105 protein-coding genes, 4 tRNA genes, 1 pseudogene and 1 other annotated feature (2 of these 111 only partly in view) are annotated in these 115,343 nt (G+C 54.8%); of the genes and pseudogenes, 38 read left to right on the forward strand and 72 right to left on the reverse strand.

All coding sequences use genetic code 11. The annotated features are described in order from the left end of the window. The 9 genes from carB to ribF all read right to left on the reverse strand — a co-directional run. A protein-coding gene (gene carB / locus ACREYP_RS18865) for a carbamoyl phosphate synthase large subunit (protein WP_498881024.1) crosses the window boundary here: on the reverse strand, window positions 1–2,999 show its 5' portion. It extends 226 nt beyond the left edge of the window; only the first 2,999 of its 3,225 coding nucleotides appear in the window; the start codon lies at window positions 2,997–2,999; the stop codon falls past the left edge of the window. A gap of 18 nt (window positions 3,000–3,017) precedes the next feature. Then, window positions 3,018–4,166, reverse strand: coding sequence for a carbamoyl-phosphate synthase small subunit (gene carA / locus ACREYP_RS18870; protein WP_498881025.1), 1,149 nt, complete (start codon window positions 4,164–4,166; stop codon window positions 3,018–3,020). 458 nt (window positions 4,167–4,624) lie between these two features. Next, window positions 4,625–5,446, reverse strand: a complete 822-nt coding sequence (gene dapB, locus ACREYP_RS18875; RefSeq protein ID WP_008461703.1) for a 4-hydroxy-tetrahydrodipicolinate reductase — start codon at window positions 5,444–5,446, stop codon at window positions 4,625–4,627. 159 nt (window positions 5,447–5,605) lie between these two features. Further along, window positions 5,606–6,523: a ribonucleoside hydrolase RihC gene (gene rihC, locus ACREYP_RS18880; RefSeq protein ID WP_336818401.1), complete on the reverse strand. Its 918-nt coding sequence runs from the start codon at window positions 6,521–6,523 to the stop codon at window positions 5,606–5,608. A gap of 71 nt (window positions 6,524–6,594) precedes the next feature. After that, window positions 6,595–7,545 (reverse strand): 4-hydroxy-3-methylbut-2-enyl diphosphate reductase, encoded by a 951-nt coding sequence (gene ispH / locus ACREYP_RS18885; protein ID WP_008461701.1) that lies wholly within the window; start codon window positions 7,543–7,545, stop codon window positions 6,595–6,597. After that, window positions 7,526–7,996 carry an FKBP-type peptidyl-prolyl cis-trans isomerase gene (gene fkpB, locus ACREYP_RS18890; RefSeq protein WP_039300323.1) on the reverse strand — a complete coding sequence of 157 codons (471 nt, stop codon included), beginning with the start codon at window positions 7,994–7,996 and terminating at the stop codon, window positions 7,526–7,528. The genes ispH and fkpB overlap by 20 nt, the downstream gene beginning before the upstream one ends. A gap of 3 nt (window positions 7,997–7,999) precedes the next feature. Further along, on the reverse strand, window positions 8,000–8,506 hold the full coding sequence (gene lspA / locus ACREYP_RS18895; RefSeq protein WP_039290186.1) for a signal peptidase II: 507 nt from the start codon (window positions 8,504–8,506) through the stop codon (window positions 8,000–8,002). Beyond that, window positions 8,503–11,319 (reverse strand): isoleucine--tRNA ligase, encoded by a 2,817-nt coding sequence (gene ileS, locus ACREYP_RS18900; protein WP_336818400.1) that lies wholly within the window; start codon window positions 11,317–11,319, stop codon window positions 8,503–8,505. Before ileS ends, lspA begins: the two co-directional genes overlap by 4 nt. A gap of 32 nt (window positions 11,320–11,351) precedes the next feature. Beyond that, window positions 11,352–12,284 carry a bifunctional riboflavin kinase/FAD synthetase gene (ribF, locus tag ACREYP_RS18905; protein WP_336818399.1) on the reverse strand — a complete coding sequence of 311 codons (933 nt, stop codon included), beginning with the start codon at window positions 12,282–12,284 and terminating at the stop codon, window positions 11,352–11,354. Between the two features lie 326 nt (window positions 12,285–12,610). Between ribF and rpsT the strand changes: the two genes are divergently transcribed. Then, a complete protein-coding gene (gene rpsT / locus ACREYP_RS18910) occupies window positions 12,611–12,874 on the forward strand; it encodes a 30S ribosomal protein S20 (RefSeq protein ID WP_008461694.1) in 264 nt (87 codons plus the stop codon). Window positions 12,875–12,938: 64 nt separating this feature from the next. On the opposite strand, the gene nhaR is transcribed toward rpsT, so the two are convergent. The 4 genes from nhaR to dnaK form a co-directional block, all read right to left on the reverse strand. After that, entirely contained in the window at window positions 12,939–13,832 is an 894-nt protein-coding gene (gene nhaR / locus ACREYP_RS18915) for a transcriptional activator NhaR (RefSeq protein WP_008461693.1), read from the reverse strand. 66 nt (window positions 13,833–13,898) lie between these two features. Next, window positions 13,899–15,071, reverse strand: a complete 1,173-nt coding sequence (gene nhaA / locus ACREYP_RS18920) for a Na+/H+ antiporter NhaA (protein ID WP_336818398.1) — start codon at window positions 15,069–15,071, stop codon at window positions 13,899–13,901. 197 nt (window positions 15,072–15,268) lie between these two features. Then, complete coding sequence (gene dnaJ, locus ACREYP_RS18925; protein WP_008461691.1) at window positions 15,269–16,402, reverse strand: molecular chaperone DnaJ; 1,134 nt, start codon at window positions 16,400–16,402, stop codon at window positions 15,269–15,271. Between the two features lie 84 nt (window positions 16,403–16,486). Beyond that, a complete protein-coding gene (gene dnaK, locus ACREYP_RS18930) occupies window positions 16,487–18,409 on the reverse strand; it encodes a molecular chaperone DnaK (RefSeq protein ID WP_008461689.1) in 1,923 nt (640 codons plus the stop codon). Window positions 18,410–18,706: 297 nt separating this feature from the next. On the opposite strand from dnaK, the gene satP reads away from it, so the two are divergent. Then, a complete protein-coding gene (satP, locus tag ACREYP_RS18935) occupies window positions 18,707–19,273 on the forward strand; it encodes an acetate uptake transporter (protein WP_008461687.1) in 567 nt (188 codons plus the stop codon). 51 nt (window positions 19,274–19,324) lie between these two features. On the opposite strand, the gene ACREYP_RS18940 is transcribed toward satP, so the two are convergent. The 3 genes from ACREYP_RS18940 to tal form a co-directional block, all read right to left on the reverse strand. Further along, window positions 19,325–20,635 carry an MFS transporter gene (locus ACREYP_RS18940; protein ID WP_166993493.1) on the reverse strand — a complete coding sequence of 437 codons (1,311 nt, stop codon included), beginning with the start codon at window positions 20,633–20,635 and terminating at the stop codon, window positions 19,325–19,327. A 125-nt stretch (window positions 20,636–20,760) separates the two neighbouring features. Further along, window positions 20,761–21,348, reverse strand: a complete 588-nt coding sequence (gene mog, locus ACREYP_RS18945) for a molybdopterin adenylyltransferase (protein ID WP_336818396.1) — start codon at window positions 21,346–21,348, stop codon at window positions 20,761–20,763. 109 nt (window positions 21,349–21,457) lie between these two features. Next, window positions 21,458–22,411, reverse strand: a complete 954-nt coding sequence (tal, locus tag ACREYP_RS18950; protein WP_008461680.1) for a transaldolase — start codon at window positions 22,409–22,411, stop codon at window positions 21,458–21,460. A gap of 217 nt (window positions 22,412–22,628) precedes the next feature. Here tal and ACREYP_RS18955 point away from each other — a divergent pair, with 217 nt between their 5' ends. Both ACREYP_RS18955 and yaaA read left to right on the forward strand, forming a co-directional pair. Then, a complete protein-coding gene (locus ACREYP_RS18955; RefSeq protein WP_336818395.1) occupies window positions 22,629–24,068 on the forward strand; it encodes an alanine/glycine:cation symporter family protein in 1,440 nt (479 codons plus the stop codon). Window positions 24,069–24,140: 72 nt separating this feature from the next. After that, window positions 24,141–24,914 carry a peroxide stress protein YaaA gene (yaaA, locus tag ACREYP_RS18960; RefSeq protein ID WP_336818394.1) on the forward strand — a complete coding sequence of 258 codons (774 nt, stop codon included), beginning with the start codon at window positions 24,141–24,143 and terminating at the stop codon, window positions 24,912–24,914. A 46-nt stretch (window positions 24,915–24,960) separates the two neighbouring features. Here yaaA and ACREYP_RS18965 read toward each other — a convergent pair whose 3' ends face one another. The 7 genes from ACREYP_RS18965 to yjjY form a co-directional block, all read right to left on the reverse strand. Continuing rightward, window positions 24,961–25,221: a DUF2502 domain-containing protein gene (locus ACREYP_RS18965; RefSeq protein ID WP_008461673.1), complete on the reverse strand. Its 261-nt coding sequence runs from the start codon at window positions 25,219–25,221 to the stop codon at window positions 24,961–24,963. 212 nt (window positions 25,222–25,433) lie between these two features. Continuing rightward, the gene (gene thrC, locus ACREYP_RS18970; RefSeq protein ID WP_498881026.1) at window positions 25,434–26,720 is read right to left on the reverse strand and encodes a threonine synthase; all 1,287 of its coding nucleotides are present in this window, start codon (window positions 26,718–26,720) and stop codon (window positions 25,434–25,436) included. A 3-nt stretch (window positions 26,721–26,723) separates the two neighbouring features. Next, window positions 26,724–27,653, reverse strand: a complete 930-nt coding sequence (gene thrB, locus ACREYP_RS18975; protein WP_008461668.1) for a homoserine kinase — start codon at window positions 27,651–27,653, stop codon at window positions 26,724–26,726. A 1-nt stretch (window position 27,654) separates the two neighbouring features. After that, window positions 27,655–30,117: a bifunctional aspartate kinase/homoserine dehydrogenase I gene (thrA, locus tag ACREYP_RS18980; RefSeq protein WP_008461666.1), complete on the reverse strand. Its 2,463-nt coding sequence runs from the start codon at window positions 30,115–30,117 to the stop codon at window positions 27,655–27,657. A gap of 25 nt (window positions 30,118–30,142) precedes the next feature. After that, window positions 30,143–30,260 (reverse strand) — a sequence feature (Thr leader region). Then, a complete protein-coding gene (thrL, locus tag ACREYP_RS18985; RefSeq protein ID WP_071530522.1) occupies window positions 30,199–30,267 on the reverse strand; it encodes a thr operon leader peptide in 69 nt (22 codons plus the stop codon). (Overlaps the previous feature by 62 nt.) Before the next feature lie 196 nt (window positions 30,268–30,463). Further along, window positions 30,464–31,150 carry an RNA methyltransferase gene (locus ACREYP_RS18990; RefSeq protein WP_498881027.1) on the reverse strand — a complete coding sequence of 229 codons (687 nt, stop codon included), beginning with the start codon at window positions 31,148–31,150 and terminating at the stop codon, window positions 30,464–30,466. 402 nt (window positions 31,151–31,552) lie between these two features. Further along, window positions 31,553–31,693, reverse strand: coding sequence for a YjjY family protein (yjjY, locus tag ACREYP_RS18995; RefSeq protein ID WP_085938930.1), 141 nt, complete (start codon window positions 31,691–31,693; stop codon window positions 31,553–31,555). Between the two features lie 96 nt (window positions 31,694–31,789). Between yjjY and arcA the strand changes: the two genes are divergently transcribed. Then, window positions 31,790–32,506 carry a two-component system response regulator ArcA gene (arcA, locus tag ACREYP_RS19000; protein ID WP_008461663.1) on the forward strand — a complete coding sequence of 239 codons (717 nt, stop codon included), beginning with the start codon at window positions 31,790–31,792 and terminating at the stop codon, window positions 32,504–32,506. Between the two features lie 57 nt (window positions 32,507–32,563). On the opposite strand, the gene ACREYP_RS19005 is transcribed toward arcA, so the two are convergent. Genes ACREYP_RS19005 through ACREYP_RS19025 form a run of 5 tightly spaced genes read right to left on the reverse strand, consistent with a single transcriptional unit; the run spans window position 32,564 to window position 39,571 of the window. After that, window positions 32,564–34,585, reverse strand: coding sequence for a CocE/NonD family hydrolase (locus ACREYP_RS19005; RefSeq protein WP_498881028.1), 2,022 nt, complete (start codon window positions 34,583–34,585; stop codon window positions 32,564–32,566). Beyond that, window positions 34,582–36,204: an ABC transporter ATP-binding protein gene (locus ACREYP_RS19010; protein ID WP_336818391.1), complete on the reverse strand. Its 1,623-nt coding sequence runs from the start codon at window positions 36,202–36,204 to the stop codon at window positions 34,582–34,584. The genes ACREYP_RS19005 and ACREYP_RS19010 overlap by 4 nt, the downstream gene beginning before the upstream one ends. Further along, the gene (locus ACREYP_RS19015) at window positions 36,201–37,031 is read right to left on the reverse strand and encodes an ABC transporter permease (protein ID WP_008460123.1); all 831 of its coding nucleotides are present in this window, start codon (window positions 37,029–37,031) and stop codon (window positions 36,201–36,203) included. Before ACREYP_RS19015 ends, ACREYP_RS19010 begins: the two co-directional genes overlap by 4 nt. Window positions 37,032–37,034: 3 nt before the next feature. Beyond that, window positions 37,035–37,982 carry an ABC transporter permease gene (locus ACREYP_RS19020; RefSeq protein ID WP_008460122.1) on the reverse strand — a complete coding sequence of 316 codons (948 nt, stop codon included), beginning with the start codon at window positions 37,980–37,982 and terminating at the stop codon, window positions 37,035–37,037. Continuing rightward, window positions 37,982–39,571 carry an ABC transporter substrate-binding protein gene (locus ACREYP_RS19025; protein ID WP_008460120.1) on the reverse strand — a complete coding sequence of 530 codons (1,590 nt, stop codon included), beginning with the start codon at window positions 39,569–39,571 and terminating at the stop codon, window positions 37,982–37,984. Before ACREYP_RS19025 ends, ACREYP_RS19020 begins: the two co-directional genes overlap by 1 nt. A gap of 192 nt (window positions 39,572–39,763) precedes the next feature. On the opposite strand from ACREYP_RS19025, the gene ACREYP_RS19030 reads away from it, so the two are divergent. Next, the gene (locus ACREYP_RS19030; protein ID WP_336818390.1) at window positions 39,764–40,063 is read left to right on the forward strand and encodes a CBU_0592 family membrane protein; all 300 of its coding nucleotides are present in this window, start codon (window positions 39,764–39,766) and stop codon (window positions 40,061–40,063) included. 129 nt (window positions 40,064–40,192) lie between these two features. Here ACREYP_RS19030 and ACREYP_RS19035 read toward each other — a convergent pair whose 3' ends face one another. Together ACREYP_RS19035 and creA are read right to left on the reverse strand one after the other, a co-directional pair. Continuing rightward, complete coding sequence (locus tag ACREYP_RS19035; RefSeq protein WP_336818389.1) at window positions 40,193–41,095, reverse strand: LysR substrate-binding domain-containing protein; 903 nt, start codon at window positions 41,093–41,095, stop codon at window positions 40,193–40,195. Between the two features lie 141 nt (window positions 41,096–41,236). Further along, complete coding sequence (gene creA / locus ACREYP_RS19040; RefSeq protein WP_008460116.1) at window positions 41,237–41,710, reverse strand: protein CreA; 474 nt, start codon at window positions 41,708–41,710, stop codon at window positions 41,237–41,239. Between the two features lie 211 nt (window positions 41,711–41,921). Between creA and robA the strand changes: the two genes are divergently transcribed. After that, entirely contained in the window at window positions 41,922–42,791 is an 870-nt protein-coding gene (robA, locus tag ACREYP_RS19045) for an MDR efflux pump AcrAB transcriptional activator RobA (protein WP_008460114.1), read from the forward strand. Here the strand turns inward: robA and gpmB are convergent. Next, complete coding sequence (gpmB, locus tag ACREYP_RS19050) at window positions 42,788–43,435, reverse strand: 2,3-diphosphoglycerate-dependent phosphoglycerate mutase GpmB (RefSeq protein WP_008460113.1); 648 nt, start codon at window positions 43,433–43,435, stop codon at window positions 42,788–42,790. The genes robA and gpmB overlap by 4 nt on opposite strands. A 52-nt stretch (window positions 43,436–43,487) precedes the next feature. Between gpmB and yjjX the strand changes: the two genes are divergently transcribed. Further along, window positions 43,488–44,015 (forward strand): inosine/xanthosine triphosphatase, encoded by a 528-nt coding sequence (yjjX, locus tag ACREYP_RS19055; RefSeq protein WP_008460112.1) that lies wholly within the window; start codon window positions 43,488–43,490, stop codon window positions 44,013–44,015. On the opposite strand, the gene trpR is transcribed toward yjjX, so the two are convergent. Together trpR and sltY are read right to left on the reverse strand one after the other, a co-directional pair. Then, window positions 44,012–44,350 (reverse strand): trp operon repressor, encoded by a 339-nt coding sequence (trpR, locus tag ACREYP_RS19060; RefSeq protein ID WP_008460111.1) that lies wholly within the window; start codon window positions 44,348–44,350, stop codon window positions 44,012–44,014. The two genes, yjjX and trpR, sit on opposite strands and share 4 nt — an antisense overlap. 55 nt (window positions 44,351–44,405) lie before the next feature. After that, on the reverse strand, window positions 44,406–46,340 hold the full coding sequence (gene sltY, locus ACREYP_RS19065; RefSeq protein ID WP_336707729.1) for a murein transglycosylase: 1,935 nt from the start codon (window positions 46,338–46,340) through the stop codon (window positions 44,406–44,408). A 242-nt stretch (window positions 46,341–46,582) separates the two neighbouring features. Between sltY and ettA the strand changes: the two genes are divergently transcribed. Continuing rightward, window positions 46,583–48,250 (forward strand): energy-dependent translational throttle protein EttA, encoded by a 1,668-nt coding sequence (ettA, locus tag ACREYP_RS19070; RefSeq protein ID WP_008460109.1) that lies wholly within the window; start codon window positions 46,583–46,585, stop codon window positions 48,248–48,250. 164 nt (window positions 48,251–48,414) lie between these two features. Here the strand turns inward: ettA and nadR are convergent, their stop codons facing one another. From nadR to serB, 3 genes are read right to left on the reverse strand one after another with little or no spacing between them, the layout of a single operon-like run. Next, window positions 48,415–49,647, reverse strand: a complete 1,233-nt coding sequence (gene nadR / locus ACREYP_RS19075) for a multifunctional transcriptional regulator/nicotinamide-nucleotide adenylyltransferase/ribosylnicotinamide kinase NadR (protein WP_008460108.1) — start codon at window positions 49,645–49,647, stop codon at window positions 48,415–48,417. 46 nt (window positions 49,648–49,693) lie between these two features. Beyond that, entirely contained in the window at window positions 49,694–51,076 is a 1,383-nt protein-coding gene (gene radA, locus ACREYP_RS19080; protein WP_008460107.1) for a DNA repair protein RadA, read from the reverse strand. 14 nt (window positions 51,077–51,090) lie between these two features. Next, on the reverse strand, window positions 51,091–52,068 hold the full coding sequence (serB, locus tag ACREYP_RS19085) for a phosphoserine phosphatase (protein WP_166876931.1): 978 nt from the start codon (window positions 52,066–52,068) through the stop codon (window positions 51,091–51,093). Between the two features lie 204 nt (window positions 52,069–52,272). Here serB and ACREYP_RS19090 point away from each other — a divergent pair, with 204 nt between their 5' ends. Together ACREYP_RS19090 and lplA are read left to right on the forward strand one after the other, a co-directional pair. After that, window positions 52,273–52,908 (forward strand): YtjB family periplasmic protein, encoded by a 636-nt coding sequence (locus tag ACREYP_RS19090; RefSeq protein ID WP_008460105.1) that lies wholly within the window; start codon window positions 52,273–52,275, stop codon window positions 52,906–52,908. Window positions 52,909–52,982: 74 nt separating this feature from the next. After that, the gene (lplA, locus tag ACREYP_RS19095; RefSeq protein WP_166993469.1) at window positions 52,983–53,999 is read left to right on the forward strand and encodes a lipoate--protein ligase; all 1,017 of its coding nucleotides are present in this window, start codon (window positions 52,983–52,985) and stop codon (window positions 53,997–53,999) included. Here lplA and yjjJ read toward each other — a convergent pair. From yjjJ to ACREYP_RS19165, 14 genes are all read right to left on the reverse strand, one after another. After that, on the reverse strand, window positions 53,996–55,324 hold the full coding sequence (yjjJ, locus tag ACREYP_RS19100; RefSeq protein ID WP_336818388.1) for a type II toxin-antitoxin system HipA family toxin YjjJ: 1,329 nt from the start codon (window positions 55,322–55,324) through the stop codon (window positions 53,996–53,998). The genes lplA and yjjJ overlap by 4 nt on opposite strands. A gap of 150 nt (window positions 55,325–55,474) precedes the next feature. After that, window positions 55,475–56,194, reverse strand: coding sequence for a purine-nucleoside phosphorylase (deoD, locus tag ACREYP_RS19105; RefSeq protein WP_008460099.1), 720 nt, complete (start codon window positions 56,192–56,194; stop codon window positions 55,475–55,477). A gap of 59 nt (window positions 56,195–56,253) precedes the next feature. Next, complete coding sequence (gene deoB, locus ACREYP_RS19110; protein WP_008460097.1) at window positions 56,254–57,477, reverse strand: phosphopentomutase; 1,224 nt, start codon at window positions 57,475–57,477, stop codon at window positions 56,254–56,256. 52 nt (window positions 57,478–57,529) lie between these two features. Beyond that, window positions 57,530–58,852 (reverse strand): thymidine phosphorylase, encoded by a 1,323-nt coding sequence (deoA, locus tag ACREYP_RS19115; RefSeq protein ID WP_336818387.1) that lies wholly within the window; start codon window positions 58,850–58,852, stop codon window positions 57,530–57,532. A gap of 182 nt (window positions 58,853–59,034) precedes the next feature. Further along, window positions 59,035–59,814, reverse strand: coding sequence for a deoxyribose-phosphate aldolase (gene deoC / locus ACREYP_RS19120; RefSeq protein ID WP_008460093.1), 780 nt, complete (start codon window positions 59,812–59,814; stop codon window positions 59,035–59,037). Window positions 59,815–60,159: 345 nt separating this feature from the next. After that, entirely contained in the window at window positions 60,160–61,437 is a 1,278-nt protein-coding gene (locus ACREYP_RS19125; protein WP_008460091.1) for a NupC/NupG family nucleoside CNT transporter, read from the reverse strand. Between the two features lie 171 nt (window positions 61,438–61,608). Continuing rightward, a complete protein-coding gene (locus ACREYP_RS19130) occupies window positions 61,609–62,385 on the reverse strand; it encodes a TatD family hydrolase (protein ID WP_336818386.1) in 777 nt (258 codons plus the stop codon). Further along, entirely contained in the window at window positions 62,382–63,455 is a 1,074-nt protein-coding gene (locus ACREYP_RS19135; protein WP_166993459.1) for a patatin-like phospholipase family protein, read from the reverse strand. The genes ACREYP_RS19130 and ACREYP_RS19135 overlap by 4 nt, the downstream gene beginning before the upstream one ends. 292 nt (window positions 63,456–63,747) lie before the next feature. After that, window positions 63,748–63,909 (reverse strand): DUF1328 domain-containing protein, encoded by a 162-nt coding sequence (locus ACREYP_RS19140; RefSeq protein ID WP_007373037.1) that lies wholly within the window; start codon window positions 63,907–63,909, stop codon window positions 63,748–63,750. A 133-nt stretch (window positions 63,910–64,042) separates the two neighbouring features. After that, the gene (osmY, locus tag ACREYP_RS19145) at window positions 64,043–64,654 is read right to left on the reverse strand and encodes a molecular chaperone OsmY (RefSeq protein WP_008460085.1); all 612 of its coding nucleotides are present in this window, start codon (window positions 64,652–64,654) and stop codon (window positions 64,043–64,045) included. 315 nt (window positions 64,655–64,969) lie between these two features. Beyond that, window positions 64,970–66,559, reverse strand: a complete 1,590-nt coding sequence (prfC, locus tag ACREYP_RS19150; protein ID WP_008460083.1) for a peptide chain release factor 3 — start codon at window positions 66,557–66,559, stop codon at window positions 64,970–64,972. Between the two features lie 100 nt (window positions 66,560–66,659). Next, entirely contained in the window at window positions 66,660–67,337 is a 678-nt protein-coding gene (gene yjjG, locus ACREYP_RS19155; RefSeq protein WP_008460080.1) for a pyrimidine 5'-nucleotidase, read from the reverse strand. A gap of 18 nt (window positions 67,338–67,355) precedes the next feature. Further along, a complete protein-coding gene (gene rimI / locus ACREYP_RS19160) occupies window positions 67,356–67,799 on the reverse strand; it encodes a ribosomal protein S18-alanine N-acetyltransferase (protein ID WP_336818384.1) in 444 nt (147 codons plus the stop codon). Further along, the gene (locus ACREYP_RS19165) at window positions 67,768–68,187 is read right to left on the reverse strand and encodes a DNA polymerase III subunit psi (RefSeq protein WP_008460076.1); all 420 of its coding nucleotides are present in this window, start codon (window positions 68,185–68,187) and stop codon (window positions 67,768–67,770) included. The genes rimI and ACREYP_RS19165 overlap by 32 nt, the downstream gene beginning before the upstream one ends. Before the next feature lie 107 nt (window positions 68,188–68,294). Between ACREYP_RS19165 and rsmC the strand changes: the two genes are divergently transcribed. From rsmC to ACREYP_RS19185, 4 genes are all read left to right on the forward strand, one after another. Next, window positions 68,295–69,326 carry a 16S rRNA (guanine(1207)-N(2))-methyltransferase RsmC gene (gene rsmC, locus ACREYP_RS19170; RefSeq protein WP_008460075.1) on the forward strand — a complete coding sequence of 344 codons (1,032 nt, stop codon included), beginning with the start codon at window positions 68,295–68,297 and terminating at the stop codon, window positions 69,324–69,326. Between the two features lie 121 nt (window positions 69,327–69,447). Next, a tRNA-Leu gene (locus ACREYP_RS19175) sits at window positions 69,448–69,534 on the forward strand. 31 nt (window positions 69,535–69,565) lie between these two features. Continuing rightward, window positions 69,566–69,652, forward strand: a tRNA-Leu gene (locus ACREYP_RS19180). A gap of 47 nt (window positions 69,653–69,699) precedes the next feature. Further along, a tRNA-Leu gene (locus tag ACREYP_RS19185) sits at window positions 69,700–69,786 on the forward strand. Window positions 69,787–69,825: 39 nt separating this feature from the next. Here the strand turns inward: ACREYP_RS19185 and ACREYP_RS19190 are convergent. Next, window positions 69,826–70,065: a DUF1435 domain-containing protein gene (locus ACREYP_RS19190; RefSeq protein WP_008460074.1), complete on the reverse strand. Its 240-nt coding sequence runs from the start codon at window positions 70,063–70,065 to the stop codon at window positions 69,826–69,828. A 265-nt stretch (window positions 70,066–70,330) separates the two neighbouring features. Here ACREYP_RS19190 and ACREYP_RS19195 point away from each other — a divergent pair, with 265 nt between their 5' ends. After that, window positions 70,331–71,395 carry a GGDEF domain-containing protein gene (locus tag ACREYP_RS19195; RefSeq protein ID WP_008460073.1) on the forward strand — a complete coding sequence of 355 codons (1,065 nt, stop codon included), beginning with the start codon at window positions 70,331–70,333 and terminating at the stop codon, window positions 71,393–71,395. A gap of 129 nt (window positions 71,396–71,524) precedes the next feature. Then, a complete protein-coding gene (gene fhuF / locus ACREYP_RS19200; protein ID WP_336818383.1) occupies window positions 71,525–72,316 on the forward strand; it encodes a siderophore-iron reductase FhuF in 792 nt (263 codons plus the stop codon). A 60-nt stretch (window positions 72,317–72,376) separates the two neighbouring features. Here the strand turns inward: fhuF and ACREYP_RS19205 are convergent, their stop codons facing one another. After that, a complete protein-coding gene (locus ACREYP_RS19205) occupies window positions 72,377–73,723 on the reverse strand; it encodes a PTS cellobiose transporter subunit IIC (protein ID WP_008460071.1) in 1,347 nt (448 codons plus the stop codon). A gap of 13 nt (window positions 73,724–73,736) precedes the next feature. After that, window positions 73,737–74,042: a PTS sugar transporter subunit IIB gene (locus ACREYP_RS19210; protein ID WP_008460070.1), complete on the reverse strand. Its 306-nt coding sequence runs from the start codon at window positions 74,040–74,042 to the stop codon at window positions 73,737–73,739. A 211-nt stretch (window positions 74,043–74,253) separates the two neighbouring features. Between ACREYP_RS19210 and ACREYP_RS19215 the strand changes: the two genes are divergently transcribed. The 6 genes from ACREYP_RS19215 to ACREYP_RS19240 all read left to right on the forward strand — a co-directional run bounded on the left by ACREYP_RS19215 (window position 74,254) and on the right by ACREYP_RS19240 (window position 77,753). Beyond that, window positions 74,254–74,712 carry a YbaK/EbsC family protein gene (locus tag ACREYP_RS19215; protein WP_008460069.1) on the forward strand — a complete coding sequence of 153 codons (459 nt, stop codon included), beginning with the start codon at window positions 74,254–74,256 and terminating at the stop codon, window positions 74,710–74,712. A 110-nt stretch (window positions 74,713–74,822) separates the two neighbouring features. After that, window positions 74,823–75,599, forward strand: a complete 777-nt coding sequence (locus ACREYP_RS19220) for a threonine/serine exporter family protein (RefSeq protein ID WP_008460066.1) — start codon at window positions 74,823–74,825, stop codon at window positions 75,597–75,599. Next, the gene (locus tag ACREYP_RS19225; protein ID WP_166993447.1) at window positions 75,590–76,063 is read left to right on the forward strand and encodes a threonine/serine exporter; all 474 of its coding nucleotides are present in this window, start codon (window positions 75,590–75,592) and stop codon (window positions 76,061–76,063) included. Before ACREYP_RS19220 ends, ACREYP_RS19225 begins: the two co-directional genes overlap by 10 nt. Before the next feature lie 67 nt (window positions 76,064–76,130). Beyond that, the gene (locus tag ACREYP_RS19230; protein ID WP_008460062.1) at window positions 76,131–76,577 is read left to right on the forward strand and encodes a MarR family winged helix-turn-helix transcriptional regulator; all 447 of its coding nucleotides are present in this window, start codon (window positions 76,131–76,133) and stop codon (window positions 76,575–76,577) included. 95 nt (window positions 76,578–76,672) lie between these two features. Then, a complete protein-coding gene (locus ACREYP_RS19235) occupies window positions 76,673–77,101 on the forward strand; it encodes an organic hydroperoxide resistance protein (protein WP_008460060.1) in 429 nt (142 codons plus the stop codon). Window positions 77,102–77,240: 139 nt separating this feature from the next. Beyond that, entirely contained in the window at window positions 77,241–77,753 is a 513-nt protein-coding gene (locus tag ACREYP_RS19240) for a YjjA family protein (RefSeq protein WP_442892450.1), read from the forward strand. Between the two features lie 209 nt (window positions 77,754–77,962). Here ACREYP_RS19240 and ACREYP_RS19245 read toward each other — a convergent pair whose 3' ends face one another. Further along, on the reverse strand, window positions 77,963–78,703 hold the full coding sequence (locus ACREYP_RS19245; protein ID WP_336818382.1) for a CDP-diacylglycerol diphosphatase: 741 nt from the start codon (window positions 78,701–78,703) through the stop codon (window positions 77,963–77,965). A gap of 20 nt (window positions 78,704–78,723) precedes the next feature. Beyond that, window positions 78,724–79,650 carry a LysR family transcriptional regulator gene (locus ACREYP_RS19250; RefSeq protein WP_336818381.1) on the reverse strand — a complete coding sequence of 309 codons (927 nt, stop codon included), beginning with the start codon at window positions 79,648–79,650 and terminating at the stop codon, window positions 78,724–78,726. 134 nt (window positions 79,651–79,784) lie between these two features. On the opposite strand from ACREYP_RS19250, the gene ACREYP_RS19255 reads away from it, so the two are divergent. Together ACREYP_RS19255 and ACREYP_RS19260 are read left to right on the forward strand one after the other, a co-directional pair. Continuing rightward, window positions 79,785–81,572: an adenine deaminase gene (locus ACREYP_RS19255; RefSeq protein ID WP_336818380.1), complete on the forward strand. Its 1,788-nt coding sequence runs from the start codon at window positions 79,785–79,787 to the stop codon at window positions 81,570–81,572. 16 nt (window positions 81,573–81,588) lie between these two features. Further along, window positions 81,589–82,932: an NCS2 family permease gene (locus ACREYP_RS19260; RefSeq protein ID WP_336818379.1), complete on the forward strand. Its 1,344-nt coding sequence runs from the start codon at window positions 81,589–81,591 to the stop codon at window positions 82,930–82,932. A 47-nt stretch (window positions 82,933–82,979) separates the two neighbouring features. Here the strand turns inward: ACREYP_RS19260 and hldE are convergent, their stop codons facing one another. Genes hldE through ACREYP_RS19275 form a run of 3 tightly spaced genes read right to left on the reverse strand, consistent with a single transcriptional unit; the run spans window position 82,980 to window position 88,637 of the window. After that, window positions 82,980–84,407, reverse strand: coding sequence for a bifunctional D-glycero-beta-D-manno-heptose-7-phosphate kinase/D-glycero-beta-D-manno-heptose 1-phosphate adenylyltransferase HldE (gene hldE / locus ACREYP_RS19265; protein ID WP_008460049.1), 1,428 nt, complete (start codon window positions 84,405–84,407; stop codon window positions 82,980–82,982). Window positions 84,408–84,456: 49 nt separating this feature from the next. Then, on the reverse strand, window positions 84,457–87,315 hold the full coding sequence (glnE, locus tag ACREYP_RS19270; RefSeq protein WP_336818378.1) for a bifunctional [glutamate--ammonia ligase]-adenylyl-L-tyrosine phosphorylase/[glutamate--ammonia-ligase] adenylyltransferase: 2,859 nt from the start codon (window positions 87,313–87,315) through the stop codon (window positions 84,457–84,459). A gap of 23 nt (window positions 87,316–87,338) precedes the next feature. Further along, a complete protein-coding gene (locus tag ACREYP_RS19275) occupies window positions 87,339–88,637 on the reverse strand; it encodes a CYTH domain-containing protein (RefSeq protein WP_336818377.1) in 1,299 nt (432 codons plus the stop codon). Between the two features lie 235 nt (window positions 88,638–88,872). Here ACREYP_RS19275 and ACREYP_RS19280 point away from each other — a divergent pair, with 235 nt between their 5' ends. Together ACREYP_RS19280 and ACREYP_RS19285 are read left to right on the forward strand one after the other, a co-directional pair. After that, a complete protein-coding gene (locus ACREYP_RS19280) occupies window positions 88,873–89,493 on the forward strand; it encodes a TIGR04211 family SH3 domain-containing protein (RefSeq protein WP_008460042.1) in 621 nt (206 codons plus the stop codon). 81 nt (window positions 89,494–89,574) lie between these two features. Further along, window positions 89,575–90,816 carry a multifunctional CCA addition/repair protein gene (locus tag ACREYP_RS19285; RefSeq protein ID WP_336818376.1) on the forward strand — a complete coding sequence of 414 codons (1,242 nt, stop codon included), beginning with the start codon at window positions 89,575–89,577 and terminating at the stop codon, window positions 90,814–90,816. A 12-nt stretch (window positions 90,817–90,828) separates the two neighbouring features. Here the strand turns inward: ACREYP_RS19285 and bacA are convergent, their stop codons facing one another. Together bacA and folB are read right to left on the reverse strand one after the other, a co-directional pair. Then, window positions 90,829–91,650, reverse strand: a complete 822-nt coding sequence (gene bacA, locus ACREYP_RS19290; protein ID WP_336818375.1) for an undecaprenyl-diphosphate phosphatase — start codon at window positions 91,648–91,650, stop codon at window positions 90,829–90,831. A 115-nt stretch (window positions 91,651–91,765) separates the two neighbouring features. After that, window positions 91,766–92,134 carry a bifunctional dihydroneopterin aldolase/7,8-dihydroneopterin epimerase gene (gene folB / locus ACREYP_RS19295; protein ID WP_166867010.1) on the reverse strand — a complete coding sequence of 123 codons (369 nt, stop codon included), beginning with the start codon at window positions 92,132–92,134 and terminating at the stop codon, window positions 91,766–91,768. A 107-nt stretch (window positions 92,135–92,241) separates the two neighbouring features. Here folB and plsY point away from each other — a divergent pair, with 107 nt between their 5' ends. Further along, window positions 92,242–92,862, forward strand: a complete 621-nt coding sequence (gene plsY / locus ACREYP_RS19300) for a glycerol-3-phosphate 1-O-acyltransferase PlsY (protein ID WP_008460038.1) — start codon at window positions 92,242–92,244, stop codon at window positions 92,860–92,862. 78 nt (window positions 92,863–92,940) lie between these two features. Here the strand turns inward: plsY and ACREYP_RS19305 are convergent, their stop codons facing one another. Together ACREYP_RS19305 and trpC are read right to left on the reverse strand one after the other, a co-directional pair. Continuing rightward, on the reverse strand, window positions 92,941–93,171 hold the full coding sequence (locus tag ACREYP_RS19305; protein ID WP_008460037.1) for a hexameric tyrosine-coordinated heme protein: 231 nt from the start codon (window positions 93,169–93,171) through the stop codon (window positions 92,941–92,943). A gap of 149 nt (window positions 93,172–93,320) precedes the next feature. Continuing rightward, window positions 93,321–94,115, reverse strand: coding sequence for an indole-3-glycerol phosphate synthase TrpC (gene trpC / locus ACREYP_RS19310; RefSeq protein WP_336818374.1), 795 nt, complete (start codon window positions 94,113–94,115; stop codon window positions 93,321–93,323). Between the two features lie 192 nt (window positions 94,116–94,307). Here trpC and ACREYP_RS19315 point away from each other — a divergent pair, with 192 nt between their 5' ends. Further along, window positions 94,308–94,754 (forward strand): cupin domain-containing protein, encoded by a 447-nt coding sequence (locus ACREYP_RS19315; protein ID WP_166877022.1) that lies wholly within the window; start codon window positions 94,308–94,310, stop codon window positions 94,752–94,754. Between the two features lie 45 nt (window positions 94,755–94,799). On the opposite strand, the gene tsaD is transcribed toward ACREYP_RS19315, so the two are convergent. Next, window positions 94,800–95,813: a tRNA (adenosine(37)-N6)-threonylcarbamoyltransferase complex transferase subunit TsaD gene (gene tsaD / locus ACREYP_RS19320; protein WP_336818373.1), complete on the reverse strand. Its 1,014-nt coding sequence runs from the start codon at window positions 95,811–95,813 to the stop codon at window positions 94,800–94,802. A 249-nt stretch (window positions 95,814–96,062) separates the two neighbouring features. Here tsaD and rpsU point away from each other — a divergent pair, with 249 nt between their 5' ends. The 3 genes from rpsU (at window position 96,063) to rpoD (ending at window position 100,172) form a co-directional block, all read left to right on the forward strand. After that, entirely contained in the window at window positions 96,063–96,278 is a 216-nt protein-coding gene (rpsU, locus tag ACREYP_RS19325) for a 30S ribosomal protein S21 (protein WP_001144069.1), read from the forward strand. Window positions 96,279–96,431: 153 nt separating this feature from the next. Continuing rightward, window positions 96,432–98,177, forward strand: coding sequence for a DNA primase (gene dnaG, locus ACREYP_RS19330; RefSeq protein ID WP_008460032.1), 1,746 nt, complete (start codon window positions 96,432–96,434; stop codon window positions 98,175–98,177). 150 nt (window positions 98,178–98,327) lie between these two features. Continuing rightward, window positions 98,328–100,172: an RNA polymerase sigma factor RpoD gene (gene rpoD / locus ACREYP_RS19335; protein ID WP_008460031.1), complete on the forward strand. Its 1,845-nt coding sequence runs from the start codon at window positions 98,328–98,330 to the stop codon at window positions 100,170–100,172. A 237-nt stretch (window positions 100,173–100,409) separates the two neighbouring features. Here rpoD and mug read toward each other — a convergent pair whose 3' ends face one another. Continuing rightward, window positions 100,410–100,916 (reverse strand): G/U mismatch-specific DNA glycosylase, encoded by a 507-nt coding sequence (gene mug / locus ACREYP_RS19340; RefSeq protein WP_008460030.1) that lies wholly within the window; start codon window positions 100,914–100,916, stop codon window positions 100,410–100,412. Window positions 100,917–101,042: 126 nt separating this feature from the next. Here mug and ACREYP_RS19345 point away from each other — a divergent pair. Beyond that, window positions 101,043–101,118: transfer RNA gene (locus ACREYP_RS19345), tRNA-Ile, on the forward strand. 61 nt (window positions 101,119–101,179) lie between these two features. Here the strand turns inward: ACREYP_RS19345 and ACREYP_RS19350 are convergent. From ACREYP_RS19350 to ACREYP_RS19380, 7 genes and pseudogenes are all read right to left on the reverse strand, one after another. Continuing rightward, a pseudogene (locus ACREYP_RS19350) lies at window positions 101,180–101,502 on the reverse strand (DUF1889 family protein). A 262-nt stretch (window positions 101,503–101,764) separates the two neighbouring features. Then, the gene (locus tag ACREYP_RS19355; RefSeq protein WP_336818342.1) at window positions 101,765–102,574 is read right to left on the reverse strand and encodes a CatB-related O-acetyltransferase; all 810 of its coding nucleotides are present in this window, start codon (window positions 102,572–102,574) and stop codon (window positions 101,765–101,767) included. A 154-nt stretch (window positions 102,575–102,728) separates the two neighbouring features. Beyond that, window positions 102,729–104,420 (reverse strand): methyl-accepting chemotaxis protein, encoded by a 1,692-nt coding sequence (locus ACREYP_RS19360; protein ID WP_166993422.1) that lies wholly within the window; start codon window positions 104,418–104,420, stop codon window positions 102,729–102,731. A gap of 296 nt (window positions 104,421–104,716) precedes the next feature. Continuing rightward, window positions 104,717–105,166, reverse strand: a complete 450-nt coding sequence (locus ACREYP_RS19365) for a cupin domain-containing protein (RefSeq protein WP_034809738.1) — start codon at window positions 105,164–105,166, stop codon at window positions 104,717–104,719. Window positions 105,167–105,578: 412 nt separating this feature from the next. Further along, window positions 105,579–107,009 (reverse strand): 6-phospho-beta-glucosidase, encoded by a 1,431-nt coding sequence (locus ACREYP_RS19370; protein ID WP_336818341.1) that lies wholly within the window; start codon window positions 107,007–107,009, stop codon window positions 105,579–105,581. Window positions 107,010–107,019: 10 nt separating this feature from the next. After that, window positions 107,020–107,913 (reverse strand): beta-glucoside kinase BglK, encoded by an 894-nt coding sequence (gene bglK, locus ACREYP_RS19375; RefSeq protein ID WP_336818340.1) that lies wholly within the window; start codon window positions 107,911–107,913, stop codon window positions 107,020–107,022. Between the two features lie 356 nt (window positions 107,914–108,269). Then, window positions 108,270–108,977 (reverse strand): GntR family transcriptional regulator, encoded by a 708-nt coding sequence (locus ACREYP_RS19380; protein WP_008460014.1) that lies wholly within the window; start codon window positions 108,975–108,977, stop codon window positions 108,270–108,272. A 195-nt stretch (window positions 108,978–109,172) separates the two neighbouring features. Here ACREYP_RS19380 and ACREYP_RS19385 point away from each other — a divergent pair, with 195 nt between their 5' ends. From ACREYP_RS19385 to ACREYP_RS19395, 3 genes are all read left to right on the forward strand, one after another. Continuing rightward, entirely contained in the window at window positions 109,173–109,487 is a 315-nt protein-coding gene (locus ACREYP_RS19385; RefSeq protein ID WP_166877064.1) for a PTS sugar transporter subunit IIB, read from the forward strand. Window positions 109,488–109,619: 132 nt separating this feature from the next. Then, complete coding sequence (locus tag ACREYP_RS19390; RefSeq protein ID WP_008460011.1) at window positions 109,620–110,942, forward strand: PTS sugar transporter subunit IIC; 1,323 nt, start codon at window positions 109,620–109,622, stop codon at window positions 110,940–110,942. 89 nt (window positions 110,943–111,031) lie between these two features. Beyond that, complete coding sequence (locus ACREYP_RS19395) at window positions 111,032–112,705, forward strand: carbohydrate porin (RefSeq protein WP_336818339.1); 1,674 nt, start codon at window positions 111,032–111,034, stop codon at window positions 112,703–112,705. A 57-nt stretch (window positions 112,706–112,762) separates the two neighbouring features. Here ACREYP_RS19395 and ACREYP_RS19400 read toward each other — a convergent pair whose 3' ends face one another. Then, complete coding sequence (locus ACREYP_RS19400) at window positions 112,763–113,347, reverse strand: histidine phosphatase family protein (RefSeq protein WP_008460006.1); 585 nt, start codon at window positions 113,345–113,347, stop codon at window positions 112,763–112,765. Window positions 113,348–113,568: 221 nt separating this feature from the next. Between ACREYP_RS19400 and ACREYP_RS19405 the strand changes: the two genes are divergently transcribed. Together ACREYP_RS19405 and ACREYP_RS19410 are read left to right on the forward strand one after the other, a co-directional pair. Then, window positions 113,569–114,663, forward strand: coding sequence for an adenosylhomocysteinase (locus tag ACREYP_RS19405; RefSeq protein ID WP_166877660.1), 1,095 nt, complete (start codon window positions 113,569–113,571; stop codon window positions 114,661–114,663). Between the two features lie 122 nt (window positions 114,664–114,785). Next, window positions 114,786–115,343 carry the 5' portion of a cytochrome b gene (locus ACREYP_RS19410; RefSeq protein WP_336818338.1) on the forward strand. Its footprint extends 33 nt past the window's final position, so only the first 558 of its 591 coding nucleotides appear in the window; its start codon is at window positions 114,786–114,788; its stop codon lies off the right edge, out of view.

Raw genomic sequence — 115,343 nt, forward strand, 5'->3', positions numbered from 1 at the left:
TGCGGACGCCCTTCATGCACCTTGTTCACCAGGCGTGGGTTAATACCCGCTTCGCCCAGCACAATCGCTGTACCGTGGGTCGCATCCAGCTCGAAGCCCTGTTTCAGCAGCTTCGCGGCCAGGTCAACTACGCGCTCTTTGTCACCTTCACGCACGGAGAGAAGCGCGCGGCCTGGCTTACGCATGGTGGACTGGCTGCCCAGCATCGCTTTAGAGAAAGCTTCTGCGAAAGTACGCCCCACGCCCATCACTTCCCCGGTAGAGCGCATTTCTGGCCCTAACAGCGGGTCAACGCCCGGGAATTTGTTGAACGGCAGCACCACTTCTTTCACCGAGTAATAAGGCGGGATGATTTCTTTGGTGACGCCCTGCTCAACCAGCGTTTTGCCTGCCATAACGCGAGCGGCAACTTTTGCCAGCGGCACGCCCGTCGCTTTAGAAACGAACGGCACGGTACGCGCGGCACGTGGGTTCACTTCAATCAGGTAAACTTCGTTGTCCTTCACCGCAAACTGCACGTTCATCAGGCCACGCACCTGGAGCTCAAAGGCCAGTTTCTGCACCTGCTGGCGCATCACATCCTGAATTTCCTGGCTCAAAGTGTAAGCCGGCAGAGAACATGCCGAGTCACCGGAGTGAACGCCCGCCTGCTCGATGTGTTCCATGATGCCGCCAATCAGCACGGTTTCACCGTCGCAAATGGCATCCACGTCCACTTCGACCGCATCGTCAAGGAAGCGGTCAAGCAGCACCGGCGCGTCGTTGGAAACGCTAACCGCGGTCTGGAAGTAACGGCGAAGGTCTGCTTCGTCGTAGACGATTTCCATCGCGCGGCCGCCCAGCACATAGGAAGGGCGAACCACCAGCGGATAACCAATCTGGACGGCTTTCTCTACCGCCTGCTCGATAGCCGTTACGGTGGCGTTAGCAGGCTGTTTCAGCTTCAGGCGCTCAACGGCGTGCTGGAAACGCTCACGGTCTTCTGCACGGTCGATAGCATCCGGGCTGGTACCGATAACCGGCACACCCGCCGCTTCCAGCGCACGAGCCAGTTTCAGCGGAGTCTGACCGCCGTACTGTACGATGACACCTTTTGGTTTCTCAACGCGGACGATTTCCAGCACGTCTTCAAAGGTGACAGGCTCAAAGTAGAGGCGGTCGGAGGTGTCGTAGTCGGTAGACACGGTTTCCGGGTTACAGTTAACCATAATGGTTTCGTAACCATCTTCACGCAGCGCCAGCGAGGCGTGTACGCAGCAATAGTCGAACTCGATGCCCTGGCCGATACGGTTTGGTCCGCCGCCCAGCACCATGATTTTGTCACGGTCATGGTTCGGGTTCGCTTCACACTCTTCTTCATACGTGGAGTACATATAAGCGGTGTCGGTAGCGAATTCTGCCGCACAGGTGTCTACGCGTTTGTAGACAGGGTGCAGGTTATATTGCTCGCGCAGTTTGCGAATTTCAGCTTCACGCACGCCAGCCAGTTTAGCCAGGCGTGCATCCGCAAAACCTTTGCGCTTCAGCATACGCAGGAAGTCGTGGTTCAGGCCGGTGATGCCCACTTCAGCCACCTGCTCTTCCAGACGCACCAGCTCTTCAATCTGCACCAGGAACCAGCGGTCGATGTTGGTCAGATTGAACACGCCATCTACGGACAGGCCCGCGCGGAATGCGTCAGCCACATACCAGATACGCTCTGCGCCAGCGTCTTTCAGCTCGCGGCGGATTTTGGTCAGCGCTTCCGGGTCATCCAGGCTGACTTTCGGGTCAAAGCCGGTAGCGCCCACTTCCAGGCCACGCAGCGCTTTCTGCAGTGATTCCTGCTGAGTACGACCGATAGCCATGACTTCACCCACGGATTTCATCTGGGTGGTCAGACGGTCATTTGCGCCAGCAAATTTCTCGAAGTTAAAGCGAGGAATTTTCGTCACAATATAGTCGATGGACGGTTCGAAGGATGCCGGAGTACGGCCACCGGTGATGTCGTTCATCAGCTCATCAAGGGTGTAACCGACTGCCAGCTTCGCGGCAACTTTAGCAATCGGGAAGCCCGTAGCTTTAGACGCCAGCGCTGAGGAACGGGACACGCGCGGGTTCATCTCGATAATAATCAGGCGGCCCGTTTTTGGGTTCACGGAGAACTGAACGTTTGAGCCGCCGGTTTCCACGCCGATTTCACGCAGTACCGCCATCGAGGCGTTACGCATGATTTGGTATTCTTTATCGGTCAGCGTTTGCGCTGGTGCCACGGTGATGGAGTCCCCGGTATGAATCCCCATCGGGTCGAAGTTTTCGATAGAGCAGACGATGATGCAGTTGTCGTTCTTATCACGCACCACTTCCATCTCGTACTCTTTCCAGCCAATCAGCGACTCATCAATCAGCAGCTCTTTGGTTGGGGAGAGATCCAGGCCGCGCTCGCAAATCTCTTCAAACTCTTCGCGGTTATAGGCGATGCCGCCGCCGGTGCCGCCCATGGTAAAGGATGGACGAATGATGCACGGATAACCCACGTCTGCCGCAACCGCCAGCGCTTCTTCCATATTGTGCGCGATACCGGAACGAGCGGTGTCGAGACCGATTTTTTTCATCGCAATGTCGAAGCGACGACGGTCTTCAGCCTTGTCGATAGCATCGGCGGTAGCGCCGATCATGGTGACGCCGAACTCTTCCAGTACGCCCTGACGCTCAAGCTCCAGCGCGCAGTTCAGCGCGGTCTGGCCGCCCATGGTTGGCAGCACCGCATTCGGACGCTCTTTTTCGATGATTTTGCGTACCACTTCCCAGTGAATTGGCTCGATGTAGGTTGCATCCGCCATTTCCGGGTCGGTCATGATGGTGGCCGGGTTGGAGTTCACCAGAATAACGCGGTAACCCTCTTCACGCAGCGCTTTACAAGCCTGCGCGCCAGAGTAGTCAAACTCACAGGCCTGGCCGATAACAATCGGGCCCGCACCGAGGATCAGGATGCTTTTTATATCTGTACGTTTTGGCATGGTCTTCTCGGCTCCTGATTATTTAGCGGTAGAACGGTATTGCTTAATCAAATCGATAAAGTGGTCAAACAGCGGTGCAGCGTCGTGCGGCCCCGGGCTCGCCTCAGGGTGCCCCTGGAAGCTGAACGCGGCTTTATCGGTACGATGAATCCCCTGCAGGGTGCCATCGAACAGTGATTTGTGGGTTAGGCGCAGGTTAGCAGGCAGCGTGGCCTCATCAACCGCGAAACCGTGGTTCTGCGCGGTGATCATCACGCAGTCTTTATCCAGGTCTTTTACCGGGTGGTTGCCGCCGTGGTGACCAAACTTCATTTTTACGGTGTTGGCACCGCTGGCCAGCGCCAACAGCTGGTGGCCAAGGCAGATGCCAAAGACAGGAATGTCTGTCTCCAGGAAGGATTTGATTGCGCTGATGGCGTAGTCGCAAGGTGCCGGGTCGCCAGGGCCGTTAGAAAGGAAGATGCCATCCGGGTTCATCTTCAGCACCTCTTCCGCTGGCGTTTGAGCAGGCACCACCGTCAGGCGGCAGCCTCTGTCCACCAACATACGCAGAATGTTGCGTTTCGCGCCGTAGTCATAAGCCACTACGTGGAAAGGTAACTCTTCGGTTTTTGCCGCTTCTGGCAGGTCGCCTTCCAGCGTCCAGCTCCCCTGCTGCCAGGTGTAAGCTTCTTTCGTGGTGACTTCTTTAGCGAGATCCATGCCGTTCAGGCCAGGGAATGCTTTCGCTTTTTCCAGCGCCAGGGCCGCGTCTACGTTATCGCCCGCGATGATGCAGCCGTTCTGGGCACCTTTTTCACGCAGCAGGCGGGTCAGCTTACGGGTATCAATATCGGCAATCGCCACGATGTTATGGCGCTTAAGGTAAGAAGAAAGGTCTTCCTGACTTCTGAAGTTGCTGGCAATCAGCGGCAGGTCACGAATGACGAGGCCTTGCGCATGAACCTGGGAGGATTCTTCGTCGGCTTCATTGGTGCCGACATTACCGATATGAGGATAAGTAAGAGTGACGATCTGGCGGGAGTAGGAAGGATCAGTGAGGATTTCTTGATAACCGGTCAATGAGGTATTGAAAACGACTTCACCCACTGCCGTACCCGATGCCCCAATGGCCCGACCGTGGAATTGGGTTCCGTCTTCCAGAACCAACAGCGCTGACTTAATCAAAACGTCCTCCAGGGAATAAACATTCAATTTATTCGCATATTAATTCAAAACTAACGCCTGAATCAAATGCAAAAAGCGTCTGCCCTACGGATTTTTGGCAAACGGCGGCATTCTAGAGACAAGCCGGGTAAAAGTCTACCTCAAGACGAAGTTTTTATGTCTCTTTTGCCGCTCAGAGTAAAAATATCTGATTTGAAGGTCAAAATAGCCAACTAACCTGGGGAAAGTAATCGGTTGCTGACCATGAATACTGGGAAAGTGGAGAGAGAACAGTGAAAAAGTGGACCAAGTGGTCAAAATTAACATTACAACAACACAAAAACAGAGGATAGCAACCAATTTAATGAATTACATAGATAAATTAATATCAAACATTTAAAAAAACAAAAGGGTGAAATTAATCACCCTAAAATCAATCAATTGAAAACAACAAACCACATTTATAAGGATACGTTTAACTACAAATTATTGAGATCTAGCACATCTCGCATATCAAAAATACCGTTCTTTTTACCTTTAAGCCATGAAGCTGAACGAACTGCCCCATTAGCAAACGTCATACGGCTGGACGCCTTGTGGGTAATCTCTACCCGCTCGCCAATATCTGCAAACATCGCGGTATGCTCCCCGACGATATCGCCCGCACGCACGGTGGCAAAACCGATAGTGCCAGGCACACGTTCACCGGTATGGCCTTCGCGGGAATAAACTGCACAATCTTTAAGATCTTTGTCCATCGCCTGAGCAATCGCTTCACCCATCGCCAACGCGGTGCCTGACGGGGCATCCACCTTGTAGCGGTGGTGCGCTTCGATGATTTCGATATCGGTGTAATCGCCCATGACTTTTGCCGCTTTCTCCAGCAGCTTCAGCATGACATTCACGCCCACGCTAAAGTTTGCCGCGAAAACAATCGGGATCTCACGCGCCGCATCGTTAATGGCCTGCTTGCCGGCCTCATCAAAACCCGTCGTGCCGATGACCATGCCTTTGCCATGCTTGAGGCAAAATGCCAGGTGAGCCAGCGTTCCCTCAGGGCGAGTAAAATCAATAAAAACGTCGAAATCGTTAGCGACCGCATCCAGGTTATCGCTTACCAGCACCCCTGTTTTTGCCACGCCGGCCAGCTCACCCGCATCGCTACCGACCAGGGAAGAACCCGGACGCTCAAGCGCCGCCCCAAGCTGAACGCCATCCAGCTGTAAAGCCGCCTGAATTAACTGGCGCCCCATACGGCCGCCCGCGCCCGCGATGGCTACGCGAATCTGTGCATCATGCATATCATTACTCTTTGGTTAAATAATTCGTAAAAACGTTATCAGGTTAACCAGCCCTCTAGCAGGCCGCCAGCCGAAAACACCCATAATTAGAATTTACTGTCATGGCCCGGCAGTTATCAACAACGCAGATAATTCCCCTGCTTTTAATGGGATAATTATTCACGGTGCCAACGCCAGAACTTCAGCAACCCACGCCTGAAAACCTGGGATATCAATATCCAGCGCAACCTGTGCATTGGCCGGACGTTCGAGACGATGTTCGAGATCCACCACTGTCGTTCCGCTGGTATAAGTACCGTGCGTTTCTACCGCGACAAAGCAGGGGAATGTCTGGAACAGCTCAGGCTTCACCAGCCACGCAATGGCGGTCAAATCATGCATTCGCAGCCCGGTATCCATGCTGCCGCTGCGGTAATGACTGAATAGCGCATGCAGCATCTTCCCGGTGCGATTTAAGGCTGGCAGCTGAGCCAGAAATTCAGGCGCAAGCATTGCACGATTTGTCACATCCAGCCCACACATGACGATATCCAGCCCGCTGTCAAAGACGCGTGCTGCCGCCTCGGGATCAATGGCCATATTAAATTCAGCCGTCGGCGTAAAGTTGCCCCGCCCCGCAGAGCCGCCCATCATGACCACGCGTTTAATACGCGTCTTACATTCAGGGTACTGCGTCAGCAGCATGGCAACGTTAGTCAGTGGACCAATGGTAACCAGAGTCACCGGCTCATCGCTGCTTTTCAGACAATCGTACATGGCCTGGAATGCGGGAATTGGCAGTTCACGACGAGATGTTTCGGTGAAGACATACCCTTCCATTCCCGACTCGCCGTGCACGTAAGCAGCATCCCGCAGCGGGCGCAGCAGCGGGACAGAAGCCCCTTTCGCCACGGGCGTCTCTTTCTGCCAAAACTCCAGCAGTTGAAGGGCATTACGCGTGGTTTTGTCCACCGAGACATTTCCAGCCACGGTGGTGATGAGTTTCAAATCTAGCTGGGGTGCAAATAAAGCCGCGGCAAGGGCAACCGCATCGTCGATACCGGGGTCAGTATCAAGAATAATCGGGGTTCTGGTCATGCTGTTCTCCATAAAAAATGCCAGCGGGCGTACACCAGCTGGCATCTTCTCATAAACGGAAACCCGCGACGCTAATCCACTTCACGGATGTCCACGCGCAGTTCACGCGGCACTTCAAAGACGATATTCTCTTCGCGCCCTGTCAGCTCCTTAGCTTCGCTCCCGCCAAGTTCGCGCAGGCGAGCAATGACGTTTTGCACCAATACATCAGGCGCAGAGGCCCCGGCGGTAACACCGACGCAATTCACGTCTTTTAGCCAGGACTCCTGAATATCAGAAGCATCATCAATAAGCCAGGCGGCTTTCCCCATCCGCTGCGCCAGTTCGGCAAGACGGTTGGAGTTTGAGGAGTTTTTGGAGCCTACCACCAGCACAACATCAGCTTCCGTGGCCAGCGCCCGAACCGCTTCCTGACGGTTGGTTGTGGCATAACAAATGTCGTCTTTACGCGGGCCGATAATTTTCGGGAAGCGCTGACGCAGGGCGTCAATCACATCCGAGGTATCGTCGACGGAAAGCGTAGTTTGGGTCATAAACGACAGATTGCTTTCGTCTTTGACTTCAAGCGTCCAGACATCGTCCGGTGACTCCACCAGGTACATGCCGCCTTTCGGGTTGCTGTACTGGCCCATGGTGCCTTCCACTTCCGGGTGGCCAGCATGGCCAATCAGAATAGACTCTTCACCACGGCGGCTGGCACGAGCCACTTCCATATGCACTTTAGTCACTAACGGACAGGTGGCATCGAAAACTGTCAGCTCACGGCTCTTCGCTTCGTTACGCACCGCCTGAGAAACACCGTGCGCGGAGAAAATCAGGATAGCGCCGTCCGGCACTTCGCTAATTTGCTCGATAAAAATCGCTCCGCGCTCGCGCAGGCTGTCCACCACATAGCGGTTATGCACCACTTCATGACGAACGTAGATAGGCGCGCCGTAAATCTGCAGCGCGTTTTCCACAATGCTGATAGCGCGGTCGACCCCAGCGCAAAAGCCTCTGGGATTAGCCAACAGGATCTGCATTCAACGCCTCCAGGACCGGATCAACTTCCAGCACTTCAATATCAAAATGGATAGTCTGCCCGGCCAGCGGATGGTTAAAGTCTACGGTGATAGAATCACCGTTAACTTCACGCACCACGCCCGGCATTTCGCTGCCATCCATTGCGGTAAAGAGCATGATAGCGCCCGGCTCCGGTTCGCCCGCTTCGACAAACTCACGGCGCGAGAAGTACTGGATCATATCCGGGCTTGGAATGCCAAAAGCTGCTTCTGGCGCCAGCGAGAACGCTTTTTTGTCGCCAGCTTTCAGGCCAACCAGTTGGTCTTCCAGGCCCGGCGACAATGTTTCATCCCCAAGGCGAAATAGCGCAGGCTTGCCGTTAGCGCGAGTTGACTCCGCGGTGGAGCCATCCTCAAGCTTAAGCGTAAAGTGCACCAGCACCGCGCTGTTGGTTTGTACGGACTCAGCCATGGATTACCCTTTTTGCTTCGCGGGCTTGTCGGAGGAAACAAAGAATCCCTCCAGCACAATCAGCGCCGCACCGATACAAATTGCGGTATCGGCCAGATTGAAGGTGGCAAAATGCCAGTCGCCAACGTAGAAATCGATCATGTCGACGACAAAACCGTGCCACAGGCGATCGAACAGATTCCCGAGCGCACCGCCAATGATTAACGCATAGGCGATGTTATTCAGTTTCTGGCTGGCTTTAGCGCGATACATCATCCACACCAACGCTACACAGATACCGATAGCGATACCCGCGAAGAACCAGCGCTGCCAGCCGCCTTTGTCGGCCAGGAAGCTAAACGCTGCGCCATAGTTACGCGCATAGTGCAAATTCAGGGACGGGAACAGGGATACCGTATCCCCCAGCATGAAATGCTGGAGGATCAGATATTTACTGCCCAGGTCCACAATCAGCACTACCACCACCAGCCACAGCCAGCGCAATCCGGTAGAGAAAATGGGTTTCATCAAGCAAACTTACGTTGTTCGCCGTCACCGGCTACGTTGCTGACACAGCGGCCGCAGATTTCTGCGTGTTCCGCTACCTGACCGATATCGGTGGTGTAATGCCAGCAACGCGGGCACTTCTCACCGTCGGCTTTACGCAGAGCCACTTTCAGCCCTTTGAGGATTTCGCTCTGCTGAGCGTCTTCACTCGCCTGCGCATAATCGGCAACCGCAGCCCCGGAGGTCAACAGGACAAATCGTAATTCGTCGCTCAGGCTGTTCAGCCTGGCCGCCAGCTCTGCGTCAGCGTACAGCGTCACTGCTGCTTCCAGAGAACCACCGATGCGCTTATCAGCACGAGCCTGCTCGATAACCTTGTTCACTTCACCACGAACGGTCAGCAGCGTGTCCCAGAACTCACCGTTCATCGCTTCGCTTTCCGCCAGGCCAAACAGACCTTCGTACCATTCACCGGTGAACACATACTTCTCACGAGAACCTGGCAGGTAGCCCCAGATTTCATCGGCGGTGAAGGACATGATCGGCGCCATCCAGCGGACCAGCGCTTCAGCAATGTGGTACAGCGCGGTCTGGCAGCTGCGACGCGCCACGCTGTCCGCTTTCGCGGTGTACTGGCGGTCTTTGATGATGTCGAGGTAGAACGAGCCCATCTCCACGGAGCAGAAGCGCATCAGGCGCTGCACAACTTCGTGGAAATCGTAGTTTTCGTAAGAGGCGATGATATCCGCCTGAGCTTCTTGCGCACAGCCAACGGCCCAGCGATCCAGCACCACCATTTCTTCCGGTTTCACCATATCGGTTTCAGGATTGAAGCCGTTCAGGTTGGCCAGCAGGAAGCGGGCGGTGTTACGGATACGGCGGTAAGCGTCAGCGGAGCGTTTCAGGATCTCGTCGGAAACGGCCATTTCGCCAGTGTAATCGGTAGATGCCACCCACAGACGCAGAATGTCCGCGCCGAGTTTGTTCATCACGTCCTGTGGGCTAACGGTGTTGCCGATAGATTTGGACATCTTGCGGCCCTGACCATCCACGGTAAAGCCGTGGGTCAGTACCTGACGGTAAGGCGCTTTGCCTTTCATCGCCGTGGAAATCATCAGGGAGGACATGAACCAGCCGCGATGCTGATCCGAGCCTTCCAGGTACATATCCGCCGCGTGGCCGTGGAATTCTGGACGCACGTCAACAACGGAAGAGTGAGTAGATCCTGAATCGAACCAAACGTCCAGGGTATCCGGCACTTTAACGTAGTTGTCTGCGTCATCACCCATGATGTCGCGCGGATCGAGATCCCACCACGCCTGGATGCCATCTTGCTCAACGCGCTTAGCGACTTCTTCCATCAGCTCGAGCGAACGTGGGTGCAGTTCTTCGGTATCTTTGTGCACGAACAGTGACATCGGCACGCCCCAGGTACGCTGACGCGAGATACACCAGTCAGGGCGATTTGCCACCATGGATTCGATACGCGCCTGGCCCCAGTCAGGGATCCACTGCACGCCTTTGATCTCTTTCAGGGACTGCGCGCGCAGGCCTTTCTGATCCATGCTGATAAACCACTGTGGCGTTGCACGGAAGATGATCGGCGTTTTGTGGCGCCAGCAGTGTGGGTAGCTGTGCAGCAGTTTTTCAACGTGCAGCAGAGCGCCTTTGTCACGCAGGATGTTAACGATCAGGTCGTTCGCTTTGAACACCTGAACACCATCCAGACCTTCATAGGTCCCTGGCAGATAGCTCCCGTCCGGGCCAACCGGGTTCGCGATTTCCAGGCCGTATTTCTGGCTGATGGTGTAGTCGTCCGGGCCGTGACCACCGGCGGTGTGAACCGCACCTGTACCCGCGTCCAGGGTAACGTGATCGCCCAGAATAGCCGGGACGTCAAAGCCCATGAACGGGTGCTTAAAGCGCAGCAGCTCAAGCTCAGCGCCTTTCACGGTACCGAGAACCTGGTAATCAGTTACGCCAGCACGCTTCAGCACGCTTTCCAGCAGGTCTTTCGCCACGATCAGCGCCTGGCCTTCAATCTGCACCAGTACGTAATCGAACTCGGCGCCCAGAGAGATAGCGCGGTTAGCTGGCAGCGTCCACGGCGTTGTGGTCCAGATAAGCAGAGAGACCGGGCCATTAACGGCAGAAGCACCAAACTTAGCTTTCACCGCATCGGCATCAACGGCATTGAACGTTACGTCAATGGACGGGGATGTTTTGTCGTAATACTCAACTTCGGCCTCCGCCAGCGCAGAACGGCAGTCCACGCACCAGTGAACCGGCTTAGCACCTTTGTGCAGGTGGCCATTGCCGATGATTTTGCTCAGCGCACGAATGATGTTGGCTTCAGTATTGAAGTCCATGGTCAGATAAGGACGCGACCAGTCGCCCAGCACGCCCAGACGGATGAAGTCTTCGCGCTGACCGTTAACCTGATTAGCGGCGTATTCGCGGCATTTTGCACGGAATTCTGCTGCGGTGAATTTCTCGCCCGGCTTGCCAAATTCCTGCTCAACCTTAAGCTCGATTGGCAGACCGTGACAGTCCCAGCCCGGCACGTACGGCGAGTCGAAGCCGGAAAGCCCTTTAGATTTGATAATAATATCTTTCAGAATCTTGTTAACTGAGTGACCAATGTGAATGCTACCGTTCGCATAAGGAGGGCCATCATGCAAAATAAAGGTTTTTTTGCCTTTTTTCGCATTACGGATGATGCCGTACAGATCGTCATCATTCCAACGCGCCAGCATACCCGGTTCGCGCTTGGCTAAGTCGCCGCGCATCGGGAACCCTGTTTCAGGCAAATTTAGGGTAGATTTAAAGTCACTCATTAGATTCTCGGTTCCGTATTTCGGTTAGCCTTTCAGGCATTTGACTCAAAAAATTCTCGGGCTGACACCACATCTCTGGCGATTTGCGCCTTCAGCTCATCGAGTGAAGCAAATCGCTGCTCATTACGTATCTTTTTACGCAGCACTACTTCTATATGGCGACCATAAAGGTCCATTACAACGTCCAGTAAATGGACTTCAAGCTGCTGGCGTATTCCCGCCACCGTAGGGCGAGTACCGATGTTTGCCACGCCGGCAATCGGCTTTTTACCAAGGCCTGAGACTTCCACCGCATAAACCCCTTTTACCGGGGAAACGTGGCGACGCAGCGGCAGGTTTGCCGTCGGGAAGCCAATAGTACGACCCAGTTCATCCCCATGCACAACGCGGCCGGAGATCATAAACGGATGCCCTAACAGGTTTTCTGCCTGCTGCAGGTCATCATCGGCCAGCGCCAGGCGCACCGCGGTACTGCTGATACGCACCCCATCGTCACAAAACGTTTGGGTGCTGGTGATATCAAACCCGTATTCGCGGCCAGCCTTCTGTAATAACAAGAAATCCCCCTGGCGACCAGCGCCAAAGCGGAAATCATCCCCCACCGCGAGGAATTTTACCCCGAGTCGATCAACCAAAAGGTCGCTCACAAAGTTTTGTGCGCTCAGCGCGGCGAAGCGGCGATCAAAGCGCACGCACAGCACGTAGTCCACGCCACACTCGGCCAGGTAGCGCAGCTTTTCTCGCAGGCGAGTCAACCGGGCAGGGGCTTTTTCCGGTGCAAACAATTCGAGCGGTTGAGGCTCAAAAATCATGACCATTACCGGAAGGTTGCGCGCACGCCCCTCTTCGCACAGACCCTTTAATAGCGCCTGGTGGCCACGATGCACGCCGTCGAAATTACCAATGGTGAGTACACACCCGTGGTGCTCCCGGCGCAGATTATGTATACCGCGTATCAGCTTCATGGCTGGCTCAAAACAGTGGAAATTGGCGGATTATACCAACTACCGCGATTAAGGTTAACCGGCGATTAGCGCCTTTAACGTAAAGCTTGAATGAATTCATTGTACTGGGAAGGGCTTTGAGCAGACTTCGCATTTGTCTTGACGAATTTTGATGCGAAAGACTGTATTCCGAAGCCTGATGCTGGTAGAATCCGCGCCATCACACGTAAGAGGTGTCGGAAATTTAACGACGCTTATTTGCACAAATCCATTGACAAAAGAAGGCTAACGGGGCATATTCCTCGGCCTTTGAATTGTCCACATAGATCATATTTGGGAGTTGGACCTTGGCTAATATCAAATCAGCTAAGAAACGTGCCGTACAGTCTGAAAAGGCTCGTAAGCACAACGCAAGCCGTCGCTCTATGATGCGTACTTTCATCAAGAAAGTATACGCAGCGATTGAAACTGGCGATAAAGCTGCTGCACAGAAAGCATTTAACGAAATGCAACCAATCGTGGACCGTCAGGCTGCTAAAGGTCTGATCCACAAAAACAAAGCTGCGCGTCATAAAGCAAACCTGACTGCGCAAATCAACAAACTGGCTTAATCGCTTTTTTGCTGTGAGCTTTGATAAAAAAACCGGCTAACGCCGGTTTTTTTATGCCTGTCATTCAGTCAACTTTAAACAGCGCGGAGTAATCCTTGCTGCAGATGCGCTGCACCGCAGGATGCTGAATCATGCGTTCGGCAAAAATGGCATGGTACTCCTCCAGCACGTTATCCATTCTGCCTATCTCGACGATATCGTCATCGCTATAGATATCCTGCGCATACAGCGTCGGTGCCACAAAGATAGCGTTATGTGCGGCGCCAAACGCCTTCATCAGCGCGGCATCATCAAACTCGCCCAGAATCTCAATCTTCAGTCCCTGGATGTTAATCCAGTTAAGCAGTTTGCGGCCCAGCATTGAGCGACGCCCGGGAATAAGCAGACGTCTGGTTTCCAGACAGGCGGGGAAAGGCAGTTCAGGCTTCGGTCCCTGGCACCAGAAACTGATACCGCATTCACCGAGCTTCACCGAGAACAGCCCTTCCTGCTGAGTAGAATCAATCGGGCAGTCCGAGATGATCATATCCAGCTTATGCTGGCTAAGCTGCTCCAGCAGCATTTCATGGGTTGATTCAAAACAGCGCAGGTGGATCTGCTCATCCTCGACCACGGCCGCATCCAACACGCCGCTAACCAGACGCTTGGATAACGCATCCGCCACGCCAACATCAAACAAAATGTTAGCTTCTTTACGGTAGTTAACGATATCCAGCATTTCCTGGCTCAGGGTAAACATTCTGTCGGCGTAGCGGAACACCAGTTGCCCCAGCTCCGAAGGGACAAGTCCCCTGCCCTGACGGCGGAATAGTTTGCCCTGCAGGCGCTCTTCAAGCGCTTTGATTTGCCCGGTGATCGTTTGTGGGGTCAGGAACAATGCCTCAGCCGCACCGACAACCGACCCTTCTTTGCAAACGTGCCAGAAATAATAAAGATGATTGTAATTGATATGGGACATACCCTTCACTCCCTGAGAATTAATCCATTATCGGGTCATCTGACGATGACCCGGCAGCCAGTAACGTCATGAAGTCGCCTTAGGCAATCGTACTTTTAGCATCATGAAGCCGACGACAGCAGAGAGTAACGACCCCAGCAAAATGCCCAGTTTCGCCCAGGTAATCAGCTCCGCGTCAACGTCGCCAAAGGCCAGTGAAGCGATGAAGATGGACATCGTAAACCCTATGCCACACAGCACGCCTACCGCCATAATATCCCTGAAGCTTGTTCCCTCAGGCAGTGAGGCAAGCTTAAACTTCAGCGCCAGCCAGCAAAACAGGCTGATACCCAGCGGCTTACCGATGAACAACCCGGCCATAATACCCAGCGGCAGAAGCGACGTTAGCCCCTGCATGGTCACTCCGCTGAGGGAAACCCCTGCATTAGCAAAAGCAAACAGCGGCAGGATCAGGAAGGCGACCCACGGATGCAGCACATGCTCCAGGTCCTGAGCTGGCGAGCGTCCCTTTTCTTCTTTCAGTGGAATGAAGAAGCCAATAATCACGCCTGCAAGCGTGGCATGCACGCCTGATTTCAGTACCGCAGTCCACAATATTACGCCCACCAGAATGTAGACTCCGGTACGACGCACGTTAAACAGGTTCAGCAATGCCAGTGCCACAATGGCCACGGCAGCGACACCTAGCGACATCACCGAAAGATCGCTGGTATAAAACAGCGCGATAATCACAATTGCGCCAAGATCATCAATAATTGCCAGCGCCATCAGGAAAACCTTCAGCGCCAGCGGGACACGGTTGCCTAGAAGCGCAAGGATCCCTAAAGCAAAGGCAATGTCGGTTGCCGCAGGTATCGCCCAGCCTTCACGGGTTACAGGATCAGCATAGTTAAAAACCAGATAAAGCAGAGCCGGTACCACCATCCCACCCAGGGCGGCAATGACCGGGAATGAAGCCTGACGGCGATCGGCCAGTGACCCGATAACCATTTCCCTCTTTACCTCAAGGCCAATCATCAGGAAGAAAATCGCCATCAAGGCATCATTCACCCACAGCAGCAGATTTTTACTGATATCCAGCGGCCCAATTCTCACTTCAACAGGTGTGGCAAGAAAAGCCTCATAGCCAGCGCTGGTCGATCCCATATTTGCCAGTAGCATTGCCAGTGCCGCAGCAACAATCAAAAAAATACCGCCAGCGGCATCATTCTGAAAGAAACGTTGCATATTTTTAGTCATTATTTCACCCAACTCTCTAAGTAGCGTATTCATCCTGAACACTAATAGGGTAGCCAGAATAGCGACAATGACACATCGTTAAAAACAGCTTATATGGCAAAAAAAGATCGAAAAAACCGACCCATATCAAAAAGCATAAAAAAACCTGAACCGAATGAAGCAGTTCAGGTTTTTTGAAGCATACCAACAGGAAGAAATTACCGAGTTAAATCATCAAAGAATTTCTTCACCCCGTCGAAGAAGCTCTTCGAACGCGGGCTGTTATTCGCCCCGGTAGGGCCGCCGAAGCTCTCTTCTAAATCACGCAGCAGCTTTTTCTGTTTTTCGTTCAGACTAACTGGCGTCTCTACAACGACACGGCACAGCAGATCGCCCTGCGCACCGCCTCGTACGGACTTCACGCCTTTACCGCGCATTCTGAACAGCTTGCCGGTTTGCGTTTCACCCGGAACCTTCAAGTTAACTCGACCGTCCAGGGTTGGAACTTCAATTTCTCCACCCAGCGCAGCCATCGCAAAGTTGATCGGCACTTCGCAGTAGAGGTTATTGCCTTCGCGTTCGAAGATTGGGTGCTGTTTCACCTGAACCTGAACGTACAGATCGCCTGATGGCGCGCCGTGTTCGCCCGCTTCGCCTTCGCCAGACAGACGAATACGGTCTCCGGTATCCACGCCTGCCGGGATTTTCACCGACAGCGTTTTGGTTTTCTCTACGCGGCCGTGACCGTGGCAGCTGTTGCACGGATCTTTAATGATAGTGCCGCGGCCCTGACAGTGCGGGCAGCTTTGCTGCACGGTAAAGAAGCCCTGGCGCATCTGCACCTGGCCCTGGCCGTGACAGGTTGGACAGGTCTGCGGGGAAGATCCTTTCTTCGCGCCGCTGCCGTGGCAAACTTCGCACTCTTCGAGCGTCGGGATACGGATCTCTTTGGTGACGCCACGAACCGCTTCCTCAAGCGTTAAGTCCATGTTGTAGCGCAGGTCTGCACCGCGGGACGCACGCTGGCGGCGCCCGCCACCAAAAATGTCGCCGAATACGTCGCCAAAGATATCGCTGAAGTCGGCACCGCCGCCACCAAAGCCGCCGCCGCCGCCCATACCACCTTGTTCAAACGCAGCGTGACCGTACTGATCGTAGGCCGCACGTTTTTGGTCATCAGTCAGGATTTCGTAGGCTTCTTTGATCTCTTTGAACTTCGCCTCGGCCTCTTTATCGCCCTGGTTACGGTCCGGATGGAACTTCATCGCCAGGCGCTTGTAAGCCTTTTTGATTTCACGCTCTTCCGCTGACTTCGGAACGCCTAAAACCTCGTAATAGTCTCTCTTCGCCATCTCTTTTTTCTGCCCTTAACATACGAGCACGGGCGTGGAGTAAACTCCGCGCCCGTGCCGGTTAATTACCCTGCATCAGGGCGATTATTTTTTATCTTTAACTTCTTCGAACTCGGCATCAACAACATCGTCGTCTTTGCCGGCGTTGGCGTGGCCTGCATCTGCGGCATTGCCAGCCTGCTGCTCAGCGTGCTGCTGCTGAGCCAGTTCCATCAGCTTCTGGGATACTTCAGCCAGAGCCTGGATTTTAGCTTCGATGTCCGCTTTGTCTTCGCCCTTCAGGGACGCTTCCAGCGCGGTCAGCGCAGACTCGATAGCGGTTTTGTCGTCAGCCGGCAGTTTGTCGCCTGCTTCTTCAACCTGCTTACGGGTGCTGTGCAGCAGATGGTCACCCTGGTTACGGGTCTGAACCAGCTCTTCGAACTTACGGTCAGCTTCGGCGTTAGCTTCTGCATCACGAACCATTTTCTGGATTTCGTCTTCGTTCAGGCCAGAAGATGCTTTGATGGTGATCTTCTGCTCTTTGCCGCTGTTTTTGTCTTTCGCGGAGACGTGCAGAATACCGTCAGCATCGATGTCGAAGGTGACTTCGATCTGTGGCATACCGCGCGGTGCCGGGCTGATCCCATCCAGGTTGAACTGACCCAGTGATTTGTTATCGGATGCGCGTTTACGCTCACCCTGAATCACGTGGATGGTTACCGCAGACTGGTTGTCTTCCGCAGTAGAGAACACCTGGCTGTGCTTGGTTGGGATGGTGGTGTTTTTGCTGATGAGCGCAGTCATCACGCCACCCATAGTTTCGATACCCAGAGACAGTGGGGTAACGTCCAGCAACAGCACGTCTTTTACATCGCCGGTCAGCACGCCGCCCTGAACCGCTGCACCGATAGCAACAGCTTCGTCCGGGTTAACGTCTTTACGCGGCTCTTTACCGAAGAACTCAGCAACTTTTTTCTGCACCATTGGCATACGAGTCTGACCGCCGACCAGGATAACGTCCTGGATATCGGAAACGGACAGGCCAGCATCCTGCAGGGCAACTTTCAGCGGCTCGATAGAACGGTTGACCAGGTCTTCGACCAGGGATTCCAGTTTCGCACGAGTCACTTTGATGTTCATATGCTTTGGACCGGTCGCGTCTGCAGTGATGTACGGCAGGTTTACGTCGGTCTGCTGTGCAGAAGAAAGCTCGATTTTGGCTTTTTCTGCCGCTTCTTTCAGGCGCTGCATTGCCAGCGGATCGTTACGCAGGTCAATGCCCTGATCTTTCTTAAACTCGTCAACGAGGTAGTTGATCATACGGCTGTCGAAGTCTTCACCACCCAGGTGGGTATCACCATTGGTTGCCAGAACTTCGAAGGTTTTCTCGCCGTCAACTTCGTCGATTTCGATAATAGAGATATCGAAAGTACCACCACCGAGGTCGTAAACCGCGATAGTACGGTTGCCGACTTCTTTATCCAGGCCGTAAGCCAGAGCGGCAGCGGTTGGTTCGTTGATGATACGTTTCACTTCCAGACCTGCGATACGGCCAGCATCTTTGGTTGCCTGACGCTGAGCATCGTTAAAGTATGCAGGTACGGTGATAACAGCTTCGGTTACCGGCTCACCCAGGTAATCTTCAGCGGTTTTCTTCATTTTCTTCAGCACTTCAGCAGAGATCTGCGGCGGTGCCATTTTCTGACCTTTTACGTCAATCCATGCGTCGCCGTTGTCAGCGCCGATGATTTTGTAAGGCATGATGGCTTCATCACGCTGCACTTCTTCGTCCTGGAAGCGACGGCCAATCAGGCGTTTAATCGCAAACAGAGTGTTTTGCGGGTTAGTCACTGCCTGACGTTTAGCCGGCTGACCTACCAGGATTTCGCCGTCCTGCGTGTAAGCAATGATAGAAGGCGTGGTGCGGTCGCCCTCGGCGTTCTCCAGCACACGAGCAGTTGTACCATCCATAATCGCGACACAAGAGTTAGTAGTCCCCAGGTCGATACCAATAATTTTACCCATCTAAACGTCTCCACTAAAAATTCGTCATCATGTGGTTGTGAACCTGTTATGCGGGCAAAAGCGTCTGTTTCAACTGCCCGAAGCGTTTTTTTTCAGGTCCGCCAACTGCGGTTGCATACAAGATGGGGTCGCAACGCTTGCCATCAAGGGGCAGGTGAAAAAAAATTTTCTGCTTTCCCCCCGCTCAGATCATAGACGCCGACGTGCTGCCTGATTATTATGCCGCGCCCGCAACCGGACTCCCGGCTGCGGGGCCTTAATTAACACTACATTTCAGATGAATTTTTCAGAGGAACTATGGGCAACACTAAGTTGGCTAATCCAGCTCCCCTGGGCTTAATGGGCTTCGGCATGACCACCATTTTGCTCAACCTGCATAACGCAGGTATTTTTGGTTTTGACGTTACTATCCTCGCGATGGGGATTTTCTACGGCGGTATCGCACAAATCTTCGCGGGCCTGCTGGAGTTTAAAAAAGGGAACACTTTCGGTTTAACCGCCTTCACCTCCTACGGCTCTTTCTGGCTGACGCTGGTGGCGATTCTGCTGATGCCTAAAATGGGCCTCAGCGATGCGGCCAACGGCCACTTCCTTGGCGCGTACCTGGGCCTGTGGGGTGTTTTCACCCTGTTCATGTTCTTCGGCACCCTGAAGGCCCCACGTATGCTGCAGTTCGTGTTTGCCAGCCTGACCGTGCTGTTTGCCCTGCTGGCGATAGGCCACCTGGCAGATAACGAAGGTATGGTGAAAGTCGCGGGCTGGATTGGCCTGGTCTGTGGCGCCAGCGCTATCTACCTGGCGATGGGTGAAGTGCTGAACGAGCAGTTTGGCCGCACCGTGCTGCCTATCGGCGAAAAGCACTAATCTTCCTTTAGCGGAAAACAAAACGCGGAGCCCTGCTCCGCGTTTTTTTATTCAGGAAGGCGTCAGCGCCCTTTCTTCTATCTTGTCCTGATGATGAATATCCTTTCTTAGCCAAATCCCCATCACCAAACCCACAACGGCAAGCGCCAGCACGTACCAGGCCGGAGCCATCGGCGAAACGCCCATTAACATGGTGACCGCAATCGGCGTCAGGCCGCCAAAAATGGCATAGGACAGATTGTAAGAAAACGAAATTCCGGTGAATCGTACCTGCGCCGGGAAGGCTCGCACCATAACAAATGGTACAGCGCCAACCACGCCCACGCTCAGCCCGACCAGGCCATACAGCAAGAAGAGATGTTCTGGATGCGTCCCACTCAGGTGATAAAACATCCAGCTACAGATGGCGAGCAAGATGCTGCCGACGGTAAAGGTTTTCCCTGAGCCATAGCGGTCAGCCGACAGCCCTGCCAGCAGGCAGCCCACGCACAGCATAATCGTGGCGATACTGTTTGCCTGCAACGTTAAGGCAGGCGCGATCCCATGCTGTTTTTGCAGCCAGATCGGCGACATCAATATCACCACCACGATGCAGGCGGAGAGCAGCCAGGTCAGCAGCATAGAAACCACCACCGCTTTTTTATGCCCAACCACGACTGACTTAAGCGGCATCTCCTCGGCCAGCGCTTTACGCTGCTGCATTTCGAGGAAGATCGGCGTTTCACGCAGCCAGCGGCGAAGGTACATCGCCACCAGACCAAAAATCCCGCCAAGGAAGAAAGGAATGCGCCAGCCGCCGTCATGAATCGCCTGCTGGGTCATGGAAGTATTAATAATGGTTGCCACCACGGAGCCCAACAGAATCCCGACGGTCAGCCCCATCGTCAAAATGCCGCAGGCAATACCAATCCGCTTATCCGGCACATGCTCAGAGACAAACACCCAGGCGCCCGGCACTTCGCCGCCGATGGCCGCCCCCTGCAGAATACGCATCAGCAGCAGCAACAGCGGAGCCGCAATGCCTAATGAAGCGTACGTTGGCAACAAACCTATGGCCAATGTCGGTACCGCCATCAGCAGAATACTGAGGGTAAACATCTTTTTGCGGCCAACCAGATCGCCAAAGTGCGCCATCACAACCCCGCCCAGCGGACGCACAAGATAACCGGCCGCGAAAATAGCGAATGTCTGCACCTGGCGCAGCCACTCCGGGATATCGGCCGGGAAGAAGAGCTCTCCCAGCACCGCCGCAAAGAAGACGAAGATAATGAAGTCGTAGAATTCGAGGGCGCCACCGAGGGCTGCAAGCGTCAGGGTTTTGTAATCCTGCCGGTTAAGAGGTCTGGCGTGCTGTTTTGACATAGGGGACCGCTTGTAAAGAGGAGTGTTAATTATTTTTTCCGTTTAGCTGTAAAGCCAGAGTTACTATAACGATAAAATGTTCACACTCCATACCAATTCGATCTTATGTCACAAAAGCTAATTATTCAGGGTTTTGTCTCGCATCGAGCGCTTTTAGGGCGGAAAGCTGCTACCACATGGTCATGCGTTTCAACATAAGGTCCATCCAGCAGCTGTATACAATACGGTACACTCGCAAAAATTCCCGGCACCACAACCTTGCCGGTTTCATCTTTCACGCCTTCCAGCGTTTCCTGAATAGATTTTGGCTGCCCCGGAAGGTTGAGGATCAAGGCCTGTTTGCGAATGACGCCCACCTGACGCGAGAGGATCGCTGTCGGGACAAAATGCAGGCTGATCTGACGCATCTGTTCGCCAAAGCCGGGCATTAACCGATCGGCGACGGCGAGCGTAGCGTCCGGCGTTACGTCACGACGCGCCGGCCCGGTTCCGCCGGTGGTCAGCACCAAATGGCAGGCCATCTCATCCACCAGCTCGCAAAGTGCTTGTTCAATGAGGGATTGCTCGTCAGGGATCAGACGGGTTTCTATTTTAAACGGCGTCGTCAACGTCTGCTCAAGCCACTCTTGCAGCGCAGGGATGCCTTTATCCTGATAAACGCCGCTAGAAGCGCGGTCTGAAATGGACACGAGTCCAATGCGTAAGGTATTCATATCAATCCCGGAAATCAGCAAGTCTGAGAGGAATGATACACGGGGAAAGGCGTTGCAGACAGGGAAAGCGGTGAAAAGCGTGGCCGACGGAAGCCGGCCACGAGAATGATTACAGCAGGTCGCCGATCATTTTTTCCAGTTTTTCCTGGTCGATAGCAAACTTACGGATACCGTCCGCCAGTTTGTCTACGGCCATTGGATCCTGGTTGTGCTGCCACAGGAACTGGGACTCGGTGATACGCTCAGGACGCGCTTTCACTTCCCCGGTGTAGCTCAGCTTACGCTCAATTGCGCCTTCGCTTTCTGCCAGCTCTTTCAGCAGGGCAGGTGCGATGGTCAGGCGGTCACAGCCAGCCAGCTCGACGATTTCACCGACGTTACGGAAGCTTGCACCCATCACCACGGTTTCGTAACCGTGCTGCTTGTAGTACTGGTAGATTTCGGTCACGGAAACCACGCCTGGATCTTCCTGCGGAGCGTACTCTTTCTTGTCGGTGTTAGCTTTGTACCAGTCAAGGATACGGCCAACGAACGGAGAAATCAGGAACACGCCAGCTTCAGCACAGGCACGAGCCTGAGCGAAGGAGAACAGCAGGGTCAGGTTACAGTTGATGCCTTCTTTTTCCAGCTGCTCTGCAGCGCGGATGCCCTGCCAGGTAGAAGCCAGTTTAATCAGGATGCGATCGTTGCTGATGCCCGCGTCGTTGTAGAGCTTGATCAGGTGTTTGGCTTTCGCGATGCTGGCTTCAGTGTCATAGGAAAGGCGAGCATCCACTTCAGTCGAGATACGGCCAGGGATCAGCTTCAGAATTTCCAGGCCGATGTTTACCGCCAGCTTGTCGGAAGCGTCAACCACCTGCTGAGCGCGATCGTTGCTCTGGCTACGAGCCCAGGTAATCGCTTCGTCGATCAGTTTACGGTACTCAGGGATCTGCGCAGCGTTAAGGATCAGAGAAGGGTTGGTAGTAGCATCTTGCGGCTGGTACAGCTTCATCGCCGCGATATCTCCGGTGTCAGCAACCACGGTGGTCAGTTGACGCAAAGAAGTCAATTTATCCGTCATAATGAGTATTTCTCTTCAGGTGTAGCTTGTTAGGGAGATGTAACCGGTCTGGCTTGATGATATCACGCCGCCCATCAGGTGCAACCGCGACAAGTGCTGTCCGTCCAGTGGACGAGAATATGCTAAACTCGACCGCCATTTTATCTGTAACGTAATGGATTGCATGGCCCGGGCCCGTCAACCTCGCCGCCATCACGCATTAACAAGAGGGACGTTAATGACAGATTTTTTATTTTTTATCAATGAGGTACTTTGGGGCTCGGTCCTACTTTGGCTGCTTATTGGCGCGGGCATCTGGTTCACCTTCCGCAGCGGCTTCGTCCAGTTCCGTTACTTTACCCGGCTGCGCCTTTTCCTGCGCAACAGCGACTCGCCGGATCCTTCCGGAATATCCTCATTCCAGGCACTTTGCACCAGCCTTGCCGCGCGCGTCGGCAGCGGTAACCTTGCGGGCATTGCGCTGGCCATCTCAGCAGGTGGCCCCGGTTCGGTGTTCTGGATGTGGGTTGCCGCCGTGCTCAGCATGGCCACTGCCTTCGCAGAGTGCTCCCTCGCCCAACTCTATAAAACCCGCGACAAAGAAGGAAACTACCGCGGCGGCCCGGCCTGGTATATGGAGCGTGGGCTTGGCATGCGCTGGATGGGAGTGCTGTTTTCCGTCTTTTTGATCGTTGCCTTCGGCATGGTGTTCAACGCCGTACAGGCCAACTCCATCGCGATTGCCACTCACTACGCGTTTGACGTGCCAAAAATCTGGGTAGGCCTATTCCTGGTTATGGTTACCGCGCTGGTCATCTGGCGAGGAATGCGGACCATTGCTCGCCTCTCCCAGTGGCTGGTGCCGCTAATGGCATTACTCTGGGTATGCATGAGCCTGTATGTTGTGGGGCTGCACATTGAACGTTTCCCCGAAGTCATCCGGCTGATTTTCAGCCACGCCTTCGGCTGGCACGAAGCCGCTTCGGGCGCGCTGGGTTATACCGTCAGCCAGGCCATCACCAATGGCTTCCAGCGCGGGATGTTTTCTAACGAAGCTGGCATGGGCTCCACGCCTAACGCAGCCGCAGCGGCGGCCGCATGGCCCCCACACCCGGCCACTCAGGGCGTGGTGCAAATGTTTGGGGTATTAATCGATACGGTGATCATCTGCACCGCGACTGCCGCCATTGTGCTGATGTCCGGCATGATGGATGGCACAGAAACGTCACGCAGCGGCATTATTCTGGTTCAGCAAGCGCTCAGCTCAGCCGTAGGCAGTTGGGGCAGCGGTTTTATCGTGGTTATCGTTTTCCTGTTCGCCTTCACGTCTATCATGGCGAATTACACCTACGCAGAGAACAATTTGCTGTTCCTGAACCAGGACAGCCGCGCGCTGAAATTTTTACTGCGCTTTATGGTGCTCGCTATGGTGATGTTCGGTACGCAGGCCGCGCTGCCATTGGTCTGGCAGCTGGCAGACGTGGCGATGGCTATTATGGCGTTAACCAATATCACGGCGATCCTGCTGCTTTCTCCGGTGGTGAAAACGATAGCGGCAGATTATCTGCGCCAGCAAAAGCTGGGCATATCGCCTATTTTCAACCCCAACCGTTTCCCGGAGATTAAGACCCAGCTTGCCCCCGGCGTTTGGGACAGAGACGTGGAAAAAAAACCTTAGCTGATTGCAGCCATAGGCCGCGACAGGCAGGAAATTTGCTAAAGTAACGGCCAAACTATGCAAGGAGTGGACATGCTAATTCTTATCTCACCTGCCAAAACGCTGGATTACCAAAGCGAGCTGCCGACGGACCGCTATACACAGCCGGAACTGTTGGAATATTCACAGCAGTTAATCAGCGTTGCCCGCAAGCTTAGCGCACCGCAAATTGCCTCCCTGATGAGCATCAGCGATAAGCTGGCTTCTCTTAACGAAACCCGTTTCCATGAGTGGCATCCGGCATTTACGCCACAAAACGCGCGCCCGGCTATTCTCGCCTTTAAAGGCGATGTGTATACCGGCCTGCAGGCCGAAGAGTTTAGTGAAGCCGACTTTGATTTCGCCCAACAGCATCTGCGTATGCTTTCCGGGCTGTACGGCGTGCTGCGCCCGCTGGATTTAATGCAGCCTTACCGGCTGGAAATGGGCATTCGCCTGGAAAACCCAAAAGGCAAAGATCTGTATCACTTCTGGGGCGATACGATCACCGAGAAGCTCAATCAGGTGCTGGCCACCCAGGGCGACAATATCGTGGTCAATCTGGCGTCTGATGAATACTTTAAAGCGGTGAAGCCGAAGAAGCTGAACGCGGAGATCGTCAAGCCCGTCTTCCTCGATGAGAAGAACGGCAAGTTTAAAGTCATCAGCTTCTACGCGAAAAAAGCGCGCGGGCTGATGAGCCGCTACATCATTGAGAATCGCCTGACGAAGCCAGAACAACTCAGAGCGTTTAATACCGACGGCTATTTCTTTGATGAAGAAGCGTCCCAGAAAAACGAACTGGTGTTTAAGCGCCACGAGCAATAAAAAAACGCCAGCGTTAAGCTGGCGTTTTACTTTGAACTCGCGCCGGTTACCTGTCCCAGCGATTATCATGATGTTCCCGTGGCGGGCCATCAAACCTTGCGTGGCGCTGCCAACGATGTTCACGCCACTCATAGTGTCTTACCCACCAGTCGTGGTCTCGCCAGTAATGGCCGTCCCAGTAGCGCCCGTGGTTATCCTGATCGCCGAAGTGCAGCGTCACGGCAGGCACCAGCGTGATTTCTCCCGCCTGTACCGCCAGCGGCGTCACCACCAGCAGGGACAACGCCAGAAAAATGGATTTCAACATAATTTGCTCCTTACTTCTTAAGCCGGCCCAGTGGGCCCGTTAAGATGAGCTTATGTCGGAAATCACACCCGCGTTATTCTCCGCAATCCTAATCTCTAAGCACCCGCATTTTATGGGAATTTCTCCTTTTTTCCTGCTAAATGCCTGCTTATTTTCTCCCTGATTTACAGGGAAAAACGCCCCAGTCTGACAAGCAAAATGGGGCTTCAGAATTACGCTTTAACCATCATGAACTTACGCAGTTCGGCAAAATCAGCTGGTAGGTTGTGGGACAGCAGCGGCAGATCGGCGCGGGAGGCCAGCTCCTCCGGCAGCGGCAGCGCTTCGCCCAGAATCTCTTCCACGCTCTCTTTAAACTTCGCCGGATGCGCGGTCCCCAGGAACAGCCCAAACTCACCTGGCTGCAGCTGGTCGCGCAGAGCACGGTAAGCAATCGCCGCGTGTGGTTCAGAAACGTAGCCAATCGCCTTCAGCTCGCGCATCGTGTCTTTGGTGGTTTCATCTGTCACGGCAGCATAGCCAAGGTCGGTCAGACGCCAAATTTTGCGGCGGAAAAGCTCTTCCACTCGCGGCCAGTTGTTCGGCTGGCTAACATCCATGGCGTTGGACAGCGTGGCCACGGTCGCTTTAGGTGCCCACTGGCCTTCAGCCAGGAAACGCGGAACGGTGTCGTTGGCATTAGTCGCCGCAATAAAGCGCTTAATCGGCAGGCCGAGGGATTTTGCCAGCAGGCCAGCCGTCAGATCGCCAAAGTTACCGCTCGGCACGGAGACCACAAGCTGATTACGGGCTTCCTGCGGCAGCTGGGCTACCGCTTCGAAGTAATAGCAGATCTGCGCCAGCAGGCGGCTAATGTTGATGGAGTTTGCCGAGTTTAACCCCAGCGCCACCTTCAGTTCTTCATCATCAAATGCCTGTTTCACCAGCGCCTGGCAGGCATCAAAATCGCCGTCAATCGCCACGGTTTCGATATTTCCACCGAGGGTACAGAACAGTTTTTCCTGCAGCGGGCTGATTTTCCCACGCGGATAAAGAATAACGACGCGCACATTCTTAAGGCCGTAGAACGCATGGGCCACCGCCGCACCGGTATCGCCGGATGTTGCGGTCAGAATGGTTACAGGCTTGTCGCCGCTGATGTGGGTCAGCATCTGCGCCATAAAGCGCCCGCCAAAGTCTTTAAACGCCAGCGTCGGGCCGTGGAACAGTTCCAGGCAGCCCACGTCCGGCTCAACAATATTCACCGGTGCAGGAAACGCGAAGGCCGCACGCACGCGCTCTTCCAGAATCTCCTGCGGGATCTCATCCCCGATAAATGCGGACAAAATTTTGCTGCTACGGCTGACAAAATCCATCTCCAGCATGGCGTCGATTTCAGTCAGTTCAAACTCAGGCAGGTCATGCGGGAAAAACAGGCCCTGCTGTTTGCCCAGGCCCTGGGTAACCGCCTGTGCAAAGGAGACCTGCTCGTTGTGATCTTTAAGGTTGTACAGTTTCATGTCTTATCCCAAAACTCGTGCGCCAGCCGTATCCAGACGGCAAATATGTACAAAACCTTCCTGGTTCTGCAAATAATGTTGGCTGAGCCAGTCAGCCACGCGCTGCGCGGTATCGGTGTTATCGCACAGTGCAAATAAGGTCGGGCCAGAACCCGAAATCCCGCTCGCCAAGGCGCCGATATCCGCCACGGCTTTACGGGACTCATCAAACTTCGGCAGCAGTTTGGCGCGGTAAGGTTCAGCAATCACATCCTTCATCAGCTTCGCCGCAAGTGCAGGCTGGCGGGTATGACAGGCATGAATAAAACCGGCCAGATGGCGACCGTGGCTGATGCAGTCCTGACGGCGATACTGGGCGGGTAAAATCGCACGCGCTTCGGCGGTTGAAACCTTAATCCCAGGGTACGCCAGCACCCAAAGCCACTCATCAAAGCCTGGCACCTGCTGGCTGATGATGCCGTTTTCTTCGATCATTAACTGCATGCCGCCAAGGAAACAAGGCGCGACGTTATCGTAATGAATGCTGCCGGAAATACGCCCTTCCAGCTCGCCCATCAGTGCCAGCAAGCGTGTGTCGCTCAAAGGCTTACCGCAAAATTCATTCATCGCCATCAGGCCAGCCACCACTGAACAGGCGCTGGATCCCAGTCCGGAGCCGATGGGCATGTTTTTCTCAAGCGTCATCGCCACGGGAATAGTCTTGCCAATTTCCTGGCAGAAACGCTCCCAGCACTGATAAACAATGTTCTCGCGCGGTTCATCCGGCAGCTTGCTGGCGAACCGCCCAAGGTTGGTCAGGCTGAAGCTGTCTGCCGCTTCAACCGTGACGTAATCACCCAAATGCGAGCCATCAACCGGCGACACCGCCGCGCCCAGCACATCAAAACCGACGCTCATATTGGCGCTGGAAGCCGGGGCATATACTTTAACCATCTTAAACTCCTAACTTCCATGACAGGGTGCGAAGCAGATCCGCGAAGACACCGGCGGCGGTAACGTCGTTACCCGCCCCGTAGCCACGCAGTACCAGCGGCAGCGGTTGATAATAGTGGCTGTAGAAGGCCAGGGCATTTTCGCCGTTCTTCACCTTATACAGCGGATCGTTGCCGTCTACGGCGTCGATTTTCACTTTGCAGCTGCCGTCTTCTTCAATAATGCCGACGTAACGTAGCACTTTCCCATCGTCACGCGCCTTCCTCACACGAGCCGTAAACTCATCATCCAACTGAGGAAGGCGTGCCATAAAAGACTCGACGTCTCCGCTTGCATCAAAATTTTCCGGAAGTACGGATTCGATCTCGATATCCGAAAGCTCCAGACTGCTCCCGGTCTCACGTGCCAGGATCAACAGCTTACGCGCCACGTCCATACCGGAAAGATCGTCACGCGGATCCGGTTCGGTATATCCCATTTCACGCGCAGTGCTGGTCGCCAGCGAGAAGCTCATTCCCTCATCCAGCTTCCCGAAGATGTAAGAAAGCGATCCGGAAAGAATGCCCGAGAAACGCTGCAGCTCATCGCCCGCATTCAGCAGGTTTTGCAGGTTTTCGATAACCGGCAAGCCTGCCCCCACGTTGGTGTCGTAGAGGAACTTCCGGCGAGAACTCTCTGCGGCATTACGCAACTGGTGGTAATAATTCATGCTCGAGGTGTTGGCCTTTTTGTTTGGCGTCACCACGTGGAAACCTTCGCTCAGGAAATCAGCGTACTGATCCGCCACGGCCTGGCTGGAAGTGCAGTCCACAATTACCGGGTTTAGCAGATGATACTCTTTCACCAGGCGGATCAGGCGGCCAAGATTGAACGGCTCTTTGGCCTGCTCCAGCGCCTGCTGCCAGTTCTCGAGATCCAGGCCATGCACGTTAGTCAGCAGGGCTTTAGAATTCGCCACGCCGCAAACGCGCAGGTCGATATGCTTCTCCTTCAACCACGCCTGCTGGCGTTTAACCTGCTCCAGCAGAGCCGCGCCCACGCCGCCAACGCCCACGAGGAACAACTCAATAACCTGATCGGTGTTAAACAGCATCTGGTGAGTCACACGTACGCCGGTCACGGCATCGTCGTTATTGACCACAACGGAGATAGAACGCTCGGAAGAACCCTGTGCGATAGCGATAATGTTGATATTCGCGCGGGCCAGGGCAGCAAAGAACTTGGCGGAGATACCGCGCAACGTTTTCATGCCGTCGCCCACGACGGAGATAACCGCCAGGCGTTCGGTGACCGCCAGCGGCTCCAGCAGCTCCTCTTTCAGTTCGAGATAGAATTCGTCTTCCATCGCTTTGCGAGCGCGGCCGCAATCGGCCTGCGGAACGCAGAAGCTGATGCTGTACTCGGAGGAGGACTGGGTGATCAGCACCACGGAGATCCCGGCACGGGACATCGCGGCAAACACGCGTGCAGCCATGCCGACCATGCCTTTCATGCCCGGCCCTGAAACGCTAAACATCGCCATGTTATTCAGGTTAGTGATGCCTTTCACCGGCAGCCCTTCGTCATCGCTCTTGTCGCCAATGAGCGTACCTGGCGCCTGCGGGTTTCCGGTATTTTTAATCAGGCAAGGGATCTGGAACTGGGCAATCGGGGTGATGGTGCGAGGGTGAAGTACTTTGGCGCCGAAGTAGGAAAGCTCCATCGCTTCCTGGTAAGACATCGACTTCAGCAGTCGGGCATCAGGCACCTGGCGCGGGTCGCAGGTATAAACGCCGTCGACGTCAGTCCAGATTTCACAACAGTCGGCTCGCAGACAAGCAGCCAGCACGGCGGCAGAATAGTCGGAACCGTTGCGGCCCAGAACAACCAGCTCGCCTTTGTCGTTCCCGGCGGTAAACCCGGCCATCAGGATCATGTGATCGTCAGGAATGCGGCTGGCGGCAATGCGGCGAGTTGACTCTGCGATATCCACGCTGGAATCCAGGTAATGCCCCACCGCCAGCAGCTTCTCGACCGGATCGATCACGGTCACCTGGTAGCCACGAGCCTGCAGCACGCCCGACATAATAGCGATAGACAGCTTCTCGCCCCGGCAAATGATCGCCGCATTGATGCTGTCCGGGCACTGGCCAAGCAGGCTGATCCCGTGCAGAACATGTTTAAGCTGAGCAAACTCCTGATTCACTAACCCTTTCAGTTCAGCCAGCGGAAAGCCCGGCTGCGCCTCTGCCAGACCATTCAGCAGTTCAGCAAAAATACGCTCTGCGTCGCTGATATTCGGCACAGCGTCCTGGCCCCCGATGGTTTTCTCAATCATCGCCACAAGGTGGTTAGTAATTTTTGCCGGAGCAGACAACACGGTCGCCACCTGCCCCTGTTTGGCATTACTTTCCAGGATATCGGCAACGCGAAGGAAACGCTCCGCATTTGCCACCGAAGTACCACCGAATTTCAACACTCGCATTGTTGTGACCCCTTGATTTTTTCCCGAAAAAAAAGCCCGCACTGTTTAGGTGCGGGCTTTTTTCATTTTTACCTGTATGCGTCAGCCCGCACCGTTACCTGTGGTAATGGTGGTTGTGATAATTGTGGTAATCAGGCTGAAGCGAAACATGGATGTTGTGTGCTCTAAATTTGTAATAGCTCTATTGGTTAAAGCAATCCCTTTACCAAGTCAATTTTTTTTAGTTCTGTCACAAAAAATCGCCTTGCCCGGTCGAGCTGAAAAACTCACCAAAAATGGGAGTAAAAGCGCGTAAATAGCGCAATAAGTTAGATGAACGTCTCAAAAAGAGTCATTCAAAAACATTTCATTCTGGTAATTTTTTTTCGATGTCATGAAGCAAACGGTGAAGCATTGCCGTGTCTCTCTGCTCCAGTAGCCCCAAACGCTGCTGGACCCAATCGACCATTTTTTGGTCGCCCGCAACCTCAAGACGATGCAAAAGCGCTTCCATTCGCAGACGCAGCGCATTCAACTGCTGCCCGTCACCGGCCACGTTTTCCACAGGCGGTTGCTGCATCAAAGCGGAAAGCTGGTAGCAATAAACCATCACGGCCTGCCCCAGGTTAAGCGACGGATAATCCGCGACCATCGGCACGCCGGTTAACACATCCGCCAACTCCAGCTCTTCGTTGGTCAGCCCGGAATCTTCACGGCCAAAAACCAGCGCCACGCATTCTACCCACTGGCGTTTCTCTTCGAGTATAGGCAGTAGCTGCTGCGGCGTCGCATAGTAATGAAACTTCGCCCGACTGCGGGCCGTTGTGGCGATGGAAAAATCCACGTCACTCAGAGCATCCGCGAGCGTGTCAAAGTGGCGAATTCCATCAAGAATATCGCCCGCGCCGTGCGCAACCCAGTGCGCGGCGGGCTGGAGATGCGCATCACTGGCTACGATCCTCATCTCCGTAAACCCCATGGTCTTCATCGCCCGGGCAGCGGCCCCGACGTTCTCTGCTCTGGCCGGTGAAACCAGGATAATTGGCAAACGCATTGGAACTCTCTTCTAAAATTCGTTAAAACGTGCGAAGTGATGCACAAATTTGGATAATACGCATCGCAAATTTACTTTGTTGCAACATATATTGTGACTATAACTTCTGATGGACTTATAACTTAAGCTTATGCTTTTACGTGATTATATACCATGAAAATAGGGGAAACACGGGTTATATCCACTTGTTTATCATGGTTTATTTCCCCACAAGAGAAACACAGCTGCAGGCCAGATTCAGCGTACTTTATTTGACGCTTTACGATCTTGATTATTAAAAAGTTGTGACAAAAGCTAGCATTGAGCTACGATGATTTATTGAAACTGTTAACGTGCTACAATTGAAATTGATATATGTCAACGAAGCGTAGTTTTATCAGGTGTCTAAAGCGCGTCAGCCTGTTATGTTGCTGTTAAAATGGTTAGGATAACAGCCGTTTTTGACACCGTCGGGTCCAAAGGGAATGCACCCACGACCAAGCTAATGATGTTGTTGACGTTGATGGAAAGTGCATCAAGAACGCAATTACGTACTTTAGTCATGTTAAGCCCGGCATGTTAATTTATGGCATGTAACAGGCAGGTCAGGGACTTTTGTACTTCCTGTTTCGATTTAGTTGGCAATTTTAGGTAGCAAACATGCAGACCCCGCACATTCTTATCGTCGAAGACGAATTAGTAACACGCAACACGCTTAAAAGCATTTTTGAAGCGGAAGGCTATGATGTTTTTGAAGCGACCGATGGCGCAGAGATGCATCAAATCCTTGCCGATAATGACATTAACCTCGTCATTATGGACATCAACCTGCCGGGTAAAAACGGCCTGCTGCTGGCGCGTGAATTGCGCGAGCAGGCTAACGTGGCGCTGATGTTCCTGACGGGTCGTGACAACGAAGTAGACAAGATTCTCGGTCTTGAAATCGGTGCGGATGACTACATCACCAAACCTTTCAACCCGCGTGAATTGACTATTCGTGCACGTAACCTGCTGTCCCGCACCATGAATTTAGGGGCCATCAGCGAAGAACGTCGTTCCGTTGAAAGTTACAAATTCAACGGCTGGGAGCTGGACATCAACAGCCGCTCTCTGGTTAGCCCGAACGGTGAACAGTATAAGCTGCCGCGCAGTGAATTCCGTGCGATGCTGCACTTCTGTGAAAACCCGGGCAAAATTCAGTCTCGTGCCGAGCTGCTGAAAAAAATGACCGGTCGCGAGCTGAAGCCGCATGACCGTACCGTCGATGTGACCATTCGCCGCATTCGTAAACATTTCGAATCCACGCCGGATACGCCTGAAATTATCGCCACCATCCACGGCGAAGGCTACCGTTTCTGCGGCGATCTGCAGGAATAAACGGTTAAAAATAACGAAAAGGGCTGACATCTGTCAGCCCTTTTTTATGCCTGTCTTTCAGCGGGAAATGCGTTCATTCCAGTCCCGGGTAAAGACCACGTCCCCATTGTGTTGAACCGTCACCTTTCCACTGACGATAAAATGCGTCAGATCACTGCGCATCTCCAGCACAATATCTGTGTCCGTCCACCAGCCTTCCCGGCCGATTTTCATGTTCTGAGTCAGCAGGTAATGTGCCGAGAGAGGATCGCTGTTTTGCACCGTCAACTGGCGCCTAAGGCTATGATCGACGGTGGTATTGATATCCTCAAACCGATACACGCCCTCGCCAAAAACACCGCCCACGCCCTGAGTGATGCTCTGCCAGCTGTCTTTCACCACGTCATAGCGCAATTCGCGATCGACCCGCCCTGGAGAGAGGATTGTCAGCGGCGTATTGGCTGCCGTTTCAGGATGCGGATTCGGGCCAGCTATCGGTTTCACTTCCCGGCAAACCGGCAATTGCAGTTGAGCGCTGGCCAGATCAACACTAAGCGTCGCATTTTCAGCCATCGGCCAGATCATCGGCCAGAAGGTAGTCGCGAGAGAAACCCGTAGCCGGTGCCCGGCAGCAAAGCGCCAGGCGATGCCGTCCAGCTGCACGGTAACATTGACCTTTTCGCCCGGCACCAGCGCCACGTTCTGCTCCTGCCCCTGCAAATGACTCAGATTCACCCAGCCGTGGCTGACGCGGGTTGATGCTCCGTCAGGTGCAATGTCTGACAGGCGGACATACAGCATGGCCGCAGGTTTATCGCTGGAAAGCGTGACGTTAAACTGCGGGAAACCGTAAATCGCCAGGCTTTCGCTCAGCGGGGCGCTGTCGAAACTTTCGGCCAGTCCGTCATCCATTCGCTGATCGCTTGGGCTTTCCCCCAGCACACCCGCGCCCATCCACTCTCCGGCGAACAACCCGTGATTCTGCACGCTACGGATGTCCTGCCGGTATTCATCGACTAAAGGCGATGTCACCAGCCGGCCAGGCTGCAGATGCCAGCGCTGAGGGAAGGTTTCAGCGTCGGTATCGTTCTCAATGGCAATCCACTCCCCAAAGGCCTGCGGCCGCTGCGAATCAGGTCGCTGGCTGTCGTTGAGCCAGGCCTGGACGCGCGGGCCATCCAGCACGTCGTTATCGATCTGTTTCAACCAGCGGTCCCACCAGCTCACAGCCTCCTGCAGAAAACCGATGGCCGGCGTAGGCGAGCCATCCTGAGGATAAATATGCGCCCACGGGCCGAGGATCGCCTTGCGCGGGACGTTAAGATTATCCATCAGGCGGAAGACCGCGTTGCTGTAGGAATCCGCCCAGCCGCCCACCGCCATCACCGGGCAGGTAATGGCCTGCCAGTCTTCCCCCACGGAGCCGTGCTTCCAGTAATCATCTTTCAGCGGATGTTCCATCCACAGCGCCGGGAAGAAAGGCATATTTTCAAGGCGATTCAGCCAGGCCTGATACCAGCCCTCCCCGACCAGCTCCGGATCCTGCGGGCGGCTTTGGTAGGCCAGCATAATGCCGCCCCACCACAAATTGTCATTCAGCAGGCAGCCGCCTTTATAGTGGATATCGTCGTTGTAACGATCGTCCGTCGAGCAAACGGTGATAATGGCTTTCAGTGCCGGAGGGCGGCGAGCCGCCAGCTGCAGGCAGTTAAAGCCACCCCAGGATTTACCCATCATGCCCACGGCGCCGTTGCACCAGCCCTGGCGGCTGATCCAGTCGATCACCTCCAGCGCATCCTCTTGCTCCTGCAAAAGATATTCATCGGCCATCAGCCCATCAGAATCCCCGCTGCCGCGCATGTCTACCCGCAGCACCGCATAGCCATTCCCGGCAAAATAGCCGTGCATCGGCTCATCCCGGGTACGCGTTCCGTCGCGCTTGCGGTAGGGAATGTACTCCAGAATGGCGGGCACCGGCTGCTGCGAAGCCGACAAAGGCAGCCACATACGCGCGGCCAGCCGAGTTCCGTCTTTCAAAACAATCCACAAATGTTCCGTCACGCTCACGCTGTGAGGGAATTGCGTAATAAGAGTTTTCATGAAGCTCCTGCCATCGCATTTAACTGACGCTGACCCAGCACCTCATCCAGCCAGGAAGGGCGCATTTCCGGCACGGAAGTCAGCAGTTTTTCGGTGTAACTGTGCATTGGTGCGCTGAATACCTGCGCGGTTGGGCCCTGTGCGACGACGTTGCCCTGATACATCACGGCAACCTGCTGAGCAATGCGTTTTACCGTGCTCAGGTCGTGGGTGATAAACAGATAAGACAGCCCCAGCTGTTCCTGCAGGTTTCTCAGCAATTTCAACACTTCTTCCGCCACCAGCGGGTCAAGGGCGGAGGTTGCTTCATCGCAGATGATAAGATCGGGCTTCGCGGCCAGCGCTCGTGCAATACACACGCGCTGCTTCTGCCCCCCGGAAAGCGAGCCAGGATAGCGATCAATCAGATAATCAGGGAGTTCAGTCAGTTTCAGGAGTTCCAGAACCCGCGCGCGAACCTGCTGTTTATCAAGGCCAAAATAGAACGCTACCGGGCGGCCAATCGCCTCCAGCACGGTTTGCCTTGGGTTAAGCGCCACATCGGGCAACTGATAGATCATCTGGATACGGCGCAGCGTCTCTTTATCACGCTGCGGGTAACGGTTGGCCAGCACCTTGTCAGCAAAGGTAACGCTGCCTTTCGTGTCAGTCAGCAGGCCGCAGAGCGCCCGGGCCAGCGTACTCTTCCCGCTCCCGGACTCGCCGATAATGGCCATCGTTTCTCCTTTGGCAATGCTGAGGGAAACGTTGTGGACGACCGTTTTACCGTTGTAGCCCGTAGAGAGATTATTCAACGCCAGTAGCTGCCCTTCAGGTTTACTTTCGGCATGCACCGGCGTTAAAGCGTGGGCGCGTTCGGACACCAGTCGCTGCGTGTAGCTTTCTGTTGGATTCTGCAGAATATCGGCGGTGCTGCCGCATTCCACTTCGCTCCCCTGACGCAGCACCATAATGCGGTCGGCAATCTGTGCGACAACCGCCAGATCGTGAGTGATATACAGCGCGGCGGTATTAAACTCTCTGACCAGTTTACGCAACATCACCAGCACTTCGATTTGCGTCGTTACATCCAGCGCGGTGGTCGGTTCATCAAGGATCAGGACATCAGGCTTGCAGGACATCGCCATCGCCGCCATCGCCCGCTGCAGCTGCCCGCCCGAGAGCTGATGTGGATAGCGCTGGCCGATAGCTTCAGGCTCCGGGAGATCAAGCGCTTTAAACAGCGTCACGGCCCAGGCCTGGGCTTCTTCCGGACTCATCAGGCCATGGCGAAGCGGCCCTTCACAAACCTGCTTGCCGATGGTCAGCGCCGGGTTGAACGCGGCGGCGGCGCTCTGCGCCACATAGGCCACGCGCTTACCGCGAAACTCACGTTTCTCTTTGCTGGATAGCGCCACAATATTTTGCCCGCCCACCAGTACTTCACCGCCCGCAATCCGGCAGCCAGGTCGGGCATAGCCCAGGGCCGCAAGACCGATAGTCGATTTCCCCGCGCCGGACTCGCCAATCAGCCCCAGAACTTCGCCAGGCATCAGGCTGAGAGAGACGCCTTTCACCAGCGGCAGCCCCTGCTCGGTTTCAATGCGTAAATCACGCATCTGTAAAATCGGTTGTGTCATCCCTCTTCTCCCAGCGAAAGGTTGTTACGCACCAGCAGCCAGTCGACCACCAGGTTGACGCCTATCGTCAGCAGGGCAATCGCCGCAGCGGGGTACAGCGGAGCAAACTGGCCAAAATTGATGGCCTGCGCGTTGTCACGCACCATGCTGCCCCAGTCCGCCCACGGTGGCTGAATGCCCAGCCCAAGGAAACTCAGCCCGGCAATAAACAGGAAGGTAAAGCAGAAGCGCATGCCGAATTCCGCCAGCAGCGGCGGCATGGCGTTAGGCAGAAACTCTTTACGGACGATCCACCACAGCCCTTCCCCACGCAGGCGCGCCGCCTCAACATATTCAAGGCAAACGATCCCCTGCGCGACCAGACGAGCAAGACGGAAAACGCGAGTCGCGTCTAACAGCGCAATGGTTCCGACCAGCACCGGAATAGAGGTCCCCAGCACGGACAGGACGATCAGCGCCAGGATCAGCACCGGGATCGACATCAGCGTATCGACGATGCGGGTGAGCACGACGTCCACCCAGCGCCCGTAAATCGCGGCGGTAAAACCGGTAATAATGCCCACCACAAATGAAATAGCGGTGATCGCCAGCGCAATCGCAATGGTGGTTCGGGCGCCAAACAGAATACGCGACAGCATGTCACGCCCCAGACTGTCGGTGCCGAACGGCATCGAACTCGACGGCAGCATCCAGATGTCACCCACCTGAGCCGTTTCGCTGTGCGGCGCCAGCCAGGGCGCAAAAAGCGCGGCAATCAAATTGACGGCGATGATGGTCAACCCTAATATTGCCGACAGCGGCACCGTGCGAATTTTGATATTTTTCATGGCCTACCTCGCATGCCGCAGTCGTGGGTTACACCAAATGGCCAGCAGATCTGCCGCCGTATTCAGCAGGATATAAGTCCCGCCAAAAAGCAGCCCGCAGGCCTGCACCACCGGCAAATCTCGTTTTGTCACCGCATCCACCATCAGTTGCCCGATGCCCGGATAAACAAAGACCACCTCAACCAGGATGACGCCCACCACCAGATAGGCCAGGTTGAAAGCAATCACGTTGATGATTGGCGCGAGCGCGTTGGGCAGCGCGTGGCTGAGCACAATGCGCCAGCGGGAAAGCCCTTTTAGCAGCGCCGTTTCGATGTAGCTGCTGGACATCACCGCGCCGACGGAAGCCCGCGTCATGCGCAGCATGTGCGCCAGCACCACCAGCACCAGCGTCAGCATCGGCAACGTACAGGCATAGAGCCTATCGAGAAGGCTGGCATCCGGGTCGACCAGCGCGAGGCTGGGGAACCAGGCCAGGCGAATCGCAAAGAAGATCACCAGCACGTAGCCGACAAAAAACTCCGGCACCGAAATGCTCATCAGCGTCAGCGTGTTCGCCAGGCGGTCAAACCAGGAGCCTCGCCACACCGCAGAAGCAATCCCCAATACGACCGCCAACGGAATCGCGATCAGCGCGGCATATAGCGCAAGAAACAGCGTGTTCGCCAGACGAGGCAGCAGCTCGGCGCCAATAGGCTGGTTGTTGGCAAGCGAAGTGCCTAAATCACCGTGCAAGACGCCGGACAGCCAATGCAGATAGCGATAAACCGCCGGCTGATCCAGCCCAAGCTGGAGACGCAGCGCGGCGATGGTTTCCGGCGTGCCGTTTTGGCCGAGGATGGCGCTCGCCACGTCGCCGGGCAACAGCTCGGTGCCGACGAAGATCAGAACCGAAACCAGCCACAGCGTCAGCACGCCCAGCAATAAACGATGAAGGATCTGTTTTTTCATTACGACTCCAGCCAGACGCGTTCAGCCAGGCGGCCACCCATAAAGTTGAAGAGCGGATGAGGTTTCACACCGCCGACTTTTTTGCTGGTGGCGTCCAGATAGTCGCCAAACAGCGGGATCATCGCGCCGCCGTCATCCCGGGCAATGCTTTGCAGCTCCCCGTAGATCTCTGCCCGCTTTTGGTCATCAAGCAGCGATCGCGCCTGAATCAGCAGGCTGTCGAACTTGTCATTCTTCCAGTGGGTATCGTTCCATTTGGCGGTGGACTGCCAGGCGGTGGAGAACATCTGATCCGCCGTTGGACGCCCGCCCCAGTAGCCCATGCTAAACGGCGCTTTCATCCAGACGTCATCCCAGTAGCTGTCTGCCGGCTGGCGTTTGATGCTGACCTGAATCCCCGCTGCAGCGGCTTCCCCCTGGAACAATGCGGCGGCATCCAATGCCCCGGCAAAGGCAGCATCAGAGGACGACAGCTCAAGCGGCAGCGCGCTTAGCCCGGCTTTTTTCAGGAAGAACTTAGCCTTGTCAGGATCGTAGGCGCGCTGTTCCAGGCTTTTATTGAAGAAGCGATCGGTTTTCGGGATCGGATGATCGTTGCCCAGCGTGCCGTAACCCCGCAGCACGGTGGCCAGTAATTTCTCGCGATCGATGCCGTATTTAATCGCCGTCCGAACGTCATTGTTGTTGAACGGTGATACGCGGCAGTCCATCAGGAAGGTGAAATGCTGCCCGCCGGCCGCCCGCACGATGTTCAGCGCCGGGCTGCGCTTCAGGAAATCGACGGTCTTAAAGTCCACGCGGTTGATGGCGTGGACCTGGCCCGAAATAAGGGCGTTGGTACGCGCGGTCGCATCGTTGATCACCAGCACTTCAACGGCGTCCACAAACGCGCGGTTTGGCTTCCAGTAATTCGGATTACGTTTGAAATAGGAACGCACGCCCGGCTGGTACTGATCAAAGACGAAGCCGCCGGTGCCAATCGGGTGTTTCCAGTCGGTAAAGCCGTCCGGCACCACAACGAGGTGGTAGTCCGCCAGCAGGAACGGCAAGTCGGCGTTGCCGCTGTCCAGCGTCAGGGTAATTTCGTTCTCACCGCTCTTCTTCAGATCTTTGATGGCCGCCAGCTGCGTTTTAATGGCGCTGCGAGACTGATCGCCACGGTGGAGGTTAATCGAGTAAAGGATGTCTTCCACGGTAAGCGCCTTGCCGTTGTGGAAGGTCACGCCCTGACGCACTTTAAAGGTCCACTCCTGCGCGCCCGGCTTCGCTTCCCAGCTTTCCAGTAGCTCCGGCGTGGCCTGGTTATTCTCATCAATTTCCACCAGGCCGTTCATCAGCATGTATGCCTGGTTAAGCGGCACCCAGTCGCTAAAGAGCGTGGGATCCAGAGAATCACTGGTATTGCCGCCCGACATGCCCAGCTTCAGCACGCCCCCTTTTTTAGGCGTCGCTTCGGCAGCAAAACCCGCCAGCGGCGACAGCGATAACGCACTGCCCATACCAATCAGCGCCGCCGTATTGATAAATGAACGGCGGCTCATGCTCACGCCCTGCAGGTATTTTTTTTCGTCTGAACGATCGTCTTTCATTTATTTTTCTCCGTTATTATTTGTTTGTCTGACCACCGGCCAGATGCCATAGCACATCTATTTATGATTTATATCAAAACAGCTAAACACTGAGGCATGAGTTTTTCGTATCAGACTATGAAAAAAATGCACGGCAGAACCACGGCAAAAAAGATAATTTCCCGTTCACGGAGTCACATCAGGAAAGAAAAAGTGGAACTGCATACCCTTGTAGGTTTAATTGGCGTGTTTTGTTACCTGCTGGCATACGCCCTAGTCCAAATGCGAAGGATATCAATAGATTCAAATGGTTATGCTGTACTCAACATCGCAGGCTGCGTGGGCGGGCTGTATTCTCTTAGCCATGATTTTAATTTAGCGTCGGTAATATCGCAGTCGATGTGGCTGGTTTTCACACTTGTAGGTATGCATACTTCTTATCGTCGACGCGCAGAGATGAAAAATAAAATAGTGCCTTTGGATTTAGAGACGATAAATAAACCAAAGGATTAAATGTGATTTATCACTTATTTCCCGTCGTATTATATAAGAAAACGTTATGGCTAATAAAATAACCAGATAATTTATTGATGACCAAAATATTAAAATAATCGTCTTATGTGATTTACATCTATTTTCTGCTTATTCCGTCAAAGATTGGCGCTGTAGCCAGCTCATCACATGGCGAACAATCGGCTTCATGTAGCGATCCTGGGGGATAAGCAGGAAACATTTACTGGCGGCGGCCAGCTTGCCAGAGTGCGCCGCGACAAGCTCGCCCCGGTTAAGATAATCCTGCACCAGCCCTTCCCAGCCGAGTAATATCCCGTCGCCGCGCACCGCCGTCTCCACCAAAAACGGATAGTTATTGGCTCGCCAGGTTTGCCCTGGCACAAAGCTCAAAACATTTTGCGAAGCAAACCAGTCGCTCCACCCGGTCCACTCCCGCTGGGGATCGTCCTGAATCAGCAGCGTGTGCTGCAGCAGCGCTTCCGCCGGTGCGTCTGAACCAATGCGGGACAGAAAAGCCGGGGAGCACATGGGGTAACAGACTTCATCGAAGAGCGGCGTGGCGTGAAAACCGACGGGCACGCTTCGCAGGTAAAAAATAGCCAGATCAAATTCCGATGAGCGCAGCTCCGAGAAGTTGTCGGTAATTTTCATGCGAATCTGCAAATCTGGCAGCTCACGATGCAGGGCAGAAAGCCGGGATGACAGCCACAGCGAACTCATAGCGCTGGTACAGGCGATAGTGACCTGTGGCAACCCGGTCCAGCCCATCACTTCTGCCGTGGCATGCGACAGGGCCGCCAGCTGCTGCCTGACCCGCTCGGCATAAGCTTCACCGCGTGGCGTGAGCAGCACTCGCCGCTGGGTTCGGGTAAAGAGCTTGCAGCCGAGCATCTCTTCCAGCTGCAGAATTTGCCGGCTGGTCGCGCTTTGCGTCAGGTTTAACTCCTCCGCCGCACGAGAAATGTTGCCATAGCGGGCCACGCATTCGAAGGCGATAAGGGTATTCAGGGGCGGTAGAGGCTCGATCTGCATCAAAGAAGCCTTAGAAGGCAACGGCACGGTCATAACACACTAATAAGGAAGGTAAGAACTGACAAGCCTGATGCATTAGAAATACATCAGGCTTCTCATGCGGCCATGCGTGAATGCATCCGCTCAGCGCCAGTGCACAGATTATTTACTCCACGGAATAATCGGTACCGCGCTGATGGCGTTCTTAGGAGAGCCTTCTACGACCCGATCAGAGTAGGCAAGGTAGGCCAGCGCATTGCGCTTCGCATCATAGAAACGCACCACCTGCAGCTTTTTAAACACCAGCGAAGTTCGCTTCTGGAACACTACATCGCCCTGCGCTTTACCCGCTTTTATCTTATCGCTGAGCTCAACCGGGCCTACCTGCTGGCAGGAAATGGCCGCATCAGACGTGTCTTCAGCTAATCCGAGGCCGCCCTTGATACCCCCGGTTTTTGCGCGGCTGATATAACAGGTCACATTCTTCACATCAGGATCGTCAAACGCCTCGACGACAATCTTGTGGTCGGGACCAAAGACTTTAAACACGGTGTCCACCGATCCGATCTGCTCCGCGCTCGCACCGTAGCTTACGGCCAGAAGCGCACTGCAAAGTGCTAAAGCTTTATATTTCATATTGTTACCATTGTATAAAAATTACCCTACGGGACTATTCAACAATTGGACAAAAAACCGTTGAATATCACATTATTAGCAAAACCTGCCTCCATAATCGGCAAATTTGGCACAACTTGTTAAATAAAAACGGTGAATGCATAAACTACAAAAATGCTATTATCCGCTACCTTAGTAAACAGGCATTCGCTTGTATGGATGAGGATATTTTATGGATCAGGCTGGGATCATTCGCGATCTTCTTAGCTGGCTGGAGGGCCACCTCGACCAGCCTCTCGCCCTTGATAATGTGGCGGCAAAAGCAGGTTATTCCAAGTGGCATTTACAACGGATGTTTAAAGAGGTTACCGGGCACGCTATTGGTGCCTATATTCGCGCCCGCCGACTCTCCAAATCCGCCGTTGCTCTGCGCCTGACTGCGCGCCCTATTCTCGATATTGCGCTTCAGTACCGCTTTGACTCGCAGCAGACGTTTACTCGTGCGTTTAAAAAGCAGTTTGCTCAAACGCCGGCGCTCTACCGTCGTTCTCCTGACTGGAGCGCCTTCGGTATGCGCCCGCCGCTGCGTCTCGGCGAGTTTACGCCGCCGCAGGCCCACTTCATCACGATGCCGGAAACGCATCTGGTTGGGGTCACGCAAAGCTACAGCTGCACGCTGGAGCAAATCTCCGACTTCCGTAATGAGATGCGCATCCAGTTCTGGACGCAGTTCCTCGGCAACTCACCGACCATCCCGCGGGTGTTATACGGCCTGCATGAGCCTCGCCCAAGCTCGGAAAAAGACGACGAGCAGGAAGTCTTCTACACCACGGCGCTCACGCCTGAGCTGGCGAATGGTTTCCTGCCGGATTCACATCCGGTGGTGCTGGAAGGGGGGGATTATGTTCAATTTAACTACGAAGGGCTGGGCACCGGGCTGCAGGACTTTATCCTGACGGTTTATGGCACCTGCATGCCATCACTCAACCTGACGCGCCGTAAAGGTCAGGACATCGAACGTTTCTATCCTCAGGATGAAACGCGGGATCAGGATGTGCCGATGCATATCCGCTGTGAATACCTGATCCCGGTTCGCCGTTAACGCTGGATTTCATCCAGAGCAGGGGCATCAAGGTGCGAGATGTCTCCTGCTGTTTCAACCACCCATCCAGACGCCAGCCACGGGCTGTGCTGATAATCCACGCGGGAAATCGAGCAGTTGCGCAGACGCAGGCGACGTTCCGCCCACGCCGGTAAACCAAGAATCGTACTCACCAGTCCGCCCAGCGCCATACCGTGACTCACCAGCAGCGGTCGGCTTCCGGCCGGCAGCTCCCGGCAGGCGTTCAGGGCTTCGTGCATGCGGTTACTCAGTTCCAGCATGCTTTCGCCTTCGGGAATACGCCCGTCCGGTGTGCCGTCAACTAAGCGCCGCCGCCAGCCCTCTTCCTCTTCGGTTAGCGAGTCCATTTTGCGGCGTTCAAGCACGCCCATATTGAGCTCACGCAGGCGGGAATCCAGGATAATCTCGCAGCCGCAGGCTTCGGCGATGATCTCTGCGGTGCGGCGAGTACGGCCTAAATCGCTGCTGATAATGTGGGTGATGCCAAGGGCTCTGGCTCGTTCGGCCACTTGCCAGGCCTGACGCTCTCCGTTTTCAGTCAGCGCGCTGTCTGACTGCCCCTGAATGCGGCGCTCAGCATTCCACTGCGTTTCGCCATGACGAACAAGGTATACCTGTAACATGCGTTTTTTCCGTTATACTCCGGTCACGAAATATCGAGAGTTCTGACTTATTATGAACCATGTCGTAGCTGCAACAACCAATCCCGCCAAAATTCAGGCGATTCTGCAGGCGTTTAGCGAGATTTATGGCGAAGGATCCTGCCATATTGAGCCCGTGGTCGTCGATAGTGGCGTGCCGGAGCAGCCCTTTGGTAGTCAGGAAACGCGAACTGGCGCACGATGCAGAGTAGCGAATGCCCGGGAGATCAGACCAGATGCCGACTTTTGGGTCGCTATTGAGGCCGGTATCGACGAAGGGAGTACCTTCAGTTGGGTGGTGATCGAGAATCGGCAGCAGCGCGGTGAAGCCCGTTCGGCGACCCTGCCGCTGCCAGACATCATTCTGCAAAAAGTCAGCGCAGGCCACGCTCTGGGGCCGGTGATGTCCGACTATACGGGTATCAATGAGATTGGGCGTAAAGAGGGAGCGATTGGGGTGTTCACCGCCGGAAAGCTCACGCGTAGTAGCGTTTACCATCAGGCGGTGATTCTGGCGCTAAGTCCATTTCATAACGAGATTTACTGCCGGGAAAATATTTAGCGGTTTGAGCTGCCACCCTGCAGCAGCTCTTTTTCCAGCCACGCCCGTAGTTCCGTCGGCGCAGCTTTCAGGCTGTTAGAGCCGCGGGTGATGGTTGCAATCCCCGCGCCCAGTTCATTCTTCAGCTCACGCTGGCTAAGCTCACCGCGCAACAACTCTTCGATGATGCGTACTCGCGTGCCTAACGCCGTACGCTCATCCGGCGTCAACAGCAGCGTCAGCAGAGGCATGTGAAGCTCCTGCCCAAAAGCTTGCTGTAACAGCCCCACAAAGCGGAGCCACTCTTTATTACTTTGCTCGGCCTGTTCCGCCGAATACTGAGAGAGCTGAGTCATGTCAGGCCACCATACTCTTTAACTAGTACGGCAGCATAACATACTCTCTGCGCAATCAGTAACGCCGCTGCCACTCGCTGTCAGACAGAATCTTGTCCGGCTGCCCCATGAAATGGCGGTAATAGGCATCGTAGGCCAGCACGTTTTTCACATAGCCACGCGTCTCAGAGAACGGAATGCTTTCCACGAATGCGATGGCGTCAATCCGCCCTGCGCTGTTACCCAGCCAGGTCCGCACGCGCCCCGGCCCTGCGTTATAGGCGGCGGAAGCAAAGATACGGTTGTTCTCAAACTGCTGGAACACATACTGCAGGTAGCTGGTGCCAATATTGATGTTGGTGTCAGGATCCAGAAGCTGCACCGGGCTGCTGTAGCCTGGAATACTGAACATCTTCACCGTATGGGTGGCGGTGCCCGGCATGATCTGCATCAGGCCGCTTGCCCCCACCGGGGAACGCACTTTCGGGTTCCAGGCACTTTCCTGGCGGGCAATCGCCATGGCATAACTTTGTGGCACAGTTTTGCCGCTAACGTAGCGGGCAAAGGTGTCTTTATAAGCCAGCGGGAAGCGCTCTTCGAGGTTGTCCCATAGCTTGCCGGCAATGGTTGCCTGCACGCTGAGATCCCACCAGTCCTGCTCAAAAGCATAGCGCGCCAGCCCGGCCTGCTCCTGCTTGCTGCGGCTGGTGACCAGATTTGCCCATTCACTCCGCGCGGTGTTGTCCATATTCCAGTACATCAGCTCGCGGACGCGGGCCATTTCAGGCCCCTGCACCAGCGCAGGATTAACAGGCTCGGCTTTATCCACGCGCAGGGGGTATTCTTCCCCAAGCCGCTGGGCGGCAACCATCGGATAGAAACCACGCTGCTGCATCAGGGCACGAAGAATACCTTTCGCTTCGTCTTCACGTCCCCGCTCCAGCAGTAAATCAGCCTGCCAGTAGCGCCATTCGTCTTTCTCTTTGGCTTCCATTGGCAAACGCGCCAGCCAGGTATTCAGGCCTGTGCGATCGCCCGCACCCAGCGCCATGCGCACGCGCCGCTCAATCAACGAGGTGGACTGGGAACGCATAATGGCGTCATCCCGCCAGCGAGCCTGTTCATCCGTTACGTCGCTGCCCATCAACCGCCAGGCCACAACGTCACGCAATTCCTGCACCTGCTCCTCGGTCAATTTCTGTGCCTGAGCCAGGGACGGGATCATCAGGCGAGCATTCTCTACATCCTGACGCGCAACGCTTGCAAAGGCGATAGCGGCCGCCTGACGAGTGAAATCCGTCGCCCCCACCGTATTAGCGAAGGTCAGCACCGTGCCAGGATTATTTTGCAGGCTGACCAGGGCGCTGGAGATGGTCTGATATTCCGCTGGCATCTGGTTCGCCAGCGCGTTCACCAGCGAGGTATTCCCCTCTTTCATCGCCAGACGAATTCGCTCAAGGTAAGCCAGCGGATCCTGCGTGCCGGAAGCTCGCCACGCCGAAAACAGCGCATCACAGCTTGATGGCTGGCTCTTTCCCGTCAGCCAAAGTTCTTTCGCACCGGCCCAGGCGGCATCCGCTTGCCCGGTATTCCATTTGGCAAAGTAGTAATTACATTTTGCTTCGTTAGTGGCAGGCGGCTCGGGGCTAAAGGCCAGCAAACCTTGCCAGTCCTGCCGCCTTGCCAGCTCGTTAACAAACCGGGAGCTTAAGGTACGCGCCGGAGGCAAAGTTGGGTTCGCCTGGATAAATTGGGCCACCGCCACGGTCGGCTCGTTCATCAGGTCATCGGTGAGCTGGCGGTATTCAAGATAAGGATAAAGGGGATAGGTCTGCAGCGTGGGCATGAGCTGCTGCACCACGTCCATTTGCTTGTTATCCCAGGCCTGTTTAATTTGCGCGTAGCGGTTGCGCTGCTCATCGAGAGAATCTGCACGTACCGCACCGTTTAACATCACCAGGCTAACGCCCGCGGCAAGCAACTGCCATACGACTTGTTTGGCTTTTACCACACCTTCTCCTCATTATTTTCCTGACGGCATCATGCCTGCGCTGCAATAAGCGAATGCATTCATGCTAACCAGGGGAGACACAATACGCCACGTCCGGAAGGGATATTTTGGTCATGAAGCGTATAAAGGCGCCCTGCGCGGCAGAAGCACGATACCCCGCTGGGATTAGACCGTGAAAACGGCTACACTTCGCCTTTGTTAAGTACCATCTTACATCACGATAAAAGAGGCAAAGTCGCACTGTGGCTCAATTCGTTTATACCATGCATCGTGTCGGCAAAGTTGTCCCGCCGAAACGACATATTCTGAAAAATATTTCGCTCAGCTTCTTCCCTGGCGCCAAAATCGGCGTACTGGGTCTGAACGGTGCCGGTAAATCCACCCTGCTGCGCATCATGGCCGGCATCGATACCGATATCGAAGGCGAAGCCCGTCCACAGCCAGGCATCAAGATCGGCTACCTGCCGCAGGAACCAAAGCTGAACCCGGAACACACCGTACGTGAGTCCGTAGAAGAAGCGGTTTCCGAAGTGGTTAACGCGCTGAAAGGCCTGGACGAAGTCTACGCCAAATACGCCGAGCCGGACGCGGACTTCGATAAGCTGGCCGCGCAGCAAGGCAAGTATGAAGAAATCATCCAGGCGCACGACGGTCATAACCTGAACGTGCAGCTGGAGCGCGCCGCCGATGCCCTGCGCCTGCCGGACTGGGATGCAAAAATCGAGAAGCTGTCCGGGGGTGAACGCCGCCGCGTTGCGCTTTGCCGCCTGCTGCTGGAAAAACCAGACATGCTGTTGCTCGACGAACCAACCAACCACCTGGATGCAGAATCCGTGGCATGGCTGGAACGCTTCCTGCACGACTTCGAGGGCACCGTGGTGGCGATCACCCACGACCGTTACTTCCTCGACAACGTCGCCGGCTGGATCCTCGAGCTTGACCGTGGGGAAGGTATTCCATGGGAAGGTAACTACTCCTCCTGGCTGGAGCAGAAAGATCAGCGCCTGGCGCAGGAAGCCTCAACGGAAGCGGCTCGCCGTAAATCCATTGAGAAAGAGCTGGAGTGGGTTCGTCAGGGCGCTAAAGGCCGTCAGTCTAAGGGCAAAGCCCGTCTGGCACGCTTCGAAGAGCTGAACAACACCGAATACCAGAAACGTAACGAAACCAACGAACTGTTTATTCCACCTGGCGCACGTCTGGGGGATAAAGTGGTGGAAGTTAACAACCTGCGTAAATCTTACGGCGACCGCCTGCTGATTGACGATCTGAGCTTCTCCGTACCGAAAGGCGCCATCGTCGGCATCATCGGTCCGAACGGCGCGGGTAAATCTACCCTGTTCCGCATGATGTCCGGTCAGGAACAGCCTGACAGCGGCTCTATAACCCTCGGTGAGACCGTGAAACTGGCTTCCGTTGACCAGTTCCGTGACGCCATGGATAACAGCAAAACCGTCTGGGAAGAAGTCTCCGGCGGCCAGGATATTATGCGTATCGGCAACACCGAGATGCCAAGCCGCGCCTACGTTGGCCGCTTTAACTTCAAAGGCGTCGACCAGGGCAAACGCGTGGGCGAGCTGTCCGGCGGTGAGCGCGGTCGTCTGCACCTGGCGAAGCTGCTGCAGGTTGGCGGTAACGTTCTGCTGCTCGATGAACCAACCAACGACCTGGATATCGAAACCCTGCGTGCGCTGGAAAACGCCCTGCTGGAGTTCCCGGGCTGCGCGATGGTTATCTCGCACGACCGCTGGTTCCTGGACCGCATCGCTACCCACATTCTGGATTACCAGGATGAAGGTAAAGTCGAATTCTTCGAAGGGAACTTCACCGAATACGAAGAGTACAAGAAGCGTACCCTCGGCTCAGATGCCCTGGAGCCAAAACGCATCAAGTACAAGCGCGTAACCAAGTAAATGCAAAAGGCACCTTCACGGTGCCTTTTTTATGGTGAGTTCACCCGTAGTACTTTTCCCCTCACCCCGGCCCTCTCTCAGAGGGCGAGGGAGAAAAACGACACATAATATTGTTTATTCCCTCTCCCTCTGGGAGAGGGTTAAAGTGAGGGCCAGCGTACGCTTTACCGCTGCTCGCCCATCATCTCTTTCACCAGATCCACGCAGCGCAGGAAGCGCGAGTCATAGTCGGACTCTTCGACGTGAATAAACTCGATGTTGTTCTCTTTGAGCATCTCCACCAGCAGGTTCTGGAACGATTTTCTGTCCACATCGCTGCCGAGGCTGCGTAAACCGTCAGCCACCCACGGCGTATTGTTTTCCAGCAGGATAACCAGATCAAAGCGGTACTCATCGATCAGCGCCTGTACAAACGGGTGCTCGCGGCCTTCATACTTCTTGCAGAAGGCCTGAGTGGTCACAAAGTCGGTGTCGATAAACGCCACTTTATTGGCGTACTTCACCGCAAAATCGACGTACTGCGCATGGCCGATGGCAATTTTGTCGTAGTCGGAATATTGCAGCGCCATTTCGTCACCGCCCAGGTGCGAGAAAACGTAATCCCGCCCGTATTCCCAGGCGCTGGTGGTATTGAAGATGTTGGCAAGCTTGTTCACCATCCACGACTTCCCGCTCGACTCGCCGCCAAGTATCGCCACCGTGCGCACAAAGAACGGTTTTACCTCAGTAGGAATGTATTCCCAGTAGCGGAACGGGTTTTCACGGATTTGTGTGCCGCTGATGTTCATAAAGGTTCGCTTTGGATCGACCACCACCGTTTCGATCCCGAGGTGTTCGGTAAACTTCGCGGCGTCCCCTTCTTCCGAGGTATAGATCCGGTCTGGCGAAATACCTTTGCTGTCCATAAACGCTTTAATCCCCCGGCTCCAGACGTCCCAGCCGTGGGGATAAGGCTCCATTCCCTCCTCGTTAAAGGAGTGAATGCGGATATTCTTCTGATATTTAAAAGTTTGCAGCAGCCAGCGCAGGCGGTCACCGGTGGTTGGCTGCTGGGACATCGCGCTATCGTCAAACAGCGCTCGGTCGCGGGGCTCATCATAGCCCATGATGATATGCAGCTCGTCCACCTGGCTACAGGCGCGCTGGATCAAGTAGATATGCCCGGTATGTAGCGGATAAAACTTACCGAACACCACGCCGACTTTCTTTTCGCGACGCGGGAATTCCAGCCCAAGGAAGCGGTGCAACGCCTCCAGTTTTTGCGCGCTGGGGCTTTTGATTTTCGCGTTCAGTAACTGGCTCAGGTAGCCTTTAGTCATACCGCTGGCATCCGCCACCTGCTGTAAAGTACAGCCCTGCTGACGAATAGCCGTTTTAATATAGTCGAATGACGACACGCGCTGCCTCCTGCCGAAGCGGGAACGGTTCCCGCAAGTTACTCAATTATAAGTCGTCGAATACAGAAAGCGCATCAGCAAGTTTTTTCACGCCGAAGACCTGCATCCCTTCAGGAATTTTTTTCGGTACGTTGGCCTGGGGCACAATTGCGCGCTTAAAGCCGTGTTTCGCCGCTTCGGAAATACGCTCCTGGCCGCTGGGTACCGGGCGGATTTCACCCGCCAGCCCGACTTCCCCAAATACGACTAAATCCTGCGGCAAGGCTCTGTCGCGCAGGCTGGAAACCATCGCCAGCAGCAGCGCCAGGTCGGCGCTGGTTTCGGTAACCTTTACGCCGCCCACCACGTTCACAAACACGTCCTGATCGGCCATTTGCAGGCCGCCGTGACGGTGGAGTACGGCCAGCAGAATCGCCAGGCGGTTTTGCTCCAGACCAACGGCTACGCGGCGAGGGTTGGACATCATCGACTGATCCACCAGCGCCTGAATCTCAACCAGCAGCGGACGAGTTCCTTCCCAAACCACCATCACCGAACTGCCCGGTGTCACTTCATCGCCCCGGCTAAGGAAAATGGCCGACGGGTTGCTGACTTCACGCAGTCCCTGCTCGGTCATCGCGAACACGCCCAGCTCGTTCACCGCCCCAAAGCGGTTTTTATGGCTGCGCAGGGTTCGAAAGCGGGAATCGGCGTCGCCATCTAACATGACTGAACAGTCTATACAGTGTTCGAGGACTTTTGGCCCCGCAAGAGAACCGTCTTTCGTGACATGCCCGACCATCACGATCGCCACGCCTTTCGTCTTCGCAAAACGCGTCAGGTAGGCCGCAGTTTCACGCACCTGGGCCACGCTGCCCGGCGAAGACTGCACGTCCGCCATGTGCATGACCTGGATCGAGTCGATCACCATCAGCTTCGGCTGCTCTTCCTCAGCGATCATACAGATCTGTTCGATGCTGGTTTCCGACAGCATATTGAGGTTTTGCGTCGGCAGGCCTAACCGATGCGCGCGCATCGCCACTTGCTGAAGCGACTCTTCGCCAGTGACGTACAGGGTTTTCATTTGCTCGCTCAGCTTGCAGAGCGTTTGCAGCAGCAGCGTTGACTTCCCTGCGCCGGGGTTACCGCCGATCAGAATGGCGCTGCCCGGCACTACGCCACCGCCCAGCACCCGGTCAAATTCTTTAAAACCGGTGGAGAAGCGCGGCAGTTCTTCCAGGCTGATGTCCGAAAGCTTTTGTACGCGGCTGACGCCCGCGCTCCCGGCATAGCCGGAGAGGCGCTCGTTGCGGGCAACCTGCGGAGAAGCGGCGATGCGCACTTCGGTAATGGTATTCCACGCGTGACAGGCGCTGCACTGCCCCTGCCAGCGCGGGTAATCCGCACCACACTCGTTACAAACAAATGCGCGTTTTGGAGCTTTCGCCACCTTTATACCTCTTGTTAACGTTCTTCCTGAATCAGGCTGCCGGAAAGGATGCAGAACACGCCCATCAGATCCGCATGACGGATACTGACTTCGCTCTTCTCGTTCACCTTCGGCTTAGCGTGATAGGCAATCCCCAGGCCTGCGGCGTGGATCATCGGTAAATCATTGGCCCCGTCGCCAATCGCAACGGTTTGCGCGGCGGGGATTTCATATTTTTCGGCCAGGCGCTTCAAAGTGACCGCTTTGAACTTCGCGTCCACAATCTGCCCCAGCACTTCGCCGGTCAGCTTGCCGTCGCAAATTTCAAGTTCGTTGGCGACCACCGCCGTCAGGTTTAATGTGTCGCGCAGGTATTCGGCGAAGAAGGTAAACCCGCCAGAGGCAATCGCCACTTTCCAACCCAGCGTATCGAGATTTTGTACCAGAGATTTTAGCCCCGGCATCAGCGGTAGCTCGTCGCGAACCTGGCGTAAAATATTAGCATCCGCGCCCTTCAGGGTCGCCACACGCTGGCGAAGGCTGGCGGTAAAGTCCAGCTCGCCGCGCATTGCGCGTTCGGTGACTTCAGCCACCATTTCACCCGTTCCCGCCAGTTTGGCGATCTCGTCGATACACTCGATCTGAATGGCGGTGGAGTCCATGTCCATGACCAGCAGACCAGGCGTTTTCAAATGTGGGATTTTGCCCAGCGGCGCCACGTCCAGCCCGGCTTCATGCGCAAGCTTGGTCGCGCGCGGCGTTAAAGAGCCGGCCAGGCGAATAACCTGATAATCTTCCACGCACCAGGCGGTCACAATCACCATCGCCGCCCCCAGCTTGCGCTGGTATTTGGTCAGACACTGCTTGTCCAGATTACGCCCGTACAGGAGCCAGCCACTGCGGCCAGCGCGGTAGTCCAGCGGCATCACTTCGTCGCCGCTCAGGGAAAGCGGCAACCCAGGCCAAAGTGAAACATCGTTAGGCAAATCGCACCAGGTCAAACTGTTTGGCATTGCGGCTCCAGAATCAAGTAAACATACCCTTTTGCAGTCGGATTGCGGGCTGATGGCAAGGGATTTTTCTCCTCGCGCTGGCGTAAAGCCTGAGCTTCTGCCCTTTGAAGAATGCAGGGTATCCGGGTAAAAACAACGCATGAGGCTACCTTGTCCGCCTTGCTTCTGGCAACATTAAAGTAAGCAATTTTCCAAAGGTGCATCATGGTTCGGGTAAAATTTAAATTTCGGCTCCATCGCGCAGTGATTGTGCTGTTCTGCCTCGCACTTTTGGTGGCGCTAATGCAGGGCGCGTCCTGGTTCAGCCGGGGCAGTCAGCAGGCGCGAAACGTTCAGTTAGAGGAGCTGGCCCGCACCCTCTCCCGTCAGGTCGCGTTTAATCTGGTTCCCGTCATGAAAACTGAGAATCCGGATGAAAAACGCATCTCCACCGTGCTTAACCTTTTGACTAAGGATAGCCGTATTCTGGATGCCGCCGTGTACGACAGCGAAGGTGACCAAATTGCGCGCGCGGGGGAAAACATTGAGGTTCGCGATCGCCTGGCGCTGGACGGCCAGAAAGCCGGCAGCTACTTCAACCAGCAAATCGTCGAACCTATCACCGATAAAAGCGGGCCTATCGGCTACCTGCGCATTACCCTGGATACCCACACGCTTGCCACCGAAGCTAAGCAAGTGGACAACACCACCAATATTCTGCGCCTGATGCTGCTGCTCGCCGTCGCGATCGGTATTGTGCTGACCCGCACGCTGCTGCACGGCAAGCGCACCCGCTGGCAGCAATCACCGTTCCTGCTTACCGCCAATACGAAAGTAAAAGAGGAAGACGAGCCTAAGTAAAGCTCCCTCAGTAAATTCGCCGAGATAGCGTCATGCTAAGATGACGCCATTCTTCTGGGAAAAGGATCTTTGTTATGTCGACTTTGCGTTTGCTAATCTCTGACTCTTACGACCCGTGGTTTAACCTGGCCGTTGAAGAGACTATTTTTCGGCAGATGCCCGCCACTCAGCGGGTTCTGTTTCTATGGCGTAATGCAGATACGGTGGTGATTGGCCGCGCCCAGAACCCCTGGAAAGAGTGCAATACCGGGCGCATGGAGCAAGATAACGTTCGGCTGGCAAGGCGCAGCAGCGGCGGTGGCGCGGTGTTCCACGACCTGGGCAACACCTGCTTCACTTTTATGGCCGGCAAACCCGAATACGACAAGAGTATTTCCACGGCTATCGTACTGAACGCCCTGGCGAGCCTTGGGCTGGAAGCCACCGCATCCGGGCGCAACGACCTTGAGGTCGAAACCGCCGAAGGTACGCGCAAGATTTCAGGTTCCGCCTATCGGGAAACTCTGGATCGTGGGTTTCATCACGGCACTTTGCTGCTGAATGCCGATCTGAGCCGCCTGGCAAACTACCTCAATCCCGATCCGAAAAAGCTCCAGGCCAAAGGCATTACATCCGTAAGAAGCCGGGTCGCCAACCTCAGCGACATCAAGCCAGGCCTGACCCACGAGCAGATAGCCGACGCGATTACGGCAGCGTTTTTCGCCCACTACGGCGAGCGTGTGGAAGCCGAGCATATCTCCCCGGAAGCGCTCCCCAATCTGCCAGGGTTTGCCGAGACTTTTGCCCGCCAGAGCAGCTGGGAGTGGAATTTTGGCCAGGCTCCGGCCTTTACGCACCTGCTGGACAACCGATTTACCTGGGGGGGCGTTGAGCTACATTTTGACGTCGAAAAAGGGCATATCACCCGCGCCCAGGTGTTCACCGATAGCCTGAATCCTGCCCCGCTTGAAGCGCTGGCCACCCGGTTAAAAGGCTGCCTGTACCGCAGTATTTTGCTGCAGCAGGAGTGCGAAACGCTGATTTACAGCTTCCCGGAACAGGAAGCCGAACTGAGAGAGCTTTCAGCCTGGATTGCTCAGGCCGTTCGTTAAGCGAGCCGCCGAAGCCGCTCGCTTAACCGCTCGACTTGCTCAGCCATTCCCGCCGCAATTTGCTGGAATGGCTCGCTCAGCATCACATTCAGGCTAAGCTCCTGCCAGTAGCGCTGCGCCCAAGGCTGCATCTCGAGCCACACTTCGCCGGGGACGTCGGCATCAATATTAATCTCAATGCAGCCTGTTCGCATATTGCCTGAACTGCCCGGAGCCCAGGCCATAGGCAGCATATCGTAGACCGGTGTGAGCTCGAGCGGACGGTCAGAGAGAAAGAAAGAGAGGTTCCCGGCATGCATATCGCTGTTACCAATCAGTCGGCCAAACGCCCAAATGCGCTGCACCTGCCGAAGCGTGGCGGCCTCAACCATCCCCTCTTCTTTTAGACGCGTCACGGCTTTAGGCCAGCTAAGCACGCCCGCCGCATATTCACTTTGCACGCTTTCAAGAGAGACAATACTGCGCCGCCCGAAAACGCCCACGCAGTCAAAGCGCTCAACTTCGAGAAAGAACTGCCCGCTAACCGTCGAAAGTAGATCACACCGTGCGGCAGCAATCCCTACATCATTTAGCAGCGTTAAAGCGCTGGCCTCAGCGGCCAGTAGATCCGCCCATCGACGCTGGTTATCGTTCCGCATAGCCGGGGTGAACTTCACAAGAGCATGTCGTGGCCCGCGAAGCGTTTCACTGTAGCAGGTGAATTTAGGCTGCTCGCCTCCGGCGGATGAGCCGACAATTTCACCGTCTATCGCCCTGTGAGCAAGCTCAGCGTAAACCTTCAGGCGTTCATTATGAGGAATGACTTCGGGAACGTCATTCTCTGTCCACAGGCGATAACTCTCTTCGCCCACCAGCCAGCCACCCAGATTTTCCTGCCGCTGCACAGAGAGCGCCAGGAGCACATCCTCTTCTCGCCACAGCCGAATATCTTCCGGCAAATCGCTGTCTTTAGCTAACTCACCCCCCCAGGCCCGCCCCAAAAACCCCTGAGGCCGGAGATCGGTCAGGTACCAGGGCAACCCGTCAAACCAGCGGCTGTCGCCGTTGTGATGCACAACGAGGCAACTGCCTTTCGGCCACACGGGATAAAGCACACCAAATACCCAGGCTTTACCGACGTCGTCAATCTGCCAGAGCTGAAATTCGCGGTGCTGCCTTACCGGGTGTTTTAATCCGTACAGCGTCGCACGAGCTGAACCGAATTTGATAACGTCAGGCTCAAGCGCTACCCGGCGAGAGAAAGTCGCCTGGCTGATACCCAGCCGTTGGGCCAGCGTTCTGGCTGGAAGAGGCCCGGTAAGAAGAAGGTCCGCTAGTTCGCTCACGTGAATAGATTAATGAATAGATACTTGAATTTATTTATAGTCTTGAATGCCAGATAGGTAAAGAGGATTAACCCAAAATAAGAAATAAAATGAATAGATAAATGGCATAAAAAAGGCGCCCTAAGGCGCCCTTTAAACGAGAAGAAAAACTTACTCTTTGTCGCCCAGCAGGACGGATTCCAGAGCAATTTTGATCATGTCGTTGAAGGTAGTCTGACGCTCAGCGGCGGTGGTCTGCTCGTGAGTACGGATGTGGTCAGACACGGTGCAGATGGTCAGCGCTTTTGCACCGAACTCAGCCGCTACGCCGTAGATCCCGGCAGCTTCCATTTCCACACCCAGAATGCCGTATTTTTCCATCACGTCGAACATGGACGGATCCGGCGTGTAGAACAGGTCTGCAGAAAAGATGTTGCCCACGCGAGCGTCAACGCCCAGCGCTTTTGCCGCATCAACCGCGTTACGAACCATATCGAAGTCCGCGATAGCCGCGAAGTCGTGATCCTTGAAGCGCAGGCGGTTAACTTTAGAGTCAGTACACGCGCCCATACCGATCACCACGTCGCGTAGCTTAACGTCTGCACGAACCGCGCCGCAGGAACCCACGCGAATGATTTTCTTCACGCCGAAGTCGGTGATTAGCTCTTTCGCGTAGATGGAGCAGGATGGGATGCCCATACCATGGCCCATAACGGAGATCTTACGGCCTTTGTAAGTCCCGGTGAATCCGAGCATGCCGCGCACGTTGTTCACTTCACGCACGTCTTCCAGGAAGGTTTCCGCGATGTGCTTGGCGCGCAGCGGGTCACCCGGCATCAGTACTACGTCAGCGAAATCGCCCATTTCTGCGTTAATGTGTGGCGTAGCCATTGTGTATTCCTTGATTTTAAAAGTTAGCAATCAGGCGGGCAACCGCCCGCCCAAAGGGATCACAGCATGTTTTTGCCGTAGTCCATGTCGGAAAGACCGAAGTACTTCGCTACCGTCTGGCCGATATCCGCGAAGGTTTCGCGGTGGCCAAGAGAACCGGCTTTCACTTTCGGGCCGTAGATCAGCACCGGAATGTGCTCGCGAGTATGGTCGGTACCCTGCCAGGTTGGGTCACAGCCGTGGTCCGCGGTAAGGATCAGAATATCGTCCTCTTTCAGCAGCGCCATCAGCTCTGGCAGGCGACGGTCGAACAGCTCAAGGCCGCCCGCGTAGCCGGCTACGTCGCGACGGTGGCCCCAGGAGGAGTCAAAGTCGACGAAGTTGGTGAACACGATGGTGTCGTCGCCGGCTTCTTTCATCTCTTTGATGGTGGCGTCGAACAGCGCATCCAGACCGGTTGCCTTCACTTTTTTAGTGATGCCGCAGTTGGCGTAGATGTCCGCAATTTTACCCACGGAAACAACCTGGCCCTGCTTCTCATCAACCAGCTTCTGCAGCACGGTGGCGGCAGGTGGCTCGACCGCTAAGTCGTGACGGTTGCCGGTACGCTGGAAGTTACCCGCTTTATCGCCAACAAACGGACGCGCGATAACGCGGCCAATGTTGTAGCCGCCTTCGGTCAGCTCTTCGCGCGCGATTTCACACAGCTCATAAAGCTTATCCAGGCCGTAGGTTTCTTCGTGGCAGGCAATCTGGAACACGGAGTCAGCGGAGGTATAGAAAATCGGTTTCCCGGTTTTCATGTGCTCTTCACCCAGCTCGTCCAGGATCACGGTCCCGGAAGAGTGGCAGTTGCCGAGGTAGCCCGGCAGGTTGGCACGCTTGACCAGTTTGTCCAGCAGCTCCTGCGGGAAGCTGTTGTCGTGGTCGCTGAAATAGCCCCAGTCAAACAGAACCGGCACGCCGGCGATTTCCCAGTGGCCAGACGGGGTGTCTTTGCCGGAAGAAAGCTCGTGTGCCCAGCCGTAAGCGCCGATAACTTCTGCGTTACCGTCCATGCCTGCTGCCACTTTGCCGGTGGAGCCTTCATGAGCTTTTACCAGCCCAAGACGAGTCAGGTTAGGCAGGTTCAGGGGGCCTTTACGGCCTTTGTCAGCTTCGCCTTTAGCGCAAGCCTCCGCGATGTGACCGAGGGTATCAGAGCCGACATCTCCGAAGCGCTCTGCGTCTTCGGTAGCACCGATGCCGAAAGAGTCCAGCACCATAATAAACGCACGTTTCATATTATTCTCCGTACCTTGTGCTCTATAAAATAGGGATCAGATCAGTATACCGTTATTCGGTGATTCGGCGATAGACCGTTGGTGTTTCCTGCGGTGCTTTTTCGTCAATGCTGATTGCCGCTTTCACCGCCTTCGCGGCTTCCTGCCAGCTGGCTTCGTCTTTGGCGTGGATCACCGCCAGCGGACGTTCGCCGTCGATAGATTCTCCCAGACGCGCCATGTCGGTAAAGCCGACGGTGTAATCAATGGTGTCGGAAGCCTGACGCCGACCGCCGCCCATCGACACCACCGCCATGCCCAGCGCGCGAGTGTCCATCGCCGAAACAAACCCGGACGCTTCGGCATACACTGCCTTGCTCAGCATTGCCGTCGGCAGGTACTTCGCGTAATTTTCAACGAAGTCACTCGGGCCTTTCTGCGCGGCAACCATGCGGCCAAACACTTCGGCTGCTTTGCCGTTGTCCAGCACCGCCTGAAGCTTCGCGCGTGCTTCAATTTCGTCTTTGGCAAGCTTGCCGGAAATCAGCATTTCCACGCACAGCGCCATTGTCACATCGAACAGACGCGGGTTGCGGTATTCCCCCGTGAGGAACTGTACCGCTTCACGGACTTCCACGGCGTTACCCGCGCTGGAAGCCAGCACCTGGTTCATGTCCGTCAGCAGCGCGGTGGTCTTCACGCCTGCGCCGTTGGAAACGCCAACGATAGCCTCTGCCAGCTGAGCTGACAGCTCGTAAGTCGGCATAAATGCGCCGCTGCCTACTTTCACGTCCATCACCAGCGCGTCCAGCCCTTCGGCCAGTTTTTTCGCCAGAATGGAAGCGGTGATAAGCGGGATAGAATCCACCGTCGCGGTAATGTCGCGGGTGGCATAAAAACGTTTGTCCGCCGGTGCCAGCGAGCTGGTCTGGCCGATGATGGCCACGCCGACGTCCTTAATAATGTCGCGGAAGCGGTTATCGTCCGGGAAGATATCGAAGCCCGGAATCGCCTCGAGCTTGTCCAGCGTCCCGCCGGTGTGCCCCAGGCCACGGCCTGAAATCATCGGCACATAGCCACCGCAGGCCGCCACCATTGGGCCAAGCATCAGCGAAGTGACATCCCCCACGCCGCCGGTGGAATGTTTATCCACAATCGGGCCGTTGAGGTTAAGGCTTTTCCAGTCCAGCACGGTGCCGGAATCCCGCATCGCCATTGTCAGCGACACCCTTTCCGGCATTGTCATGTCGTGGAAGAAAATGGTCATCGCCAGAGCAGCAATTTGCCCTTCAGAGACGGTGTTGTCGCGAATACCGTTGATAAAGAAGCGAATCTCTTCGTCGCTCAGTACCAGGCCATCACGTTTTTTACGAATAATTTCTTGTGCGAGAAACACGGCAACCCCCTGGGAAATGCGGGTAAAGAGCGGCGGAAAACCCGCCGCAATTAAAGATTACTCTGGATAATTCGAGTCGCAGGCAGAAGGCAAAAGAGCCCATCCCCAGGAGCTTACTGAAGTAAGTGACTGCGGTGAGGGAGTGCAGCTAACGCACCTGCGGCTTGAAGTATGACGAGTAATTAGTAGCTGCTGGCGCTTTTACCGTCCCCATGGCCCAGCGCTTTCAGCAGGCTGGCTAACAGGCTGGACGCCCCGAAGCGGTAATGACGGGAGTCGGCCCAGTCGGCGCCGAACAGATCGTCCGCGATAGCCAGGAACTGCGCAGCATCTTCAGCGGAGCGAACGCCACCGGCTGGTTTGAAGCCTACAGTTTTTTCCACGCCCATATCGCGGATCACTTCCATCATGATGCGAGCGCTTTCCGGCGTGGCGTTAACCGGCACTTTACCGGTCGAGGTTTTGATAAAGTCGGCACCGGCTTTAATCGCGATAGTAGACGCTTTGCGGATCAGCTCTTCGGTCTTCAGCTCGCCGGTTTCGATGATCACTTTCAGCAGTACGTTAGCGCTGGCGCAGGCGTCTTTACACGCTTTCACCAGGTCGAAGCCTACCTGCTCGTTACCGGCAATCAGCGCCCGGTATGGGAACACCACGTCCACTTCGTCTGCACCGTAAGCGATAGCGGCGCGGGTTTCTGCCAGCGCGATGTCGATATCGTCGTTACCGTGTGGGAAGTTGGTCACGGTCGCAATGCGGATGTCTGGGGTGCCCTGCTCTTTCAGGGTTTTACGGGCGATTGGGATGAAACGCGGATAGATACAAATCGCAGCGGTGTTGCCGACTGGGGTTTTTGCCTGATGGCACAGAGCGATGACTTTCTCGTTAGTGTCATCGTCGTTCAGGGTAGTCAGATCCATCAGTTTCAGCGCACGCAGGCTGCTTTGGGTTAAATCGGTCATAACGCTCTCCAACAAAAGGGAAATAAGTCTCCGGCCTGGAAACTCAACACGTTGGAGCGGACTTGGTTCCTTGAAGAAGAGTGGTCACCTGAGTCACCCTCACGTTGAGATCCTTCTCACCGCACATTGCCGGTTGCAATGTTAGAATTCTAACACCCACCACCGATGCAATTTTGTGTCTCGCCTCACAAAAGCCAAAGCGTGAATTGCAAGCTTTCATAGAGTATATGTGATTAAAGGAACAAAATAACGCGCTAAATTGCGCCAGGACACAAGAAAATGGCTGGCAGGGCGCCAGCCATCGGTTACCGCTTAATGTTATTATTATAACATTTATATTGCAGGCTACAGCGCCAGGAAAAGCCCGGCGATGGTGGCGCTCATCAGGTTAGACAGCGTCCCCGCCGCCACGGCCTTCATGCCCAGCTGAGCCACATCGTGCCGACGGTTTGGCGCCATGCTGCCCAGGCCACCGATCAGAATGGCGATAGAAGAAAGGTTAGCAAATCCGCACAGCGCGAAGGAGATAATTGCTTTGGTATGGCCGGACAGCACCTGCAGGCCCGCCGCAGCCACTTCGGCATCATCCTTCAGGTAAGCGCCGAAGTTCAGGTAAGCAACGAACTCGTTGATGATCAGCTTCTGGCCGATAAACGATCCGGCCACCATCGCCTCGCTCCACGGCACGCCAATCAGCCAAGCTACCGGGGAGAACACCCAGCCCAGCATCAACTCCAGCGAAAGCTGCGGATAGTTGAACCAGCCGCCGATACCGGAAAGCATCCCGTTCAACAGGGCAATCAGCGCCACAAACGCCAGCAGCATCGCCCCGACGTTCAGCGCCAGCTGCATCCCGGAGGCTGCGCCCGAGGCCGCCGCATCCAGCACGTTAGCCGGGCGATCTGGGTCGTTTTTCATCGACTCCAGCTCCGGCGTGTCGTTCGGGGTTTCCGTTTCAGGCAGCATTATCTTGGCAAACAGCAGCCCGCCCGGTGCGGCCATAAAGGATGCGGCAATCAGGTATTCCAGCGGCACGCCCATCTGCGCGTAGCCCGCCAGCACGGAGCCCGCCACGGAGGCAAGGCCACCGCACATCACGGCAAACAGCTCAGAGCGAGTCATGGTCGAGATGTAAGGGCGAACCACAAGCGGCGCTTCGGTTTGGCCAACGAAAATATTCGCCGTCGCCGATAAGGATTCGGTGCGGGAGGTTTTCAATACCTTACGAAGGCCGCCGCCGAGAATACGGATCACTAACTGCATCACGCCGAGGTAGTAAAGTACGGCGATCAGAGAGGAGAAGAAGACGATGATCGGCAGGACGCGCAGCGCAAAGATAAAGCCGCCGCCGCCAAAGACTTCAAACATTTTGTCAGACACCAGCCCGCCAAACAGGAAAGAAATCCCTGAATTGCCGTAGGCGATGACATTAGCCACCCCTTCAGACATCGCGAGCAGGACTTTACGCCCGACCGGAACGTAAAGGATCAGCGCCCCGATACCGATCTGGATAAGCCACGCACCAATGACGGTGCGCAGGTTGATCGCTTTGCGGTTGCTGGAAAGTAAAACGGCGATCAGCAGCAATGCCACCATGCCGATCAATCCCATGAGTATTTGCATACAGTATCCCTGTGTATCAACTGGAAAGATTCGGGCTTTAGCAGCCCCTTTTTAGCGCGCGGATTATAACCACAGGGGCGAGAAAAGTGCCGGAGCAATCACGTGTAGGGCGAAATGTATAGAAACATTTACATAGCAAGGTGATGAATATCACACTTTGAGGGCGACTCATTAGAAGGCGAATAATTCGTCTGCGTTGTTTTTCAAGGCATTAGCAATGATTTCTGCGGGCTCCGGGCGTAATTCACACAGCGCATCGAAGACCCTGGCGGCACGTTCCGGCCGGTTGGGCTGCCCCTGCCAGCCGTTCAGCGGCATATCCGGCGCATCGGTTTCCAGCAACAGCGATGAAAGCGGCAAACGGGCCATCACATCCCGGGTTTTGCTGGCTCGCGGATAGGTGATGGTGCCACCGACGCCAATGCGATAGCCCATTGCAATAAACCGTTCCGCCTGCTGTAAGCTACCGGCAAAACCATGCACCACGCCGGTTCTGGGCAAGTTGTGACGCTTCAGGTGCAGCGCCAGCTTGTCGTGAGTACGGCGGGAGTGGAGCAGCACCGGCAGATCGTAACGCTTTGCCAGCTTCAGCTGCTCGCTGAGGATAAACTCCTGCCTGTCTAGCTGCGGATCTTCGCGATAAAGATCCAGCCCAATCTCACCGATGGCGATCAGCTTCTCCGGCTTTTGCCGCAAAAGATCCTCCAGCGTGGCCAGCCCCGTATCATCATGTTTTTCAATCACAATCGGATGCATACCCAGGGAGGCATAAAGCGCCGGATAATTCTGCGCCAGCGCGAGTACGCGATTGAAACGCCCCGCTTCTATTGCTGGCACAATGATTTTACGAACCCCGGCCTCAGCGGCCAGCGCGAGGCTGTGCTCTTCATCCCCGGTGAAGGGGGGAAAATCAAAGTGGCAATGGGTGTCGTAGAACGTAAAACTCACGCGAGATCCTCATTATCAAACGCCGCATCATTCGCCTGCAGGCCAGGGCTAATCGGCTTGACCAGCGATTCGTTTGCCGCCGCAGCAGGAGGAATGACCAACGGGCCGGGCGTATTAATGCGCGGCAAATGACGCCTTAACGGCGGTTTAGCCACCAGCAGTTTGCCAATGGTGGCCAGGAAATAGCGCCCGCACAAGCGCCCCGTTTGATAATCCGCCGTCAATGAAGGCAGGCGGCTGCCGAGCGCGCTGCTTAATAGCGCTTTCGGGGGGTAAATCTCAAAGATTCGCAGTTTACCGGGCGGCTTCTCAATGAAGCTTTGGATTTCACGGTAGCTTTCCTCGTGGTGCTGCACCAGATTCAACAGCGGCTGCAGGCTGCTGTCGCCCAGCCAGCGTTCCATATGTTTGAACCACTGCGGCGTGTAGTACATCTGTGAAGGTACGGTGCGAATGACCACCAGCGTATCTGCCCCGCGATTAACCGCTTCCCGCACAGGCACCGCATCGCTGATGCCGCCGTCCTGATAGCTGACGCCGTCAATATCCACGCCTGAGCGGTAAAAACCGGGAATGGCGCTGGAGGCTTTCAGCAAATTTAGCCAGGTATCCGTGGTCGGCGAAAAGTAATTCGCCGCATAGTCATCACTGCGGCAGGCGCACATAAAGAACTCTTTTCCCTGTTCAAACAGCGGGTCGGCACTGGACATCGACAGCGGCAGTCTGGCGGCGGTCGACTCAATCAGCCAGTCGAGATCGATCAGATGCCCTCCGCGCGCAAAGCGGAGCGGATTGAAGAAATCCCTCGTCGTCGTGAAGCGCGTGATGACGCGACGCGCGTATCCCGGCTGGTTACAAACGTAAGCGGAAAGATTCTGCGCCCCGGCAGAGGTACCAAGGAACAGATCAAAAGGGTTGAATTCCGCGCGCATAAACTCGTCCAGAACCCCAGCCGTAAAGATCCCGCGCTGCCCGCCCCCTTCACAAATCAGAGCGAGTTTTCCAGGACGAAAAGGTTTAGTCGCCAGCGGCGCAATATTGCCGAGCGTTACGGGTATACGATTTCCCACCTGCTTTCCTGAATTGCTGTTGTTGTGAATTTCTACCCTATACCCATAGCGCGCTAAGTAAAACGGCGAAAGCCAGTCACGAGGACTGGCTTAAGGTTGCTGACAAAGCGGGAAAAGGCGTGGTTTTTCCCTCTTTGTGGTGAGCAGCCGAAAATCAATGAATTGATTTTCCTGTTTTTTTTAACGAGCCGTCTGGTCGTTCTTTTCTGTCGACAGCGGTTTGTCGACACTATAAAGCCAGTCACGAGGACTGGCTTTTCTTTTGTATCGGCATGTTACTCAATGAGCGTTGCTAAGGACGTCTGCGCCCCATAAACAGGCTGACCAGGAACAGAATGATCCCGACGATAAAGACAATTTTTGCAGCACCTGCTGCGGTACCCGCCAGACCACCGAAGCCCAGGGCCGCAGCGATCAACGCTATTACCAGAAAAATAATGCCCCAACGAAACATAGACTCTCCTTAACCATAGTTAATCTTATCGCTTCTTCACGGGCGCCAAATGGCTAACCCGCAGGCGATAATGTATAAGGGTGGTGCTTATGGCTTCCCGGCACGCGTCCAGAAAGCCATTTCGGGTGCTGCTTTACTTCACTTTCAGATCGTTTTTAACGCTTTTCACGCCTTCAACAGCTTTGGCAATGCTTTCAGCCTTCTCAGACTGAGCGGCGGATTTCACCTCGCCGGACAGCTGAACCACGCCGTCAGTGGTTTCTACTTTGATATGGCGCGACGGCACAATGCTGTCGGCCAACAATTTCGCTTTGATCTCGCTGGTCGTGGCCGCATCACCGGCATAGCCTTTCACCGACTGTGTTTTCACATCGCGAACGTGAAGTTTGTCGCTCACCGAGGTTACGCCTTCCACTTTTTTCGCCGTGGCGACGGCCTGCTCGGCCTGAGCCTGGCTCTCAACAAAACCGCTCAGGGTGACCACTTTATTGTCGGTTTTGACCGAAATATCGGTACTTTTGATATTTTTATCGTCAACCAGGGCTGCTTTGACTTTCGCTGTGATGCCGCTGTCGTCCATGAAATTACCGACTTTCGTCATGGAGCTATCGATTTTTTTCCCTGCACTATCGGCGGTAGATTCCGTTTTATTAAGCAGAGTGTCTTCCGCAAAGGCGCTGGTGCTTGCCAGTACAGAACCCAACACAACCGCCAGCAGAGTTTTTGAAATCTTAGTCGTAGTCATCGATTAATTCCTGTAGGTTTGCTCATCATTTGAGCTTTCTCGCTTCCCGTAAGCTGAAAAAAATCAGCTATTAATATTGAGATGACATGAGAAACGCCAACAAGACACCAGAAAATGATTAATTCCCGGAGCTTTAATCCAATAAAATTGTCATCACTTTGTTAAATATAGATCACAATCATAAAAGTGCATGACGTGTTGATGGAAAAATCAGCAATGACGCAGGATTCGCGGGAAATTAAGAGGATTCTGCAAGGGATTAAAAAGACAGGGAAAGTGTGAAGAGCGCGGCGAACGCCGCGCTCTGGCTGATAATTAGTGCTCGCGCGTTTTACGGAAGGTCACGTCAGGGTAACGTTCCTGGGTAATGTTCAGATTTACCATCGTTGGGGCAATATAGGTCAGGTTGTCGCCGCCATCCAGCGCTAACTGAACTTCGTTTTTACGTTTGAATTCTTCAAACTTCTTAACGTCATTCCCTTCAACCCAACGCGCCGTCGCCACGTTGACCGATTCGTAAATCGCTTCCACGTTGTACTCGCTTTTCAGGCGAGCAACGACCACATCGAACTGCAGAACCCCAACCGCACCAACAATAAGGTCGTTGTTGGCAATAGGACGGAACACCTGTACCGCGCCTTCTTCAGACAGCTGCACCAGGCCTTTAAGCAACTGCTTCTGCTTAAGCGGATCGCGCAGGCGAATACGGCGGAACAGTTCCGGGGCGAAGTTCGGAATACCGGTGAACTTCATCATTTCGCCCTGGGTAAAGGTGTCGCCGATCTGAATCGTGCCGTGGTTGTGCAGGCCGATAATATCGCCCGGATAGGCTTCTTCCACGTGAGAACGATCCCCGGCCATAAAGGTCAGCGCGTCAGAAATAATCACGTCTTTCCCGATACGCACCTGGCGCAGCTTCATGCCTTTTTCATACTTACCGGACACCACGCGCATAAAGGCGACGCGGTCACGGTGTTTCGGGTCCATGTTGGCCTGGATCTTAAAGACAAAACCGGTGAACTTCTCGTCCGCCGCATCCACCAGACGCGTGTCGGTTTTACGCGGCATCGGAGCCGGCGCCCACTCAACCAGACCATCCAGCATGTGGTCGACGCCGAAGTTGCCCAGCGCGGTGCCGAAGAATACCGGGGTGATTTCACCGGCCAGGAACAGTTCATGGTCGAATTCGTTGGAAGCCCCCTGCACCAGCTCCAGCTCCTCACGCAGCTGCAGAGCAAGATCTTCCCCGACGGCTGCGTCGAGTTCCGGGTTGCTCAACCCTTTCACGATGCGCACTTCCTGGATCGTGTGGCCTTTACCGGTCTGGTAGAGGTAGGTTTCATCTTTATAAAGATGGTAAACCCCTTTGAACAGCTTGCCGCAGCCGATTGGCCAGGTGATTGGCGCACAGCCAATCTTCAGCTCGCGCTCAACTTCATCCAGCACTTCCATTGGATCGCGAATGTCGCGGTCCAGTTTGTTCATGAAGGTGATGATCGGCGTGTCGCGCAGACGGGTAACTTCCATCAGCTTACGGGTACGATCTTCTACGCCTTTTGCGGCATCGATAACCATCAGGCAGCAGTCAACCGCGGTCAGGGTACGGTAGGTATCTTCGGAGAAGTCTTCGTGCCCCGGAGTATCCAGCAGGTTGACCAGGCTGTCGCGATACGGGAACTGCATCACCGAGGTGGTGATCGAGATCCCACGCTGTTTTTCCATCTCCATCCAGTCGGATTTGGCGTGCTGGCTTGAGCCACGGCCTTTTACCGTCCCGGCGGTCTGGATAGCCTGTCCGAACAGCAGCACCTTTTCGGTGATGGTCGTTTTACCGGCATCCGGGTGAGAAATAATGGCAAAAGTGCGGCGTTTAGCCACCTCTTGCAGATAAGGAGACAAAGTCATAATTACATCTTCTGTAAGTGCGCGCGGCCTTGAGCCACGCGGCGAGTGAACGTTATTTGGCGGCTATTTTACCCATCATTGCGGGTTTAACAATCAACAATCATGGCTTACACAGCAGTTGCTCCAGTTCACTTAGCGAGGTGACCTGCCAGGTCGGTTCAATGCCTTGCGGCGCGGTGCGCCCGTGGGCGTTAAGCCAGCAGGTTGCTATCCCGGCGTTGATACCGCCCAGAATGTCAGATTCTGCCGTGTCGCCGACCATCAAAACGCGGTCGCGCGGCGGCTGGTTCATCTGCTCGAAGGTATAGTCGAAAATACGGCGATCGGGTTTGGCTACCCCTACCTGCTCGGAAATCACCAGCAGGTCGAAATAGTCACGCAGGCCGGTGCGCTCGAGGCGAGTCTGCTGCAGCGCGGTAAAGCCGTTGGTAATAATGCCAAGTTTAGCCTTGCCCTTCAGCGCATTCAGGAGAGAAACCGCCCCGGGCAGCGGGGCGCAAATTTCGGCCATGGCGGATAAAAACGCATCGTTCAGCTCTGCTGACGGCACATTCAGCCGCCCTGCCCAGTCCTCAAAACGCCTGAGCTGCAGCTGCAGCGCGGTAATCGCCCCGTTCTGGTAGTCGACCCACAGCGGCTTGTTTACCGCCTGGTACTCCTGGAAATCATCTGCGGTAAAGGTCACGCTGTAATCGAGAAACATGCGCTGCAAACCGCCGAACGCGTCAAAGGTAAACAGCGTTTCGTCCGCATCGAATAAAATCCAGTCCCAGTTCATCCACACACCTTTTAAAAATTAACCAAGGGGGAGCGCCATCACGATCGCGTCTTCCCGACCTTCTTTTGCAGGATAATAATTGCGACGCACCGTCGCTTCGTTAAAGCCCAGGCTTTCGTACAAGGTTCTCGCCGCAACGTTAGAGGCACGCACCTCCAGCCACAGCGTAAAGACATCCCGTTTTTCAAGCTCGACAATAAGATGCTCAAGCAGCGCTTTCCCAAGCCCTTGCCGCTGATACGCTGGATCAACCGCAATGTTGAACAGCGTGGCTTCATCGAGAATGACCTGCGTCACCGCAAAAGCGGCAAGTTTGCCGTCAACGTCCAGCCGCAAATTGAAATAGCGTTCGCCCTGATTGCTGGCAAAGGTTTTTTCACTCCAGGGAAAAGCATGACTGCGCAGCTCAATGGCATACGCGTCCGCCAAATCATTCGGCGTCAGGGAAGAAATCGTGTTCATGTTCGCAAATCTGTTGCCACAGCGCCTGTCGCGCGTTGCCATTGTGATAAAGCTCGTCAAGCGCAGGGGACGCAAGCTGCGCGCCGCTGAGCGTCAGCGGCTGCTCAACGCCCAGGCGCCAGCTATTGCAGCGGCTGTCAGGCGGCATCATTGCCGCGCGCTCCGGCGTCAGTTGCATTACTTGGTCGGGGCTTAACGCTATGCTGCGTAAAATGTCCTTCACCAGCGGATCGCTCAAGGCTGGTAGCGTCTCAGCCACCATCACTAAACGCACGCCCGCGGGCAAAGAAACCGCAATTTCGCCCTGTAACGCCGTCGGACGGCGCAGCACCCACTGGGTAATACCCAGTTGCTGTAACTGCCAGTCGCGTCGGGAAGGGGAAGTCATAGCGAAACCTGTTGAGAGCGTAATTCGGGCGGCAAATATAGCAAATTCATCGAATCCACGCCATTAAAGCTCTATAATCCACGCTCTGATTTTCCAGGAGCTATTTGATGAGTGCGTTTACCCCGGCGAGTGAAGTACTGCTGCGCCACAGCGATGATTTTACCGAGAGCCGTGTGTTGTTTGCCGGTGACATGCAAGACGACCTGCCGGCGCGTTTCGACACCGCCGCCAGCCGCGCCCACACCCAGCAATTCCACCACTGGCAGGTATTAAGCGCGCAGATGGGTGAGAACGCACAATATGGCCTGGTGGTCAGTGCGGATGACATTGCCGACAGCAATACGCTTATCTACTACTGGCCGAAAAACAAGCCAGAAGCTCAGTTCCAGCTAATGAATATTCTGTCGCTGATGCCGGTTGGCACCGATGTTTTTGTCGTCGGCGAAAACCGCTCTGGCGTGCGTAGCGCAGAGCAAATGCTGGCTGAAATTTGCCCGCTGACAAAAATCGACAGCGCGCGCCGCTGCGGTCTGTACCATGGCCGCCTTGAGCAGCAACCTGCGTTTGATGAAAACAGCTGGTGGGGTGAATACCCTCATGAAGGGATGACCGTGAAAACCCTGCCGGGCGTCTTTAGCCGCGACGGTCTGGATACCGGCAGCAAACTGCTGCTTTCCACGCTGACGCCGCACACCAAAGGCAAAGTGCTGGATGTTGGCTGCGGCGCGGGCGTCCTGGCGATTACTCTCGCCAGCCACTCGCCAAAAGTTCGCCTCACGCTTAGCGACGTTAGCGCACCGGCGGTCGCCGCCAGCCGCGCAACGCTTGCCGCTAACGGCTTTGAAGGGGAAGTGATCGCCAGTAACGTCTACTCGGAAATCAACGGCCGTTTCGACATGATCATCTCCAACCCGCCATTCCACGACGGGATGCAAACCAGCCTCGATGCAGCGCACCAGCTTATTCGCGGTGCAGCCCGCCATCTGAATATGGGTGGCGAATTGCGCATCGTGGCGAACGCCTTCCTTGCCTACCCGAACGTGCTGGACGAAGTATTTGGTAGTCATGAAGTTATTGCTCAAACCGGCCGCTTCAAAGTTTACCGCGCCGTGCTGACCCGGGCGGGTAAAAAGCGCTAAACGCGTTAAGGTGCCGCTTTTTGCATCAGTCGGAAAAGCGGCATCAAATTAAGTGTTGACGAAGCTCAGAAAACATCTAGAATGCGCCTCCGTGGTTGTGATACTTCGGTATTACAGGTATGCGAAGGTGGCGGAATTGGTAGACGCGCTAGCTTCAGGTGTTAGTGTTCTTACGGACGTGAGGGTTCAAGTCCCTCTCTTCGCACCAACACAACCACGAAAGATATCGTTCGCACTGCGCGAAGGTGGCGGAATTGGTAGACGCGCTAGCTTCAGGTGTTAGTGTTCTTACGGACGTGAGGGTTCAAGTCCCTCTCTTCGCACCAATGCGAAGGCGATATCAAAACTCTTCAGATGCAAATCTGAAAACTGTGCGAAGGTGGCGGAATTGGTAGACGCGCTAGCTTCAGGTGTTAGTGTCCTTACGGACGTGAGGGTTCAAGTCCCTCTCTTCGCACCACTTCTTATGAAGTGACCCTCTTTATCTCCCCCAGCTTGTTTATCTCATCGATCCCAAATTCATCACAATCAACAGCAATCCGCTGGCAAATGCTACGCACGATGGCAGTAAAACAAAGTGTCTTAACGTTTTATGGTAGAGCATCAATGCCGTGGCAAGCAGCCCGATAACCACCAGCACGCGCCACTGACTGAAACTGAGATCCAGGCAGGCTAGCAGCGCCACGGCAAGCCCCGCCACCATTACACTCCAGCCACTTTCGAGTCGTCGTTGCAGCATTTTTACGCCCCATCATGATAATGATAACCAATATCATATGATAAATTTTCTCAACTGTCAGCGTAAAAACGTGCGCGACCTATAGCTGAAATAGCCAGGGTTGACGTGTCATTTAATGACAGATTTTCAGTAAGGTGATAGATTGAGCGCCGGCTTTAGTTTGCCTTATAAAAATTCCAATAGTTGCCAGAAAAGTCGATAACTCGCTTTTCATTAATACGACACACACAACACCTGACGCGCTTACCCAAGACACAATCGTTCTATGACAGCCCAAACCTGGCGAGCCTTACTCAAAGCAAAGCAGCTGCTTTCTTTACGTTTATTTTTGCTGCTCAACGCCCTGGCAGCCGCTTTTTCTATTCTCTTTCCGCTCTATTCGACAGTGCGCATAACGCCGCCCGTTGTCGCCATTCTGCTGATGAGCCTGGCCTTGCTTGCCTGGCAGATGTGGAATAATAAGCAGCTGATTAACCTGAATATTATCTCGTTATTTTTCGGGTTATTATGGGCGGTGCATATTTTCATTAAAAACGCGGCCATCGCGGACCTGGACACCTCATTTCTGGTGATTAGCCTGATGTCGGTGCTTTTTATTGGCGCTATTGCATTTATTAATAATATTGTGGCTTTCCTGCTGCACAGCCTGCCCGTGGCGCTGGTCGTACTTTGGCTGGGTAATGTTGACCAATGGCTGAGGGTAATTTATTCCATTGCGCTGCCCGCTATCGGGATCGCTATTCAGCATATTATTCAGAAACGTAATGACCGTTTCACCCAGCGACTGATGAATAAACTGCTTGAAGAAAAAGAGACACTGACCGATCTCAGCATGCTCGATCCTTTAACCGGCCTGTACAACCGCCGCGGCTTTCAAAACCGCCTCGAGCACATTCAGGCCTCCGGCAGCGGCAGCCACTTCGTTTTGCTGCTGGATATCGACCACTTCAAGTCGTACAACGACCACTACGGCCATGCGATGGGCGACCAGGCGTTGATCCGGGTCTCGGCGGCGATTCGCGATGCCGTGCGTTCAAGGGATCTTGTCACGCGCTACGGCGGGGAAGAGTTCATGATTATGCTCACCAACATCGACGCGGAACGCGCGATGCAGTCGGCGGAAAGGATCCGCCAGCGCGTTTTCGATTTGGACATCCCGCATATGTTTAATACCCAGGTCGCGACCAACGTTACCGTCAGTATCGGGCTTGCGCCATTCACTGAAGGCAGCATAGATGATGCCCTGAGCCTCGCGGATAAAGCGCTTTATCAGGCCAAAAACCGAGGAAGAAACAGCATCCTGACCAACGAAATGCTCGCCGTGAATTAACCCGGCGAAACGCGCCAGATCGCAAAAACAGCCATCACCGAGCGGTGGCGGTGAATTCACCTTGCCAGAGATTTCGCTCACCGTTAGTATTGCTAATCATTATCATTTAGATTACTCCCTGACGAAAGTATGGCGCTTCACTCCCTCCAGCTCAGCGATGACAGCGGTTGCTTTGTTCTTCCCTGGTCCCCAGCGACAGGCCCGCAGGCAGATTCGCTGCGGGAGTATTTTGCCGCGCACCGCCCGTACTTCAACGACATCATCAAATTAAACGAACAGGCTCCCGCCACAGCAATGACGCTAAGCGAGTGGCAGCGTCCCACCACGCTAACCTCTCTGATGGCGGCCTACGGCGACCATATCTATCGTCACCAGCCTGAACTTACCCGCAAGCACAAACCGCTGAAGTCTTTGTGGGCGCAATGGTACATCGGCCTGCTGGTGCCACCGATGATGATGGCGTTACTGACTCAGCCTAAAGCGCTGAATATTGCCCCCCAGTATGTGCGGGCCGAGTTCCACGAAACGGGCCGGGCAAAATGCTTCTGGATTGACGTGACTGAAGATTGCCGGGCAAGCGAGCTGCCGCTCCATCTGCGGCTAGAGCAGTTTATCGTTGAAGGTTTGATGCCGGTCGTAGCGGCGCTGGAAGCCAGCGAAGAGATCAACGCCCGGCTTATCTGGAGCAACACCGGCTACCTGGTGAACTGGTTCTTCGGCGAGCTAAAACCACTTCTGGATGAACAGAGCCTGGCGGCGCTGGTGCAGACCTGTTTCTTTGAAAAACAGCTTTCATGTGGCCGGGAGAATCCACTCTACCGCACGGTCATTTCGCGTGAAGGCATTCTGGTCAGACGCACCTGCTGCCAGCGCTATAAGCTGCCTGACGTCCAGCGCTGCGGCGACTGCACTCTCAAATAACAAGCGGCGGGGAAATAGCAAACGGCGGGTTTCCCCGCCGTTCTTCATTCCGCTAAACCATTAAGCCAGCTGTTGGCTCCCTTCCTCGCTCGCTCTCTGAGCTTCTTCTTTCTCCTGTTCCAGCAGTTGCTTCTCGTACACTTTGAAGAACGGGAAGTAGATGATGGACGACACGCAGGCCAGCAGAATCACCAGAATTGCGGCACGGAAGTCCCAGCCCAGCGCCCAGGCGGCACCGATTGGCGCAGGCGCGGTCCACGGTACCACGGAAATCACGCGACCAATCAGATCCAGCTTCATCGCGCCCCAGGCCAGCACGGCGTTGACCATTGGCGCCAGCAGGAAAGGAATAAAGAATACTGGGTTCATCACAATCGGCGTCCCGAAGATCACCGGTTCGTTAATGTTAAAGCAGGTTGGCACGATGCTCAGGCGGCCAATGGAACGCAGGTGGGCAGATTTACTGCGCAGGTAGCAGATAACCAATCCCATCGTTGCCCCGGAACCGCCGACCACGATGAAGAAGGTCCAGAACGCTTCCATAAAGATATGCGGCAGAGGTGCACCGGCAGCCAGCGCGCCCTGGTTAAGGCCCAGGTTAGTCAGCCAGAACATCTGCAGCATCCCGGAGACAATCGCCGCCCCGTGGATACCCGCAAACCACAACAGGTGAGCAATCAGTACGGCAAGGAGAATCGCCGGCAGAGAATCCGCCGCGGACACCAGCGGTTTGAACAGCGCCATAATGGCCTGAGGGATCAGCATATCGAACTGGGACTGAATAAACAGGCTCAGCGGATACAGCGTCAGCACCACAACCAGCACCGGGATCAGCAGATCAAAGGAGTTTTTGATCATCGGCGGCACCTGGTCCGGCAGCTTGATGCCGATGTTATGCGCCTTCAGGAAACGCATCATCTCTACGCAGTAAATCGCCACCAGGATTGCGGTGAAGATCCCGGTGCCGCCAAGGCTGTCCACCGGCAGCGTGCCTTTGGTTTTCGGGGCCGCAACCACCAGGAAAGCCATCAGCGACAGCATGGCGCACATGAAAGGATCGAGCCCGTGCGATTTAACGTAGTGTTTACCCAGGTTGTAGGCGATCGCCGCACAAATGTAGATAGACATGATGCCCATCGTCATATCAAACGGCGTTAAAATCTGCCCTTCAAACTGCTTCGCCAGGTCGAGCCAGGCGCGAGCAAAGCCCCATGTCGTGGTGGGCGAAAACGGGGGATAAGCAAAAACCAGCAGGAACGAGCCGACAATCATAAATGGCATCGCAGAAATAAAGCCGTCGCGAATGGCCATCACGTGACGCTGGGAAGAAATGCGGCCAGCTATCGGGCTAACGTAGTTCTCAACAAACCGAAAAATTAAATTAAAAGCAGCATGGTTGGAAGACATAGTGGCTCTCCTGTCAGGCTATCAACGCGAGTGCGTCGGCGAGAATTCTGTCGCCGCGCATCATTCCGTAATCCATAGAGTTAATGACCGTGACCGGGATCCGTTTGGGCGCGGCCTGAGCCTTAAAATCTTCCAGACGGTATTTGATCTGCGGACCGAGTAAACAGCAATCAAATTCAGGCATAACATCCGTGAACTCTTCGATACCCACCGCCTTGATCTCAACCTCAATATGTTGATCCTGGGCGGCCTGTTTCATCCTGTTCACGACCATACTGGTAGACATACCAGCGGCACAGCATAAAAGGATACGTTTCATAGACGACTCTTATTATTAGGTACAGGGGGTGGTTACAGGATTCAGTATTCCTCGCGGAATTTATTACTGCAACCGGTTACTGCAACCGGTTTCAGTGATTGTGAAGGAGATCCAGAAATTTCTGACAAGGCGGGTATGAGATAAGTATAAGCGGTTTACAGAAAGCACAAGCTTATGCGAAATTATTTGCCACCTGGATCAGGAGAAAATCATGAGTTTGCAGTCCGTGCGGCAATTCTTCGCCGACCATGCCCCCGATATAGACATCATCGAGCTAAACCAAAGCACCGCTACCGTCGCGCTTGCCGCCGCCGCCCACAATGTGGCCCCCGGACAAATAGCCAAAACGCTCTCATTAAAGGTCAAAAACGACATTATTCTGATCGTCGCGAAGGGCGATGCTCGTCTTGATAATAAGAAACTTAAAGAAGCATTTGGCTCTAAAGCGCGCATGCTCAGCAGCGATGAAGTGGTGAACTGGACCGGGCATCCGGTCGGCGGCGTTTGCCCGTTCGGCCTGGAAAACCCGCTGGCGGTGTTCTGCGACATCTCACTCCGCCAGTACGATGAAGTGTTGCCCGCCGCAGGGGCCATTCACAGCGCCGTCCGCATTTCACCTGAACGCATGGCCGAACTCACCCACGCCAAATGGGTGGACGTCTGCCAGTAATTGCCGTCTAAGTGACGCAAAGCTTGATCTGACGCGGCTAATGAAGCGATGCGCTCATGTTAAATGGATAAACGTTAAGCGCATTTCCTTCTCTTTAGTCAGGATCAAGCATGCAGCCAGATGTTGCTTCCCAGCGGGACGTCACTCGTTTATGTATTCAATGCGCGCTCTTTTTACTGCAGCACGGGGCAGAAAGCGCGCTGGTCGAGGAGCTTTCAACGCGCCTTGGCAAAGCGCTGGGGATGGACAGCGTGGAAAGCTCAATCTCCGCTAACGCCATTGTACTTAGCACCATTAAAGACAATCAGTGCCTGACGACTACCCGCAAAAATAACGATCGCGGGATCAACATGCACGTCGTCACCGAAGTACAGCACATCGTGATCCTCACCGAACACAAGCTGCTGGATGCCAGGGACGTTCTCAAACGCTTCGAACACATCAAACCGCTGCGTTACCCACGCTGGCTGGTTGTCCTGATGGTGGGTCTTTCCTGCGGCTGCTTCTGCAAACTGAACAACGGTGGCTGGGACGGGGCGTTTGTCGCCTTTGTCGCCAGCTCACTGGCGATGTATGTCCGCCAGCTGCTCACCCACCGCCAGCTTCATCCGCAGATCAACTTCTGCATCACCGCGTTTGTCGCCACTACCGTTTCGGGCCTGCTTATCGCCAAAGGCCCATTTGCCGCCACTTCCAATATTGCGATGGCCGCGAGCGTGTTATTACTCGTCCCCGGTTTCCCGCTGATTAACGCCGTGGCCGACATGTTTAAAGGCCACGTTAATACCGGGCTTGCTCGCTGGGCGATGGCCAGCCTGCTCACGCTGGCAACCTGCATTGGCGTGGTGATGGCAATGGCGGTATGGGGGCTAAGAGGATGGGCATAATCGAATTTCTTCTGGCCCTGCTTCAGGATATGGCGCTGTCTGCCGTGCCGGCGGTGGGCTTTGCGTTAGTCTTTAACGTACCTCAGCGCGCCCTGCCTTACTGTGGGCTTCTCGGTGCCATCGGCCACGGCTCGCGTATGGCGATGATGACGGCGGGTTTAAACATCGAGTGGAGCACTTTTCTGGCGTCGATTCTGGTCGGCATCATTGGTATTCAGTGGTCACGCTGGTATCTTGCTCACCCGAAGGTCTTTACCGTTGCGGCCGTCATTCCTATGTTTCCGGGGATCTACGCCTATACCGCGATGATCTCGGCGGTAAAATTGACGCACTTTGGCTACAGCGATCCGCTGATGATCCAACTGGTGACCAACTTCTTGAAAGCGTCATTTATCGTGGGGGCGCTGTCCATCGGGCTCTCTCTGCCGGGGCTGTGGCTTTATCGCAAAAAGCCCCGGGTCTGATCGCACAGACGAAATCGCCGTAAAATAAAATTTGCTATTTAATCGCGCGCTATCTATATTGAGAAACATGAAGAAGACATCCACCGAAACGAACGCCCTGCTGCTGGACAACCAGCTTTGCTTCGCGCTCTACTCCGCCAATCTGGCGGTGAACAAGCTCTACCGCCAGCTGCTTACGCCGCTGCAGCTCACCTATCCGCAATACCTGGTGATGCTGGTGCTGTGGGAGCAGGACGATGTCACGGTGTCGCAAATCGGCGAGCGTCTGTTTTTAGACTCAGCCACCTTAACGCCACTGCTAAAACGGCTTGAAAGCGCAGGGCTGCTGCTACGTCAGCGCTCCCGCGAAGATGAGCGTCAGGTGGCAGTCACGCTGACCCAGGAAGGGAAAGCGCTGCAGGAAAAAGCGCTGGGTATTCCAGACTCCGTGCGCTGTGCTTCTGCCTGTAGCGTAGACAGCATGATGGCGCTGAAAGCGCAGCTGGAAACTTTGCGCAGTAATTTAAATACGTAATAATTAATCGTCGATACTATCGGCGATTTTTAAAACATCATATAAATCGCACGCTATTTTATAGCACATACTAAATGTAAGATGAGGAACCTGCCATGTCTTTAGAAAAAGTCGTTTACACCGCAAAAGCCAAAGCCACCGGTGGCCGTGAAGGTCGTGCAACCTCTTCCGACGGCGTACTGGACGTCAAACTGGGCCTGCCAAAAGAGATGGGCGGCGCTGGTGGCGAAGTCACCAACCCTGAGCAGCTGTTCGCGGCGGGCTACTCCGCATGCTTCCTGGGCGCGATGAAGTTCGTCTCCGGCCGCGATAAAATCTCCATGCCGTCTGACGCTTTCATCGAAGGTGAAGTCGGTATCGGGCCACTGCCAACCGGCTTCGGTATCGAAGCGAAGCTGAATATCCACCTGCCGGGGATGGACGCTGCCGAAGCGAAAAAACTGGTCGATGCGGCACACATTGTTTGCCCATACTCCAACGCAACCCGCGGCAACATTGATGTGACCCTGAACATCATCAACTGATGCTACAGCCGGGGAAACCCGGCTTTTTCTCCTGCCCCCACGGTTTAAGACAACTCTCAATCCCCCTGCTTCCGGCCAAAGCGCTATACTCACGCCTGAAATCTCCTGCACCGCAGGCAAACAAAGCGAGTATCACAAGATGAAAGCAAGGAATAAAACGCTCTGCGCAATGGCGCTGGCAGCAGCCTTTTTCACGGGCCAGGCAACGGCTGCAAACTGGCAGGAACAACTTTCCAGCGCCGCCAATGAACTGACTAAAAGCGGCAATGCCACTACTACCAGCAATGGCGCTCAGACCGGCGGTCTGTCTCTCTCTTCACTGACCAGCCTGCTGAACGGCAACAGCAAATCTCTCAGCTCAAGTACGATGACCAATGCGGCTGGCGTGATGGAGTACTGCGCGAAGAATAAACTGGCTTCCGTCACCAATACCGACAACATTAAAAACCAGCTGATGACCAAGCTGGGGCTGGAAAGCAGCACCAAGCCTGCCGACAAGCAGGACTATAATCAGGGCCTGATGGGCTTACTGAACACGGCCAACGGCCAGAAGCTGGATCTGAACAGCATCGGCAACTCGCCGCTGGCTGAAAAGGTGAAAACCAAAGCCTGCGATCTGGTGCTCAAACAGGGCATGAATTACCTGTCGTAACGGCACAAAAAAATGGCCTCTTGCTAAGAGGCCATTTGAGGTTGCTGACAAAGAGGGAAAAAGCGTGGTTTTTCCCTCTTTGTGGTGAGCAGCCGAAAATCAATGCATTGATTTTCCAGTTTATTTCTATGGCGACAGATTGCAGAATTTTATCCGCTTGAGGTTTGTCATCAGTCTGAAATGGCCTCTTGCTAAGAGGCCATTTTGTTTTAGTTTGCCAGCGAGCAGCTGTAGTCCAGCATCTCTTCCGCCGAACCCTGGTTCCCGCCCAGCAGCTGACGAGGGTTAGCCAACAGCACCACATCCCCCTTCGTTGTCACCACTCGCGCCAGGCCAAAGTTTTCCATCTCATCGCCCTGAGCCTTCACGTACTCCGCCAGCACGGTAAACGGATTCACCTCTGCCGGGACTTTTCTCGCCAGATATTTATGGCCAAGGATCTCCGCACCAAACGGCTGCCACTGGTCACCGACTTTGTCGGCAAGCTGGTTAATGGATTGATACACCTCAGGGCGCAGGCAGGACAGGTGAATGTGCAGCTGGTTCTGAGAACGTCCGTAGCGAGAGTTGATCGCTAACACCAAATCATCGTCCCGAACCGCTTTTGTGGTTTCATCCAGCAGATAGTGGCGATTCTCCCACGCATCCAGGAAGTAATTTGGCGCACCGTTTTCAAGGATTTTCGGGCTCTCGATACCGGTGATTTTGTCCGTCGGCATCAGCAAATTATGCAGCGGGCCTTTGGCATCTTTAAATACCAGGTAGCGCCCGGCCAGATCGACTTTCAGGCAAGGCGCTGGGGAGTGGTTCTGCTGCTGATTGGGAATGCACTGCTGGCTGATGATATTCCACAGAGCATCACTGTGGCGATGCAGCAGCCACAGGCGGATTGCGACGGCGGCCACCAGCAAAATCAGCAGCACAACCACCACGCGCAGGATCTTTTTCATGTCAGGTTTTCCTTGTAAAGTCAGAGTACTTTTCGTTGTTGTAATAGGCGGACAATAAGCTGGAAGCAGGCTTCTATTTGCGGCGCGAACGGCTCAGTGCTGCGCATCAATGCCACGGTGCGGCTCAGCGAAGGCTGCTGCAAATGAATCACTTTCAGCTCGGGGTCCTGCAAAAAGGTGGTGTAAAGCTGCGGTAAAATCGCCACCGCCAGCTGTGAGCGCACCAGTCCATAAAGGGTTTCAATAAAATCAACCTGATAGCGCGCATTCAGCGTCAGGCGCTGGCTTTCCGCCATCGCCGCGACCAGCCGGCTGATATTCCCTTTTGAAAACACCGCGATGTCCCGCTTCACCAGGCTTCGCCACGGCGCGTGGCTGGATTCTGCCAGAGGATCGTGACAGTTGACTACCGCCACGAAGGGATCTTCCTGCAGCGGATGGATCTCCAGCGTTTTGGGCACCGAGCTGTCCAGCGCCCCCAGGCCAAAGTCCAGCTGGCCGCTTTCAAGCTGGGCAATCAGCGCGTCATTGGTGCGGTCGTGAAACTCCACCCGCAGGCGAGGAAAAGCCTCTGCAATACGTTGAGGAATATCGGGAAATAAAAGGCTGCCGACCGAGGGCACCAGGCCTATGCGAAGCGTGCCGTCACCGCCGTCCTGGACCATGCGCTGCATGTCGTCAAACGCGCGCTGCGCGACGTTGAGCACGCGTTCGGCATGGGGCAGTAGCGCTGCGCCCAAGTCCGTCAGCGTCACTGCCGCAGCGGTTCTGTTAACCAGCTTCCCGCCCAACACGGACTCAATCTGCCGTAACGCGCTGCTTAGCGCGGGCTGGCTAATGGCCAGCCGGTTGGCGGTATCGGTGAAATGACGAAGTTTGGCCAGCGTCACAAAATACTGGATCTGTTTTAACGAGAGTGCGGGAAGGCGCTGCCAGGGTTCAGCCATTGGAGTATCAGGGTTGCCAGGTAAACGTTTGCCACAGGATAAACGTTTCTTATCGGCTGATAAATTAAATCATCTGGGCAAAGCGTATTCCCCTGCCTAGAGTAGCCGCCAGAGCCCCTGTTTTGGAACCTGTCATGACTCCTGCTTATTTACGTCGCCGCGCGGTGAAAGCCGCTCTCGGCGAAACGCCTTTCGACCTGCTGCTCATCAATGGTCGGATCGTGGATATGGCCACCGGTGAAATCCGTGAGGCGGATGTCGGTATCGTCGGTACGCTCATCGCCAGCGTACATCCACGCAGCAGCCGCGAAGATGCCGCCCAGACTCACGATCTCGCCGGAAACTATCTCAGCCCAGGGCTGATGGATACCCACGTCCACGTTGAAAGCTCCCACCTGCCGCCCGCGCGCTATGCGGAAATTGTCGTAGCCCAGGGCACCACAACGATTTTTTGGGATCCGCACGAGCTGGCGAACGTGCTCGGTATTGAGGGCGTGCGTTACGCCGTTGACGCCAGCCGCAACCTGCCGCTGCGCGTGATCTGCGCGGCCCCGTCCAGCGTGCCTTCAACGCCGGGCCTGGAAATGTCCGGCGCTGATTTTGCCGGGAAAGAGATGGAAACGCTGCTTTCATGGCCGGAAGTGGCGGGCGTAGCCGAAGTGATGGATATGCACGGCGTGCTGAACGGCAGCGAAAGAATGCTGGAGATTCTTAACGCTGGCCTGGAAAGCGGCAAACTGATTGAAGGACACGCCCGCGGCCTGAATGGCGCGGGATTACAGGCCTACCTTGCCGCTGGCGTGACGTCAGATCATGAACTGACTTCCGCCGCCGACGCGCTGGAAAAACTGCGTGCCGGGCTGACCCTGGAGATTCGCGGGTCACATCCGTATTTGCTGCCAGAGATCGTCGCCGCGCTGAACGGCCTGCCGCATCTGTCATCGCAGGTCACCGTCTGCACCGACGACGTGCCGCCGGACATGCTGCTGGCGAAAGGCGGTATCGTTGCCCTGCTGAACTTGCTCATCGAGCACGGCATGAAAGCCGAAGATGCTTTGCGCCTGGCCACGCTGAACGCCTCGCTGCGCCTGCAACGCCCGGATCTCGGCCTGATTGCCGCGGGCCGCACTGCCGACCTGGTGGTCTTCGATTCGCTGGAGAAACTGAGCGCTCAAACCGTTTATGTCGCCGGGAAGCTCGTCGCGGAACAGGGAAAAATGTTGGAGCCCGTCGCGGCACCGTCCATCGTTCCCCCGCGAGACACCGTCCGACTTCAGTCTCTCAGTCCGAACGATTTTGTTCTCAAGGTGCCAGTGAATAATGGCCGTGCGCGCCTGCGCCACATCAAGGGTGCTCGCTTCACCCAGTGGAGCGAAGTCGAGGTAGAAGTCCGGCGCGGTGAAGTTCAGATCCCGGACGGCTTCAGCCTGATTTGGGTTCAGCATCGCCACGGTCGCCATGAGGCAAAACCACAGCTGGCGCTGCTCGAAGGCTGGGGTGAGCTGCGCGGCGCGATTGCCACTACCTATTCACACGACTCGCACAACCTCGTTGTCCTCGGCAGAGATCCGCAGGACATGGCGCTCGCCGCCAACGCACTGATCGCCTGTGGAGGCGGGATGGCGCTGAGCCAGAACGGACAGATGCTGGCGAAGGTAGAAATGCCGATTGCCGGGATGCTCTCCGACCTGCCCGCCGCCGACCTGGCGCAGCAGTTTGCTCAACTCCGTGAATTGAGCAATAAAGTCGCCGACTGGGAGCCACCGTACCGAGTTTTCAAGGCCATCGAAGGCACCTGCCTGGCCTGTAACGCCGGGCCACATTTGACCGACCTGGGATTGACGGACGGCAGTACTCGCCAGATCGTCGACCCGCTTATTGAATGCCACGAACACCCGGCAGACGCACACACAACACATTAATCCGGAGAGCCAAGTAATGGCCGAAAATTCAGTGTCTCAGGCCGCCAGCGAAAGCTGGCTGGAGCGGCGATTCCAGCTTCGCAGCCGCCAAAGCAAAGTGAAAACCGAATGCCTCGCGGGCATCACTGGCTTTCTCGCCGCCGCCTATTTGCTGGTTGTTATCCCTGGCCTGCTGGCCGTGGGCGGGATGGATAAAGGCGCGGCAACCACCGGGACGATCGTTATTTTTGTCCTCGGCACGCTGCTGATGGCGTTTTACGGCAACCTGCCGTTTATTGTCGGGCCGGGCATCGGCGGTTCGGTGCTGGTCGGCGTGACGCTTGCCGGGAGCGAGCATATTGGCTGGCAGATTGGCCTCGGCATCGCCTGCTGGTCAGGCATTCTGTTCTTCGCGCTTACCCGCCTTGGCCTGCGTGAAGTGGTCACGCGCTCGGTACCGCAGTCGATCAAGCTTGGGCTGACGGCCTCCATCGGCCTGTTTGTTGCGGTGCTGGGCTTCCGCAACGCCGGGCTGGTGCTCGCCAACGCCAAAACCAACGCGCTGGCGCTCGGTGACTTCACTTCTGCTGGCGCTGTCGTGGCGTTGTGCGGCCTGTTCCTGGCGATTGCGCTTCAGGCTCGCCGCGTGCCGGGAGCCATTTTATGGGCGATTCTGTTTGCCACTCTGGTCGGTATTCCTCTGGGCGTCACTCACCTGCCGCAAAGCTTTATCGCCATGCCGCACTCGCTGACGCCGGTGCTGGGGCACGTGGATATGCTCGGCGCGCTGAATATCGCCTTCCTGCCGTTCCTGTTTGTCTTCTTTGCCTCAGAGTTTTTCTCCACCATGGGCACGACGCTGGCGGTGGGTGGCGAAGCTGGCCTGCTGGACGAACATGGCAACATGCCGCACATCAACCGCCCGTTTATGGTGGATTCTATTGCCGCCGCGCTAGGCCCGTGGGTCGGCATTCCGGCGGCTACCGCGCTGATTGAGTCTTCAGCGGCGGCAGAAGCGGGCGGTAAAACCGGCCTCACCGCGCTGGCGGCAGCGGTAATGTTCCTGCTGATGCTGCTGTTTACCCCGGTGGCATTGATGATCCCGAAAGAGGCAACCGCGCCCGCGCTGATCCTTATCGGCCTGAACATGTTCAGCGGCCTGCGCAAAGTGGATCTGGGCAACTTCACCGAAGGTCTGCCGGTGCTGATGATGGTGATGATCACGCTTATCGCCAACAGCTTCGGGACCGGGATCGCTGGCGGCCTGCTGTTCTATATCATCATTAAGGTGATTGCCGGTAAATGGCGTGAAATCCCGGTGGGGCTTTACCTGCTGGCCATTCCGCTGGCGTACTACTTCGCCACGTTGGTGAAGCACTAGAAACAGAAAAGCCTCTCAAACGAGAGGCTTTTTTCTTAACGGCCAATTTAGCCGTTATTTTGAATCTTCTTGATGATATTGGTGGTGGAGCAGCCATCTTCGAAGTTCAGTACCATCACTTCCCCGCCGTTGGCCCAAACCTCTTTGCTCCCGGCAATCTGTTCTGGTTTGTAGTCGCCGCCCTTCACTAAACGATCCGGCAGGACTTCACCAATCAGGCGCTGAGGCGTGTCTTCTTCAAACAGTACCACCCAGTCCACCGCTTCCAGCGCAGCCAGCACGATCATGCGCTGATCCTGCGGGTTAACCGGCCGGGTTTCCCCTTTCAGGCGTTTGGTTGACGCATCGCTGTTAACCGCGACAATCAGGCGGTCACCCAGCTTGCGCGCGTTGGCCAGATAGGAAACATGGCCCGCATGCAGAATATCGAACACGCCGTTGGTCATCACCACGCGCTCACCGCGCTTGCGGGCAGCGGCAACCGCAACTTTCAGCTCGGCTTCGGTCATCACGCCAAAACCCGTTTCCGCGCGACCGCGCACCGCGTTTTCCAGCTCGACCGGAGAAACGGTTGATGTCCCCAGCTTGCCAACCACCACGCCAGCTGCGGCATTCGCGAAGTAACAGGCTTCTTCCAGCGAGTTCCCCGCCGCAAGCGTTGCCGCCAGCACGCCGATCACCGTGTCACCGGCCCCGGTCACGTCATAGACTTCCTGCGCCTGAGTCGGCAGATGGAAAGGCTCAATGCCCGGCTGCAGAAGCGTCATGCCTTGCTCTGAACGCGTCACCAGCAGCGCCGACAGTTCATAATCGGCGATAAGCTTCATGCCACGTTCCACCAGCTCGGCTTCGGTTTTGCACTTGCCGACCACGGCTTCAAATTCTGAAAGGTTCGGGGTCAGCAGCGTTGCGCCACGGTAGCGCTCAAAGTCTGTCCCTTTCGGGTCGATGAGCACCGGGACTTTGGCTTCGCGAGCCAAGCGAATCATCTGCTGTACGGTCGCCAGAGCGCCTTTTGCGTAGTCGGAAAGCACCAGCGCACCAATTTGCGGCAGCGCCTGGCTGATACGTTCGTGCAGCGGCTCAGGATCGACGCCCTCAAACCCTTCTTCGAAGTCGAGGCGAATCAGCTGCTGGTTGCGGGACAGCACGCGCAGCTTGGTAATCGTCGGGTGAGTCGGAACAGAAACGAAGTCACACTTCACGTTGACCCCGGCCAGGCTCTGGCTGAGCGCGCGCGCCGCATCGTCAATGCCGGTCAGGCCAACCAGGCGAGAATTCGCGCCCAGCGAAGCAATGTTCATCGCCACGTTAGCCGCGCCACCAGGGCGTTCTTCGATGGTATCGACTTTCACCACCGGCACCGGGGCTTCCGGCGAAATACGGCTGGTTGGGCCGTACCAGTAGCGATCCAGCATCACATCACCAACCACCATGACGCCTGCACGGCTGTATTCGGGCAGCGTTACTTTCATTCCTGACTCTCCAGCGAGGGATAAAATTTTGCGCGGGATGATAACATAATTACTCTCCCGCGTGCGTTTGCGGCTCGCCAAGCCAGGTTTGCCAGCTCCTACGCACCTGCTCACGTTCTTTCGCAAAGGCGTCCAGCGCAACGTGGCCCGGCAATTCCTGCAGCGCCAGATGGTGCAATTCATCCCGCAGCGTGACATAGGCATGCGTCAACGCTTTGGCCTCGGCTTCATCCATGATGTCGTTCTGCGCCATCAGTTCCAGGATGCGCACGTTATCGGACCAGCGGGTTAGCTTCGGCGCTTCGCTGGCATAGCGCAGCACCAGATATTGCGTAATAAATTCGATGTCGGTGATCCCACCCTCATCGGCTTTAATATCAAAGCGATCGCGGTGCTTATTGCCCAAATGCGCGCGCATTTTTTCACGCATCTCGCGCACTTCTACCTGCAGGGCTTCCCCTTCACGCGGCGTGCACAGGATCTCGCGGCGGATGGCGTCAAACTGGCGGTTAAGCGCCGGATCGCCGTACACCACGCGGGCGCGAACCAGCGCCTGATGTTCCCAGGTCCAGGCTTCATTCTTCTGATAATCAGCAAACGATTCTGCGGTGGTGACCAGCATACCTGCCGCACCGGACGGCCTGAGGCGAGCGTCAACTTCGTACAAAATCCCGGTTGAGGTACGCGTGCTAAACAGATGCATGATGCGCTGCGCCAGGCGCAGATAGAACTGACGGCCATCGATTTCACGATCGCCGTCCGTCATCACTTCCATCGGGCAATCATGCAGGAAAACCAGATCCAGATCGGAACTGTAGCCCAGCTCCCAGCCGCCGAGTTTGCCATAGCCCAGCACGGCAAAGCCGCGCCCTTCTCTGTCCTGCAAATGACGAGGCTGGCCGTAGCGCGCCACCATTTGCGCCCAGGCACGCTGCACCACCGCATCGAGAATCGCTTCCGCAAGCCAGGTCAGATGGTCGCTGACCTTCATCACCGGCAAGGTGCCAGCGATATCGGCCGCCGCCACGCGCAGCATCTGCGCCTGCTTGAACTGACGCAACGCTTCCAGCTGCTGCTCTTCGTCTTCGTCCGGCACGCGCAGCAGATATTGACGCAGTTCGTCGCGATAGGCGTCCATTGCCGTGGGCTGATACAGCGTATTAGGGTCGAGCAGTTCATCCAGCAGCAGCGGATAGCTGGCAAGCTGCGCGGCAATCATCGGCGAGGCCGCACAGAGCGTAATCAGGTGTTTAAGCGCGCCGGGGAATTCACTTAACAGTTCCAGATAGGTTGTGCGGGTGAGGATCCCAAACAGCAGCGGCGTCAGACGGGAAAACGTCAGCGGCGCGTCGGCCCGGGAACAGACTTCACTCAGCAGGTGCGGCAGAAGTTGATCCAGCACCTGGCGGCCACGTGGGCCAATGGTGCGCTTGTCGATCTCCTGCCGGAAATGGCTAACTTGCTTCAGTAACTCTGCCCGCGCCTCAGCGCTCAAATGACTCAGCACCACCGTGTTTTCATCGGCGTCCAGGGCGTCGATCCACAGCTCGCGCCAGCCTTCAGCAACTTTATCTTCACCGGCTTCCGGCTCATCGTCGCCAATCAGATCGTTAAAGACCTGACGCACGTCGTTCATATGCAGCTGCAGCGTTTGCTGCAGGGCTTCCCAGTCAGTCGCCTGCATCGCCCAGGCCAGCCGGGCACGGTTTAGATCGTCACCGGGCAAGGTCTGCGTCTGTTCGTCGTTGATGCTTTGCAGTAAGTTTTCCAGCCGACGCAGGTAGAGGTAAGCCGCACGCAGTTTCTGGGCATCTTCTTCCGGCAGCAAATGAAGCTGTTGAATGGCTTCCAGGGTAGGCAGCAGCGAACGGGACTGCAGAGAAGGCTCCCGGCCACCGCGGATGAGCTGGAAGACCTGCACGATAAACTCGGTTTCGCGAATGCCGCCGGCGCCGAGCTTAATATTGTCCGTTAGCCCACGGCGACGGACTTCGCGGGCAATCATGCCCTTCATGTTTCGCAGGGACTGAATCACGCTGAAGTCGATGTAGCGGCGGAACACAAATGGCCGCAGCATGTTGCGTAGCTCCTGGCTCCAGACATCGTCGTTGTCGCCCATAATCCGCGCTTTTACCATCGCGTAGCGCTCCCAGTCGCGCCCCTGCTCCTGGTAATAATCTTCCAGCGCGGCAAAGCTCAGTACCAGCGGACCGCTGTCGCCAAACGGACGCAGACGCATATCCACGCGGTACACAAAGCCGTCCTGCGTTGGCTGGTCGAGGACTTTAATCAGGCGCTGCCCCATGCGGGTGAAGAACTGGGCGTTATCCAGTTCACGGCGCCCGCCCTGGGTGGAGCCGTTTTCCGGCCAGGCAAAAATCAGGTCGATATCGGAAGAGAAATTCAGTTCGCCTCCGCCCAGCTTGCCCATGCCAAGGATCAGCAGCGGCTGCGGCTCACCGGCGGCGTTGCAAGGCGTGCCCCATTCGCGGCAGCAGGCGGCATAAAGCCAGTCACGGGCGGCAACAATCAGCGTTTCCGCCAGCACGCTCAGCTGCTGCAGCGTGCTTTGCGTATCCACCTGCTCCAGCGACTGCGCCCAGGCGATACGCACCATGATACGGCGACGGAAAAACCGCAGCGCTTTCATCAATGCCGCTTCGTCGTGCACATCCTGCAGATCCTGCTGCAGCCAGGCGGCATAATGTTGCCATTCGTCAGCCGTAGGGGCGTCCTGCTGCAGGGTTTGCAGCCAGGCGGGATACGCCACCACGCTGTCACCAACAAAATCACTTATCGCCAGCACCGCGCGAGCTTCTTCGCTCAGTGTCAGGGAGTCAATCTCTTGCGGCAGGCGCGGTAAAAACGCCTGCAGGTGCTGCTGTAACAAAGGGGTCAGCGCCATCATGGTGGGTATCCGTTACCAGTCTATTATTTCCCGCTGTGCAGCCAGAAAGGCGCCTGCGAGATCGCTTCGTTTCGGTAATGCTCAATTTCTATGCGCTGGCGGGTAACAATGGCGTGACGCAACCCCTGCCAGTTTTCCAGCCACGGCTGGGTTTGCGCATCGCTGTACACCCCGGCCAGCAGGCGGATAGCATCCGTCTCACGCGCCAGACGCGGTAACTGGTCTGCGTATGCATCCCCCAGCGGGCGCTGGAACGTCTCTTTTAACTCAGCCGCATGGCGGGAAAGATGCGTATCCGCGAAACGTTTAAAGGAACTATCCAGCTTCGCGCGGCCTTTCTCATCAATGAACGGCTGCCACTGGCGCTCCACCAGCCAGCGGGTCAGCGCCAGCTTAGCGCTGCTCGCCTGCGCGCTATAGACAATCACTTCAGCTTTTTCGTCACCGGCAAAGCGTGCTTCGAGCGCAATCAGCTGCTCACGTAAGTGGGTGCTCGCTTTTCTTGGAATGATGCCGCCAAAAAGCGCGAGGGCATGGCGCACCAGGCCCACGGCGTCAATCACCTGCTGCTTAGCCGCTTTCGCGCCGCTAAGCCATAATTCTTCATGGTACAGCCAGTGGGCGAGCGCCAGCTCCAGAGCACCTTCCAGCCCCTGCTCAACGTTGGCTTTAGCCGGCGGATACAGCACGCCCAGCGGTTTCACTTCGCGCACCGCATTGCCCTGGGCCAGGTGATAGCCCCGTGCCGCCTTGCTCAGGCTGCCCTGACGCAGGCCAGGTTCGGTGACCAGACTTTCCGCCAGGGCCAGTAAATCCACCGTCTCACCGCTCAGCAGCTCAAGTTCAAGCTCGCAGATGGGCGTCTGGTGCTCACCGGCTTTCACTTCACCCAGATCCAACGCCAGTTCAATGCGGCTTTCACCGTGAGTAACTACCCACTTTTCGCGCGCAAAATCCGTACTGAACAGCGGCTTCACGTCGGCCTGTAAAGTCGCCACGTCCAGCCCTTCCGGCCAAACTTCTGCTGGCAGTAAAGCAAGATCCAGCTCGGGCTTGCTTAGCGCCACGTTGTATTCAGGGCGCTGATGCAGCCCACCGGTCACTCGCCCGGCGATTTTCATCGTCATTTCGTATTGCCCGGCATCGCCGCGAATACGTAGCCCCATGTCGTGGCGGCGCAGCAGGTTATCCGCCGTTTCATAATAAATATTGAGCAACTGACGCGGGTCGCTGTGCTCGCCCGGCAGGGCATTTAATTTGTCGCGCAGCGCGTCAAGCGCTACAGGATTAACGATGAATTTAAGTTCGATTTCCTGGGCCATGTCTTCTTTACTTATGTTTACGTCACACCAGGCGATCGCCTGGCGAACTAAATAGCGTCGATTAGGTCTGTAATAGTACGACAAAATACCCTGTCGGGTAGCGAATTTGCGGTAGGGCGGGAACACCGGGTGGTCAAATTGACATCAGGATGATTCTCATTCAGGTTTACGGATTGCGCCGTCAGACTGTTGCCACTACTATCGTTCCACACTTTATGAAAATAACGACGAAATAATGCAGAAATTACGCCTGATTTGCCTCACTTTGCTCTCCCTTAGCGTTTCCGTCGTGGCTCATGCCGAAGAAAAACGTTATGTCTCTGATGAATTAAACACCTGGGTCCGCAGCGGCCCGGGCGATAACTACCGCCTGGTTGGCACCGTCAACGCAGGGGAACAAGTCACGCTGCTGCAAAGCAACGAAGAAACCAAATACGGCCAGGTACGTGACAGCAACGGGCGTACCTCCTGGATCCCCCTCGCGCAGCTAAGCACCACCCCAAGCCTGCGTACCCGCGTTCCCGATCTGGAAAACCAGGTCAAAACGCTGACAGACAAGCTGAACAACATCGACACGACCTGGAACCAGCGTACCGCTGAAATGCAGCAGAAAGTGGCCCAGAGCGACACCGTGATTAATGGCCTGAAGGACGAGAATCAGCAGCTCAAAAACCAGCTTATCGTCGCCAAGAAAAAGGTGGATGCCGCCAACGTCCAGCTTGACGACAAACAGCGTGCCATCATCATGCAATGGTTTATGTACGGCGGCGGCGTGGCAGGGTTTGGCCTGCTGATTGGCCTGCTGCTTCCGCACATGATCCCAAGCCGCAAGAAGAAAGACCGCTGGATGAACTAGCGACGGCACATTAGCCGTTGATTCCCCCTCGCATCTACACTTACCATTCGTGGTTCAATAACGGTGCCTGGGGTGTAAAGCGTGAAGATTTATCTTGTCGGTGGTGCGGTTCGTGACGGGTTATTAAAACTGCCGGTTAAGGATAAAGACTGGGTTGTGGTTGGGGCGACGCCGCAGCAAATGCTGGACGAAGGCTACGAGCAGGTCGGAAAAGACTTCCCGGTGTTTCTGCATCCTCAATCCCACGAAGAGTATGCGCTGGCCCGTACCGAAAGGAAATCGGGCCAGGGTTATACCGGCTTTACCTGCTATTCGGCCCCGGACGTCACGCTTGAACAGGATCTCCTGCGTCGCGACCTGACGATCAACGCTATTGCCCAGGATGAGAATGGCACGCTTATCGACCCGTATAACGGCCTTGCCGATATCGAGCGTCGCCTGCTTCGCCATGTTTCACCGGCGTTCAATGAAGACCCGCTGCGCGTGCTGCGCGTGGCGCGTTTTGCTGCACGTTATGCCCATCTTAATTTCCATATAGCGCCAGAAACACTCGCCCTGATGCGCTCCATGACGGACAACGGCGAAATTGCGCATCTCACCGCCGAACGCGTGTGGAAAGAGACGGAAAATGCGCTGACCAGCCGCAATCCGCAGGTCTTTTTTGCCGTACTACGCGAATGCGGCGCCCTGAAAGTTCTGTTCCCGGAAATCGACGCGCTTTACGGTGTCCCCGCGCCGGCCAAATGGCATCCGGAGATCGACACCGGTATTCATACGCTGATGACGCTGTCTATTGCTGCGCAGCTTAGCCCGGCGGTAGATGTGCGTTTCGCCACGCTGTGTCACGATCTCGGAAAAGGGCTGACGCCAAAGGAAAAATGGCCCAGCCACCACGGCCACGGCCCGGCGGGCGTTAAGCTTGTGGAGCAACTTTGTGCTCGCCTGCGCGTACCAAACGAGATTCGTGATCTGGCTAAACTGGTCGCAGAATTCCACGACCTGATCCATACCTTCCCGATTTTGCAGCCCAAAACGGTGATCAAGCTGTTCGACGCCATTGACGCCTGGCGCAAGCCGCAGCGCGTGGAGCAAATCGCCTTAACCAGCGAAGCAGATGCTCGCGGGCGCACCGGCTTTGAGGCCAGCGATTATCCGCAGGGCAGAATGCTACGCGCGGCCTGGATTGCAGCGCAGAGCGTAACCAATAAAGAAGTGATCGAAGCAGGCTTCAGCGGCCCGGCGATCCGTGAAGAATTAACGAAGCGGAGAATTAAGGCCGTTGCGGCCTGGAAGGAAGCGAGTTGCCCCCAGCCGCAAGGCTGAGGGCCGCTGCCACTAGGTGAAGATAAAGAACACCGCGGCGGCAACAATAAAACGGTAAATCGCAAACGGAATAAACGAAATACGCTTGATGAGTTGCAGGAAGGTTTTGATGGCGACCAGCGCCACGATAAACGCCGTGACAAAGCCCACGGCAAACATCGGCAGATCACCCATCGTCAGGAAGCCGATGCTCTTGTAGAGATCAAGCGCCGTCGCCCCCATCATCATTGGCACCGCCAGCAGGAATGAGAACTCAGAAGCCGCATAGCGACTAACGCCCATCAGCATCCCACCGGAAATCGTTGCCCCGGAACGAGAGAACCCCGGCCAAAGCGCCAGACACTGGAAGCAGCCAATCATAAACGCCTGACGATAGGTGATGTCGTCCACGCCTACGGCACGCGGTACCTTTGGCTTAAAGCACTCGGCGACAATCAGCAGCACGCCGCCAACCACCAGGGCATACATCACGTTGACCGGGTTAAACAGCGATTTAATGGCATCGTGCAGGACAAGGCCGAGCACTACCGCCGGGATCATAGCAAGCAAAATATGAATCAGAGAAAGACGGCCGGTACCTACCCCTTCATGCTCAGGAGGACGACCAAAGTGGATACCAATCAAACCAAACAGACGACGCCAGAACATCACCACCACGGCGAGAATAGAACCCAGTTGAATAACCACTTCAAAGGTTTCCGCCGTTTGCCCCTCGAAGCCTAAAAGATGCCCTACGATGATCATGTGCCCGGTAGACGATACCGGTAAAAACTCCGTTAAACCTTCCACAACGCCAAGAATGGCGGCTATCGCCAACGTTGGTAAATCGCTCATCACTTACCCCTCATCCCGAAAACGAACACAAAAAAACGGCACACGTTTGACGCCTGCCGCAAAAAGATACATCGTTAAGACCAGCCTTTCGCCGTTTGGTTTAACGTTCAGCCCATTATTTGCTTTGTTTCAGATTACCGCCACGCTCGATGATAACGCCCACGTTAGCGGCCTGTGCAACAGCGCCGGGCTTGCTCACCTTCAGCCGAATCCACGGTGAATTAAAGCGGGTCAGCAGCAGTTCCGCAACCTCTTCAGCAACGCGCTCTACCAGCGCAAAACGCCCCCCGCTCACGTGCTTTATAACCGCTTCGCTGACATCCGCATAGCTGAGGCAGTCGTTGACATCATCACTGCCTGCGGCTTTGCGGTTATCCCAGGCCATTTCGATATCGAACACCAGCTTCTGTTCAATGGTTTGTTCCCAGTCGTAAACACCAATAGTGGTGATTACCGAAAGTTGCTCTATAAATACAATGTCCATCACGCCCTGCCCGGTTTTTAGTCATGCCGGATACCACTTCCGGCGAAATATGCGTATTATCCACAGATGCAAAGAAGACTTCGACACTTTCAACATGGAACAGCGTTATGAGTGCAATCGCGCCTGGTATGATTCTCCTCGCGTATCTTTGCGGCTCGATTTCTAGCGCCATTCTGGTGTGCCGCATTGCCGGTCTCCCCGATCCACGCGAGAGCGGCTCCGGTAACCCAGGAGCAACCAATGTGTTACGCATTGGCGGCAAAGGTGCAGCCGTAGCGGTACTAATTTTTGATGTGCTGAAAGGCATGCTGCCGGTCTGGGCGGCCTGGGCCTTGGGTGTGACGCCCTTCTGGCTTGGCCTGATTGCTATTGCCGCCTGCATGGGCCATATTTGGCCAGTATTCTTTAAGTTTCAAGGCGGTAAAGGCGTCGCCACGGCGTTTGGCGCCATTGCACCTATCGGCTGGGATTTAACCGGCGTGATGGCCGGAACTTGGCTGCTAAGCGTACTTCTGAGCGGCTATTCTTCCCTCGGTGCCATTATCAGCGCGCTGATAGCCCCGTTTTATGTCTGGTGGTTCAAACCGCAGTTTACCTTCCCGGTGGCAATGCTCTCCTGCCTGATCCTGATGCGCCATCACGACAATATTCAGCGCCTGTGGCGAGGCCAGGAAACGAAAATCTGGGCGCGATTTAAAAAGAAAAAGAAAAAAGACGAGTCTGAATAAGACAGGATTATTCGAGCCCTGTAGAAACAACAAAGGAGTGATAAATCACTCCTTTTTCTTAGGTAAATCAGCTAAGCACTAATCCTTCCAGTAATTATTCGCCGCAGCAATCGTCTGGAAATGAATCGCGATGACCTGAGATGACGCAATCAGCGCATCGGCATCATTCGCGTAGACCGGACGCAGTTTTTTCAGCACTTCCGGGTCCGGCTGTACGGTTTTGACTCCCCGACGGCTCAGCGTCACCGCCAGTTCATATCCTGCCTGCGGATCGTCAGCGATCAGCGTTGTTAACCATTTATCGCTCATATTGTCCCACTCATTATCGTTATTGTATAAATTGCATTTATTATGCACTTTAAGTGCACGACAGTTATCAACATAATCCTGGCAAAAATCAATAAAAAAGCCCGCTATCTCAGCGGGCTTTAGCTCTGGTTTAACATGTATTCTGTCGTTTACCGCGCGGGGAAAAACATCGCGGCCAGTTCTTTGCCCGGCTCATCTGCCCGCATAAAAGCTTCCCCCACGAGGAAGTTGTTCACGTTAGCTTCGCGCAGGCGAACCACATGTTCGCGCGTAGCGATGCCTGACTCGGTCACAACCATGCGATCCGCCGGCAGCTGTGCCAACAGGCTGATGGTGGTTTCTATCGTGGTCTCAAAGGTGCGCAAATTACGGTTATTGACACCGATAAGTGGCGTGGTCAACCGGAGCGAACGTTCCAGCTCATCGGCATCATGCACCTCTACCAGCACCGCCATGCCCAGCTCGTGGGCCTGCGCCTCAAGCTCCTGCATCTGGCCATCTTCAAGCGCAGAAACAATAAGCAGGATGCAATCCGCCCCCATCGCCCGGGCTTCCACAACCTGCCACGGATCGATCATAAAATCTTTGCGTAAAACCGGCAGGTCGCAGGCAGCTCGCGCCTGCTGCAGATAGGCCGCGCTTCCCTGGAAGAACTGTTCGTCGGTTAGCACCGACAAACATGCAGCCCCACCCTGCTGGTAAGAAACGGCTATCTCAGCGGGATTGAAATTCTCGCGAATCAACCCTTTCGATGGGCTGGCCTTTTTCACTTCGGCAATCACGCCCGCCAGGCCTGCATCACGCTTATGACGCAGCGCGGCAACAAAATCACGGTGGTTCTGAGCAGCGGCCTGTTCGGCAAGCTGGCTCAGGGAAATTGCTTTTTTGGCGGCGGCAATTTCTTCATGTTTAACGGCGATAATTTTGCTGAGGATATCGGACACAGGGTTCTCCAGGTTCAGTCGGGTATCACCTTAGAGTGCCGGATCCTGAGCTGAAAGTACCGGGCTAAGGCTGCTTTCGTTTGTTGCATATTATTACACTCCAGAGATGCAGCGCGGGATGTGGGGAACTTAAAGTGGAGAGGAACAAAAAAACAGTTTCACCTGCAAAACACTTTTACTGAGGCCAACATCTTGAATACAACATCGCACTCAACGGCGCTGGAAGCATCGTCACAGTGGCTGCAAACGCGGCCGGGCGAAGCTTGCCTGATTCGCGTCTCTGCGGAGCAGACCGGTGGACTTTACTCGGTAGTGGAGATCGTTTCACAGCCGGGCGACGGAACGCCGCTTCACGTTCATGCCAACGAAGATGAGTATGCCCTTGTCCTCGAGGGCACAGCCCGGATTGCCTATGGTGAAAAGGTTATTGATGCCAGCGCCGGCGAATCGCTGCTGTTAAAAAGAGGTATTCCACACGCATGGGCCAACAGAACCGATAAGCCCATGCGGCTGCTAATGACCTGTACACCCGGAGGCGTTGAGCAGGCGCTGCGGCTGATTGCTGCTCAGGATATGGACCAGCTGATGGCCATTGCCGAACAACTCGCAGTGACCGTGCTGGGCCCAACGCCTTTCTAGCCCAAATAAAAAAGGAGTGGTTCCCACTCCTTTTTTTCTCGTTTATCAGGCGGCGGGTAGCTCTGCCAGCGGCCAGCGCGGGCGAACGCTAACGCTCAGCTCGCCGGAAGTACCTGCTTTGAGGCGAATCATCCCGGCATAGGCGATCATGGCGCCATTATCGGTGCAAAATTCCGGCCGCGCGTAAAACACTTCGCCGCGACGTTTAGTCATCATCTCGGCCAGCTTAGCGCGCAGGGTGCGGTTGGCGCTCACGCCGCCCGCCATCACCAGACGTTTAAAGCCGGTATGTTCGAGCGCACGTTTACATTTAATCGACAGCGTATCCACCACCGCATCTTCAAAGGCGCGGGCGATATCCGCGCGAGTTTGATCGTCAGCGTCGTTATCACGAATGGTGTTTGCCGCGAAGGTTTTCAGGCCAGAGAAGCTGAAATCCATGCCCGGGCGGTCAGTCATAGGACGTGGGAAGGTGAAACGCCCCGGCGTACCCTGGGCCGCCATTTTGGAAAGAAGCGGCCCGCCTGGGTAGTCAAGCCCCAGCAGCTTAGCGGTTTTATCGAACGCTTCGCCTGCCGCATCATCGATAGACTCACCCAGCAGTTCATATTTACCAATGCCGGTGACGCTGATCAATTGGGTATGGCCGCCGGAAACCAGCAGCGCGACGAACGGGAACTCGGGCGGATTGTCTTCCAGCATCGGCGCCAGCAGGTGGCCTTCCATGTGGTGGACCGGCACGGCAGGCACGTCCCAGGCAAACGCCAGCGAGCGGCCAATGGTTGCGCCAACCAGAAGCGCGCCAACCAGGCCCGGCCCGGCAGTGTACGCCACGCCGTCGATATCTTTGGCGGTTAATCCAGCCTCTTTTAGGGCAGCCTGGATAAGCGGCACGGTCTTGCGAACGTGATCGCGGGAGGCCAGCTCCGGCACCACGCCGCCGTAGTCAGCGTGAAGTTTCACCTGACTATACAATTGGTTGGCTAATAACCCTTTCTCATCGTCATAAATGGCGATGCCGGTTTCATCACAGGATGTTTCGATTCCCAGTACACGCATGGCTTGTTTTACCTCTTTGGCCCGGCGCGAAGTTTAATCCCGGTGGCTTCCTTTGTAAAACTTTGCTGCCCCAGGACGGGACTAATGGTGTATAATCTGCGGCCCTGGAAGATACCGGCCCTAAAAGCCAGGTTTCTGGTCGTTCGGTGCTTTACAAAGCAGCAAGAGTTGCAGTAAAATTCCGCACCATTTTGAATTAAGCTGGCCTGTATGCCAGCGGCAAACCGAATTATTAAAGGTGAGAGTTACATGCCGGTAATTAAAGTACGTGAAAACGAGCCGTTCGACGTAGCACTGCGTCGCTTCAAGCGTTCCTGCGAGAAAGCAGGCGTTCTGGCGGAAGTCCGTCGTCGTGAGTTCTATGAAAAACCAACGACCGAACGTAAGCGCGCTAAAGCTTCTGCTGTGAAACGCCACGCGAAGAAACTGGCTCGCGAAAACGCACGCCGCACTCGTCTGTACTAATCTTCTGAGGATTCACTCCTCAACATCAGACTGAGTAGTAGTTATAAGGCCGTGCTTCCGAAAGGAATGCGCGGCTTATTCTCGTTTATAAACTGACATATCCCTGAGCTTTTAGGCCACCGCCTGAGAGATGACGGATATAGCATGGGGCCTATGGCTGGACGAATCCCGCGTGTTTTTATCAATGACCTGATCGCTCGCACCGACATCGTCGACCTGATCGATGCTCGCGTGAAGCTGAAAAAGCAGGGCAAGAACTACCACGCATGTTGTCCATTCCATAACGAGAAAACCCCCTCTTTCACCGTGAACGGTGATAAACAGTTTTACCACTGCTTTGGCTGTGGCGCACACGGTAACGCCCTCGACTTCCTGATGAACTACGACAAGCTCGAGTTTGTTGAAAGCGTTGAAGAGCTGGCGACCATGCACAACCTTGAAGTGCCGTACGAAGCGGGCAATGGCCCAAGCCAGATCGAACGACACCAGCGCCAAAGCCTGTATCAACTGATGGACGGCCTGAACGCCTTTTATCAGCAGTCCCTGAAGCAGCCCGCCGCAGAACCGGCGCGTCAGTATCTGGGCAAGCGTGGCCTGAGCGATGAGGTCATTAGCCATTTCGCCATCGGCTATGCGCCACCCGGCTGGGATAATGCGCTTAAACGCTTTGGCGGCAACAGCGAAAACCGCCAGGCGCTGACGGACGCAGGCATGCTGGTCACCAACGACCAGGGCCGCAGTTACGACCGTTTTCGCGAGCGGGTCATGTTCCCGATTCGCGATAAACGCGGCCGGGTCATCGGGTTTGGTGGACGCGTGCTGGGCGATGCCCTGCCGAAATACCTGAACTCCCCGGAAACCGACATTTTTCACAAGGGCCGCCAGCTGTATGGCCTGTATGAAGCCCAGCAGAGCCAGCCGGAACCGGCACGCCTTCTGGTAGTCGAAGGATATATGGATGTGGTGGCGCTGGCGCAGTACGGCATTTCCTACGCCGTTGCTTCCCTGGGTACCTCCACCACCGCCGATCATATTCAGTTGCTGTTCCGGGTGACAGATAATGTCGTCTGCTGTTATGACGGCGATCGCGCAGGACGAGACGCGGCATGGCGAGCGCTGGAAACTGCGCTACCTTATATGACGGACGGTCGTCAGCTGCGGTTTATGTTCCTGCCCGACGGTGAAGACCCGGATACGCTGGTGCGCAAAGAAGGAAAGGACGCATTTGAAGCGCGGATGGAGCAGGCTCAGCCGCTCTCCACGTTCCTGTTTAACAGCCTGCTGCCGCAGGTTGATTTGAGTACGCCAGACGGAAGAGCGCGACTAAGCACGCTGGCTCTGCCGCTGATTAGCCAGGTACCCGGCGAAACGCTGCGTATCTATCTGCGCCAGGAGCTGGGCAACAAGCTCGGTATTCTGGACGACAGCCAGCTTGAAAAGCTGATGCCCAAACAGGTCGAGGGGGCAACACCTCGTCCGGCGCCTCAGCTAAAACGCACAACCATGCGTATACTGATAGGGTTATTGGTACAGAATCCGGAACTGGCTCCGCTGGTACCGCCACTAAGCGGGCTGGATGCCGCAAAGCTGCCGGGTTTAACGCTGTTTAGCGACCTGGTTGACGCTTGCCTAGCGCATCCGGGGCTGACCACCGGGCAGCTACTGGAACAATATCGTGGCACAAATGAGGCCACAACCCTTGAAAAACTCTCGGCGTGGGACGATATAGCAGATAAGGACATTGCTGAAAAAACGTTCACCGACTCGCTGGATCATCTTTTTGAGTCGGCGCTGGAGCTGAGGTTTGAAGAATTAATGGCACGTTCCAGAACGACGGGGCTGACCCCTGCGGAACGTGAAGAAGTTCGCGTGATCACGCAATCACGCGCCAAAAAATAGATTCGCGGCTTAACTGCCGAACATTGATCGGGTCACCCCCGAACGCCGCACGGACGGGCTGCGGCATAAAAATAAATCAGCCCTCGTACGTTATTGTTGGCGGCAACGCCTACCGACACAACCCTAATACTGAAGTGTGGATACCGTCTTATGGAGCAAAACCCGCAGTCACAGCTCAAGCTTCTTGTCCAACGTGGTAAGGAGCAAGGCTATCTGACCTATGCCGAGGTCAATGACCATCTGCCGGAAGATATCGTCGACTCCGATCAGATCGAAGACATCATCCAAATGATCAACGACATGGGCATTCAGGTGATGGAAGAAGCCCCTGATGCCGATGATCTTTTGCTTGCTGAAAACTCTAACAGCACCGATGAAGACGCGGAAGAAGCGGCTGCCCAGGTGCTGTCCAGCGTGGAGTCCGAAATTGGACGTACCACCGACCCCGTGCGTATGTACATGCGCGAAATGGGGACCGTTGAACTGTTAACCCGTGAGGGTGAGATCGATATCGCGAAGCGTATCGAAGACGGTATCAACCAGGTACAGTGCTCGGTTGCCGAGTACCCGGAAGCGATCACCTATCTGCTGGAGCAGTACGATCGCGTTGAAGCTGAAGAAGCACGCCTGTCCGACCTCATCACCGGCTTTGTTGACCCTAACGCGGAAGAAGATCTCGCGCCAACCGCAACCCACGTCGGCTCCGAACTCTCTCAGGAAGAGATGGACGACGATGAGGATGAAGACGAAGAGTCTGATGACGACAGCTCCGACGATGACAACAGCATCGACCCGGAACTGGCGCGCGAAAAATTTGGTGAGCTGCGCAAGCAGTACGAACTGACTCGCGACACCATCAAAGCGAAGGGCCGCAGCCACGCTGACGCCGCCGCGGAGATCCTGCAGCTGTCTGAAGTGTTCAAACAGTTCCGCCTGGTGCCGAAACAGTTCGACTACCTGGTCAACAGCATGCGCGTCATGATGGACCGCGTTCGTACCCAAGAACGTATCATCATGAAGCTGTGCGTTGAGCAGTGCAAAATGCCGAAGAAAAACTTCATCACGCTGTTCACCGGCAACGAAACCAGCGAAACCTGGTTCAACGCGGCCATTGCGATGAACAAGCCGTGGTCTGAGAAGCTGCATGAAGTCTCCGAAGACGTTCACCGCAGCCTGCAGAAACTGCAGCAGATCGAAGAAGAGACCGGCCTGACCATCGAGCAGGTAAAAGACATTAACCGTCGCATGTCCATTGGTGAAGCGAAAGCGCGCCGTGCGAAGAAAGAGATGGTTGAAGCCAACCTGCGTCTGGTTATTTCTATCGCTAAGAAATACACCAACCGTGGCCTGCAGTTCCTCGACCTGATTCAGGAAGGCAACATCGGCCTGATGAAAGCCGTGGATAAGTTTGAATACCGCCGTGGCTATAAGTTCTCGACTTATGCAACCTGGTGGATCCGTCAGGCTATCACCCGCTCTATCGCCGACCAGGCGCGTACCATCCGTATTCCGGTGCACATGATTGAGACCATCAACAAGCTCAACCGTATTTCGCGCCAGATGCTGCAGGAGATGGGCCGTGAGCCAACGCCGGAAGAGTTAGCCGAACGTATGCTGATGCCGGAAGACAAAATCCGTAAAGTGCTGAAAATTGCCAAAGAGCCTATCTCCATGGAAACGCCAATCGGCGACGATGAAGATTCGCATCTGGGTGATTTCATCGAGGACACCACCCTCGAGCTGCCGCTGGATTCTGCCACCTCCGAAAGTCTGCGTTCCGCAACGCACGATGTTCTGGCTGGCCTGACAGCGCGTGAGGCGAAAGTCCTGCGTATGCGCTTCGGTATCGACATGAATACCGACCACACGCTGGAAGAAGTGGGTAAACAGTTCGACGTTACCCGCGAACGTATCCGTCAGATCGAAGCGAAGGCGCTGCGCAAACTGCGCCACCCAAGCCGCTCTGAAGTCCTGCGTAGCTTCCTGGACGATTAATCGGTGTCAAAAATTGAAAAGCTCCCGCCAGGGAGCTTTTTTTTGCCTTGAATTTGCGGTTTCTCCCGCCTCCCGCAGGCACCTCTTTTTCACTTCTCTCTCTCAGTACACAGCTTTTAATTCCCCCTTTTCCCTCAGGGAGATTATTTTCATTCCCTCTCACCCTCCTGGAGCCTCTTTTCATTCCCCTCTCACTCCGGGAGAGGGCCGGGGTGAGGGAAAACGGCAACACCTTACCTACCGCCCACGCGCCGACAGCGACTCATTCAGCTCTCTATAGGCCTCCACCAGCTTATCCACCGTGATGCGGCTCAAGCCACTCGGATTGGGCAAAATCCACACCTCGGTATCACCGAGGGTAATCTCCTGTCTGCCCCATTTCGCGCCACGTTGCCTGAACGCCTGCTCAAACGCCTGCTTGCCCAGAATCGCCAGCGCTCCCGGCTGGTACTCCTGCATCTTTGTAATCAGCTCTCGCCCGCCAGCACGCAGCTCCTGCAGTGCCACTTCGTTTGCCTGCACGGTTGGCCGCTCCACCAGTTTCGTCACGCCGCAGCCGTAGGAAAGCAAGAGCTGCGCCTCCTCAGGCTTGAGCTGGCGGTCCGTAAAACCCGCAAGATGAAGCACTTTCCAGAAGCGATTGGCAGGATGAGCAAAAGGCAGCCCGAGATGAGCGGATGATTTTCCCGGATTAATGCCGCAAAACACGACCCGAAGGTCAGGCTGAAGGATATCGCTAACCATTACATTTCTCATCTGAAGGAATCGAGCGGGAAGTATAAGGGATTGATTAGCCATTGTTTATAAAATCAGCACATGTAATTTAAGCGCTGGATTGCCATCGACAGTTACATTATAATTCAGCGCCACGGCCCCTTAGCTCAGTGGTTAGAGCAGGCGACTCATAATCGCTTGGTCGCTGGTTCAAGTCCAGCAGGGGCCACCAGACAAAAAAGGCTGACGAGAAATCGTCAGCCTTTTTGCTGTGCGGGTCATGGGGATTTCGTTTAAACCAGTGCCCGAAGCTCTTCTTTCATGTAGGCAGAAAAGTATTCAGGGTTTTTAATCACGAGGCGGTTACCGGACTCAACCTTGTCCGCCCAACCGGCGACTTTTTTCGTGAAGTCGGTGTTCCATCCCTCCTGAACACCACGAGCCGTAACGTCAGCAGCACTTGCCGGGACGCCCAATTGCTTCAGATACCTAAGCATTCCCTTCGCGGTGCTCTCATCCATAGGGTGCGGCACAGAGGCCGAGGTATTCATACCGCCAATGAAGTCTAACGCTTTATCAATCGCTGTTGGCATAATTTATCCTTAAAATTAACCACTTAATCAATAAGACTGTGACAAGCGAGATCAAATGTACCATTAATCAAACTTCATTTTTTCAGGGTCAGTCACGTTTATGACCAGTACAAAGGGTTCTTTGCTTCCCGCCAGCCCTATTTCCGTTGTTTTATCACTCAAAGCCGGCATGGTGAAGAACATGCCAGCCTGTAATATCGAGCGGGAAAGGCAATGATTGATAAACGTTCCCAGAGGATCGCAGAAACGAAAAATAAAGCCTCACGACAATGAGCAGTCGCAAAATTAAAGCGTCTTAAAGTCTTTAGAAAGATCGAATTTCTTATACTCTTTTACCTTCAATCTTCCACTGGCAACCCCATCACTAATCTCTTTAATAAAATAATCGATATCGTCACATTTATTATTATCAGGAAGTTCTGGGTAGTTATATTCCCACCATTTCAAATGTAATAATTCATTAATTACATCAGCATTATAACGGTATTTAATTACCCTGGCTGGCACACCTGCAACAACGGCATAAGGAGGCACATCCTTTGTCACCACAGCGTTTGCAGCAATAACTGCACCATCACCGATGGTAATTCCCCCTTTTAAAACCACATCATTGCCGATCCAGACATCGTTGCCTATTACAGGATTTTTTTGCGTCGTATCAAACGGTTTTAATACCCACTGCCGATTAAATTCAGTCCTGGCATATTTATCAAATCCCCCGTTGTAGGTCAGCATATGTGTGGTAAATCTGTCCATGGGATGATTGCCACCCATCACCTTTACATTCCCGGCAATACTGCAGAATCTGCCGATGACAGTATTGCCTGAAAAATGGCAACTTGGAAATGAAAACGCGCCCACGCTGGAAAAATTACGTATCGGCATAGTGGAATACTCTTCGGCGATAACATTATCATCAATTTTTATTTTATCGCCTTTGACGAAACGCAATAAACTTCTCTCTTTATAAACCTTCCTGCCTTTGTGACCTAAAAATATCTTATTATCCGCACAGTACTCATAATGTCTTTTTGTCCATCTAAAGGTATAACCATTATTATTTTCTTCAGTAAACTTAAATAATTCGCTTTTCATATTCTCAACATTTATAAGATTGGCACTATGTTAAAAATAAAGATATCCCACCCACCTGTTTTTATCAACTTTGCAGAACGAGGTGAATTTAACCTAAAAACAGTAAGGCCCGAGTAAACTCGGGCCTTAGTTTTAAAACAGCTTACGGCAGATTTTAGAACTGCTCCCAGTTATCTAAACGGCCGCCGTTCGCGGCAAGCTGTGGCCTGCGAGTGGTAGAAGCCGGTGCGGGTTTATCCTGACGGGCGTTAGCTGCGGCAATGACCTGCCCGGTATTGAAGATACTCATCAGTTGCACCAACCGAGTAGCCTGATCGCTGAGGCTCTCAGCGGCGCTGGCAGACTCCTCCACCAGCGCAGCGTTCTGCTGCGTAACCTGATCCAGTTGAGTGATCGCCACGTTGATCTGCGCAATCCCCTGCCCCTGCTCTTCCGTCGTCACGCCAATTTCAGAAATAAGCCCGGCCACGCGGTGGGACTGTTGCACCAGGTCATCGATCGTCGTTCCCGCCGAACTCACCATATCCGATCCTTTTGTTACCGTACGCATGCTGTCCTCAATCAGAGCTTTGATCTCACTGGCCGCCGAAGCAGAACGCTGCGCCAGCGAGCGAACTTCCCCGGCAACTACTGCAAAACCGCGCCCGGACTCCCCTGCACGAGCGGCTTCCACGGCAGCATTCAGCGCCAGAATGTTCGTCTGGAATGCGATGCCGTCAATAACGCTAATAATGTCGCCAATTTTCTGTGAGCTTTCGCTAATTTCACGCATCGTCAGCACCAGATTATTAACGGCATTCCCGCTTTGCGTGGCCGTTTCGCTGGCAGAGTTGGCCAGGCGAGTCGCAGTGCGCACCGTCTCGGCATTCTGCTGAATTGTCTGGCTCATTTGTTCCATCGAAGCGGCCGTTTCCTGCAGGCTGGCCGCTTGCTCTTCGGTGCGTTGGCTGAGATCGGTGCTGCCAGCCGCAATCTCGCTGGCACCCACGGAGATAGAATGGCTGCTGTCTCGCACTTCACGCACCACCCCGAGCAGACGGCTACGCATCTCATCCATAGCCGCGAGCAGGCTTCTGGTGTCCCCTTGCTTCAGTTCAACGGCGGTATTGAGCTGCCCCTCAGAAACTTGTTTTGCCACGGAGACGGCATAAACGGGCTCGCCGCCAAGCTGGCCTTTCACCGCTCGCCCAATGCTCCAGGCAATCAAAGAGCCAATCACGGCACTGATAATCGTAATAATCAACAACAAGTTACCGGCAAAATGCGCTTCCTCCACATAGCCACGGGCCATGCCCACCGTGCTACCGGAATGATCGCTAATCATCTCGCTGAGCGCATCGAGTACTCTGGCCTGGGGGCCAACCACTTCGCTGATGACTAACGCGCGGGCGGCATCATACTGCCCCGCCGCGCTGACGCTCATCACCTTACGAAGCGCCTGGGAATATGCCGGGCGAACATTGTTCAGGTTGTCGAACAGCTCGCGAGAATGCTTAAGCCTCAGCGCCTTATCCAGCTGTTTCAAGAGGACGTTGTTGTCCGCGATACGCTTTTCGAGTACCTGGTTGGTTTTTGTAATGTAGTCCCGACTCTCAGCTTCGGTATGCGGCAGCGTGGTGAACAACGCCATATCACGAATATCGTGGGCATTGTCCGTAATATTATCCTTAATCTTTACGATCAGCAGCAAATTCACCAGGCGGACATTGGCAGCATAATTAAGGTTATTTCCAACAGAAACCAACTGCATTCTGGCAAATAATGCGACAAAGAATCCAATCGCGATGACCAGCGCAAAGCCAGCCCCCAGCATAGTACTAAGGCGCATATTCTTCAGTTTGTTCATAAATCCCTCTGAGCTTTAATGGTTATATCGCAGGCAATAAGAGGAGGTAATTGGTAGAAATCACATCAACGGTTGCGACGGTGTTTTTTTAATTATCGATTTTTTATCGGCAGCCTGAGAGACTTCTTTAGCCATTATTTATAATGATCTGTCCACATAAAATAATGACAAAGAGATGACAAGTAATGAACGAATTAATGTTCTAAACAGAATTAAAACTACTATTTTTAGGAGTGGCAGCCCCGTTCCATTGTGTGGTTAACGGGACTGAAATTAGCGTTTTATCTGTGCAGGACTTATTTATCTGCGATGAAGCGATCGTCGTCTCCCACCGGGATATAAACGCGCACCCACTCCTTCCCATCAACGATATCCCAGCTGTGCCCTTCGCCGGCGGTATCTGCTGCAAGCAGAACTGTACCTGGCTCGATGATGAACGTAGAGCCGTCGCTAACCTTAAACTTCAGCTTGCCTTTCAGGGTAACCACATACTGCTTTTTCGGTGCCGGATGCACCCCTTTCTGCCACTCTTCAAAGGTATTACTGAAATAGAGATTTTCAGAAGAAAGTTTCGCCAGAGAGGGAATTGAACCTTTTACAAACGCAGAGTGATTATCAGCCGTGTTAATCAATTTTATCGCTGGAATACGGTGTTCGCTGGCATCTGTCTTTGTGGCTTCGGCATGTCCAAGCATTGAAACAAGTAAACCTGTGGTGGCCAACATAAGCCGTGTTATTTTTTTCATGATCGTGTCCAGGGTTAATTTCAGCCAGCACTTTTTCGGTGAATAAAGCACCGTAACAAAAAACAAAATTCAAGGTTAGTACACCAGAGGCAATCAATTTCGTCAATATCATGCACGACAAGTTTATTTAGTTAATAAATTAAATATATATAAAGAAAATGCGGAGTGAAAAAACATCCAGGCGGGTATTTCAATACAGGCTAACTTTGATTGTCATTAAACGGTAAAAGAATATTTTAGAACAAAATAAACTAAATACAGAAGGTGATAGCCATAATTTAACTTAACGCTTTATTCTAAAAATACAGGAATAGCGTCAACCTGGTAGCCGAGTGAATTCAGTTCAGGGGTTGAACACATGCAAATAAAAACGCTGGTGTTTAAACCAGCGTTCAGTCAGTCACAGGCGTTATCAGAGCTTTTCGCCGTTGCTCTCAATCACATCTTTGTACCACTGGAAGGATTTCTTACGGCTGCGGCTCAGGCTGCCGTGGCCTTCGTTGTCTTTATCGACGTAGATGAAGCCGTAGCGTTTTTTCATTTCGCCCGTCCCGGCAGAGACCAGGTCGATACAGCCCCACGGGGTGTAGCCCATCAGGTCAACGCCGTCTTCCACTACCGCTTTTTTCATTTCTGCGACGTGCGCCGAAAGATAATCGATGCGGTACTGGTCGTCCACGAAGCCGTCGGCCTGCGCCACGTCAATCGCCCCGAAGCCGTTTTCCACAATAAACAGCGGCAGCTGATAGTGATCCCAGAACCAGTTCAGAGAGTAACGCAGGCCCACCGGGTCAATCTGCCAGCCCCAGTCGGATTTTTGCACGTACGGGTTAGACACGAGGCTTTTTGATTCGTCGTAGTCAAACTGCGGGTTGTCGGCGCTGGCTTTGGTGGCAAACGACATGTAGTAGCTGAAGCCAATGTAATCGACGCAGCCTTCGGCCAGCGCCGCAAGATCTTCGTCGGTAATATCCAGCTCAAAACCACGGCGCTCGAAGTAGTTCAGCAGGTGCTGCGGGTACTTACCGCGCACGTGCACGTCGGTGAACCAGTAGCGGCGGTGCATCGCATTCATCGCCATCATCATATCGCCTGGCGCACAGGTCAGCGGGTAAATTGGGCACATGGCAATCATGCAGCCAACCTGCAGCGCAGGGTTGATTTCACGGGCTGCACGCACCGCCAGAGCGCTGGCAACCAGCTCATAGTGAGACGCCTGGTACATCACCGGCTCGCGATCTTCACCCGGCTGATACTTCAGGCCCGAGTTGGTGAACGGCGCGAAGTCTTCGTGGTAGTTGGCCTGGTTGTTGATCTCGTTGAAGGTCATCCAGTACTTCACTTTGTGCTGATAGCGAGTGAAGACCACTTTCGAGAAGCGCAGGAAGAAATCAATCAGCTTACGGTTACGCCAGCCGCCGTATTCGGTGACCAGATGGTAAGGCATTTCGAAGTGCGACAGCGTAATCACCGGCTCAATGCCGTGCTTCAGGCATTCGTCAAACAGGTCGTCATAGAACTGCAGGCCGGCTTCGTTCGGCTCCAGCTCGTCGCCCAGCGGGAAAATACGCGTCCAGGCGATGGAGGTACGGAAGCATTTGAAGCCCATCTCGGCAAACAGCTGGATGTCTTCTTTGTAGCGGTGGTAGAAGTCGATCGCTTCATGGTTAGGGTAGTTTTTTCCCTGCAACACGCCATCGGTAATTTCACGCGAGACGCCGTGGGCGCCGGCCGTCATCACATCCGCAACGCTAACGCCTTTGCCGCCCTCTTTCCAGCCACCTTCCAGCTGGTGCGCCGCAACCGCGCCGCCCCACAGAAAACCTTCTTTGAATCCAGACATATTCTCTCCCTTAATTAGAGATCGCATGCTGCGACCGATAGTGCTGATTAAAATGGTAGACCGCGCCAATGAGTCCGGCATCGTTGCCGTGACTGACGGTGTCGATATAGTCGTCGAGGGTGAACCAGGCCAGATGTTCGCGCAGCAGCGCAAGGAAGCCTGGGCGTTCCACAATGCCGCCGCCGAGCAGGATTTTTTCCGGGTCGAACAGATTGACGAGGTTATAAAGGCCGGTGCCGAGATCGTTGAAGAACGCCTTCACCATACGCTGGCACGCCACGTCGCCGGCATCAAAGCGGTCGAAAATCTCTTCCCCGCTGACGGCCTCAAGCGGCTTGCCGACATACTCCGCGTAGTCTTTGCGCAGGGTTCTCAGGGTGCAGGTATCGTTCATGGTGTAGCGGCGAACATCGCGTGGGCCAGGGCGTTCGGTCAGCATGTAACCGAATTCTCCCGCCCGGAAGCGCGCGCCGTGTACCAGTTGGTTATTGCAGAAAATCGCTCCGCCGATGCCGGTGCCGATGGTCAGTACGAGGAAGTTGCTCATCCCCGCCGCTTTCCCCTGCCAGCGTTCAGCCAGCAGGACGCAGTTGGCGTCATTTTCGATGGCAACAGGCAGCTGCGTGCTTTCTTCCAGCCATTCTTTGATGGCAAAGTTGTCGAAGCGGCGGATGGCCCCGCCCATTTCGATAAAGCCAGTGTGCGGATTGACATAGCCAGGGGCGCTGATCGCCACGCCTTCACAGCCGGGATGCTCGGCAATCCACGCTAAAATGGCCTGTAAAATTTGCTCGCCATCGCTGTCGTCGATCGTCTCTTTGCCTTTAGCCAGTATCTCGCCCTGCGAGTTGACGATCCCCATTTTTAAAGCCGTACCACCGATATCAAATGCGGCGATATTCATACGCTAATTCCTCCTGCATATTTCCGGCTCATCGTTTATTTCCACTGAAACGAGGAAACTATTTCGCACCGGTCATATTCATGCCTGGTAAAAGGAATACAAAAATTGACGAGTTCAATTTTTAATTATCAGTTCTGAAAACGAAGAAAATCTTAATCAATGGGAGGCGCATCAGGCAATAGAAGGGAGATAACACATTGAACAACTTTTGAACCTGTCAAAAGATATGATATACAGTGAGTTACCGCTGATATTCATCTTTCAGAAGCGACAGGTTCATTTTCATGAACATTATTGAACCTCTTTTTAAAGCAGAACTGTGACCGACGTGGCGAATGCAAGGTCAGCCACAGCGGCTAGCCCGCCTTACGAGGCAAAAAATACTTCACCTGGAACTCGAACACGTTGGTGTAGAGGATCGAGTAATCAATCGGGCTGTGGCTGGCGTCAACGGACTGGGTTTCCATGCGGATAATCGGGTCGCGGGTACTGATGTGCAGCATTTTGGCAATCTCGGTTGACGGCAGAATGGGCTGAAACGCCTCGTAGCAGCCGTGAATTTTGACGCCGCATTCATCTTCGATGTAGGAAAATTTCGAACGCTTCATGTGGTTGACCGTCAGGTCGGGGAAGCGGTTCACCGACAGCCAGGTCTCTTCCAGCTGCATCGGCACGTTGTCGATGTGGCGCAGTCGTTTGGCGTAATAGACCGGTTCGCCGATGGCCAGCTGCAGGCGGCTGGCAATCTCTTCCGATGCCTGCTGCAGCTCAAATCTCAGCACCTGGCTGGACGGTTTTTTCCCTTCACTTCGGGCAATCTCGGTGAAGCTGTCCAGATGCGTAACCGAAGCCTGAAAATGTTTATTTCGCACATAGGTGCCGGAGCCGTGCCTACGCTCAATCAACGCCTCATCTTCCAGCACTTTCAATGCTTTACGCAAGGTATTACGTGACACATTGTAGAACTCAGCCAGTTCTTTCTCCGAAGGGAGGATGTCGCCGATATGATAAGTTGGGCTGCTGATCCTGTTTTTTAGTAAGTTAACAACATCTTTGTATACCACTTTTGAACCTCCTGAACTTATTTAAAAACAGTCAATTACCGTTCGAGTCATAATAAAAGCGCAACACAGGTCCATTTTCACTTTGCTTTCTGCACCACTCGGGCATGACTAACTGTGATCGAAATGGCAGATGAACGCATTGATATTCATTAAGTTAGCCGCTGGTTGATTATCTACGAAGCGTTAAGGGGAAAAATGAAGAATATATTATTGGTTTGTGCGGCCGGGATGTCTACCAGCATGCTGGTGAAAAGAATGCAGGATCACGCCAGCGCGGGAAATATTTCGGTCAATATTAATGCACTGGCGATTGCCGAGGCGAAAGAAAGAATTAAAAGAAATGAAGCAGATGTTGTTCTGCTGGGACCTCAGGTTCGCTTCCAAAAAAGTGAAATAGAAGAAATCGCCCAGGGGAAAATTCCGGTAGCGGTAATCGACATGAAGTATTACGGGCAAATGGATGGCAAATCAGTTCTTGATTCCGCACTGAATTTACTCGGTGAACGCTAAGCTTTCCAGCCAAAATAACAACCCAATGGGTAATTGATTAGGTTTATCGTTACGCGACCTGCTATTAAGCAGAGGCTTCGCCAATAAACTTATATCATCAGTCAATATCTCTCTAATGATAAAGGGCGCATCATGAGTATTATGAATGCCTTTGAGCGCGGTATGGAAAAGCTCCTTGTTCCTATTGCGATTAAATTAAACTCTCAGATACACGTCTCGGCCATCCGCGATGCATTTATTTTGTCGTTCCCCATCGTTATGGCCAGCTCGCTGATCGTGCTGATTAACTTTGCCATCCTTTCACCGGATGGTTTTATTGCTTCACTGCTGCATCTCGGCGTGTTATTCCCTAACTTAGCCGAAGCTCAAAACATATTCTCCCCGGTGATGAATGGGTCGGTGAATATCATGTCGATCATGATTGCCTTCCTGGTCGCACGTAATATCGCTATCAGCTATCAGCAGGACGACTTGCTGTGCGGCCTGACCGCTATCGGCGCGTTCTTCGTGGTCTATACCCCTTATCAAATGATGGGCGGGCAGTCGTATCTGACCACGCAATATCTGGGGCCGCAGGGGCTTTTTGTGGCGGTGATTGTCGCGCTGATTACCGGGGAAATCTTCTGCCGCCTGGCGCGTAACCCGAAGATCACCATCACCATGCCAGACGCCGTACCGCCGGCGGTTGCACGCTCATTTAAAGTTTTAATTCCTATCTTCTTCGTGATGATCTTCTTCTCGGTGCTGAACTACTGCCTGACGAAAATCTCCCCGAATGGCCTGAACGAACTGATTTATACCCTGATTCAGGCCCCGCTGAAAAACATGGGCACCAATATCGTCGCGGTGCTGGTACTTGGCGTGGTCACCAACTTCCTGTGGGTGCTGGGCATTCACGGGCCGAACACCACGGCGGCGATTCGCGAGACTATTTTCTCCGAAGCTAACCTCGAGAACCTCTCTTTTGCCGCATCCAACGGCACTACGTGGGGGGCGCCATACCCTATCACCTGGGGGAGCATCAACGACGCCTTCGCCAACTACGGTGGCTCGGGAATGACGCTCGGCCTGCTGCTGGCTATTTTTATTGCCTCCCGCCGTGCCGACTACCGCGATCTGGCGAAAATGGCCTTCGTGCCGGGCCTGTTTAACATCAACGAACCGGTGATTTTCGGCCTGCCCATCGTGCTGAACCCGATCCTGATCATTCCGTTTATCATGGTGCCGTTCGTCAACTCTTTGGTGGGCTACACCTTCGTCACTCTGGAGATTATTCCACCAATTGCCTATGCCGTACCGTGGACAACGCCGGGGCCGCTCATCGCCTTCTTCGGCACCGGGGGGAACTGGATGGCATTGATTGTCGGGCTGCTATGCCTGGCCATCTCCACGCTAATTTATTTACCGTTCGTTATGGCCGCCAATAAGGTAAATGCAGCACAAGCGGCGCAGTAATAAATAAACCGATGATAGCAATTTAATTTCCACCCGCCTCCGGTTATTAAAACTGGAGGCAAATAATAATTATACTTCTGGGACATTCTATGAATTCAAATTTATTGAAGGTTAGCTTATTGTCTTCATCCATCCTTCTGGCGTTATCCTCAACCCACGTAATGGCAGCAAAATTAACGGTAGAGCAGCGTCTGGAATTACTTGAAAGACAATTATCAGAAAACAAATCAGAATTAAATAAAACGCAGAAAGAATTGTCCATATATAAAGATAAGGTCGCCCAACTGCAGCCAGCCGGTAACAACGTGCAGTCTGGCCCGGCCCCGGTCAATCAGACGGTTTATTCTCCGGTAGCCGACAACATCGAGAATGAAAATAATCATCTCGATACTAAGCCGGCACCAACGCCGGTGAAAGGCACGCAAAAAGTGGCCGTGGTCAATAACGAAGGTGGCAAGACTACCGTAGAAAACGTTACCCTGAAAGACATCAGCAAATACATTAAAGATGATATTGGCTTTAGCTACGAAGGTTATTTCCGTTCCGGCTGGGCAGCGGCCAATCGCGGGTCGGCTCAAACCTACGCCGCCGGGTCGCTGGGTCGTTTCGGCAACGAAATGAGCGGCTGGTTCGACTTAACGCTGAACCAGCGCGTCTACAACCAGGACGGCAAAACCGCCAACGCCATCGTGACCTACGACGGTAACGTCGGGGAGCAGTATAACGACGCCTGGTTTGGCGACAACAATGGCAACGAAAACATCATGCAGTTCAGCGATATTTTCCTGACCACCAGAGGCTTCCTGCCGTTTGCACCGGAAGCAGACTTCTGGGTCGGGAAGCACAAGCTGCCTGAGTACGAAATCCAGATGCTCGACTGGAAATCCTTAACTACCCAGGTGGCGGCGGCCGTCGGGATCCAAAACTGGAACCTGGGCGTCGGCCAGCTTGACGCCTCCCTCAGCCGCAACGACGTCGACGTTTATTCCCGCGACTTCAGCCACACCACGCAGATGAACACCAACTCGGTTGACCTGCGCTACCGCAACATTCCGCTGTGGGAAAAAGGTTCGCTCTCGCTGATGGGCAAATACGCCTTTGCCAATAAAACTGACGACCAGAAGGACAACGAAAATAACGGCTCCTTCTTTAAACTGAAGGATACCTGGATGGCGACGGCCATTGTGCGCCAGGATCTGCCGCGCGACACCTTCAACGAGTTTACCCTGCAGGTGGCCAATAACTCTTATGCCAGCAGCTTCGCGAACTTTTCGGGAGCCAGCAACTCCATGGCACCGGGCCGATATTACTACGGCGACCAGACGGACGGCGTGGCCTGGCGTCTGATTTCGCAGGGGGAAATGTACCTCGCGGACAGGATCATCATGGCTAACGCGCTGGTTTACTCCCAGGGTAGCGATATTTATAGCTATGAGAGCGGCGCCCACAGCGACTTCAGCAGCATTCGGGCCGTGATTCGCCCGGCGTGGATTTGGGATACCTGGAACCAGACCGGCCTGGAGCTGAGCTGGTTTACCCAGAAAAACAAAACCGAGCAAGGGGTTAACCTGAAAGAGTCGGGCTACAAAACCACGCTCTATCACGCTCTGAAGGTTGGCCCAAGCCTGCTCGGCTCGCGTCCTGAAATTCGTTTCTACGGCACATACCTGAATATTCTGGACAACGAGCTGTCAAACTTCCGCTTTAACGAAAACAGCAAGAACGAGTTTATGGCTGGCGTTCAGGCTGAAGTGTGGTGGTAATCCTCTTTTGCTAAGTGCATAAAAAAACCCGTCTTCCAGACGGGTTTTTCTTTTCTGTCAGCTCGCGCCCGCGCAGCTGTCCGGCACGTTATTCAGCCCTTCAGCCCCGTGGGTGAAAGATTTAAATCGCTTTTGATCGTCCAGTTTGATGATGTACAGCGAATCAAAATCGCTGCCCGGCCATTTTGGCACCACGGTTGGGTCGCCGCCGGTTTTCTTCACCAGCTTTTGCGCCGCTATCACCAGGTTTTTGTGCTCCCACGAGACAAAAGTCAGGCGGCCGCTGCTCTGAGTTTTCAGTAAATCATCCGCCAGCTCATCCGTCTGCTCCGCGTGGTAATGCAGGTCGATGGCCTGAGAAAGGCGGATCGCGGTCGGCGTGATGGTGGTTAACGGGCGCAGCGAGCTGCCGGTTTTGTTCTCTTTCGGCGCGGCGGCGTAGATGGCATCCGGTTTGCCGTACTGGCTCAGCAGAACCGACGGCAATTGCAGCGCGCGATTCAGCCCTTTGCAGGTGAGCTGCCCGCTATTGTTAGCCGGTTTCTCACCGTGACGCAGGAAGACTATCGTGCTGTCGGCATTCGCTATCATCGGGGTCAAGAAGGCACTGCTCAGCAACACAACAAGCGCTTTTTTGATCATGTTTTTCTCGTTTTTATCAGGGAATGAAACTTTTACTATAGAGAAGAAACCGAGGAAAAAAACAAAACATTGGTAAGCAGACGTCACGCCTGCCGCGCCGGGTTCAGCGATTAACAACTGGCCATCGTTTTGCTATTCTGACGTCCGTTAACGTGATGATATATTCTATAAAAACCAGTAAAAACAATTAATAAGGAAAAGACGTGAGCACCCAGAACGAGATGTTTAACAAAGAGATTGCGTGGTCTACTCGCCACATGGTTCGCACCCTCAAACAGGTTCAGGCGCTGCCCGACTTAAGCCACGTTCGCATCGCCTGCAATATGCATCTCGACCTGAAAATGATCCCGCTGGTTGAAGGCCTGCTGAAGAAAAATGCCAAAGTCTTCCTCACCACCTGCAACCCAACAACCGTACAGGATGACGTTGTCGCTTACCTGGTCGCCGCCGGGGCGGAAGCCAGCGCATGGCGCAATATGAACGACGCCGACTGGCGCGACTCGTGGGAAAAAGCCATCGCCTGGCGCCCAACGCATCTGTGCGAAATGGGCGCGGACATCACCACGCTGCTGCATCAGCGTGGCGAGTTTGGCGACGTGGTTGCCTGCCTGGAAGCAACCGGCTCCGGGGTCAACCGCCTCGCGGATCTCCGCCCCGGCTATCCAATTTTTAACTGGGACGACCTGCCGGTAAAAGAAGGCCTGCATAACCGCCACATGGTTGGCCTCACCGCCTGGCAGACCTTCTTCCAGACCACCCACCTCACCCTGCACGAAAAGAAAGTGCTGGTGATTGGCTATGGCCTGGTGGGCCAGGGCGTTGCTGCCGCCGCCAAAGCCTACGGAGGCCAGGTGATGGTTGCCGAGTTAGATCCGGCCCGCCGCCTGCAGGCCGCCTATGACGGCTGGCACGTGGTTGATATTCATGACGTGATTGCCACCACTGACGTTGTCGCCACCGCCACTGGCGCGAAAAAAGTCGTCAGCGCAGCGGTACTGGATAAAGCCAAAGACGGCGTGTTTGTGCTGAACGTGGGCCACGTTGCGGAAGAGATCGACTGCGGCTACCTGCAGCAATATCCGACCGAAGAAGTGATGCCGTTTATCAACGCGTACCAGCTTAACGGCAAAACGCTTTATCTGATGGCGAACGGCTCAATGCTGAACCTGACCGCCGGCTTCGGCGACAGCCTGAACGCCTTCGACGTGACGCTGGCCGTCATGGCAAGCGGCATCAAACACATCGTGACCGACGGCCAGCACGCTGAAAAAGCGGTTTATTTACTGCCGCAGTCCGTGTGGGAAAAAGCCCTTTAAGCTGCCCTCCAGCCCCGATCAAGTCAGGCCTCTGCGGAGTGCCTGACTTTTTTTCGTTTTCGCCGAATAATTTCCCCACCCCGATTGTTTACTCCTTACAAGAACCTGAGGAAGAGACAATCATGAGTTACCTGCCCCCCGAAGCTACGCCGCCTCACAAGCGCTACGACGCCTTTAGCATGGCCCTCCACTGGCTAACCGCCTTCTGCGTGATATTTCTGTTTGCCAGCGCGCACGTTTGGGAAGTCCTTGAACGCGGCACGCCCCTGCGCAAGGGCCTGCAATCGCTACACATTTCGTTCGGCATTTTGCTTGGGGCGGTGATGGTCGTCCGGCTAATCTGGCGCATCAGCGCCGCTTTTTCGCCGTCGCGAAAGCTGGAAAAAGTGCCGATGCCAGGCGCGTTTCGCATCGCCGCTCATGCCACCCACGGCGTGCTTTACATCCTGTTGCTGACTCAGGTCACGCTTGGCTTCCTGTTCCGCTGGGCGCAGGGCGAACCCTTCTGGTTCTTCAACCTCTTTGAAGTTCCGGACGTGTTTAACATCGATCCAACGCTGCGCCATACCCTGGCGATGCTGCACAACAACGTGGCCTGGGCGCTGATCCTGCTGGCGGGCGCGCATGCCGCCGCCGCCCTGCTTCATCATTATGTTCTGCGTGACGGCACGCTGCGCCGC

The organism is Enterobacter sp. TMH.L2 (genome assembly GCF_050847315.1).
In the GTDB taxonomy this organism is placed as follows: Bacteria; Pseudomonadota; Gammaproteobacteria; order Enterobacterales; family Enterobacteriaceae; genus Cedecea.

Coding starts and splice junctions, on each gene's coding strand:
- ACREYP_RS19275 (WP_336818377.1), bottom strand. CDS start 88,637: ATGGCCCAGGAAATCGAACTTAAATTCATCGTTAATCCTGTAGCGCTT.
- deoC (WP_008460093.1), bottom strand. CDS start 59,814: ATGACCGATTTAACCCAAAGCAGCCTGCGTGCGCTGAAACTGATGGAT.
- rpsU (WP_001144069.1), top strand. CDS start 96,063: ATGCCGGTAATTAAAGTACGTGAAAACGAGCCGTTCGACGTAGCACTG.
- ACREYP_RS19010 (WP_336818391.1), bottom strand. CDS start 36,204: ATGACACAACCGATTTTACAGATGCGTGATTTACGCATTGAAACCGAG.
- rihC (WP_336818401.1), bottom strand. CDS start 6,523: ATGACCAGAACCCCGATTATTCTTGATACTGACCCCGGTATCGACGAT.
- ACREYP_RS18955 (WP_336818395.1), top strand. CDS start 22,629: ATGACAGATTTTTTATTTTTTATCAATGAGGTACTTTGGGGCTCGGTC.
- ACREYP_RS19250 (WP_336818381.1), bottom strand. CDS start 79,650: ATGGCTGAACCCTGGCAGCGCCTTCCCGCACTCTCGTTAAAACAGATC.
- ACREYP_RS19090 (WP_008460105.1), top strand. CDS start 52,273: ATGGTTCGGGTAAAATTTAAATTTCGGCTCCATCGCGCAGTGATTGTG.
- bglK (WP_336818340.1), bottom strand. CDS start 107,913: ATGAATATCGCCGCATTTGATATCGGTGGTACGGCTTTAAAAATGGGG.
- ACREYP_RS19245 (WP_336818382.1), bottom strand. CDS start 78,703: ATGAAAAAGATCCTGCGCGTGGTGGTTGTGCTGCTGATTTTGCTGGTG.
- ACREYP_RS19165 (WP_008460076.1), bottom strand. CDS start 68,187: ATGACTTCCCCTTCCCGACGCGACTGGCAGTTACAGCAACTGGGTATT.
- mog (WP_336818396.1), bottom strand. CDS start 21,348: ATGAATACCTTACGCATTGGACTCGTGTCCATTTCAGACCGCGCTTCT.
- ACREYP_RS19025 (WP_008460120.1), bottom strand. CDS start 39,571: ATGAAAGACGATCGTTCAGACGAAAAAAAATACCTGCAGGGCGTGAGC.
- dapB (WP_008461703.1), bottom strand. CDS start 5,446: ATGCATGATGCACAGATTCGCGTAGCCATCGCGGGCGCGGGCGGCCGT.
- satP (WP_008461687.1), top strand. CDS start 18,707: ATGGGCAACACTAAGTTGGCTAATCCAGCTCCCCTGGGCTTAATGGGC.
- ACREYP_RS19015 (WP_008460123.1), bottom strand. CDS start 37,031: ATGAAAAATATCAAAATTCGCACGGTGCCGCTGTCGGCAATATTAGGG.
- prfC (WP_008460083.1), bottom strand. CDS start 66,559: ATGACTTTGTCTCCTTATCTGCAAGAGGTGGCTAAACGCCGCACTTTT.
- ACREYP_RS19020 (WP_008460122.1), bottom strand. CDS start 37,982: ATGAAAAAACAGATCCTTCATCGTTTATTGCTGGGCGTGCTGACGCTG.
- ACREYP_RS19190 (WP_008460074.1), bottom strand. CDS start 70,065: ATGCTGCAACGACGACTCGAAAGTGGCTGGAGTGTAATGGTGGCGGGG.
- yjjX (WP_008460112.1), top strand. CDS start 43,488: ATGAACCATGTCGTAGCTGCAACAACCAATCCCGCCAAAATTCAGGCG.
- serB (WP_166876931.1), bottom strand. CDS start 52,068: ATGCCAAACAGTTTGACCTGGTGCGATTTGCCTAACGATGTTTCACTT.
- ACREYP_RS19035 (WP_336818389.1), bottom strand. CDS start 41,095: ATGCAGATCGAGCCTCTACCGCCCCTGAATACCCTTATCGCCTTCGAA.
- thrA (WP_008461666.1), bottom strand. CDS start 30,117: ATGCGAGTGTTGAAATTCGGTGGTACTTCGGTGGCAAATGCGGAGCGT.
- ACREYP_RS19305 (WP_008460037.1), bottom strand. CDS start 93,171: ATGAGCGATAAATGGTTAACAACGCTGATCGCTGACGATCCGCAGGCA.
- dnaK (WP_008461689.1), bottom strand. CDS start 18,409: ATGGGTAAAATTATTGGTATCGACCTGGGGACTACTAACTCTTGTGTC.
- hldE (WP_008460049.1), bottom strand. CDS start 84,407: ATGAAAGTAACGCTGCCCGAATACAGCCGTGCAGGCGTCATGGTGGTT.
- arcA (WP_008461663.1), top strand. CDS start 31,790: ATGCAGACCCCGCACATTCTTATCGTCGAAGACGAATTAGTAACACGC.
- yjjG (WP_008460080.1), bottom strand. CDS start 67,337: ATGAACTGGGACTGGATTTTATTCGATGCGGACGAAACGCTGTTTACC.
- ACREYP_RS19225 (WP_166993447.1), top strand. CDS start 75,590: ATGGGCATAATCGAATTTCTTCTGGCCCTGCTTCAGGATATGGCGCTG.
- ACREYP_RS19370 (WP_336818341.1), bottom strand. CDS start 107,009: ATGTCTGGATTCAAAGAAGGTTTTCTGTGGGGCGGCGCGGTTGCGGCG.
- tal (WP_008461680.1), bottom strand. CDS start 22,411: ATGACGGATAAATTGACTTCTTTGCGTCAACTGACCACCGTGGTTGCT.
- fhuF (WP_336818383.1), top strand. CDS start 71,525: ATGGCGCTTCACTCCCTCCAGCTCAGCGATGACAGCGGTTGCTTTGTT.
- tsaD (WP_336818373.1), bottom strand. CDS start 95,813: ATGCGTGTACTGGGAATCGAAACATCCTGTGATGAAACCGGCATCGCC.
- deoD (WP_008460099.1), bottom strand. CDS start 56,194: ATGGCTACGCCACACATTAACGCAGAAATGGGCGATTTCGCTGACGTA.
- gpmB (WP_008460113.1), bottom strand. CDS start 43,435: ATGTTACAGGTATACCTTGTTCGTCATGGCGAAACGCAGTGGAATGCT.
- yaaA (WP_336818394.1), top strand. CDS start 24,141: ATGCTAATTCTTATCTCACCTGCCAAAACGCTGGATTACCAAAGCGAG.
- osmY (WP_008460085.1), bottom strand. CDS start 64,654: ATGACTACGACTAAGATTTCAAAAACTCTGCTGGCGGTTGTGTTGGGT.
- folB (WP_166867010.1), bottom strand. CDS start 92,134: ATGGACATTGTATTTATAGAGCAACTTTCGGTAATCACCACTATTGGT.
- ACREYP_RS19125 (WP_008460091.1), bottom strand. CDS start 61,437: ATGCAAATACTCATGGGATTGATCGGCATGGTGGCATTGCTGCTGATC.
- ACREYP_RS19400 (WP_008460006.1), bottom strand. CDS start 113,347: ATGATCAAAAAAGCGCTTGTTGTGTTGCTGAGCAGTGCCTTCTTGACC.
- ACREYP_RS18940 (WP_166993493.1), bottom strand. CDS start 20,635: ATGTCAAAACAGCACGCCAGACCTCTTAACCGGCAGGATTACAAAACC.
- ACREYP_RS19405 (WP_166877660.1), top strand. CDS start 113,569: ATGTTTAACAAAGAGATTGCGTGGTCTACTCGCCACATGGTTCGCACC.
- dnaJ (WP_008461691.1), bottom strand. CDS start 16,402: ATGGCGAAGAGAGACTATTACGAGGTTTTAGGCGTTCCGAAGTCAGCG.
- ribF (WP_336818399.1), bottom strand. CDS start 12,284: ATGAAGCTGATACGCGGTATACATAATCTGCGCCGGGAGCACCACGGG.
- thrC (WP_498881026.1), bottom strand. CDS start 26,720: ATGAAACTGTACAACCTTAAAGATCACAACGAGCAGGTCTCCTTTGCA.
- ACREYP_RS19140 (WP_007373037.1), bottom strand. CDS start 63,909: ATGTTTCGTTGGGGCATTATTTTTCTGGTAATAGCGTTGATCGCTGCG.
- rimI (WP_336818384.1), bottom strand. CDS start 67,799: ATGAACACGATTTCTTCCCTGACGCCGAATGATTTGGCGGACGCGTAT.
- ACREYP_RS19230 (WP_008460062.1), top strand. CDS start 76,131: ATGAAGAAGACATCCACCGAAACGAACGCCCTGCTGCTGGACAACCAG.
- trpR (WP_008460111.1), bottom strand. CDS start 44,350: ATGACTCAGCTCTCTCAGTATTCGGCGGAACAGGCCGAGCAAAGTAAT.
- plsY (WP_008460038.1), top strand. CDS start 92,242: ATGAGTGCAATCGCGCCTGGTATGATTCTCCTCGCGTATCTTTGCGGC.
- ACREYP_RS19255 (WP_336818380.1), top strand. CDS start 79,785: ATGACTCCTGCTTATTTACGTCGCCGCGCGGTGAAAGCCGCTCTCGGC.
- yjjY (WP_085938930.1), bottom strand. CDS start 31,693: ATGACTAAAGTACGTAATTGCGTTCTTGATGCACTTTCCATCAACGTC.
- bacA (WP_336818375.1), bottom strand. CDS start 91,650: ATGAGCGATTTACCAACGTTGGCGATAGCCGCCATTCTTGGCGTTGTG.
- ACREYP_RS19210 (WP_008460070.1), bottom strand. CDS start 74,042: ATGAAACGTATCCTTTTATGCTGTGCCGCTGGTATGTCTACCAGTATG.
- mug (WP_008460030.1), bottom strand. CDS start 100,916: ATGGTTAGCGATATCCTTCAGCCTGACCTTCGGGTCGTGTTTTGCGGC.
- ACREYP_RS19195 (WP_008460073.1), top strand. CDS start 70,331: ATGACAGCCCAAACCTGGCGAGCCTTACTCAAAGCAAAGCAGCTGCTT.
- dnaG (WP_008460032.1), top strand. CDS start 96,432: ATGGCTGGACGAATCCCGCGTGTTTTTATCAATGACCTGATCGCTCGC.
- fkpB (WP_039300323.1), bottom strand. CDS start 7,996: ATGGCTGAGTCCGTACAAACCAACAGCGCGGTGCTGGTGCACTTTACG.
- thrB (WP_008461668.1), bottom strand. CDS start 27,653: ATGGTTAAAGTATATGCCCCGGCTTCCAGCGCCAATATGAGCGTCGGT.
- ACREYP_RS19395 (WP_336818339.1), top strand. CDS start 111,032: ATGAATTCAAATTTATTGAAGGTTAGCTTATTGTCTTCATCCATCCTT.
- ispH (WP_008461701.1), bottom strand. CDS start 7,545: ATGCAGATCCTGTTGGCTAATCCCAGAGGCTTTTGCGCTGGGGTCGAC.
- ACREYP_RS19235 (WP_008460060.1), top strand. CDS start 76,673: ATGTCTTTAGAAAAAGTCGTTTACACCGCAAAAGCCAAAGCCACCGGT.
- rpoD (WP_008460031.1), top strand. CDS start 98,328: ATGGAGCAAAACCCGCAGTCACAGCTCAAGCTTCTTGTCCAACGTGGT.
- lplA (WP_166993469.1), top strand. CDS start 52,983: ATGTCGACTTTGCGTTTGCTAATCTCTGACTCTTACGACCCGTGGTTT.
- robA (WP_008460114.1), top strand. CDS start 41,922: ATGGATCAGGCTGGGATCATTCGCGATCTTCTTAGCTGGCTGGAGGGC.
- nhaR (WP_008461693.1), bottom strand. CDS start 13,832: ATGTCCCATATCAATTACAATCATCTTTATTATTTCTGGCACGTTTGC.
- nhaA (WP_336818398.1), bottom strand. CDS start 15,071: ATGACTAAAAATATGCAACGTTTCTTTCAGAATGATGCCGCTGGCGGT.
- ACREYP_RS19385 (WP_166877064.1), top strand. CDS start 109,173: ATGAAGAATATATTATTGGTTTGTGCGGCCGGGATGTCTACCAGCATG.
- creA (WP_008460116.1), bottom strand. CDS start 41,710: ATGAAATATAAAGCTTTAGCACTTTGCAGTGCGCTTCTGGCCGTAAGC.
- ACREYP_RS19365 (WP_034809738.1), bottom strand. CDS start 105,166: ATGAAAAAAATAACACGGCTTATGTTGGCCACCACAGGTTTACTTGTT.
- ileS (WP_336818400.1), bottom strand. CDS start 11,319: ATGAGTGACTTTAAATCTACCCTAAATTTGCCTGAAACAGGGTTCCCG.
- ACREYP_RS19205 (WP_008460071.1), bottom strand. CDS start 73,723: ATGTCTTCCAACCATGCTGCTTTTAATTTAATTTTTCGGTTTGTTGAG.
- ACREYP_RS19355 (WP_336818342.1), bottom strand. CDS start 102,574: ATGAAAAGCGAATTATTTAAGTTTACTGAAGAAAATAATAATGGTTAT.
- ACREYP_RS18965 (WP_008461673.1), bottom strand. CDS start 25,221: ATGTTGAAATCCATTTTTCTGGCGTTGTCCCTGCTGGTGGTGACGCCG.
- ACREYP_RS18990 (WP_498881027.1), bottom strand. CDS start 31,150: ATGCGTTTGCCAATTATCCTGGTTTCACCGGCCAGAGCAGAGAACGTC.
- rsmC (WP_008460075.1), top strand. CDS start 68,295: ATGAGTGCGTTTACCCCGGCGAGTGAAGTACTGCTGCGCCACAGCGAT.
- ACREYP_RS19260 (WP_336818379.1), top strand. CDS start 81,589: ATGGCCGAAAATTCAGTGTCTCAGGCCGCCAGCGAAAGCTGGCTGGAG.
- deoB (WP_008460097.1), bottom strand. CDS start 57,477: ATGAAACGTGCGTTTATTATGGTGCTGGACTCTTTCGGCATCGGTGCT.
- ACREYP_RS19220 (WP_008460066.1), top strand. CDS start 74,823: ATGCAGCCAGATGTTGCTTCCCAGCGGGACGTCACTCGTTTATGTATT.
- ACREYP_RS19360 (WP_166993422.1), bottom strand. CDS start 104,420: ATGAACAAACTGAAGAATATGCGCCTTAGTACTATGCTGGGGGCTGGC.
- ACREYP_RS19280 (WP_008460042.1), top strand. CDS start 88,873: ATGCAGAAATTACGCCTGATTTGCCTCACTTTGCTCTCCCTTAGCGTT.
- ACREYP_RS19390 (WP_008460011.1), top strand. CDS start 109,620: ATGAGTATTATGAATGCCTTTGAGCGCGGTATGGAAAAGCTCCTTGTT.
- ACREYP_RS19215 (WP_008460069.1), top strand. CDS start 74,254: ATGAGTTTGCAGTCCGTGCGGCAATTCTTCGCCGACCATGCCCCCGAT.
- glnE (WP_336818378.1), bottom strand. CDS start 87,315: ATGATGGCGCTGACCCCTTTGTTACAGCAGCACCTGCAGGCGTTTTTA.
- ACREYP_RS19005 (WP_498881028.1), bottom strand. CDS start 34,585: ATGAAAACTCTTATTACGCAATTCCCTCACAGCGTGAGCGTGACGGAA.
- ACREYP_RS19240 (WP_442892450.1), top strand. CDS start 77,241: ATGAAAGCAAGGAATAAAACGCTCTGCGCAATGGCGCTGGCAGCAGCC.